A 112,667-nucleotide genomic window follows, 5' to 3' on the forward strand; every position below is an offset into this window, starting at 1 on the left:
ATTCTTTTGTAGACCAACTAAGGAAGTCAATAGTTATTTTTAAAAATTTTTTAAAAAATTTTTAAGTCACAAAACTTAAAAATGTGCATAGCAAATAAGCCTCATACACTTTCTTTTTTTGAGGCAACACTTTTAATAGTTTATGCGACTAGCTTACTTTTTTCTCGAATTAGTTTTTGATGTTCTTCGGGTGTTCTTAACTCAAATGATTTTTGGTTTCTGAGAACAGCAAAAATAATTTGAACCATCTTTCGCATAATTGCACACATTACAACTTTGTATGGTTTTTCAGCTATTTTCTTTTCGAAATAAGCTCGCATAACAGGATTTAAATACTCTCGGTTGCGATTTGGATACACATTAGATTTTGCCAGCATATGGAGAATTGAGCGAACATTAGGTGATCCTCTTTTAGAGATTTTATTGTTTTTCCTATTGTATGTTCCACTTTGGGATACTCCTGGATCCAATCCAAAGAAGGCAACTAATTCTTTCGGTTTCGAGAAATTGGATATATCTCCAAGCTCTGATAAAACAACACATGCTGTATACTCTCCAACGCCTGGAATACTTTGTAAAAACACTATTTCTTTATGAAACTTTTCATCTAAAAGAGATAGTCTTTTGATCTCATCATCGATTGCTTTCAAAGCTTCCTGTAAACTGAAAATAACCTTTACAGTTGTTTGAATAAGTACTGCTGAACTAAGGTTTACTATACAAACTTCAATAGATTTTTTAGCAGCTTTCAATAGTTTTTCATATTTTGCTTCGGCATAGGAGCTGCTTTTATGTGAATTTTCTTTTATCAGTTGAATAATATCTTGCTTATTTTCAGGAGATAATACTTCTTGTATAGTAGGATATTTTTCAAGCAAAGACAAAGGTGTTTTCCCTTGCAAATCCGTAAATACTTTCTTGAAATCGGGAAAGGAAATATCTAAAAAAGCGATTAATCGGTTGATATGTTCCACAATTTCATCAGTCAATTCTTTATGCTGTCTGCAAAGCTTTTTGATACTGTTAACGGTATCTGAGTGTGTAATTGTTTCGTTGTAATTCTTAATACGATATAGTAACGCTATATTATATGCATCTGTTTTATCTGATTTAATTTTTCGGATATTGATATTTTTCAATGCTCCACTTTGAATCGGATTAATTACAATGACTTCGTAATTATGCTTACGAAAAAAATTAGCTAAAATTTGATGATAGTGTGCAGTAGCTTCCATGATAATTACTGCTCTGTCTTCGTACTCATCTTCTACCTTTTCAAGTACATATATGAGCGACTTCATACCATTAATATCATTAGAAATTTTAAGTCTTTTGATGATGTCATTATTGGTTGATAGAATACAGATATCACTGAAAACCTTACTCACATCAATTCCTACAACAATTTTTTCTGACATAATATACCTCCTATAATTTGGGATGCCCTGTTAATCCAAAACCACAACAGGCTCACGAGTTATACAGGTAATCAATAAATGAACCTAACCAACCGAAAAGATGAAAGGCAATGGAATGAGGGTGGAGTCTATTAAATGAGTAATTCCTAGATTGGAAACCCAGCAAGCACATAAAACAATCCCATTTCATCCCTAATATCTATAATTTTATCATAGATGATTAGGTTCATTTTTAAGAACTATGCTTAAAGCTGTTCTTATACTATTAGTATATGAGCAAGCACAGTAAGTGTACGGACACTTACGAAAAAATTGATGAAGCAGCCCTTCGGGATCTGCTTCTTTTTTTATCAATTTTTAGCTTGTTATAATCATAACCACCAGCTTAGCTGGTGGTTTGCACTGCCCCTATAAGGGGCTTTTACCTACTGTGCACCTTGTGCACTCTGAAAGTCCGCCTCCTGCACCACTTTCTCAACCGGTGCTAAAGCACCATCTTTATTTCTTCTTACTTATTCTTTTCCCCACTAAATGGATCTATATACTCTTTTATGCTTATTTGATCTTTTGTATAATCTTCTTTTAACTGATTTCTTATATATTCTTGTATCTTTTTTGCATTTTTTCCTGCTGTATCTACAAAATATCCTCTACACCAAAAATTTCTATTTCCATATTTATATTTTAAATTTGCGTGCCTATCAAATATCATTAAACTACTTTTTCCTTTTACATATCCCATTATTTCTGAAACACTATATTTTGGTGGTATTTCTATCAACATATGTATATGATCTGGACATAGTTCTGCTTCTATTATTTTTATTCCTTTTCTTGTCAATAAATCTCTTATTATTTTTCCTATATCTTCTTTTATTTTTCCATATATTATTTGTCTTCTATATTTTGGTGCAAATACTACATGGTACTTACAATTCCATGTTGTATGTGATAAACTGTTTTTATCCATATGGTAAAACTCCTCTCGTATTTTATTGTGCAGTTTGCTGACTACACTTATTTTATCACGAGAGGAGTTTTTTTACTTGAAGCTAAAGCTTACTGTTTCCCCCAGCATAGCTGGGGGTTTTATTGTGGTAAACCCACAAAAAGAGATTCCAGTAAATTATCCATTACATGAAATCCCTTTTATTTCAGGCAAACCAAAACCACACGAATTTTTGAAAAACCCGCTGGAATTTTGATTAGCCTCATTTTAATCATTTTATACAGTTTTAAACCTTTATTTTTGAGAAAAAAATAATCTTAACATGAGATTTTAGACTGTTTATCTTCTATAATTAATCTTATTTTTTTATAATAGCCACTTGTTTTTTCCCATACACTTTTGAAGTAAATTTATTATATTCGCCTGATGATTCCCATTTTCCAGCAATAACTATAATCTTATCTCTATTATTATATATTTCAGAGCGAATCTTTTTATAATTATCTTCATCCGAAAACGATAATATAAACGAATATTTTTTACTTTTAATAGGAGATACTAAATAAACTTCTTTCTTCTTATCATCATATAATTTTCCATCTACAGTAGTTTCAATTATCTTATTTCCAAAACACCCTTTTGGATATCTATATTCGCTCCTGTCATCTAATATCATTGAACCTATTTCTTTACCTGCATATGTGTTTCCAACAGGGAAACTTTTACACAATGAATATATTTGTCTTAATGTTCTTGGTGGATGAGCACTAGGTTCACCAGTCCCATGTGCAGAAGGAATGCTTTTTTGTGATGATGGTTTGGTGTTGCATAAAAGATTATTTATTGCATCTTCATAAACAAATTGGGATTCTTCATATTTGTTCGAATCAAACTCTGTACTACTATTCCCAAACGGACAATTCTTAATATGCTTAAAATCCGGTTTTGTCGCTCTAAAATAGGCACTTTTACTCCCATCAACTGCACAAATATATAATTTTGCGTTACACATATGATTAGGGCAAAAAAACGCAGTGTCCCTATCTTCTTCTATAGCTTCATCAGAATAAATTATATTTTTTCTATCTTTATCTCTATATGCATATTTTGCCATATCCTTACCTCCCAGTTTATAAAAACATATTTTATGACAATATTTCTGTTGTCTCTATATACTAAAAAGCCTCTTTGACAATATTCCTATAGTCTCAGCACGAACAAAAAGTAGTTCTATAGCCACAAACACCTATTTCCAGTGGTCAGAACTGTTGTCAAACGGTCTAATCAAGGAATTCCGACAATCCTTCAAAAATAGAGCGATTTATCGAAATCCCTTGATTTCAAGCCTTTTCTGTACTGTTTAGTCCTTAACTCTTGACATCAAACAGACCGTCTCCACATGCCCCGTCCCAGGAAACAAATCCACTGGCTGAACTTCCTGCACCTGATACCCATACTCACGCAGAATTTTCAGGTCGCGGGCCAGGGTTGAGGGGTTGCAGGAAACGTAGACGACTTTGGGGACGGACAGATTTTCGATCATTTCCAGGAGCGCGGGGTCGCAGCCTTTTCTGGGCGGGTCGAGGACAATGACATCGGGATGGACGCCTTCTTCTGCCAGTTTTGGGGCTTCTGTTTCGGATTTTCCCTGGATAAAGCGGATATTTTTGATCTGGTTGCGCTCGGCGTTCTCCTGGGCGTCGAGGACGGCGTTTTCCACGATCTCGATGCCATAGACCCGGGCGGCTTCGCGGGCCAGGTACAGGCCGATGGTGCCTGTGCCGCAATAAAGGTCGAAAAGTGTTTCGGCGCCGGTTAAGGTGGCCATCCTTTTCACCAGATCATACAGCACCTTTGTCTGGCGGGTATTGACCTGGAAAAAAGAATTGGGCGAGATTAGAAAGCTCAGGTCGCCAATGCGCTCCTCAATCTGCGGTGTGCCCAGCAGCAGGTGGTTTTCTCTGCCCAGCACGGCGTTCCCTCTGGTAGTATTGACATTCAGGTAGACGGAGCGCACCTCTGGAATTCTCTCGGTAATGGCCTGAAGAATTTTGTCTTTATGCTTGAGTTTTTTTCCGTTTCCCACGATCACAATCATATTTTCGCCCTGCTCGTTGGTTCTCTGGATAATTCCTCTCAGAAAGCCTGTATGCTGTTGCTCGTCGTAAAGCTCAAAGCAGCCATCTTTCAGCAGCGCGTTAAAGGTTTCAATGACCTGTACACAGCTTTCGGGCTGGGTCAGGCAGTCTTCGATGGGGACGATCTGATGGCTTCGCTTGGCGAAAAAGCCCACGCCTTTACCGCTGATTTTAAACTGGGCTTTATTGCGGTAGCGGTATGGCGTCTCCATGCCGATCACGGCGTTTACCGGGACGTCCTTAATCCCGCCGATTCTTTCCAGTGCGTCGGTGACGATTTTACGCTTGATGGCAAGCTGGGCATCGTACTGCACCTGCAGGAGCTGGCAGCCGCCACAGCGCCCAAAATAAGGACACGGAGGCTCCTGCCGTGTCCCGGAGGGGATAATCAATTTTAAAATCTTTCCGGTCATATAGGTCTTCTTGATGGCTGTTATCTCAATTTCCACCGTGTCTCCGGGCACGCCGCCGTCCACAAATACGATCATATTGTCGACCCGGCCAACGCCCTCGCCGCTGTGGGTAATATCCTCTAACACGATGGTGATTCTCTCTTTTATCTTCAATGGTTTCTTTTCCTTTCTCGGTTAGGATTATTGTAACAGAAAACGCCTGGTCTGTCATATAAAAAACCGCGCCGCTCTCGGTGAACGGCACGGTCTTTTTTATTCGTTATCCTTCAGATAGGCTTTCATTTTTTCAAAGGTTTCATCGCTGATGATATGTTCAATACAGCAGGCGTCGTTTTCTGCCACCTTGGGGCTGACATCCAGAACCTGGTTTAAAAACTTGGTAATAATGCAGTGTTTTTCATAGATTTTGATGCCCATGGCTTCGCCGCTGTCGGTCAGATAGATCTGGCCATAGCGTTCATGCTCTACATAGCCCAGGGATTTCAGCTTTTTGACGGCGTCGTTGGCGCTGGCCTTGCTCACCCCCATGGCCTGGGCAAGGTCGGTGATGCGGACGCCCCGGTTATCCTGTGAAAAATCCAAATATATGGTTTCAATATAGTCTTCAATTGATTCGGTTAGTTTTTTTTCCATTTCCATTTTTACCACCATTTTTTCTTTTATTTTTACCTCTGGTTCCCGGCTTTTTCTCTGGGGCCTTTCCCCCGACCATTTTTACGCCGCGGGGTTTTTCGGGGATCAGCGCCTCTTTGTGGCTGCCGATCAGGTCTCTCCGGCCGGCCTTTATCAAAGCCTCATGAACCAGCTTGTAGTTCTCCGGCCGATTATACTGGATCAGTGCGCGCTGCATCAGCTTTTCCCTGTCCTTTGGAATATGCATGGACTCCATGGTAAAGGGATTATAGCCTGTATAATACATGGCTGTGGCAATACTGCCCGGCGTCGGATAAAAATCCTGCACCTGCTCGGGCACAGCGCCGTGGTCCCGGATATACTCACTCAGGGTGATGGCATCGCTCAGGGTGCAGCCCGGGTGGCCGGTTATAAAATAAGGAACCACAAATTGATTGGTCTTGAACTGTTTATCATACTGGACAAATTCCCGGTAAAAACGTTCATAAACCGAAAAGTCCGGTTTTCCCATGCTGCGGAGCACAGACCCCGCCACATGCTCTGGCGCTACCCGCAGCTGTCCGCTGACGTGGTATTTCACCAGCTCTTTAAAAAAGCTTTTATTTTTATCCTTCAGGAGAAAATCGTAACGAATGCCGGAGCGGACAAACACCTTCTTGACGCCCGGCAGCTGCCTTACTGCCCGCAGCACCTCCAGGTATTCACTTTCGTCCGTGTCCAGATTCTCACAGGGCTTGGGAAACAGGCACTCCCTGTGCGGGCAGACGCCCTTTGTTTTCTGTTTTTCGCAGGCCGGATTTCTGAAATTAGCGGTTGGGCCGCCGATATCGTGGATATAGCCCTTAAAATCCGGATCTTTAATCATGCGTTTTGCTTCGGCCACAATGGAGGCCTTGCTCCGCTTTTGGATATACCGCCCCTGATGAATGGCAAGGGCACAGAAATGACAATTCCCAAAACAGCCCCTGTTGGCTGTAATACTGAATTTTATTTCCTCAATTCCCGGAATCGCGCCGTCTCCCAGCGCGCTTTCGCACTGGCGAAAGGTATAGGGCAGTCCATAGATTTCATCCATCTCTGCCTCGGTCAGCGGCATCTGCGGCGGATTCTGGCACAGGTACCGGTTGCCGGTCGGCTGGATAAAAGGCCTTGGGTTAAAGGGATCGTTGCTCCCATGAATGACTTTTGCCGCTTCGGCATAAGTCTTTTTATCCGCGGTCACCGCTTCGCAGCCTGGCAATTCCACACAATCCGAAAGCATTTCTTTAATGATACAGGCTGTACCTTTAATGTAGTTTAATTCAGATATTGGAATGCCGGCATTAAGGCTGTCCGCAATCTCGACAATGGCTTTTTCGCCCATGCCGTAGACCAGAAGATCGGCCCGGCTGTCAAACAGAATTGAGCGCCGCACCTTATTCTGCCAGTAGTCATAATGGGCAAAACGCCGCAGGCTGGCTTCAATCCCGCCGATAATCAACGGAATATCCTTGTAGGCTTCGCGTATTTTACCGCAGTAGACAATGGTGGCCCGGTCTGGCCGCCGGCCGGCAACACCTCCCGGCGTATACACATCTTTTTTCCGCCTCTTTTTATTGACGGTATAGTGGCTGACCATGGAATCGAGGTTCCCGGCTGTCACCATAAACCCCAGGCGCGGGCGGCCAAAGACCTCGAAATCCCCGGTGCTGTGCCAGTCGGGCTGGGCGATAATGCCCACCCGGTAGCCATGGCTTTCCAAAACCCGGGAAATCACCGCCGCCCCAAAGGAGGGATGATCCACATAGCCGTCCCCCGTAACCAGGGCAAAGTCAACCTCTGCCCATCCGCGGTCACGCATTTCCTGCCGATTGGTTGGTAAGCATTGGTTTTTCATAGCCATCACGCTGCCAGAAGCATCCAATTCGCCTGAATAACTGCCAGAACCACCAGGAAAATCGTCTGGGTCAGTTCAATGGTCAGGCCGATGGTATCGCCGGTAATGCCGCCGATTTTATGCTGTAAATAGAGCATGAGGCCTAAATTGATGACTATGGTTCCCAGCGCTGCAAAGAAGGCCACCGGCCCAATGGCAAACCAGGCAAAGGGCAGGATCAGCACCAGATAGAGCAGCACATGCCAGGGCTTGGTCATCTCGACAATCCGGCGTCCCAGTCCGCCGCCGCCCTCGGCGTAGGTTGAGAAGCAGCAGGTCTGTATGGCGCAGTATCGGCCGATAACTGGCATAAGGATCAGAATCAGCAGGTTTTCCGGCAGGATAACTGTATAGCAGGACCAGATGGTCAGAAACAGCAGGATCAGGCCGATGGCTCCAAAGGAACCCAGGCGGCTGTCCTTCATAATCTCCATCATTTTCGCGTGATCCCTGGCCGAGAACAGGGCGTCCACTGTATCGGCAAAGCCGTCGAGATGCAGACCGCCGGTAATCCAGATATAGACGATCATGGTAAAGAGGGCCTGCAACTGGATGACATGAATATAGGATAATACCCAGGAGACCGCGAACAGGATCGCCCCAACCAGAAGGCCCACGAGCGGCATAAAAATCATTGAATCATAAAATTCTTCCTCGCTCACATCCTTCAGCTTTATGGGAAAGCGGGTAAAAAAGGAAATGGCGATCAGTATTTTGCGCATAAAAACTCCTTTGTTGTCATAAGATCGTAAAAAGGCGCGGTAAATGCCGCGTGAACAAAAGAAAAGTATGAATGAACCCATCCATACTTTTCTCAGTTTACATTTTGTTAAGATTCATCGGGCAGATCGAATTTATTATTAATGAGTTCTATTAACTTTTCGACCGCGAGCTTTTCATCATCGCCCGAGGCTTCGATTACGATCTCATCGCCCTTTTGAACAGCTAAAATCATTACACCCATAATGCTTTTAGCGTTTACACGTGTTGAGCCTTTACTGATGTAAATTTCGCTCTTGAACTTATTGGCCGTTTGTACAAACAGAGATGCTGGTTTTGCATGGAGTCCAGCACGGTTTTGTACCACTACTTTGTCGGTTATCACATTATACACCCCTTTATAGAAAATTCCCCTATCGTATATATTATACAACGGCCTCTTATTTTTTTCAAGTAATTGCCTTTCTTTTTTCTTTATACTCTTGCCAAAATCTTTTTCAAACTATATAATAAGGGTATAGTTTGATTATAATAACCATTTGGAGGTGAACAATATGGATAAAGTAACAAAAGATATGGGCATCTTAGAGGCCGTTGAAAAATATCCTGATTCTGTGCCGGTTTTCCAGGCATACGGAATGCACTGCTTTGGCTGCATGGCTGCCCGCTTTGAAAATATTGAACAGGGCTGTCTCGCCCACGGCATTGATCCGGAAGCAATGGTCCGTTCCATTAACGACGCGTTAAACGCTGTTGATGCAACCAAATAATTAAATTCTTAAGAAAAGCGACGTTCTTTTAAGGACGTTGCTTTTTTATTTCAGGTTATCCCGGAATTTATTAAAATCACTTGTCATTTTCTTAGTTTTAAGGGAAAATAAGGTTAGTTCTATTTAGAGGGAGGTAAACATGAGTAAAAACGAAACCAAAAAAATGTTTAATGAGGAATTGACGGATTCCTTCGACGGGATTGTTGATATTTCCAAGGGAAGCCTTCAAACTCTGACCGACACCGATGAAAATATGTACCTCAGCTTTTATACAGACAGTCTGCTCTGGAGCTGCGGTTATAATAACCCCACCATTAACCGGGATATCAACGCTATGGTTAAGGATTATCAAAGGGAAAATAAGCCTGTGGATCTGGAGGCGCTCCTTGGTGACCTGGACGCGCAGCTCAAGCCGCATTTGCCTAAAAAGCTGGCTGTAACCTATTTCAACTCTGAAAACTCCTACCCACGCCTGCTCAAGGCTCTGTCCTCCAAGCGCGGCAAGACGGAATTTCTCTGCCTTGAAAAGCTTCCAGGTGTTTTCCCTGAGGAATTTGCCGACCAGATTTATTCATTCGAGGAGCTCATCGCCGATGATCCAAAGGTCAATATTGACGGCATCAAAAACACGGTGTTTCCTGAGCTCAAAACCATCAAACTCATTCTCAAAAAACACCGGAGCGCTTTGGCGGGCTGTATCATCAACCCCATTGTCACAAGTGACGCCTCCATCGCAAAAAAAGACCTGCTGGAGCCGATCCTGGACCTGCTTGCTAAGTTTAATATTCCCATTATCTGGGATGATTCCACAGCCGGTTTTTACCGGACCGGGCCGATTTTTTCCTATAAGCTCTATGACATCCAGCCCGATGTCCTTATCTACAACGGCAGCCTGTACAACCACCGCACCGTCCACTTTGTATCCATGACAAAGCGGATCAACAAGCTTTTCGCCATTCAGGAATCCCGGGTTGTTCTGGAGGACGTGCCCAACTATATCATGCTGAAGGTTGTCCTCAGCTTTATGGAATCCTCAAACCTGTCTAAAAAAATCCAGGCGCTGGGCACCCGGTTCCAGGGTAAGCTGCGGGCCCTTGAGGCCAACTGCGGCCGAAAATTCAGCATTAAAGGGAAAGGCTTGATTTTGTTCATTGATTTTAAAAAGGAAGCGGTCGCAGACAGCTTTGTGCAGTTTATGAAGGAAAAGGGGATTCTTGTAAAAAAATTCGCGGCGGTTCCGCAGTTTGTGATGATCTACCCGCCGCTCATCCTCACTGAAAAAAACATTGATGAGATTGTTGAAAACTTCAAACGCTTTTTCAACCAGCCCGCATAATCAGAGCCCGGCACAAAATTGTGCCGGGCTCGCTTCATTTTACCCCCGCTCAGGACTTCCGGCACATGACTGCCGTATAGATCAGGTTCAGGCCCACCCCGTTGGTGTTGACCTGTATGCCGTCCTTATTGATATGGTAGCCCTCCTCATGGGCTTCATTCAACTGCTTTTCAAATGACTTGCGGTCATTGGCCGTCACTACCTTGTAAAAATCCATGTTTACCTCCTGCTATCATCTCATATTTTCACAGTCCGGCTCCGGCCCGCCGGAGGGCTAAAAAAAGAACCTCCACCTGTTTTCGGTGGAGGTTCTTCAAAATTTGCCTCTTTGATGCTTCCACGCGAAACTGGCAAAACACGTATCTGACTTTCACAGTTGCGGTGGAGCAGTCTGCCTGGGGCATTCTTCCGTTGGTATGCTTTGCTTGAGGCTATTATAGCAAAATCCGGGTAAAATTTCAATATTAAATGATATTTTTTTGTTTATTCCTTAATCAATCTTCTGGATATTGACTACCATGGCCTTTGGCCGGGTCATGGCTTCGATGGAATATTTTACTCCCTGGGTACCCATTCCTGAGGCTTTTACACCTAAAAACGGGAAATGGTCGGGGCCACGCTCGGTTTTATTATTAATCTGTACGGTCCCCACCTCCAGGTGGTTGGCAATATAGAAGGCCTGATTGATATTATTGGTAAAAACAGAGGACTGAAGGCCGTATTCTGAGGCGTTGGCGATCTCGATGGCTTCCTCCACGCTCTTTATCCGAATAATGGGCAAAACAGGGCCAAAGGGCTCTTCCCATGCGATTTCCATATCTTTGGTCACATGGTCTAAAAGCGTTGGATAAAACAGGTTTTTCTCGCGTTTATTCCCTGTCAGGAGTTCCGCCCCCTTGTTCAGTGCGTCATCCACCAACCCCTGGACAAAATCCGCTGACTTATCGTCAATAAGCGGAACCACCGCAGCGTTCTTCCAGGGATCACCAACGTTCAGCTTTTCGACACGGGCTTTCAGCTTTTCAGCCAGGGCGTCTGCCACTTCCTCCTGTACGAGAATCCGTTTTACCGCGGTGCAGCGCTGTCCTGAGTAGGAAAAGGCACCGGACACAATATTATTGGCCGCAAAATCCAGGTCTGCGTCGGGCAAAACCACAGCGGCGTCCTTGCCGCCCAGTTCCAGAAGCAATGGCACCATCTCGGATATTTTTGAGATATGGCGTCCCACCTCGGTGCTTCCTGTAAAGTTGATAAAGTTAATCCCCTTGTGTGTGACCACATAATCGCCGATTTCACTTCCCCGGCCGGTTACGGTATTCAGCACGCCGGTTGGCAGGCCAGCCCGGTTGAGGATTTCCACCAAATGCAGTGAGCTGATGGCTCCCTGGGTTGCGGGCTTTAAAATCACGGTATTGCCGCCGATGAGTGCCGGTGCGATTTTTGACATGGCCAGGTTAACCGGATAGTTAAAGGGTGAGATGGCCAGAACCGTGCCCAGGGGAACCCTGGTCACATAGGAGATTTTGTTGCGGGTGCCGCCTGGAAAATTATCGCCACTGATGGCTTCGCCGGCCATGCTCTTTCCCACGTCGGCGGTATATCTTAAAAAGTCCGCGGTGCGCTCGATCTCGGAGCGGGCTGAGGCCAGATCCTTTGCGACCTCCTGCACCAGAACCTCTGCCATCTCGTCCAGATGCTTTTCAAAAAGATCCGCGGCGGCATAGAAAATTTCAGCCCGTTCATAGATGGGCATTTCGGCCCATGCCTGAAGGCTGTCCTTTGTGCTGGCAATGGCCTCATCCACCTCTTCTCTGCTCATAGCCGGTATCCGGCCCACCAGAGAACCGTCAATGGGCGATTTAATGGCAAGGGTCTGCCCCTCATCATTTCCGTCTATCCATTCTCCATTCAGGTAGCGCTTATAAACGCGTTCTTTCTTATCATTTATATCAAAAATTCTGTCAAAAAACATGCTTGCTCTCTCCTTTCGGTATTTCTCTCTATAAGATACCCTTTTGGAGAATAGACAAACGCAAAACTTTATCTGCACCGGCAATAACCATAAAAAAGCCCCCGGATTCCATATGGAGCCCGGGAGCTTTGTACTTTTAGCTTAGATTAGAATTCCTGCGCAGCCATGCGTTTGTAGCCTGCATAGCGTTCTTCAGCTTCTTCCTGTGCTTTTTCATATAACTGATCAGCAACTTCTGGGAAGCTTAAACGTAATGAGGTGTAACGAACTTCGCTGTTGATGAAATCCTGGAATTTACTGAAGTCTGGTTCTTTAGAATCCAGTGTGAATGGGTTCTTGCCTTCGGCTTTCAGCATTGGGTTGTAACGGTATAAGTGCCAGTAGCCGCATGCAACAGCATCTGCTTCATGAGACTGGGTACGGCCCATACCGCCCTTGATACCGTGGTTGATACATGGCGCGTAAGCAATGATCAGGGATGGACCCGGATAAGCTTCCGCTTCCTGTAATACCTTCATGTACTGGTTCTTGTCAGCACCCATGGCAACCTGGGCAACATATACGTAGCCGTAGGTAGCTGCCATCATACCAAGGTCTTTTTTCTTGATTCTTTCGCCGGATGCTGCGAACTGTGCAACGGCACCGGTCGGAGTAGATTTAGAAGCCTGGCCGCCAGTGTTGGAGTAAACTTCTGTATCCAGAACGAATACATTGATGTCTTCCTTGGAGGCTAATACATGGTCTAAACCGCCGTATCCGATATCGTAAGCCCAGCCGTCACCACCGAATACCCATACGGATTTCTTGACATAGTGATCTGCGTTGTCCTTAACGAATTTCAGTTTATCTGCCAGTACCTGGTCGTCTACAGAGTAGCCTTCCAGAGCGGCTTTTAATTCGGCAGATGCTTCTTTAGAACCTTCTGCGTCATCTTTATTTTCAATCCACTTGTTTGCGGCTGCTTTAACTGCTTCAGGTGCAGTTTCCGCGATTGCTGCTAAGTAGTTCGCAAGGGTTTCTCTGATCTTGTTGCTGGCCTGTAACATACCGAAGCCATATTCTGCATTGTCTTCGAACAGGGAGTTTGCCCATGCAGGACCCTGACCCTTAGCGTTCTTGCAGTATGGTGTGGATGGTGTGGAAGCGCCCCAGATTGAAGAACAGCCGGTAGCGTTGGCGATCATCATGCGGTCACCGTATAACTGGGTAACAGCCTTGATGTATGGTGTTTCACCACAACCAGCACAAGCGCCGGAGAATTCAAGCAACGGCTGGCAGAACTGGCTGCCCTTAACGGTGTATTTATTCATGCGGTCGTCTTTAACTGGAACAGTTGTGGCATATTCCCAGTTAGCAACCTGATTTTCCTGAGTTTCAAGAGGTTTCATTTCCAGAGCTTTTGTCTTAGCCGGACATGCGTCAGCACAGTTGCCGCAGCCTGTACAGTCTAATACGCTCACCTGGATTCTGTACTGTAAGCCATCGAACTGTTTACCGTTCGCTTTGATGCTGTCAAAGCCTTCCGGAGCAGCCGCTTTTTCAGCTTCGTCCATTAATACTGGGCGGATCGCAGCGTGCGGGCATACGAAGGAACACTGGTTACACTGGATACAGTTTTCCGGAATCCACTGCGGTACATTTACAGCGATACCACGTTTTTCATAAGCGGAAGAACCAGCCATGTAAGTACCATCTTCATTGTCGACGAAAGCGGAAACTGGAATGCTGTTGCCTTCAAAGCGGTTAACCGGGCGCAGGATTTCCTTAACGAATTTTGGTTCGTCTTTGGCTTCTACTGCTTCGTCCTGTGCATTTGCCCAGTCAGCAGGAATTTCTACCTTGGTTAAGATATCCGGGTTGATACCAGCGTCAACAGCTTCATAGTTCATATTGACGATCTTGTCACCCTTCTTACCGTAGGATTTCATGATCCCTTCCTTCATGAACTTAACCGCGTCATCAATTGGAATGATGTCGGCCAGTTTGAAGAAGGCTGCCTGCATGATGGTGTTGGTTCTGCGGCCAAGACCGATTTCTTCTGCAACCTTGGTTGCGTTGATGATATAGAACTGTGTATCATTTTCAGCCATGTAGCGTTTCATGCTTGCTGGTAAGCGTTCGCCCAGCTCATCGACAGACCAAACGGTGTTCAGTAAGAATGTGCCGCCTTTTTTCAGCCCGTTTAACAGGTCATACTGGTGTACATAAGCCTGTGTAGAGCAGGAAATAAAGTCAGAGTTAACGATCAGGTATGGTGACTTGATCGGCTGTTTACCGAATCTTAAGTGAGAAACGGTGATACCGCCGGATTTCTTGGAGTCATAGTCAAAATAACCCTGAGCGTATAAGTCGGTGTGGTCACCGATGATTTTGATGGAGTTTTTGTTGGCGCCGACAGTACCGTCAGAACCCAGACCCCAGAATTTACAGCCCTTAGTTCCTTCTGGAACAGTGTGGATATTATCTGTTACTTCCAGGCTGGTGAAGGTAACATCATCGACGATACCGATGGTGAATTTATCTTTCGGTGTATCTAATTTCAGGTTGTCATAAACAGCCTTGATCTGGCCAGGAGTGGTATCCTTGGAGCTTAAGCCGTAACGGCCCGCAATAATCAGAGGCGCGTTTTCCTTGCCGTAGAAAATGGTGCAGACATCCTGGTATAAAGGATCGCCGAGAGCGCCAGGTTCTTTTGTTCTGTCTAAGACACAGATACGTTTAACATTTTTCGGTAATGCTTCAAAGAAGTATTTTTCAGAGAAAGGTCTGAACAGGTGTACTTTCAGCACACCAACCTTTTCGCCCTGCGCAGCCAGGTAGTCAATGGTTTCTTCAATACAGTCTGTAACTGAACCCATTGCAACAATGATGTTTTCAGCATCCGGATCGCCGTAGTAGTTGAACGGGTGGTATTCTCTGCCGGTTTCTGCGGAGACTTTGTCCATGTATTCTGCAACGATGTCTGGAACAGCATCGTAGAATTTATTGCAGGCTTCACGTGCCTGGAAGAAGACATCGCCATTCTGGGCGGTACCTCTTGTTACAGGGTGTTCCGGATTTAAAGCGTGGTCTCTGAATGCCTGAATCGCATCCCAGTCAACCATTTTCTTGTAAGCTTCATAATCCATAACTTCAACCTTCTGAACTTCATGAGAGGTTCTGAAGCCGTCGAAGAAGTGTAAGAACGGAATTCTTGATTTGATGGCAGCTAAATGCGCAACGCCGCCTAAATCCATGACTTCCTGTACAGAACCGGTGGCCAGCATAGCGAAACCAGTCTGGCGGCAGGCCATAACATCGCCGTGGTCGCCGAAGATTGATAAAGCGTGAGCAGCCAGTGTACGGGCAGATACATGGAATACGCCTGGTAATAATTCACCGGCGATTTTATACATATTCGGGATCATTAATAAAAGACCCTGAGAAGCTGTAAAGGTTGTTGTTAAAGCACCGGCAGCCAAAGAACCGTGGACTGTACCAGCGGCGCCCCCTTCAGACTGCATTTCAGATACTTTGACGGTTTCTCCAAAAATGTTTTTTCTTCCCTGTGCAGACCAGGCGTCAACGTGTTCAGCCATTGGGGAAGACGGGGTGATTGGGAAAATGCCAGCTACTTCAGTAAAGGCGTATGCCACGTGAGCAGCAGCCTGGTTCCCATCCATTGTCATCATTGTTTTGGACATGATATTCCTCCTTAGAAATTAAGCATTTAAAAATGTATTAATTGTGTATAACAAATTTTTACCTTTAACGATTATAACACAATTCAATTAGGGTGTATACACACCTTTTCGGATAATTTTTTGTCCTGTTTTCCGTACAGAAATCTCTGTTAAAAATTTGACAGGTAAAATTTTGATTTCGGGTATTTTTTGGACAAATTTTGACGCCTCTTCGCCGTTTTGAACAGGTTTTCAGCGCCATTCTTTTCACTTCGCGCTTAAAACAGCGCTTCTTTCCATTTTTCAGGCATCCAGCTCTGCTATTTTCTTCTCGATGGCCTCGATGACGGTTTTCAGCACCTTGATGCGGGCGTAGTATTTGTCATTGCCCTCCACCACGATCCATGGCGCGTTTTCGGTCGAGGTTTTTAATAGCATCCGATCCACAGCCACCACATAGGCGTCCCATTTTTCGCGGTTGCGCCAGTCCTCATCGGTGATCTTCCACTGCTTGTCCGGATCGTTTTCCCTCTCCTTGAAGCGCTTCTCCTGTTCGTCCTTGCTGATGTTCATCCAGAATTTCAGCGCCACTGCCCCAAAATCGGTCAGCTGTTTTTCAAAATCGTTGATCTCCCGGAATGCCCGGCGGTAATCGTCGGCAGTGCAGAAGCCCTCGATGGGCTCAACCATCACCCGACCGTACCAGGTGCGGTCGTAGATGCTGAAATGCCCGCGCTTGGGCACCGTTTTCCAGAAACGCCATAACCAGTTATGGGCCAGCTCCTCGCTGGTGGGCGCAGCAGTGGGATAAACACGGTAGCCCCTGGGGTCCAGGTTTTCGCAAAGGCGTTTGATGGCCCCGCCCTTGCCTCCGGCGTCCCAGCCCTCAAAGCCGATAATGACGGGGATACGGCGGCTGTAAATCTGATACTCGAGATCCCGCAGCTTTTTCTGGCATTTTTTCAGTTCTTCCCTGTAAGTCTCCCGGTCCATGCACTTGTCCATGTCCACAGATTCCAGCACCGGGGTGCGGTATGGGTCGTCCTCTGCTGAGATAAGGGGCTGTAGCACTGGCTTTTCGGCGTTTTCCACTTTCTCGATTTCCTTTTCCAGCCGGAACGCAAGGGTGTTGTAAATTTTCAGACAGGCGTAGTCCTTATGATGGCCCTCCACCAGGGTCCATGGGCCGCAGTCGGTATCGGTGGCCTCCAGCGCGTGATTAAGCTTTTTATAAAGCTTATCGTAGTTTTTATTTTCACGCCAGTCCTCCCCGGTCACGCGCCAGCTGGTGGATGGATTTTCCTCCAGCTTTTCAAAGCGCTTTTTCTGCTCCTTCTGGCTGATATGGATAAAAAACTTAATGATGACTGTCCCGTTTTGTGCCAGAACCTTCTCAAAATCATTGGCCTGGTGCAGAAGCAGCTTCAGTTCACCCTTGTCCAGCTTTGGCCGGTGAACAAGATCGCTGTAATAGCTGCGGTCAAACAGGACCATCCGTCCCTTTTCTGGTGTTTTGGTCCAGTAGCGCCACAGCAGGGGCCGGTTGATTTCGTCATCGTTGGGCTTGATGGCATTGTATACCACAAAGCTTCTGGGGTCCAGCGGAATCATCAGGTCGTTGATCAGCGTCCCCTTGCCCGCGGCGTCCCAGCCTTCAAAAATAATCAGTACGGGTATTCCCAGCTCCTTTATCCGGCGCTGCAGGGCGCCCAGCTTAATGGAGAGGGCATCTTTTTCTTCCTTATAAACCGCTTTTTCAACTTCAACATCAAGATTTAATTTTTCCAGCATACGCATCGCTCCTTCATCGGGATTTATTGCACGATCGCTTCTATTATATACGGTCAATCTAAATTTTATATAAAAACCGACTAAAAAAGACTTGTTTGTCGAAACAAGTCTTTTCTCAAATGCTGATTTATTTTTGATAGCTGTTAAATACTTCTTCCAGATTATCCTGAGAAAGGGTCTTCATCAGGTATTCGGCATATTCCGCGCCGGTGGCGCCGGTATCCCGGCCGGTAATTTCCAGCTTCTTTTCAAAATTGCCGCAGATGTCCAGAGCCATCTGGAGCTTTCTGGCTTCGTCCATATAGCCGATGTGTTCGAGCAGCATGCCGGCAGCGCGGATAATGCTGCAGGGATCTGCGTACTGGCCGCGTCCCTCGTCGACCATTCTCGGCGCTGAGCCGTGGATGGCTTCAAACATGGCGTAGCGCTTGCCGATGTTTGCAGAGCCCGCGGTGCCAACACCGCCCTGGAACTCAGCCGCCTCATCGGTCAGGATATCGCCGTAAAGGTTGGGCAGTACCATCACCTTGAACTGGGAACGGCGTTTTTCATCGACCAGCTTGGCGGTCATGATGTCAATATACCAGTCGTCCATTTCCACTTCCGGGTATTCCTTCGCGATGGCCTTGGCGGTATCTAAAAACTTGCCGTCGGTTGTTTTGATGACATTGGCTTTGGTGACCACTGTCACCTTATTTTTACCGGATTTTTTCGCGTAGTCAAAAGCCGCGCGGATGATTCTCTCTGAGCCCTCCTGGGTGGTGACGGTAAAGTCAATGGCCAGGTCGTCATTGACATGGACGCCCTTGCTGCCGACTGCGTAGCCGCCCTCGGTGTTCTCACGGTAGAAGGTCCAGTCAATATCCTTTTCGGGAACTGAGACCGGACGCACATTGGCGAACAAATCCAGCTCGCGGCGCATGGCCACGTTGGCGCTCTCGATGTTCGGCCATTTATCCCCTTCTCTCGGGGTGGTGGTTGGTCCTTTTAAGATAACGTCACATTCCTTTAATTCTGCCAGGACATCGTCTGGAATGGCTTTGCCGCAGGCTGCACGGTTTTCGATGGTCAGGCCGTCGATTTCCTTAAAGACAACGCGTTCCTTTTCCACGTCATCCTTTAACAGAAACGCCAGGACCTTTTCGGCCTCCGCGGTAATGAAAGGGCCGATACCGTCGCCGCCGACAATCCCGATCACAATTTGATCTTTAGACGCATAGTCGACAAATTCGCTTTCGGCTTTCATGCGGTCAATACGCGTAAACTGTTCTTCCAGAATTTTACCAAAATGTGCTTTTGCTTTTTCAATCTCTTCTAAATGTTTCAAACCCAATGTCTTCCTCCAGAATCTCTATTTTATTTAAAAAACTAAGCCAGGCTAGTCTTGAAATCTTAACTTGTAGTACAGCTTGCGCGGAGTATGCTCGCAAACCATCTCTTTAATGGCAACACCCTTATCCACCGCTGTGACCACCCAGCTTTCGCGGTGCCTGGGCGGGGTAATGGTGAGCGGGAACATGTGCTTGACAATCATGTCTGCCTCTTTATCGTTGATATTAAAATATTTCCTTGCGTTTTTAAGCGCTGTCTTGGGATGGCTGAAGCCGTGCATCTGACGGATACGGTCAAATCCCCTGCCGTCTTTCTCATTATCGCGCCAGTCCTGAAAAAAGAAGTCGTGCAGTAGCGCGCCGCGCGCCACTGAGACATAGTCAAGGCCCAGCTTTTTGGCAATGAGGTATGAGTTGTAGCCAACCGCCACCGAATGCGCGTAAAGCCCATTGCCATGGTGGTCGATGTCTCTCAGCTCCTGAAATTTAGGATGATCGATGATGTCACTGACGATTTCCAAAAATTCTTCACTGTATTTTCTTTTATATATATATTCCAAATGTTCTGCATCTCACATTCTTTGTTATTTTGCTTACTCTGTCTGAATAAAGCTTTGCACTTATTATACCACACTTTTTTAATTTTAGATTAAAAATTGTATACAGCAACGTTTTCATAATCATCTTCGCTTAAATCGGTTAAGAATCCTCCGCCCCTATTCTATTTTAAAGAAAAAGGTGCTATTATTAATCATAACATCATATGCAAGGAGATTTAACATGAAATTCAAGGACCTACTACTCGGCACCGCGGCCTTTACCTTTGCCGCCTCCACAGCCTTTTTCGCCTGTGTTCTGAAAAAAGGCCATGATTTTGAGGAGAGCATGGATAAGACCGGAAACGCTCTGGACCAGTGCGTTATCTGCGGCGGTAAAAATAAAATCGTGGGTGACGTGCCCATGCAGGATATGAAGATCGGCGTTTTCTGCGGCGGCATGAGTGTTGACCTTTCCCAGGTGAAAGCCGACAAAAAGCAATACGATCTGGACATTGAGGTGAGAAATGGCGGCGTCAATGTGATTATACCGGAGAACTTTAAGCTGAACGTGACGGATCGCTGCCGTATGGGTGGTATCTGCGACGATACCAGGCATCCCGAGGGCGACGGCATGGTCGTGCTCACCGTTTATGCCGACGTCTGCGGCGGCGCCCTGCATTTTGAAAATCCCATCAGTGTCAGCGAGACCATTGAAGCGGATGACGAAAGGCTGACTGCCTGCCCCTGCGCACCGCTGGCCTGACCCAGATAAGCTTAACCCGAGATCGGCGCAAAATTGTGCCGATCTTTTTCAGGCTGTCAGAAAGACACGCTGCCCGGGGCTGCGCCTTTTATCCAGAAAAGAAAATGACAATTTTTTATACTTGACTATTTTTATCCACATTGCTATAATGAGTTTATAAATTTGAAAGGATTACATTTGTGCTGATTACGAGAGAAACCGATTATGCATTGAGACTTGTACGTTCTCTGGCCGACGGCGAGCGCCGTTCTGTGAGCCAGCTTTCGGACGAGGAACAAATACCAAAGGCCTTTGCCTACAAAATCATCAAAAAGCTGGAACGCGCCGGCCTGGTGAGTATCGCCCGCGGCAGCGAAGGCGGCTGCAGCCTTAATAAGCCGACCAGCGCCATATCTCTGTATGATCTGATGTGCGCCATTGATGGAAGCTGTTCTCTGTCCCCCTGCATGGAATCGGGCTATCGCTGCGAATGGTGTGAAAAACACGGCAGCTGCTGTTTTCATAATCACCTCATGGTTATCCAGGAAGAGCTCAACGACCGATTGAAGGCCAGTAGCTTAGAAGAAATTTTAAAATGCGGGTGACCGCATGGTTTTTTCGGCAATATTGGACAAAAATTATCCAATATATGGTATTGATTCATTTATATTTCAAGGAGGATCTATGATGTTATTTAAAACGACCGAGCAGCATGAAGCCCTGCGCAAAAAAATTCGTGAGTTTGCTGAAAAAGAAGTGAAGCCCCATGCTTTTATGATGGACAAGGAAAATATGTTTCCGGACGAAGCCATCAGGCAGCTTGGCGCAATGGGCGTAATGGGTATCCCATTTGAAAAGGAATACGGCGGACAGGGCCTGGACGTTTTGAGCTATGCCATTGCCGTTGAAGAGCTCTCCCGCGTCGACGGCGGAACCGGCGTTATTCTGTCGGCGCATACCTCACTTGGGACCTGGCCCATTGCCGCCTTTGGAAACGAAGCGCAAAAGCAAAAATATTTAATCCCCCTGTGTAAAGGTGAAAAAATCGGCGCCTTTGGCCTGACGGAGCCAAACGCAGGCTCCGATGCCGGCGGAACCGAAACCACTGCCATTGACAAGGGTGACCACTACCTGCTCAACGGCAATAAGATTTTCATCACCAACGCGCCAAAAGCCGACACCTACGTTATTTTCGCGGTCACCACACCTGATATCGGAACCCGCGGCATCTCCGCCTTTATTGTTGAGAAGGGCTGGGAAGGCTTCACCTTCGGGGATCACTACGACAAGCTGGGGATCCGCTCCTCCTCCACTGCCGAGCTGGTTTTCAATGATGTGAAGGTTCCCAAGGAAAACCTTTTAGGCGAAGAGGGCCAGGGCTTTAAAATCGCGATGGCAACCCTGGACGGCGGCCGGATCGGCATTGCCTCCCAGGCGCTGGGGATCGCCCAGGGCGCTTTTGAGGAAGCGGTAGCCTACGCCAAGGAACGTGTTCAGTTTGGCAAGCCCATCGGCTTCCAGCAGGCCATTTCCTTTAAAATCGCAGATATGGCCACCAAGCTGCACACTGCCCGACTGCTCATCTACCAGGCGGCTGAGCTGAAGGAATGCCACGAGCCTTACGGCATGGAATCTGCCATGGCTAAACAGTATGCCTCCGATATCGCTCTGGAGGTCACCAATGACGCCCTTCAAATTTTCGGCGGCACCGGCTACCTGAAGGGCATGGAGGTTGAGCGGATGTACCGCGACGCCAAGATCACGACCATCTATGAAGGCACCAACGAAATCCAGCGCGTTGTCATCGCCTCCCATATTCTGGGAAAGCCCCCAAAAAAGGCCGGCGGCTCCGGCAGCGCGCCTAAAAAGCCCGCGCCCATCACCGGCGTTCGCAAGCACATTATTCTGAAAGACGGTGATATTCAGGCAAAGGTTGACGCCCTGGTCGCGGCGCTTGAAAAAGACGGCTATGATTTCTCTGTCGGGATTCCCATCGACACCCCTATTGTCGACGCTGAACGTGTGGTTTCGGCCGGTGTGGGCATTGGCGACAAGAAAAACATGAAGCTCATCGAAGATCTGGCAAAGGCCGCCGGGGCTGCTATTGGCTCCTCCAGGCCAGTGGCTGAAACCTTAAAATACGTGCCCCTTAACCGCTATGTGGGAATGTCGGGACAGAAGTTCTCAGGCAACCTGTATATTGCCTGCGGTATCTCCGGCGCGATCCAGCATCTCAAGGGGATCAAGGACGCTTCCACCATTGTCGCCATCAACCAAAACGGCAACGCGCCGATCTTTAAAAACTGTGACTATGGCATTGTAGGTGATGTGAACGAGGTTCTGCCTGTTTTAGCCAAAGCTCTGGGCACCGGCGAGAAAAAGCCCGCCCCCGAAATGGTCAAGATTAAAAGGCCAAAGGCGCCAAAGCCGACGCCGGCTGGCCCGTCCTATATCTGCGGCGGCTGCGGCTATGAATATGTTCCCGATCTGGGTGATCCGGAAAATGACATCGCTCCGGGCACACTGTTTGAAAATGTTCCGGAAGACTGGGTTTGCCCGCTGTGCGGCGCCGAAAAATCTGAATTTATTATCGCCAAAAAGGAGGCCTAATCAATGTATGCAGTTAGAAATGTAACCGAGGACTTAATCTGGGTTGGGGCCAACGACCACCGCCTGGCCCTGTTTGAAAATGTCTATCCCATTCCGCGCGGCGTCAGCTACAACGCTTATGTCCTGCGCGATGAAAAAAATGTACTCTTTGACACGGTCGACTGGTCGGCCTGCCGCCAGCTCTTAGAAAACCTTGAGTTTGTTTTGGAGGGTGAATCCCTGGATTACCTTGTGATCAACCATCTTGAGCCCGACCACGCGGCCAGTATAGAAGAAATCCTGATCCGATACCCGGGGATTAAGATCATCAGCAATGAAAAAGCCTTTTTGTTCATGCGCCAGTTTGGCTTTCACGTCGACGACCATGACTGCATAGTCGTGGAAGAGGGCGATACCTTCTCCTTCGGCAGGCACACGGTCACCTTTGTTTTCGCGCCCATGGTGCACTGGCCCGAAGCCATGGTCACCTTTGATGTGACAAACGGGGCTCTGTTCTCTGCTGACGCCTTTGGTACCTTTGGCGCCCTGGACGGCAAGCTTTTCGCTGACGAGGTGGATTTTGACCGTGACTGGCTTGACGACGCCCGCCGCTACCTGACCAATATTGTCGGAAAATACGGCCCCCATGTACAGCTTCTGCTGGGCAAGGCTGCCGGCATTCTTGACAAGATCAAATTTATCTGCCCGCTTCACGGGCCGGTCTGGCGCGAGGACCTGATGTATTTTATCGAAAAATACGATTTATGGAGCCGCTATGTGCCGGAGGAAAAGGGCGTTATGATCGCCTACGCGTCAATGTACGGCAACACGGAAAGCGCTGCCCAGGCCCTGGCTGCCCGTCTCTGCGACAAGGGCATGACCAATGTGGTCATGTATGATGTGTCCTCGACGCATGTATCCCAGCTCATTTCTGAAAGCTTCAAATACAGCCACCTGGTTCTCGCCTCGACGACTTATAACCTCGGCATTTACCCGGCCATGCATAACTTCCTGATGGACATGAAGGCCCTGAACGTGCAGAACCGTACGGTCGCCATTGTGGAAAATGGCTCCTGGGCTCCCTGCTCCGGCGATTTAATGCAGGAATTTGTCGAAAATGAACTGAAGGACATGACCGTCATCAATGACCGCCTGTCCATGGCCTCTGCTCTCCATCCTGAAAAAGCAAAAGAGCTTGACATGCTTGTGGACGCGATCCTTGAATCCATGGAATCACCCGAAGCATAAGAGTCATAAAAAGATCGGCGCAAAATTGCGCCGATCTTTTTGTATCTCTTTTTTACACCATGGCGACAGCTCTTGCCGGTGCGCCGCCAAAGCCCTGGAGCTTGAGCGGGAAACAGCAGAAGTAAACCCGTTCATATGCCATCACCTCATCGGGAAAGTCGATCTCTTCCAGAAGCCATACTTCCTTTGAGAGCAGAACCACATGGGGCTGCGGCCCCTTATCCGGTCCCCATCCGCCAATGCTCAGGCCGTCGATGCCAACGCCCTTTACACCTTTTTCATGCAGCCATTCTGCGCCTTCGCCAGTGAGGTAAGGCCATTGGTAATAGTATTCCTTTGTCATGGCTCTCTTCTTGCACCAACCTGTGTTCATGAGGACAATGTCCCCCTCCTTGATCTTGTCCGCGTAGGGTTTCAGGTGCTCGCTGGTAATGCCTGTATCCGGCGCAATGCCCCGGAGGTCAATGATTACCGCTTCGCCCTGGAAGCCCTCAATGGGCATTTCATCAATCTTCTTGCCTTCCGGGAAGAAATGGAAGGGCGCGTCCAGGTGGGTGGCGGTATGGGCGTTCATCTTAAAGACTTCTGCCGTAAAGCCGTCCTTTGGGTTAATGGCCTCATAGGTCACCTCTGTGAGCTCATAGGTGGGCCATCCCGGACAATTGTGAAATACCGGCTGTGACATGTCAAACACTTTTTCAAACTTCTGCATCATAAATACCCCCGTATTTTAATATATTTTTGCAATGCTTACATTGCCTGCAAACTTTAGGACTCGCGCTTGAAATTGGGCGCGTACTCTACGGCCAGGCGGATAGCCTCAATCATGCTGACCGGGCTGGCGATGCCCTTGCCCGCAATGTCCAGCGCTGTGCCGTGGTCTACCGAGGTTCTCAGGATAGGCATCCCGTTGGTAATGGAGATGGTGCGCTCAAAATCCACCATCTTGGTGGCGATGTGCCCCTGATCATGATACAGGGAGAGCACCGCGTCATAGCGGCCGTTTAAGGCCTGGTAAAAGACGGAATCCGCTCCGATGGGGCCTTCAATGTCAATGCCCCTGGCTTTGGCTGTCTCAACCGCCGGAATCACATGGTCGACCTCCTCGGTTCCGAACAGGCCATGCTCACCGCTGTGGGGATTTAAACCTGCCACGGCGATTTTCGGGTTCTTAACACCCAGCACCTCCAGCGCTTTCACACAGTCGTGGATAAATGTGAGCAGGCTGTCCTTTGTCACCAAATCACAGGCCTTTCTCAGTGAGACGTGGCGCGTGAGGAAAAACACGCGCAGGTTCCGGACCTGGAACATGGTCAGCGGATTCTCTGTCCCTGTCAGGGCGCCTACGATCTCGGTATGCCCGATGTAGGGCACCTCTGCCAGCTTCAGGGATTCCTTGTTGATGGCCGTGGTGGTCAGTACGTCTGCCTTGCGCTCAAGGCACAGCTCTGTGGCTTTTTTAATATACTCATAGGCCGCCTGTCCGGTCATGGCCTGGATTTCTCCGATTTTGAGGGTGTTCATGTCAATGTTGTCAAGGTCGATGAGGTTTAGAACACCGGGTGTGTAGTCGCCGTTTGCTGGCTCCTCGATACATTTGATCTTTAAATCCACACCGCTTACGCGGATGGCGTCCTCCAGCACGTCCTTATCGCCCACGACCACACAGCGGGCAATGTCCTGTATCATCTTATCGGCCAGGGCCCGGACGGTAATCTCCGGTCCGATGCCTGCCGCGTCTCCCATAGGTATTGCAATGATTGGTTTCATTCTCTTACTCCTTTTCGGCTAATTTTATCTGTAAATAGGACATGGCGCTGCGCAGGGTATCCACCCTTCCGGCCAGTCCGCCTTTTGTCACAATGGGCAGGCCGCTGTAAGGGCCGCCGATCAGCTCCCCGTACATGGTAAAGGGCTCGATCTCATCCAGCACGCAGATGCCCGCGCTTTCCAGGGCTTCGCACACGCCCAGGGTAATGTCCCCGCCGCTGGTGTAAAGGGCCTGTATCTCGCGGCTGTGGGCCTCGAGATAGGCGGCGGCCAGCTCCGCGATGGCTGCCCCGATGCGTTCGGACAGGGTTTCGACATCACAGCCGAAGCGCGCTGCGGTCTCCCTGAGGTCCAGCACATCCTCTTCCGCTCTGGCGGTCATAAAACCCACAAAGTCACTGTGCTGCGCGCAGGCGTCCAAAGCTCTGAATATTCGCTGTTTTTCGGCGTCTCTGCGGTTTTCATCCAGCAGGGCCAGCACATCGGCCTGCACCAGCTCGGTTTTGAAAAAAGCTTCAAAGGCTGCTGCCTGCTGTCTGACAATGGGCACCACGCTGCCAATGGCCATGAGCACGCGCTTGCGGGTGCGCTGTTTTTTTTCCGCGTTCAGGCAGGCCAGCGTCAGCGGCCCCGGGTCCACCGTTATAAAGGGACAGCCAAGGGCTGTGCCCGCCTGGGCAATGGCGGTGATATCCTCCCCCGCCACCGCGTCAAAGCTGATGATCCGCACGCCCTGCCGGATAAGCGCTTCCGCTTCTCCCCGGATGGCTTCCGCTCCCCTGGACACGATATCCATACCAACAGTGCCGACCGGGTAGCGGGTCTGTTTTTCCAGTATAGCCTGGACCGACGACAGGGTCACCGGGCATTTAGGGTCTTTGCTGACCCCGGTACGCTCCAGCAGGTTTCCCTCAATTAAGAGATAGCCTCCGGCCACCAGCTTATCCACATCCGGGTAGGCCGCGCAGACAAGAGCGACGGCTTCACCGCCAAGGGCGTCCAGCAGGCCGTCTGTCTCGGCGCCGATGTTGCCCCGCAGGGTGCTGTCGATCCGTTTTTGATAAAAGCAGCCCTCAGGCAGCACAAAGGCCTGCGCAGTCCTTTTCACCCTGTCATAGGCCGCCCCCGCCCCGATGCCCCGGCTGTCTGTGCTGACAGCCACGGCGTCATAGTCTGCTAAAACCTCAGACCCGACCGGTACGCCGTGCCGAAAGGTCGCGAAACGGTAGCCGTTTTTTCTGAGGAGGGCCCCGGTAACATTGGCCCCGGTCAAATCGTCGGCGATGATTACTGCCCTTGCCATCTGCTCTTTCCTCCTATGCTTTAATCCATTCGATTTCTGTTTCCATAAGCTGCGCTTCGCTCTCGGGGTCCAGCCCCGCATCGGTGATAATCCGGTCGAAGCGGTCAATTCCGCAGATTTTGGCAAAGCTGACCCGGCCAAACTTTGAGCTGTCCGACAGCAGCACCTTTTCTCTGGCGCATTCCAGAATCTGCTGCTTCAGCGCTGCCTTTTCCATGGACGGTGAGCTCACGCCTTTTTCCACATCCACAGCGCTGGCCCCCAGAAAGGCGATGTCTGCGTTGATGCCTTCAAAAAAGGCTTCAGCGTGTCCGCCGAGGCATACCCCCACATCCTTCTGGACATGGCCGCCCGTGCAGTGGACGTCCACAAGGGGCGCATCCAGCAGCCTGGCAGCAATGAGGATATCATCGGTCACCACGCTGATCTGCTTCGTACCGCGGGCCAGCAGCAGAGCCAGCTCCATATTGGTGGTGCCAGCGTCCAGCACAATGGTCTGTCCGTCCTCCACCAGTTTTTCGGCTTCCCTGGCGATGCGCTTTTTCTCGGCCTGATAAGCGCTGGCTTTTTGGGAAACCGCGATTTCCTCCACCAGCCCTTCCTTTACCACTGCTCCGCCAAAGGTACGGGTAATGCGGTCGTTATCCTCCAGGTATTTCAGATCCCTGCGGATGGTCGTGGGCGTGACCTCGAGCTTCTGGGCCAGCGCCTCAACTGTGATGCTGCCGTTTTTCTCAAGGTTTTCGATTATTTTTTCTCTTCTCTCTATTGGAAACATGGCTTCCCTCATTATCCGGTCACACTTGAACCGGTCATTCTGTTTAACTATGATTATCTATGCTTTCTTTTGTTTATCATAACGCATTTTCAGGGTGTTGTCAATTTAAAAAGAACATATTTGATCATTTTTAAGCATTTTCAAACACACCTGAACGCAAAATAAAAGGCAGACGATCAGCTTTGTGCTGACCGTCCACCGCTTATACAAACTCAGCGATCACGATCTCGTTTCCGTCGATATCCTTTAAACGGACCTCATAAGTTCCCCAATCATACCGGACAGCTTCCGACAGGGAGACCCCTTTTTTCTTCAGGCTTTCCATTGTTAAATCAAGGGTTTCTGTTTGAAATACAAAGGATTGACGCCCGGTCGGCTCTACGCCGCATTTTTTGCAGTCCCATATGCAAAGAGTGGGCGCGTTTTCCATAAAACCAAGATAAACCCCATTTGAATTGTCATCATCGGTCTTAATAAAAGGGATCTCCAGCATTTGCGTATAAAACGCGATCAGCTCTTTCGCTTGCTCAGAAAAAATATTTGTGCAGTAGTATCCTGTTATCATCTTTCCACCATCCTATCATTTTTTTATTCAATCACAAAAGCATACAATCTCCAGTCCAACGCATCGGCAGAGAAGGCCAGCGCAGCGCAGACTCCTGCCCTGCCCACATTCTACCATAAGCCGCCTCCTCCGTCTATTCTGTTACCGCCCTTCCCCCGCTGTTGTCAGAAAGCACGCCGAAATCAAAGCGCGAACAGCAAAACGGCATCGCCAAAAACTGGCCATGCCGTATGCTGTGACAATACCGCTTTATTGGGAGCTTCCCCTTGGGCATATTGTCTTTTCCATCATGATTATTATTGCTGAACCTGGCTTCTGTCCGCCTTATAGGCTTCACAGATCAGGTAAACGCCGTAAAAACACAGGGCTATTGCTGAAAACATACACATCCCTCCTTTTCGGCTTTAAAAACAGCTGCCTCGTGGAGCTGCCGGATCATTCGTCCTCTGGATCACCAGGTCTGCCAAAGCCGCCAAAGGGTCCAAAGCCCGGGCCGCCCTGCCCAAAGTGATTTCCAAAGGAGCGGCCGCCCATCCTCATGTTCATGAGCCGCTCGAACTGTTCTTTACCCATACGCTCACAGGCGCCGCGCATCCATTCTCTGGTGCCGTCATTCATGCTGTCGCCACACTTTTCCTCAAAGGCTGCGATCATCCGGTCCAGGTATGCGTTAAACTGGTCTTGTTCCCCGGGCGACAGGCAGTCAAAAATTCCGGCGTCGTCTGTCTCGCTGTTCTGGTCCTGGGCCTGCTTTCCCTGCTCGGTCAGGCGGACAAGCATAACCCTGCGGTCTGTCTCTGAGGGTACGCGGGTCACGTAGCCTTTTTTTTCCAGCTTGTTCAGCAGCTCGTTCAGGGACTGCTGCCGTATGCCCAGCAGATAGGCCAGGTCCTTACTGCTGATTTCAGGCTGTATCCTGAGCATGGCCAGCACTCTGCCCTGGCCCCGTGTCGGGTCCCCTACCGGGCCGTTTTTAACATGATCTTTCAGGCGGCTGCGCTGTATAAGCCACTGAAGCCTTGACAGCTTCTCATATAATTCCATCTCTTTTTCGTCCATTTTGTGACCTCCTTTAATTTATAACAGGTACCTTATGCTTTTTATTATACAGGTACCTGTTATATATGTCAAGAATTTTATACAGGTACCTTAAATAAATTAAAGGCATAAAAAAAGACGGCTGCTTTCCAGCCGTCCTCTGTGTTTCTTATTCAGCCCTGATGGCTTTCATTTCTTCCAGCACTTCGTCGAATTCTGTTTCTGCTGTCTCATCCGGTTTGGAGAAGGCATTGACGATCAGGATGGTGATCACATTCAGTAAAAATCCTGGCACGATCTCATACAGGGTGCTGCCAAGTCCGGTCTGCTTCCAGATAATGACCGTCAGCGTCCCGACAATCATACCCGACAGGGCCGCTTTCCAGCTTGTTTTCTTAGAATACAGGCCAAAGAGCACCAGCGGGCCAAAGGCCGCGCCAAAGCCTCCCCACGCGTAGGAGACCAGCCCCATAACCGTGGAGTTTGGTACCAGCGCCATGAACAGGGCAATGACTGCGATGATGATTACCGACAGACGTCCCAGATTCACACTCTGCTTTTCCGTCAGCTCCTTTTTAAAGAAAATGCGGGCCAGGTCCTCGGTGAGGGCCGAGGAGGAAACCAGCAGCTGCGAATCAATGGTGGACATAATGGCTGCCATGATCGCCGCCAGGAAAATCCCCCCGATCCACGGTGGGAAGAATTTGCGGATCATGAGCATAAACACGGTTTCCTGGGCGCCGTCTGTCAGGCCTGGGAACAGCGGAATGGACAACAGCGCCACAAAGATCGCGCCGGTCAGGGCGATGATAACCCAGACAATGGCAATGGTCATGGATTTTGGCAGCTCCTTGATGCTCTTGATCCCCATAAAGCGGACCAGGATATGAGGCTGGCCAAAATAGCCCAGACCCCAGGACGCGGCCGAAATAATGGCCATGACCGAGATTCCCCCGCCCAGCAGGTTCATGCTCAGGCCCTGGGCCGCCATGGCGTCCAGGGTGGGCTGCATGCTGCCGAGGTGGCTCATGGCCAGAATCGGCACCACCACAATGGCAATGATCATCAGAACCCCCTGGATCAGGTCGGTCCAGCACACAGCCAGGAAACCGCCAAGGAAGGTGTAGGCCACAATAACCAGCGCGCCGATCAATACCGCGGTGGTATAGTCAATGCCGAACATCATCTGGAACAGCTTGCCGGAGGCCACCATACCCGAGGATGAATAAATGGTAAAGAAGATTAAAATGATCAGTGCAGAAATCACACGAATCGCTCCGGTCGGGTCTTTAAACCGTCTTTCAAAAAAGGTGGACAGGGTCAGGGAATCGGTTTTTTCTGTGTAGGTTCTCAGGCGCGCGGCCACGAACTTCCAGTTCAAAATTGTCCCCACACACAGACCAATGCCGATCCATACCTCTGGCATGCCGCCCAGGTAAATGGCGCCCGGCAATCCCATCAGCAGCCAGCCGCTCATGTCGCTGGCCTGGGCAGAAAAGGCGGTAACCCAGCTGCCCAGACCACGGTCTCCCAAAAGGAACCCCTCAATGCTCGAGGTCTTTTTGTAGAAATAGAGTCCTATGCCAACCAGCATGATGAGATAGATCACAAAAATAATAAATTCAGGATTTAATATCGTACTCATAACTCCTCGCTTCCTTAAAAAAATATTAATGTACTTATTTTATTAGAAAACTTGATTAAAGTAAAGCAATTTTGCATATTCTTTCATTTTTATGTATAAGTCCTCAAAAATAAAAGCCGGAGAAGCTTGCCTTTCTCCGGCTTTTAAAGGAATCAGCCTATACCGCCATAAACCAGGCCGAGTATAAATACAACCACTGCCAGCGGTACATAAACATACTTGGCGAGCGGGCCGAAATAAGCGCCCAGGGGCTTTTCTCTTCCCAGCTCCAGCTCCTGCTTAATGTCCTTGTAACCCAGAATATAGTAGATGGACACAGCGCCCAGCACTGCGCCGAAGGGCACGACAATAATGGTAATGAAATCCATCCAGGAGCCAACATTCGGCTCTGCCTCAAGGAAAAGACCGACGAGCAGCGCCACCCCCGCGCACAGGGCAACCGCGGCCTTGCGCGGCAGCCTGAAACGGGTCTGGAGCGATTCGCTCACTGCCTCAAACATATTGATGAGGCTGGTAATGCCCGCGAAGGCCACCGACAGGAAAAACACCGCCGCGAAGAGCTGGCCGAAGGGCATCTGCTTAAAGATGTTGGGCAGCGTGATAAAGATAAGCGGCGGGCCCGCGTTGGGCTCAATGCCAAAGGCAAAAACAGCGGGCATAATGGCCAGCGCTGCCAGCATGGCCGCCAGGGTGTCGAACATGGCCGTCCGCATGGAGGCCTTGGGGATATCCTCGGATTTGTTCAGGTAGGTACCGTAGACGATCATGCCTGAGCCTGTAATGGACAGCGAGAAAAACGCCTGGCCCATGGCCATGACCCAGGTATCTACCTTCAGCAGATCACTCCATTCCGGCATAAACAGAAATTTATAGCCCTCGGCCGCACCCGGAAGAAAGGCCACGCGGATGGCCAGGATGGCAAAGAGAATAAAGAAAGACGGCATTAAAATCTTGTTGATCTTCTCGATCCCTTTAGTGGCCCCGAACATGAGGATGCCCGCCGCGATGACAATGACCAGCACGTGCCACGGCACACTGCCGAAATTGCCTGTCGCCTGGCTGAAGTAAACCGCCGCGTCTGTGTTGAGGATGGCGCCGGTGACCGATCCGGCCAGGGCGCGGATGATCCACCCCACGATGATGGCATAGCCGATGGCAATCCCAAGAGATCCCAGCAGCGGAATCCAGCCCAGAATGTACCCCAGCTTTCCTTTTCCGATTTTATTAAAGCAATACTCATAGGCTCCCAGGGTTCCAGTTTTGGCGCGCCGGCCGATGGCGAACTCTGCAGAGAGGCCCACCAGGCCGAATATAACAATAAATAAAATATAAGGCACTAAAAATGCGCCGCCGCCGTACTGCCCCACCCGGTAGGGAAACATCCAGATATTACCAAGCCCAACGGCGGAGCCGACACAGGCCAGCACAAACCCAAGGCTGTTGGTAAAGCCGCCGTTCTGATGGGTGTGCCTGCTCTCGGGCTTTTGATTCTCGTTTTTTTCCATAATTCCTCCTTTAACTTCCAATTTCTTTATCTTACCATAATCCTTCCGTTCTGCCAATGGTGTTTTCGCATCGGACAGCCACAGCCGCACAAAAAAAGATCGGCGCAATTTTGCGCCGATCTCTGTTCGTGTTTTTATTTGTTGGGAAGGCGTTTTTCCAGCGCTTCGGTCAGCTCCTCGTAGCCTGGCTTGTGCAGCAGGGCAAACATATTTTTCTTGTAGGCTTCGACCCCCGGCTGGTTAAAGGGATTAACGCCCAGGAGGTAGCCGCCCAGACCGCAGGCCTTTTCAAAGAAGTAGACCAGCTTACCGATGTGGAAAGCGTCCAGCCTGGACAGGTAGATGACGCCGTTTGGCACATCGCCGTCGACATGGGCCAGCAGCGTGCCCAAAAAGGCCTTTTCATTGACATCCTGCATGGTGCGGTTTTCGAGGTAGTTCAGGCCGTCCAGATCTGCTTCCTCGTGCCCCACCGTCATATCGCCGTCCAGCTCGTCCACTGCCAGAATGGTTTCAAAAATATTTTTATGGCCGTCCTGGATAATCTGCCCCACAGAGTGCAGATCGGTCGAGAAATGGACAGACGCCGGGAACAGGCCCTTGCCATCCTTGCCGTCGCTCTCGCCGTAAAGCTGTTTCCACCACTCGGAGAAATAGCGCAGAGACGGCTCGTAATCCACCAAAATCTCAATGGCCTTGCCGCGGTTGTACAGGCAGCTTCTGTAAAGGGTGTACTGGTAGCAGGCGTTATCGGCGACAGAATCCACGCCGTATTCCTCGTAGCCAGATTTGGCGCCGTCCATGAAAGCGTCGATATCAATCCCCGCAACAGCGATGGGCAGCAGGCCGACAGCGCTGTAAACCGAGTAGCGGCCGCCTACATCGTCCGGAATCACAAAGGTTTCATAGCCCTCCTGGTCGGCCAGGAACTTAAGGGCGCCCCGCTCCTTGTCTGTGGTGGCAAAGATACGGTCCTTGGCGCCATCCTTCCCGTATTTTTTTTCCAGCATTTCCTTAAAGAAACGGAAAGCGATGGCCGGCTCGGTCGTGGTGCCGGATTTAGAGATAACATTGACGCAGATATCCTGATCCTTGACCAGGTCGATGAGGTCTTTCATATATTTGCCGCTGATGTTTTCACCGGCGAAATAAATCTTAGGAGCTTTTCGGTCTGTTTCTTCATTGAAAAAGGTACTGGTAAGCGCGGTAATAACCGCTTTAGAGCCCAGGTAGGAGCCGCCGATGCCAATGACGATAAACGCATCGCAGGAGTCCTTGATTTTCTCAGCCGCTTTTTTGATACGGGCATATTCTTCCTTATCGTAAGCCACCGGGTAATCATACCAGCCTAAAAAATCACTGCCGGCGCCTGTTTTTTCCTTTAACATTTTGTCCGCCAGGCTGATCTGTGCCGCCTTGTTGTCCAATTCTTCCTGAGACAGTCCCGCATAGGAATAATCAAATCGAATACTCATATTTTATCCTCCTGATAAATAATTAATTTAAACATTGGTTTTCACTATTTGTACGGTTACCTTATAATTGTAATATAAGCGGCGAAAAGATCAAGGAAAATCACCGAATTTACAATTATTTATTTTAGCACAAGATAGTAATCGTTTTACATGCCTATTATAGCATAAATTTCATCGGATTTAAAAGCCTTTCTTTAAAAAATATACCCGCCAGACTGTTTTTTATTGACCGCCCGGCGGGTAAATGTGTATTCGCTTAATTTTAACCCGCGCAGCGCTTGGGAATCACATACTGTTTGTCCTGATAGGCCGCGAATTCAACGCGGACATCGAAAATACGCTCCAGACTTTCTGTGTTCAGAATTTCATCGGGATGCCCGGTGGCGTGGATGTTCCCGTCCTTCATGAGCACCACCTGGTCAGCAAAGGTGACCGCGGTGTTGACGTCATGGATAACCGCCATAATCGTCATTCCCTTATCCTGGCAGAGGCCCCGGACGATCTCCATGGTTTCCAGCTGGTACCGCAAATCCAGGTTGCTGGTGGGTTCGTCCAGAAGCATGACCACAGGCTCCTGGGCCAGGGCGCGGGCGATAAAAACCCGCTGCCGCTCGCCGCCGCTCAGCTGGTTTAAAAGCTTGGTACTGTAATCGCTGAGCGACATCTTCTCAAGAACGGACCGGACAATCTCATAATCGGCGTCCTTCATCTTACCCTTCATATGGGGCACACGCCCGGACAGCACCATCTCAAAAACATTCAGACCGCTGTCCTCCACCTCGGTGCTCTGGGGCACATAGCCGATGCGCCTGGATTTTTCCTTTTGCGGCAGCCTCAGAAGGTCGGTGTTATCCAGGTATATCTCCCCTTTTTCGGGCTTCAGGATCCCGTTGACGCACTTGATCAGGGTACTTTTACCCGCCCCGTTTGCCCCCAGCAGCACGCACAGCCTTCCCGGCGCCACCTCGATGTTCACGCCTTTTAAAATAGGGGTCTTTCGATAGCCAAAGCTTAAATTTTTGATTGTAATCTTCATCAGACCAACCGCTCTTTCTGTTCTTTTACAATTAAATAGATAAACACCGGAACCCCGATAAAGGAGACCACAATGCCCACCGGAATGATCACCGGCGAGACGGCCACACGGCCCACTGTATCCGCCGCGATGAGCAGGATCGCGCCCGAGAGGGCGGTGAGCGGTATAAGCGCCCGGTAGTCACCGCCGATCAGAAGCCTGGCGATATGCGGCGCCACCAGCCCCACAAAACCGATAACGCCTGTAAAGCTGACAATGGCCGATGAAATGAGCGTGACCGCAATGCCCGAAAGCAGCCGCAGCCGCATGACATTGACGCCCAGGGCCACCGCGCTTTCATCCCCGGTGGATAAAAGGTTGTAATGCCAGGCAAAACGGACGATAAACGGAAAGGTCAGGAGCAGAATAACACAGACCACGAGAATCTGCTCCCAGGTGATCTCCGAAAGGCTGCCAAAGGTCCAGTGGACAATGGCGGAGAGCTGCTGCTCGTTGGCCACATACTGCATGCTGGCATTCAGGGCTGAAAAGAAATAGTTGAGGGCAATGCCGATCAGGATAATCGTTGTTTTTCCCATGCCCTTGGCCGAGGCGATGCCGTACACCATGGCGGCACAGATAAAGGCCAGCACAAAGGCCATCATGACAGTGCCCACCTGATTGCTGCCAAAGGGCGTAAAGCCGAAAATAATGGCCAGCGATGCCCCGAAGGCCGCGGCGTTTGAAAGCCCGGTAGTAAAGGGGCTTGCCATCTTATTGCCGGTGATGGCCTGCATGACCAAGCCGCTGATGCCCAGGCCGATGCCGGAAACCAGCGCCATGGTAATGCGCGGCAGGCGCAGCTGCATGAGCACAGTGAGCTCGGTCTGGTTCAGCGCCGCCGCACCCATAAAGTGGCCGCCGGGCAGCAGGGTCGCAAACACCCGCCCCACGGTCACATTGGCAACGCCGACAAAGCAGCTGGAAAAAGCAGCAATGATCAAAAGGATCACTGCTGCCAGCATCAGCGCCGCTCTTTTTTTATGATAGGCTTTTAATGTCTGCTGCTTTTCCATCACTATTGATGCTTAACCTGGAAAACATGCCCTTCTACCGGATCAACCCCCTGGATTTCCATCCATTCGTCAAAGATCGCGTCGGGGTCAACATCCTTCATCTGCTCAGGGTATAACCATTTCGCGGTATAAGCCGTCCCGATCATTTTGCCCAGTCCGCCGGCGCAGAAGCCTGTTGTCACATAGAAATCGTCATTCTGGACCGCCTTTAGATCGGACCAGCCTGCGCGGCTCAGCATTTCGGTGGAGATGGTGCTGTAGTCCTCCGCTGTGGGCGGCGTGTAGACGCCGGTATTTTTGAGGGCCGGGCCAGATGAAGTCTTGATGATAAGGTCCGGGTCCTCTAACAGAATCTTTTCCGGGTCAATGGTCTTGCCGGTAATGGTAGGGTCGCCGAAAATATTGACAGCCCCAGCGTTTAAAAGCATGCTGTTCCAGCCGTCATTGCTGGTTCCCGGTATGCAGGTGGTATTTGGGTCGCCGTATTCCCAGTACACCTTTTTGGTCCCCTTGACGTCCTTGATTTTTTCGGCCACCATGTCCATGTTATCCTGGTAAAATTTTGTCAGCTTCTCGGCTTCCTTTTCCTTGCCAAACAGCTTGCCCAGAATCTCGATTTCCTTTGGCAGCTCGGCATTGTTATAGCCGGATACCACGACAACCTGAATGCCGAAGGGCTCCAGCTTTTTAATGTCCTCTTCCCATGTGCCGTTGTCCGGGGTGATGAGCACCTGGGCGCCCAGCTCGGCAATCTTTTCATAATTCAGCTCGCTCTGGCCCTTGCCGATAACATTATCCGGGTCGAACTGGCTCCAGTACACACGGTCCTGGGCTGTGTTCTTATCCACCGCCACCACCTTGTCGATGGCGCCGATCCCGCGGATCAGCTCAGAATTGTAGCGGTTGGCCACCACCACTTTCTCAAGGGGCTGGGGAATGGTTACCTCGCGCCCAGTATCATCCACCACGGTAATGCTTTTCGCCTCACTCGAATCCCCGCTCTGGCTGCATCCGGCAAAGACCGGAACCAGCAGAAGCAACGCGCACATCAGTGCAATCACTCTCTTCTTCATTTTTTCCTCCATTAAATTAAAAATTTATGTTAAATCCTTTTGGATGTCAACATCTCCCAGAAAACACAGGCACATCTAACTTTTCGGCAAATAAAAAAACCGATAAGCACTCTGCTCATCGGTCCCATTTTCCGAGATTTCGTTTATCCAAACACGCCGCTGCATTCTCCCCCTGCACGTATTTCTTCTTTAAGGCAGGTCTCCTGGCTTACAGCTCCTCCGCGGCCCGCCTTCCCGGATTGCTCCAGTGGCTTTTCAGGCTTTGTCCCTGTTTACAGTGATGGGTTCGCACCGGACTCACACCGGTTTCCCTATTCTCTTATTGCTAAGCACCTCAAAGGTTATTCTGTTTTTATCATTATACCTGCTTCTATTATACTTGTCAATATCCAACCGGGGAGATTTATTTTCTGACGATAAGGCTCCAGTGGCTGCTGTAATACTGCGGCTCCGCAGGGTTATAGACGCAGGATTCTCTCAGGCTGTCCTCAAGGTGCCAGGCTTTAAAAAAGCGTTTTATGTCGGCCAGATCCACATAGAGGTGGGGCACGCCCGTCTCAGTACCGCTTTTTTCCGAGAGCAGGGTGTTGGCGTCAACGCGCCGGCTGCTGTCTGCCTGTTTATAGCCATAGCTACTCTTAGAGATGAGCGTAAGGAACAGCTCGCCCCCGGGCTTAAGATTGCATTTTATCCGCTTTATTTTAAAGGATTCCTGTAACCTTCAGCAGGCAGCAGTCATGCCCCTGCTTGATGGTCTGGAGCAGCTCGACCTCCACCGGGCGCTCAAATACGGCTTCAAAGAAGGCTTTGCTGTACCCGGCAGTACAATAGCACCAGGTCAGCGATGGGGAGGTCCCGGCCCTTTCCAGCATGGGACACTCGCAGGTAAACATCCTGGTATACAGTGCGCCGCCCTTGATGCTCCAGCCCGCCCCGCTCTCGTTGAGGTGGCTGACAAAGCGTGCCAGATCCTGCCCTTTGGACTGGTATAGCGCCTTGAAAGTCTCGGCGGTTTCCTCCAGCCGGCCATTTTCGTTGCAGTGGCAGCCCATTCTTATTTTGACAATGGTCTCCTGGTCAAAGTTTGTCTCCAGCTCCTCTGACAGGCGCTCAACCCACCTGGCTCTCTCTTCGGGCGCTGCCCCTGGCCGCAGCGGAACCCGGCGAAGGAATGCCTCTGCCTCTTCCCGGGAGACGTTTTTCTCAAGGCTCTGGCTTAACCGTTCCAGCTCCTCCTGCTCCAAAAACGGACTGACCGTTTCCGGCATACTAAAATTTTTCATGCTTCACCTCGCTTATCAATCTCTGGGGCACGGCTTTTACCCATACCCACAGCTCACCACATACCAGCCACTGCCTTCAGGCCGTTGGGCAACCCAAAAGCGCCAATACACCATACTGCGCGGCGGGACGCTGCCATCTGTCAGGAAGCCGGTACGGATCACTGATTTAAAAAGCACAGTGCTTTTTCCATTTTCCAAGACACCGCAGTCCTCGTAGGTCAGCTCGAGAAGCTCCCAGCCAAAATGCCGTTGAAAGTCCCGTTTAACAGCATGCGCCGCGGCTTCTATCTGCTCCTGTGTACAGGGTGAGGGCTTGTCGATCACCACCTTTGTTTTAGTGGTATTACCCCGCAGGCCAAAAAACACGGCCGCTATCAGGCAGAGGATGGCAGCGCCGCAGACAGCGTAAAAAAGCGCTCTTGATTTCACAATCGATTCTCCTGCTTTCCCGGATCACATTGGCTTTAAATTTTTCTCCAGCCGCCCCATCATCCACGCCAGGCGCTTGGCCCGGCCGGCTTCCGTTTTGGCGTCAAGATAGGCTCTTGTGTAGGTCTTTTTTACAGAAGGCGGCATATTCAGGAAGTTTTTATGAGCCTGTTCGTTTTCCCGCAGCAGCCGGGCCACTGCCTCAATCTGCTCCTCTGTGACGGCTGAGGGCCCTGCGGCGCTGTCCCACTGGCCGTTTTTCTTTGCCTCCTCGATCTTTTCCCTGCCGATGTCGGTCATCAGCCCGCGTTTTTCAAGGCTTTCTGCCAAAGCCTTGTTTTTCGCGGACCATTTGCTGTTCTTTCTGCGCGCGGAAAAATACTTGATGTAGGACTGGCCGTCAACTTTTTTCATCTGGCCGTCAATCCATCCAAAGCACAGGGCTTCCTCCAGCGCCTCGCCGGCTTTTACGGTCACCAGGGCTTTTGTTTTTCCAAACACCAGCCAGACGCCTTCGCTGGACTGGCAGTTGTGGGACAGCCAGTCTCTGAAAGCCTCGCGGGTCTTAAAATATAAGGGCTCACTCATCCTCGTTCCTCCAAAAATCAAATTCTTTTCCACAGCGCCTCTGCAGGTAAAACCAGTCGGCCTTACCCATTGCCTGCGGCGGTTTATGGTTTGATTATAGCATGGTTTCCGGCTCTGGTCATGTCTTTTCCTGCTGTTTAAAGCTTCTGCCTTCCTCTTTTTGCATAAAAAAAGACCAGCGCAGGTTTGCGCCGGTCTCAGACTTTGCTCTTTTATTTTTCGATGACAAAGTGGCCGTCCTTAAAGTCAACGGTGACCACCTGGTCCTCATCCAGGTTGCCCCGGATAATTTCCTTGCCGATCATGGTTTCAATATTCTTCTGTAAAAAACGCTTCAGCGGGCGGGCGCCGTAGCTCGGGTCATAGCCCTGGTCGATGACGGCTTCCTTGGCGTCTTCACTGAGTTTTACCACAATGCGCTTATCATCCAGGCGTTTCTGGAGCTCGGCCATCATCAGGTCGACAATTCTGCCGATGGAGCGCTTGGTGAGCGGCTTGTACAGCACGATCTCATCAATACGGTTGAGGAATTCGGGCCTGAAGTAATTTTTCAGGGAATTCATGACCGCTTCCTCGGTTTCGACCAGAATGTTGCCTTCGGCGTCGATGCCTTCCAGCAGGTATTCGGAGCCGATGTTGCTGGTCATGATGATAATGGTGTTTTTAAAGTCGATGGTCCGTCCCTGGGAGTCGGTCACACGGCCGTCGTCCAGAATCTGGAGCAGCACGTTGAACACGTCCTTATGGGCTTTTTCGATTTCGTCCAGGAGAATGACCGAATAGGGTTTACGCCGCACAGCTTCTGTCAGCTGGCCGCCTTCTTCATAGCCAACATATCCCGGAGGCGCTCCGATCAGGCGGCTCACGGAGAATTTTTCCATGTACTCGCTCATGTCGATACGGATCATGTTGTCCTCAGAATCGAACAGGTTGGCGGCAACGGCTTTGGCCAGCTCTGTTTTACCAACCCCGGTAGGCCCTAAGAACAGGAAGGAGCCAATGGGGCTGTTGGGGTTTTTAATGCCCGCACGGGAGCGGATAATGGCGTCGACCACCTTTTCGATGGGTTCTTCCTGGCCAACCACGCGTTTTCTGAGGGTATCTTCCAGATTCAGGAGCTTTTCCCGTTCGCCGGCCATCAGCCGGCTCAGGGGGATACCAGTCCAGTTGGAGATGACTTCGGCGATCTCGTCCTCGGTCACACTCTCACGGATCAGGGATTCGCCCTCGCCTCTGGCCTCGGCGGCTTCTTCCATTTCCTTCATCTTCTTCTGTAATTCCGGCAGCCTGCCGTAGGTCAGCTCTGCGGCCCTGTCATAGTCGGACTCGCGCTGGGCCAGCTCGATCTGGTGGTTAACCCGGTCGATTTCTTCCTTGATCTTCTGGACGGATTCCACCGCGTTCTTTTCGTTATCCCACTGGATCTTCATTTCATTGAAGCGGTCGCGGTATTCGGCCAGCTCCTTCTGAATCCGTTCCAGGCGCTCCTTGCTGAGCTTGTCCTCTTCTTTTTTGAGGGCGGTTTCCTCGATTTCCAGCTGGATCATCTTACGGTTGACCTCATCCATCTCTTCGGGCATGGAGTCAATTTCGGTACGGATCATGGCGCAGGCTTCATCCACCAGGTCGATGGCCTTATCCGGGAGGAAACGGTCGGTAATGTACCGGTTGGAAAGCACTGCCGCGGAGACCAGGGCGTTATCCTGGATCTTGACCCCGTGGAAGATTTCATAGCGTTCCTTTAAGCCTCTGAGGATGGTAATGGTGTCCTCAACCGTTGGTTCATCCACCAGTACCGACTGGAAACGCCGTTCCAGCGCTGGGTCCTTTTCGATATACTGGCGGTATTCATCCAGTGTGGTGGCGCCGATACAGTGGAGCTCGCCCCGGGCCAGCATTGGCTTGAGCATGTTGCCGGCATCCATGGAGCCCTCGGTTTTCCCGGCCCCCACAATGGTGTGGAGCTCATCGATAAACAGGATGACACGTCCGTCGCTGTCCTTGACTTCCTTTAAGACGGCTTTGAGCCGCTCTTCAAACTCGCCGCGGTATTTGGCGCCGGCGACCAGCGCGCCCATATCTAAGGAGATAATGCGCTTGTCCTTTAAGCCCTCGGGCACATCGCCCTGCACAATCCGGGCAGCCAGGCCTTCGACAATGGCGGTTTTACCAACGCCCGGTTCCCCGATAAGCACTGGGTTGTTCTTGGTTTTTCTGGACAAAATACGGATGGTGTGCCGGATTTCGGAGTCACGGCCGATCACTGGGTCCAGCTTATTATCAATACAGTCCTGCACCAGGTCGTGCCCGTACTGGGTCAGGGCTTCATAGGTTCCTTCGGGGTTGTCGCTCGTGACCCGCTGGCCGCCGCGCACATCCCTTAATACTTTTAAAACCTCATCCTTTGTGACACCGTGACGATTCAGCAGCTCGAGGGCTGCGTTCTGCCTGCTCAGGCTGTAAAAGCCCAGCAGAAGATGCTCGACAGAGATGTACTGGTCTTCCATCTTCTTGGCTTCCTTATAAGCCTCGTTCATGATTTTGTCAGTGTCACGGCTGATATAAACCTTTCCGGGTTCGCGGCCCGGGCCGGTAACGCTGGGCATATTGTCAATATCGCCCTTTAATTCCTGGGTAATCGGATAGGTATTTTTACCCAGCCGTTCAAACAATCTTCCGACCACGCCGTTTTCCTGGGTCAGCAGCGCCAGGAGCAGATGCTCTGGCTGAATTTCCATGTGGTCATGGTCTATGGCAATCTGTTCGGCATTTTTGACCGCTTCGATTGATTTCTGTGTTAACATGTTCATGTCCATTAAATATCACCTACTTCTCTTAAATTTTGTATGTAAAGCCGCCATGCGGCCTGAATGAATCGCACCCAAACCGCGCTCCGATATGTGATTCGATCCCTGCCTTTATTTCTTTGGCCTGGGATTTCCTAAAAACTGACCGTATAATTCCTCGAGCTCCTGATCCAGATTTTCATCCTCGTTGCTCTCAAAGTAGAGGTTCATGGCAGAGTCGATCATCCGCAGATATTCGGTCAAAAAATTGGTAACAGTGCTGACACCGTTCTGTACCGCGCCGTTTTCCTTGAATTCACGGATGAATTTGTGGTTGGTCAGGTGTTCGCTGTCCTTGTCATCCACCTCATTGTTTTTGCGCTCGATGTTACAGATTTTCTGGAAAAACTGGTCAAAATGCTCGTTTAAATCCTCGGACTTGGTACGGGAGCTTACCTTAAGCACCGCGTATTTCTGCCCGTTGTCATTGACAAACTCATAGCTGTACCGCACCTTTGGGCGGTACTTGTATTTCAGGCTTTTGCCAAACTGGATGCTGGAGTTTTTGTTGATCTGGCTCACCGACAGGGTGTCGCTGAGGTTTTGGTCCAGCTGCTCCAGTATTTTCTGCACCTGCTGCTCAGGTGTCTCCAGACCGATCTTCTCAGCCAAAATATCATTGATGAGCTGAGAGCGGTTGGTATTATTTTCATATGCCAGTTGATCGATCTTTTCAACGATCTCATCAAAAAGCATCAGGCTATATACACTTTTTTTCATAGTTTCCACCTCGTCTATGCATTAATAATACACCCTAACCAATATATTGTCAAATGATTTATGTAAAACATATGACATTTTATTGTATTTCTTAATCCACTTTAAGAATTAAAAGGCTTCATTAATAAATATTACCCAAAAAATTGAAAAACGGACGAAAATTTATGGAATCACTTAAAAAGCTCAGGAAAGCAGCTGATTGGGATTTCAAGGTTTATTAATTTGGGAAAACGTGATATGAGCTGATTATCGAATACAACAATAGCACAGCAACATAAAAAGATCGGCGCAAAATTGTGCCGATCTTTTTTTAGCTTCATCTTCATTTTTTATTTTTAAGCACCCTGCACAGTGTGGCGCGCAGGACTTTCATATCCACGGGCTTGGCGACATGGGCGTTCATGCCTGCGTCCAGGGCAGCCTGAATATCCTCTGCGAAGGCGTTGGCAGTCATGGCGACAATGGGGATGGTCCGGGCGTCAGGCCTTGGCAGGCTGCGGATGGCCCTGGTGGCCTCAAAGCCGTTCATCTCAGGCATCTGGATATCCATCAAAACAGCGTCATAGGTGTCTGGAGCGGCGCCGTCAAAGGCCGCCACAGCCTCGGCGCCATTGACCTTGACCCGGGAATCCGCGCCGAGCATTTTCAGCAGCTCGCTGAGGATTTCGGAGTTGATCAGATTATCCTCGGCGATGAGGAAGCAGCGCCCTGCGAGCAGGCTTTCATCGGTGAGTCCCGAGCACTCGTCCTCACGGCTCGCGTTACCCTCAGACGCGCTCTGGGCGGCTGCGAATTCCAGCTCTACCCGGAAGACGGTGCCTGCCCGTTCCTGGCTTTCGGCGGTGATCTCACCCTCCATCAGGTCCACCAGCCCCTTGGTAATGCTGAGGCCAAGGCCGGTTCCCTCAACCCGCGTCACATTGCGGTCTCTGGTAAAGGGCTCAAACACATGGATGAGGAAGGCTTCGGACATGCCCACACCGGTGTCGCTGACGATGAACCGGTAGCGGACTGCATCGGGAGCCTTGACTGGTGCAATTTCTTCAACCCGCAGTTCTACCCTGCCGCCCTCGGGCGTAAACTTGATAGCGTTGCTCAGCAGGTTGATCAGGATCTGGTTGATGCGCAGCAGGTCGCCGTAAAAGTAAGGGTGCCGGATATTTTCCGTCCGCGCGCTGTAGCTGAGGCCATTGTCCGCGGCCTGGGGCGCAATCATGGCGTTAAGCTGGTTGAGCAGGTCGGAAACGGCAATGGCGGAATGGTTAAGGGTGATCTGGGACCGCTCGATCTTACTCATGTCCAGAATATCATTGATGAGGCTGAGCAGGTGTCTTGAGGCCACGACGATTTTATCCAGGCAGTCCCTGACCCGCGCGCTGTCATCCAGGTGAGCCGCGGCCAGGGTGGTCATGCCCATGACGGCGTTCATGGGGGTGCGGATGTCATGGCTCATGGATGAAAGAAAATCGCTTTTGGCCTGGTTGGCCTTTTCCGCCAGTGACAGGGCCTTTTCCAGCGCTGCCTTTGTCCGGCGCTCGGAGGCCAGCATGTCGGTGACGTCTGCCCGCACCAGGCATACGGTTTTCTGGTTCCGGTCGCCCCACAGCACGTTGATCTGCTTATACCGTGTCTGGTCTCCCAGACGGTAGGGCAGCACAAAATCATAGCCCTCGGGCTTTTTCTTCAGGCGGTCACGCAGGGTGTCCAGGCAAAACTGCTTCTGGGCGTTGTCCTGTCCCCCGTCCGACTCGTAAAACTCTGCGAGCCGTCCGGCGGATTTTGTATAATCCTCTACCACATAGGGCGGAAGGTTCTCAAGGACGATCTGGCGTGTGTACATGGTGGTGCGGCCAGTGTCAATATCAATAAAGCCGATCATCTCAAAGGTATAAGCGATCACGTTCAGCAGTCCCTGCTGCTCTCTTATGGAATCGGTAATGTCGGTTCTCGCCAGACAGACGCGGCCCAGCCGCATGTCCAGGGTGGAGACGGTCATGTTCTTAAAAAGCAGCTCGCCCTTTTCGCCGATGACAGAATAGGAAAAGGAGTAGTCTCCCTTTGCCCTGAGCTGGTCGGGCAGGGTGCGGACGTCCAGCAGCCTCGCGACCTGGTCTTTATCCTTGGGCACGACCCGGGTGTCCAGCAGGTCGCCAATCCATTCTGAATAAATCCCCTCCTGCCCGGGCGTATCGCTGTAAGCATCGTCCTTTGAGATGATCCGGTAACGGTCCTGGAAAACATCCACCTCGGCCACCAGGTCGTAGCTGGCCACAGCCAGCTTGCCCATCATGCGCTCAGAGATAGTCTGCCGGGTAATGTCTGTCACGGTGAAGATGCCGGTCACATCCCCGGTATCCGGTGTTTCCACCAGGTTTACCTTAAATTTGACATAACGCCCCTGGGCCTCTTTTGGCAGCTTGATATAGCTTTTCAGGACCACCTCGGTTTCATTCCGCTCGAAGGCAGCCAGCGAGGGCGCGTTGAGGTAGGTGTTTAAAAAGGTCTGCTGCTCATCCGGGTCCACCACGAGGCTGGAGATTCCGGTAAAAAAGGTTTCCCGGACATTTCCAAAGGTCTTCAGGAGATCGGAGCCGGTGTGGTCCATGATTTCAATGATCTGGTTCTGGGTCACATTGCAGTGGCCGATGATGAGGGCGTCGGGGTCGGGCCTGCGGTAGTGCTGCAGGATGAGGTCATTATACTTTTTGCGCATATGCTCCTGCTCCTCGCGCTCCCTGGTAATATCATGATAGCCCGCGTAGATCCGCTTTTCACCGCCGCTGCCCTGGATAAGCGACAGGGTGTTTTTAACCCACAGGCTGCTGCCGTCGCCCTTTCTCAGGCGGTAGGCCATTTCACAGTAATTCTCATCGTTGCGGATATATTCGGCCATGCGCTCGTTGACCCTGGCGCGGTCTTCGGGGTGGACGCCGGCCATGGCGTCTTTCTCACAGATCCGCCAGACCTCGTCCAGGGGCATGCCGGACAGCTCGGCAAAGCCGTCGGAAATGTACTCGGGCATCATGCGGCCATCCTCCAGGCAGCGGATGACTGCCACACCGCCGGGCAGGTTCCTGACCACTGTCTGGAAGTATTCCTCTATCCTTTCCTTTTCCTTCTGCGCGCGGACCTCCTCGGTCACATCCTGCACATATTTAATGTAGGAAGGGATGCCGTTCCAGTCGGTTTCCTTAAAGCGGGTGCTGTAAAACCGCCCCGGCTCGCCCACATCCATGCTGTGGGTTTTTCCGTCGGGCGCGTGAGTCTTAAGGGTACAAAAGGCGCAGGGCGCGTCCCTGCCATACAGGGCCTTGTAGCATTTCTGGCCTGCGCAGCTCTGCTCCTCTCTGAAAAGGGCGCCGGACTCGTTCACATAGAGCAGGTCATAGTTTGCCTTGTCGATGACATAAACCCCGTCGGCAATCTCGTTGGCAATGCTCTGGAACAGGCGGGTCTCGTCCGATATGCCGGTAAACACCGCGTAAAACCCGGTGTCTTCGGACAAGGGCCCCATGCGCTGGCCGTTGAGGTGAATCCAGATCAGGCTGCCGTCCTTATGGCGCATGCGGTAGGAAACATCCAGGACGCCGCCGCTCTGGACCGCGGCGCGGGCAGCCGCGTGCACCCGCTCGCGGTCAGCCTCGTAGATAATATCAAAGACATCGTCCTGTACCATTTCCCGGTATTCCTCACGGGTATGTCCTGAAAGGGACATGATGCCGTCAGAATAAAAGGTCGGGATAAAGCGGCCGTCCTCCACCTTATAGCTGGCCACACCGCCGGGGATGGCGTTGACAATGTGTTCCAGCTTCTCGTTGGCAGCGGTCAGCTCCTTTTCCAGGCGCACCGACTCGCTGACATCGCTGTAAACCCCGTACAAAAGCTTTGTGCCATCCTCTTTTTCCTTGACAGAGCCGTCAAGGCGAATCCAGCAGTACTCGCCCTTGCGGTCATTAAAAACACGGTAGGTGTAGTGCATGGTTCCATTGCACAGAATGGCCTGCTGGATTTTTTGCCGCAGCATGCCCGCGTCCCCGGGGTGGACGCCCAGAAAATCAGTGGACTGCTCCACATCCCGTATATGCTCCTCGGAATAGCCCATGATCTCATAAAAGGCCGGATTGTGGAACACGGGTAAAATCTGGATGCCGTCAAACTGGTAAACACACAGGCCGCAGGGAATACTGGTAAAGGTTTCCTCCAGCTCAGCCCTCAGCGATCTGGAGCGCTCCTCCTCCCGCTCTCTGTCGGTAATGTCCACGATGTACTCGATCTGCGCCGGGCGGTCCGCCCAGTCAACAATTTTGCCGCTGAGCTCATAGACCCGGCCGCTCTGGGGATGCTTGAACTTTCTGACTAAAAGGGTTTCCCGGCTCATTTTCTCTGCGCTGCAGAAGGGACACGGGCGGTCCTGGCCCGCAGCCTGATAGCAGGTGAGCCCCGGCTTTAACAGCTGCTCTGAAAAATGCGCTTTTGCCCGTCGGTTCGCATAAAGCAGCTCCCAGTTGTCCAGCGCGCTGACATAAATCGCGACCGGCGCATTATCCAGCACGGACGCGGTCTGATCCGCCTCCAGCACGGACAAATATTCTTCCATTAACATAATTCCCTCCTGCCCGGGCTTTGACCAAGCGCCGGGTTCTGCTGTAATTGATTAATTCTACCACAGAAGGGGCTTAAACGCAATCCACCAGTCCGTAGAGCCGGAAGGCGTCCTTAAGGTGGCGGGGCGAGGTTTCATGGCTGCCCGGCGCCCCGGCCGTGACGGCGATGTACTCCCGTCCGTCCTTTTCGGCCAGGGTGGCCAGGCACAGTCCTGCCTCCTCGGTATACCCGGTTTTCCCGCCGAGGAGGGTTACCCCATCCGGATACGGCGTGCCCATGAGACTGCTCAGCGTGCTGCTGAGTCCCACGCCACCGGGGTGCCTGTTGGTAGGCTCTGTCTGGTAATCGAAGGTTGTGAGCAGCTCCCGGAAATCCGGGTTTTTAAGCCCCGCCCTCAACAGAACTGCCATGTCCATGACAGTGGTGTAATGGCCGGGGTCATGCAGTCCGGTGGCGTTTTTAAAATGGGTGTGGGCCATGCCCAGCTCCGCCGCCTTACCATTCATCAGCTCCGCGAAGTTTTCCTCGGAGCCTGCTGTGGCGCAGGCCAGGCCCATGGCCGCGTCGGCCCCCGAGGGCAGCACGCAGCCGTACAGCAGGTCCCGGAGGGTGAGCTGCTCACCGGGTAAAAATCCGGCCACAGAGGCCCCAGAGCCGCTCAGGCAGTCAAAAACCTCCCCGGGCAGGGTGACGGTGTGGTCCAGATCCTCAAACTGGTCCAGGATCACAAGGACTGTCATGAGCTTGGTGAGTGAGGCGGGATAGATCTTTTCACCGCTGTTCTTCTGGAACAGCACCTCGCCGCCGTCCAGGCGCATGAGCACCGCGCTCTCGCTGTACAGGCCGGCGCTGCCCATGGCGTTCACGGGGTGGGCCGGCCCTCCTGGGCTTATGGCCTTAAAGGCAAAGACGACCATGTAAAGGCTGAGCCCCGCGATGATCAAAAACAGCGCAGGCCGCCCCCTGGCCTTTCTTTTTCTTCTCCGGCTGATGATATTTCTTCGGTTGTCATTCATAAAAAAACAGCTCCTTTCTGATGGTTCAATTAAACCACAGAAAGGCGCCGCGTTTTTTAACCTTTGTTTCTTTTTCCATTAAGATTTTCTTAACCCCGCAGGGGCAGCGTGACGGTAAAGGTGGTGAGGCCGGAAACGCTCTCGGCCTTTATGCCGCCGCCGTGGGCCAGGACGATCTCCCGGGCGATGGCAAGGCCAAGGCCCGCGCCGCCGGAGGTGGTGGATCTTGCTGTATCGAGCCGGTAGAACTTCTCAAAAATACTCTCGAGCTTGTGGGGCGGGATGGTTCTTCCCCTGTTTTTAAAGGTGACAACCGCTGTGTCCTGCGTCGTTCCCGCCTCAATTTCGATGACTGTTTCCGGGTCGCTGTAGGCCACGGCGTTTTTGAGGATGTTGTTGAACACCCGGGCCAGCTTGTCCGCGTCGCCTTCCAGGTCGATGCTGCCGTCTGTCTTAAACTCGGCCTGTTTGTTCTGGGCTGTAAAAATGGGGTAGAACTCATCCACCATCTGCATGAGCATATAGGAGAGGTGGACCTGCTCCTTTTCCAGCACCACGGTCTGCAGGTTAAAACGCGTGATGTCAAAGAACTCATTGACGAGCTGCTCCAGGCGGCAGGCCTTGTCCAGGGTGATCCTGGTGTACTTTGCCCGCTGCTCCAGGGGCATGTCCGGCGCCTCCTCCAGAATGTTCAGATAGCCGATGACAGAAGTCAGCGGGGTCTTGATGTCGTGAGCCAGGTACACCACCAGGTCATTTTTGCGCTGCTCAGCCTCCCGCGCGTCCCGAGCGCGCTTTTCCAGCGACTGGCGCACCTGGTTCATCTTCTTCTCCATAAAGTCCAGCTCTCCGGGCAGCTCAATATACTCAGACTTCTCGCCGGCCAGGGCGTCGATCCCCCGGCTGATTTCATTAAAATACCGGGTAAAGCGCGTCATCCCCCAGTAAAAAATGGCGCAGAGCAGCACCACGTAGCCCGCGGCCATCCACAGCCCCTTGTTGTTCTGGAAAATCCCCCGGTAGAGCATCTCGTCCCGCTCCCCGCTGGTGAAATGAGCGAAAATATAAACCATGTAGTCGGCAAAGCGGTCCTGGAAAACCCCATCCACAAACAGGACCATGAGCACCCAGCCCACCAGCAGGGCGGCGAGCGCAGTCAGCAGCACCTGGAGCAGGATCCGGCGTTTCAGCCTTTTAAAGGGATTATCCAATTTTATACCCCACGCCCCACACGGTCTTTATGTACCGCGGGTTTTCCGCCGAATCCTGCATTTTTTCCCGGAGGTGGCGGATGTGGACCATGACCGTGTTGTTGCCCGTAAAATATTTCTCACCCCAGACTTCTTTAAACAGCTCCTCGGAGCTAATGACCCGCCCCCTGTTTTTGCAGAGGGTCCACAGGATGGAAAACTCAATGGGCGTGAGCTCCACAGGCTTCTCGTCTAACGTACACACATGGGTCTCCCGGTTGAGCGTAAGGCCGCGGTAGGCGGCTATGGCCCCGGCCTCCTGCTGGCCGCCGTTGTAGCGCTGGGAACGCCGCAGCTGGGCCTTTACCCGGGCCACCAGTTCCAGGGGCCGGAAAGGCTTGGTCACATAATCGTCCGCGCCGATGGCAAGTCCGGTGATCTTGTCAATCTCCTCCTCCCTGGCGGTGAGCATGATAATGGGAAAGGTGTACTTTTCCCGGAGCCTGCGGCACAGGGTAAAGCCGTCCAGCTCTGGCATCATCACATCCAGCACGGCCAGCTCCGGCGGGTTTTCAAGGCCCGACGCCAGCGCTTCCTGTGCGCTGTAAAATTTGCGTACGGCGTAGCCCTCGTTGCCCAGATAAAGCTCCACCAGATCCGCGATTTCCTGTTCATCATCTACTACTAATATTTCCGTCTGCATTTTTCATTTCCTCTTTAAGTGTTATGGTTTCTCTTTTATTGTATCTGAACATTGCCTGAATGTCCTTGTCTTTTCCTTAGTGACCTCTTAAGATTTTCTTAAATTAAAAGCCGCCCTGCCCTCTGGCCTGTTTCGGGCCGGAGCAGGACGGGTGTTTTTAAAACAGGCGCCCTCTAAAAGCGAAAGCGCGTGTCCTCAAGGAATTTCCGCCTGCCGGGGTTGCCCTCGGCCCGGTAGATGGCTGGCGCGCCCAGATCGTAGACCACTGACCACACCGTGTCCTTTCCGGTCTTCCGGTCATACTGGCAGATGAACCCGTCGCGGCCGGACAGCAGCGCCATGGCCCCGGGCAGGCCCATGTCCCCTGCTTTTTTGTCCAAGGTACGGGTGAGCGTCTGGTATCGGGGCTCTGCCTCCCAGTCGTCCAGGGTTTGGCCGCAGCAGGCGGCCATGGGCGCAGAGTGAAAGCGGTTGGTCGCGCACACATAGGGCTTTTCCTCTGTGGGGCGGATCACCTCCACGCGGTCCCGGTTGGCCTCCAGCACGGCAATGCTGCCGCTCCTGTCCGCCACGGTAAAGGTCTGGGCCGAGCTGATGGGCAGCTCCTGGATACAGCCGATGACCTCCTCGGTGCTGCGGCATTTTTCCAGAAAATACCGCAGCAGCATGCCCGCGTTCATCCCCGGCTTTATGGCGTGGGGATAGACTGCGGTAAGCCCGGCCGCCAGTCCGTGGGCGTTCACGCCGTCCTCCATCTCAATAAAGGCCGTAGAATTGCCGGTAAAGTCGATGGCTTCACCCAAAAAGCGGTAGATGGCATTGGTGTTGGTGTTTTCCAGAGATACCAGGAAATCACTGTTTCGGCCAAAGAGAACCTTGTCCCCGCCAGCCACGGCAAAGCAGGAGCAGTGACAGGCCGGAGGCATGGCGTACATGCTGAATAAAAAAGCGCGCAGCGGCTCCGCAGGGCATTTCTGCCCGTCAGCCACGCCCTGTATTTCCGCCAGAATCTCGGGAAAATACTGCTGGTACACAGGCACGCAGTCGGCCGCAAAGCGCAGCCGTTCCTCTGTTATTGGAAAATCAATGCGCTCCAGAAGCCTGCTGCCATGTTCTCTGAGCAGGGTTCCCCAGCGGAACCCAATGTCATAATGGTTCCCTTTAAATCGGTTGTGATACATGTTTTTGCTCTCCTGTTCTTTTATCGTTTTAGAGAGCTACCGGTAACTCTGGTTTAATGGTAATTGAATAAAAATTTATTGTCAACAGGTTTATTAATAAAGGTTTTTATCATCCTCCAAAGCAGTATCCAGGTATTTTTCAAGATATCCCTGCTCGACGACTCTTTTCCCCAGCAGGGTGATGGCCTGGGCCGGGCATCTGCTGATGCAGCGGTAGCACATTGTACAGGCATCCGCAGCAGCCGCCTTACTGTTCTCCAGGTAAATGTTCCCCATGGGGCACAGCTCTGCGCATTTTCCGCAGCCCGTACATTTATCCGCGTCGATTTTCAGCCGATCCGAATAATGCTTCGTCCTGTTGTAAAAATAAATCCGCTGGCCGAACAGCCCCGCCAAATGGTAAAAAAGCCCTAAACCCTCCCGGGGCGGGTTTCCCTGTCTGAGCGCACGGGCTGCCCTTTCTGTTTTCAGCTCTGAGGCCGCTATGAGCTTCCGGTTGTCCCCCAGAGGCCTTTTCAGGGCTTTCTCATCACAGATGCTGTCAGGCATTTTAAGGTGCAGGCCGCCAATTACAATGCCACCATACCTGCGCAGCAGACGTGCCAAAACACCCGCACCGTCACCGCTGAACAAACCCATCGTAGCCATTATAAAAACTTTTTTACCCCTCCAGACTCCTTGGTTCTGAACAATATAATCCCTCAGGATTTTAGGCACATTGCTGTACTGCACAGGGTAGCCCATCACGATCTCGTCCTGCTCCCTGATTCTGTATAGCGCTGTCTCGTCCTCGATGGAAAAGGCCTGGCCGCCTTTGCCGTATGCTTCCAGAAACCGCTCCACACAATGCTTTGAGTTACCGGTTCCGCTGAAATATATGCCGATCATGTGCTCTCCTGGCCTTTTATTTTATGGGCGGTGATGATCGTATAGCTGTGGGCATTGACGGTTATTTCACAGCCCTCTGTCCGGACATACCAGTTTTTGCCCCTTCTTTCCATCGCCGCGTCCTGGTTTAATATCCTCGCTCTGCACCACTGCACAGCGTCCACGTCCCCGATGGACAGGTTCTTCCTTATACGCACCGCGCCCATTTCGGTGGTGTGCAGCTTATCAATATTGGCCACTAAATCATTCATTGTCTGCCCAGCTCCTTTACCATGATGTACTCCTCGCTGTTTTCGTCTGCCACCTTAAAGCCAAGGCGGCGGTACAGCCTGACCGCGCCGTTAAGCTTCTGGACAGACAGGGAGACCTGTCCCCAGCCCTTTTTCGCGAGACTGGAAAGCATTGCCCGCATCAGCTCTGTGCCGATTCCAAGGCCCCTGTACGCTTTAAAAAGAGCGATGGCAAGGGATGGCGTTTGGGCGTCGACATGCCCATAGTCCTCCATGATCCGCGCCCAGACCGCTCCAATGACCTTTCCGTCCACCTCGGCCACCAGGGCATAATCCGCCTCCTGGCCACCGAAGCCACGCACATAGACCTGCAGCTCCGGGGCGTTTACAATGGCTTTTGGCGGGGCCTCAGCCCCCTCTGGTATAAAGATCGCCTCGTATAAAAAATCCTTTAGCAGCGGGTATTCCTGTTTCCGGATCTCCCGGATGGTTTTGTTCATTGTCTGGCTTCTCCTCATCTCCCGAACTTTCCTGATATGGGGTATTTTAACATAATCCGCACACCCCGTCTATTTTCCTGGGCGGATTCTGGATTTTTAAAGGGGCCTGTCGCACTGAAAAAGTGGCAAAATGACGCCCGTCGATATTAAAGGTACGGCGGCGTTTTTAAGTCTATGGATTGTACAAAAAAGCTGTCCACGGATTAAAAGAGCACCCGGTTCGAGATTAAAATGCACACCGCAGGTGTCGCATTTTACCGAGAGAGGGTGTTTTTAATCCACGGACAGCGCCAAGGCTATCAAGCTTCCGTAATCCTTTGACGGTATTTTCTGCTTAACGATGCACGATAATCCCCATCGTTAAAGTTACGGTTTGATTCCTAGAGCCCTTCTCATTTCATAGAAGCAATCGTTGTATATTTTCCTGTACTCCTCCAGATACCCGTAATCTAACGGGACGCAGACAATCCCTGCCGCCCCGGCAGTCTCGTCAGGATAACACATCTCATAAACAATCATTGATTTCACACGTCTTTTCCAAAATAACACGCGAGCGCCCGCCCCACAAACGCCGACGCCCCAGGGCCCTTTTGCCCGTCGATGGTTTTGATCAGCGCGTCGTTGTGGAGGTACCAGTCGATCATCATATCCCAGTAGTGCTCGCCCTTGTCAATGTTCAGCTCCGCGGTCTCCCCCAGGGCGATGAGTTCGCCTACAATGGCCTGTACCTCCGGCGACGCGGGGTCCTTTTCCCTGCTGCTGTACAGCTTTTCCATGAGGGCCGCGTTTTTCTGGACCGTGCCGTCGCTTTTCATGGCCTCCATTTTTTCCATGTTCTCAGAAAAATGGCTGATGCTGTCCCTCATGGCCGCGGTATATTTCTCAACGCTGCCATACTGCCTTATTGCGAGTCCCGCGATATGCGCTTCATCTGCTTTTACCTTTTTTATAAACTGCTCAAAGGTCTCCACGCTGCCCCAGTGGCGGGCGACGGTCCCGGCGTTTTCGGTTTTAAATTCCTCCAGTATCTGCAGATATCCACTCAGGTCAAAAGCGTCAAAACTCACGCAGGCTTCCCCCTTTTCCAGCTTATCCAGAAGGGCGAGAAGCTTATCCAGCCGGTCGCGCCTTGCCTTAAGCAGCTCCCGCTGCTTTTTAAAGGCCCTTGCCCTGTCAAAGCCCGGATCTGCCATGATTTCCCGGATGTCCTTTAACGGAAAATCCAGCTCCTTAAAAAACAAAACCTGCTGCAGGGCTTTCAGGGCCTCATCATCGTAGAGCCGGTACCCTGCCTCTGTAACCTCGGTGGGCTTAAACACGCCGATTTCATCATAATACTGCAGGGTCCGGACACTCACGCCGGTCAGCGCTGCCACTTGTTTTACGGTTCTCATTAAAATCAACTCCTGTCTCATTGATGGTCAAGAGAGCGCCGCAGACGAACCGGCCGTTATTCTCTCCGCTTTGCCTCTTTAACCCGATTGTACACTATCACGCAGCGTGAGGGTCAATGGGTTTTGGAAAGAAATCCGGTCCGCTTAAGCCAGTCTTCAAAAACCCGCAGCTGCTCGGGCGTATGGAAGTAATGCTCGCCGTCCGGCACGATCTCGAGGCCGCAGGAAAACCGGCTGGCAAAGGCTTCGACGGTGTCGCGCCCGCAGGTGTCGTCCCTGCCGCCGTACAGGATCTCAGTCGGCGCCGTCCATTTGCTGACAGGGTGCTCAATCACATAGGTATAGTAGTCCCAGTACAGGGTCTGGCCGATGGGGGTGGCGATGACCTGCTCGCGTCTCAGCTGCTCCTCGGTAATCCCAAATCCGACCATCATGTTCTCGATCATGCGGCGCATATCCACCAGCGGCGACAAAAACCATACTCTTTCCAGGGGCTCGCCGGAATAGGCCATGAGGCTGAAATACGCGCCGATGCTGTTTGCGAACAGGCTGACAGACTGCCACCGGGCCCTGGCCCAGCGCATGACCGCGGCCAGCTCCGCCACGCACGTCTGCACCTTGCAGAGGGCCGCCTCATCCCTGCGGGCTCCATGCTCTGGGAGGTCAAAGCTCAGAACCTGACAGCCGCCGGCCATGGCATCGGTGTTTTCGGCCAGTATGCGGATGGGCTCGTCGGCCTTGTGGGACTGGCTGCCGTGGACGGCGATGATGACCCTGTCCGCTGGACAGCCCCAAAGCAGGGCGGGGATGTTCTCAATTTTCAGGGGTTTTACAGTCATGGCTTGGGCTCCTCTCTGTTTTCGGCTTTCTCCCCGCCGGACAGGGCCTCAAGGTCTGCCCGCTCATAGCGGTTGTGGCCGGGAAGGCCTTTCTTATACTTCCAGCAGACAATGGCCTCCTCCAGGGATTTGCCCGCGTTGTCCGCGAAAAAATCCCGGATATAGGTATTGTACTCAAACTGCCGGTCAATGGCCGTCTTTCCCTTTTTCTTCTCTTTTAAAATCTGATCATAGGCGGCGACGGCGTCCCGGTAGGTTTTTCCGGTATTGGCCTTCAGCCACTTCTGGAAAGCCACGTTAAAGGAAAAGCCGCGGCCGATCTTCTCCTTGAAAAAGGCCCGGTGCCTTTCGGAGCAGACAAAATCCGGCTCGATGGCCATCTCCTCTGTAATGGCGCCCTCCCGGGCTTTTCCCGGCCGGCTTTTGGCCGCAGGGGCCGTCACCCTGCCGGTATCCAAAAAACAGGCGATGCGCTCGGTCAGCTCAAGCTTTCCGCCGGAAACCGGCAGGCCGTTCTGCCTGCAAAAGGCTGTCAACTCTTCCTTCAGGTAGTAATAGCTTCGGAATGTTTTACTGTCCAGGCTTTTATCCAAATCGGGGCGCTCACTCATACCGCTCCCCCTTCCGCACAGGCCCTGGGCAAAGGCCCGGGCACGCTCTGCCTTTTCCGCATCCATAAAAACAGTCCCATAACCCATGTGCCTTTCGGCCAGCATACCCGCGTAGCGCAGCTGGGAGTGCCGGCAATACCGCGTCACCCCGGCCTCCCAGAGGTCGGCACCGGCTTCGGGCCTGTAGCCGCAGGTGGTGATGAGGGCCAGGTGTTTTCCGGCCCACAGAGAGGGTCCCTTCTCCTCGCCGTAGTATTTGTTCATGCCGTAAACCAGCCGGTCCAGCACTGCCTTCATGGGCGGGGTGCAGTACCATGAATAGATGGGCGTGGCCAGCACCAGCAGGTCGCACCCGAGCACCGCGTCAAAGATTTCCTGCATGTTGTCCTCCAGCGGGCAGCCGAAAATGCGCCAGTCCTTCTGGCAGCGCCGGCAGGCCACGCAGGGCTTTAAATCCCGGTCATACAGCCTTATGGACCCGCAGTCCCAGCCATTTTTTTCCATTTCCTCCGTAAAGGGCGCCAGCAGCTGTGCTGTGTTGCCGCCCTTCCGGGGGCTTCCCTGTAGTATACACGCTTTCATGATTTCCTCCTTGGGTTTGTGCTGCAGAATATGCTTCTGCTTTTTTCCAAAACATTCTCGGCCAGGTTGACTCAGCCCAGGCCGTACTGCGCCCTCAGCGCCTCCCGGACGGCCGCAAAGGCCTTCACCGGAGGCTGGTTTTTCTGATGCACGCCGATATGCTTTTCCATCCACAGCATGTTGTACCACCGGTCAAATTTGCAGCCGCACTGGTGAAACACGCCAACCGAGCGGTAGCCCAGACGGGTGTGAAAAGCCACGCTGTCCATGCTCAGGTAGGGGTCCTCTCCCTCCGGCACCGCGATGCAGGCGTTAAGATTCAGGATATTCTGGGCAGCCAGGCAGGTCTCAAGGGCTTCGTAAAGCCCGCGGCCGACGCCTGTCCCCCTGGCCTCCCGGCGGACGTAGACCGTGGTTTCTACCGCCCAGTCGTAGGCGGCCCGCTCCTTAAACGCCGTGGCGCAGGCATAGCCGAGGAGCCTGCCGTCCTGCTCGGCGGCCAGGAAGGGGTACTTCCCGCTGATGGCTGCCACACGCTCCGCGAAGGCCTGCACCGATGGCGTCTCGTACTCAAAGCTAACGGCTGTCTCCTCCACATAGGGTCTGTAAATATCCAAAAGCGCCGCCGCGTCCTGCGCCGTTGCCACCCGTATGCCTATCTTCTTTTTATCCATGCTGTCCTCCCTCTGGGCCGCGCGCCCGGGCGGCCGGCCCTCGATTTCATCTTTCTCCCATTCTAACACACCCCGGCCCTGCCGTCCATCGGCCAATAAAAAAGGCCGGCGCGAAGTCGAGCCGGTCTTTTCTGCCTTAAAAATTAAACACGCTTTCCCAGTCAAAATCGCCGGATTCCTCCAGGCTTTTGGGCCAGTGGCTGCACCAGTCCGGCACCGCGGGGCTTTCGACCCGGTCCAGGCTTGGGGTGTAGGGCTTGATGTCCAGTACTGGGGTCTGGTCGGCGGCATCGGTGTAGGCGATCTGGATCACGCCTGACGCGTGGTCGATACGGATAACCTGGGCAGTGCTCAGGGCGATGGGATTGGGCCGCGCGGGTGACCGGGTGGCGAAAATCCCCATGACTTCGGGCGATCCCTTATAGGGGCTGGGGGCTTCGAGAACACCGCGGGCCGCGGCGGTGTCGCAGCCGTCAAACCAAAAGAGCAGGCTGATATGGCTGAAGCCCTCCAGCCCCCGCAGGGCCGGAATGTAGGCTGGCTCAAGCCGGATAAACATCCCCTCTTCATTAATATCGACGGTTCCGATGGGCTTTACTGTAAACTGGTTCACTGTGTGACCTCCTTTATTTGTTGTGCCTCCAGTTTAAACCATGACATCATGTCAAGGTCAAGGCCCGGGCGGATTTTATTTTTTGTCCCTCAGATTTCCACATGGAGATAGCCGCTCCCGTAATAGGGCAGCACATTCATGCCCAGCGTCTGAGCCATCTGGGCCAGGTCACCCACCGGCACGCCCGGGCAGTACAGGTCCGCCGCGTCGCCCCGTTTGTGGAAGGACCAGGGCACCCCGCCCACCTCGTCGTTACGCGCCTTGCACCGCACGCCGGAGGTGATGATAACCGGCGACCCGCAGGCGCGGCGCAGGGCTTCGATCTTATCGAGGAGCGCAGGGTTCATCTCGCAGGGCCACCCGCCGCAGTAGCCTGCGCAGTCGCACCGGTACTCGTCACGGGCGAAATGGGCAGTGGCCATGACCGGAGCCGGCGGAGGGTCCGGCTCTGGCGGGGGCATTGGGGCTTCCTCTGGCCCGGCGGACTGGGCTTCCGGCGGTAAGGGCTCTGGCGGCTCTGACGCGGCGGTTTCTGTCTCTGGTCTTTTGGCCGCACCTCCCGCCCGATGCATCTGGCCTGCTAAAAAGCAGGCCGATGTTACCATGATGGCTGCTAAAATCAGCAGGACCACCTGTTTTTTTATTTTTACGTTCATGTTTTTACACGGTTACCAGTTCTTCTTTCCGTACGGTTTTGTCCACAAATTCGTAGCTTCTGAGCTTCTGGTAGGAAGCGCCGCCGGGCTGAAAGATGTTCTGGGCGATGACGATGTCGGCCGCGGCGATGATCTGCTCTTTGGTCACGTCTTCCAGATAGTCGGGCAGGCTGATGGTATCGGTATCGCCGTTATCTAACAGAAATTCCAGTTCCAGGGTTTTGCTGGTACTTGTCTCCATATACTGTCTCCTTTCCATTGATTTTTATTAAAGCCGCTGTCTTATGCGACCTCGCGGTTGTCATAATACATGGCGTTGTTGATGCTTTCCACAATGGGGGTCATTAAGGTCCCCAGTGCTTTGCCGGTTTTTACGATTGCCTCGGTGGTGGCCACGGACTCATCGGTGGTGACGCCGCCGATGGTCTTTAATTTTTTCTTGATCTTGCCGCCGACTTCGCCGTAGTTCAGGTTCATCTTAAGCTCGTTTTTAATTGCAACGCGTTCATAAGCCATCTGCATCTCTCCTTTCGTTTTGATGTTCTCAGTATAGCATCATAAAACCGCCCGGTATATGGACAGTACAAAGTGCCCGGTTTGGCCGGTTTGGCCGGTGTTCTCCGGGCCAAAGCCGCCCAGGCAGGCGGTGAGCTGCTCCCGGGTATAGGCGCTCACGGCATCGCCGCGCTCGGCCCTGAAAATGGTCTTGACGCTGAGGCCGGTGGTTTCGGCCAGCTGGGGCTGGGTGAGGCCCTTTTCCAGACGCTGCTCCCGCACCCAGCGGCCAAAGTCTTTCATTCGTCCTCCGCCACCCACTGGAGCCGGAGCTGGAGGCCGGGGTGATCTTCCTCTGCCCGGTCCAGCTCTTCGGCAAAAAGGCTCTCGGCCTCCTCCAGGGTGCGGGCTCTGATGGTGCAGCGCAGGGTGCCCTCGGCCATGCAGTCATAGGCGGTGTACTCGGGCGATACGTAAAAGTGCTCGCCGTAGAGATCGGCGTAGCGGTCCTTTAAAATTCCCATGCTTTCTCCTCCTCTGCCTTTTGATCCCGGAGGGCCATGCCTGCCCAGAAGCGCTCGACCGGGTCGGGATACGCTGCCTCAAGCTGGCTCTCTTCCTCCTCGGTAAGCTTTGGCGGAATGTTGAAGCCGTTGGGGTTGGTGTCCGCATACCCCGGAATACTCTTTGTATTTATATATTTATTATTTATATCTGAATCAGAAGAAAACCGGCTTTGTTCCCGAGGGCGTTCCGGGTGGAATCCCGCCGGGTTTCCACTGCATTCCGCGGCGGGCTTCCAGAAGAAACCACTGCCGGAATGGGCTGCGGAACTCAGTCGAACCTGCCGCAGCCCGGTGTCGAAGGGGATCAGGGCGTACCGGGCGGGGGCGCCGCCGGAAGCCTTCTGGTATTCCAGCCGGGAATACCGGATGAGCTCCTGCCGGAGTTCCCAGAGGCGTTTCGAGGAGATTCCGTCCATGAAGGCGCGCAGCGCGCTGCTGTCCACCTCGAACCATACAGGCCAGTACCAGCTGCCGTCCTCGTCCTGGACGGCGGCGGCGTTATTTTTGATAAAAAGGTACACCCAGAGGCCCAGAACCTCTAAGGACCTGCGCGGCCGTGCCATGAGCCAGGCCATAAAGCTCAGAAACTCAGTCACAAAGTTCATGGCTGCCACGCTCCAGTACAGGGTAGATGTTATTTTCGGCCAGCAGCCCGCGTATAAAGCGTTTGCCCTTCTGGGTCCACTGCAGGCTCTCCACCACCTTGACGCTGCCGTCTTTTTTGCGGATGGTGTCGGTGTTGGTGGCCGCGTAGCCTGCGTCCTGCCAGGCCTCGTACAAATACCAGCGCTTCCCCTTTTTGAACTGGACGCCCAGGCTGTGGAGCAGGCGGTTCATAAAATCCGCGGTCATGCCGTAATCCTTGGCGATGCCGGTGATGGGGATGAGGGCCGTGCTGTCAAGGACACGCTTCGCGTAGTCGGCCTCTGCCCGCAGCCCGGCCATGACCTTCTCGGCCTCCAGCACCGCGGCGGCCAGCAGGGCCTTATCCTGGGGCATGGAGAGCGCCTGCCTGCGGAGCTGTTCCTCCATGGCGTTAAAAGCCTGGATGTACCGGAGCTTCCAGGAAAGGGCCTGGGCGCCGGTAAAGCCCATGACCAGCAGGGCAAAGCCGTCCCGGGTGATGAGGTATTCCTTCTGTGTTCTTCCGTACTGGTCGACATAAGTGGAGCTCATAAAAAGATCGGCGCAATTTTGTGCCGATGTCTCCCGCCTCAGCAGGGTAATACGCCTCAGCACGCTCTTGTGGGCCCGCTCAAAGTCCCGGGCCACCTGCCGGCTCCCTACCACAGGGCGGTTTTCCCACAGGGTGACCGCAATCTCTTTGTCCGTTTTTGAATTTTCTGCACAATGAACAAGGCCGCGGGATGTTTCCGGACCTTTGTTTTGGGTTTTCATCATTGTACCTCCTCAATCATCAGAAATTTCATCTTTTTGAGATGATACCGTGAGTTTACCCTATTCCTATGTCAATCACATCCTAAACCCAGTGCAAACCCCCGCCCCGGCCGGCGGCCCTCTCCACCACCCGGGCAAACCACTGCTCACCGCCTCCGGCTTTATCCCTCAGACGCTCCAGGGGATGCTGCGCTCTTCCAGCCACTTCGTTAACGTTTTCACAATCGGGCATAAAAAGCCCGCAGGACAGCACAAAAACAGCCAGGCTCAGGAGCCATCTGTAAATGCGGTGAATGGTGTTTGGAGCGCAGGGCACATCGCTGCGGCCCTCGGCGATGGCCTGGTGCACCTCAGCGCTGTACTGGCGGCCGGGCACACCCCCCTGGGGCAGGTTGCGCTGCGGCCGGGTGTGCAGCGCGCAGGTCTCGCAGGTGCAGACCAGGCGTCGCGGCCGTATTTTCCTCCGGACGCCGTCCATGCCGATAACCACGCGCCAGAAGTGGTCGCGCACGCTCATGGGCGCGCTGCACCGCGGACAGTCCGGCATCTCCTCGTAAACAATCTTCAGGAGCTGCCCGGCTTCACAGTCCCTGCCGCTGGTCTCCCCCCTCACCATAATCTGCGCTTTGGATATGAGCATATTCTTCCTCCCAGAGTTCCCGGACGCCGCAGGCCAATAAAAAAACCGGCACACAGCGCCCATTGAGCGTCTGTGTGCCGGTTGATTGACATGTGTCCCGGAAACCACTATTTATTTTGGTGCTTTTAGCACTTTAATACTGTTTTTTCATTAGGGATATTATATCACATTCGGTTTGCTTTGTCTCGATTTTTTTATGCGCTGAGCTTTCTGCCGGTCATTTTCTCTGTTCCGGCTGATAAAAAAATCGAACATCTGAAAAAAACAGCGCGCGGATAGGTTCTTCCACACGCTGTTTTTCGCGCTTATTTTTCTTTCATCAGCTCTTTTTCCAGGTCGGCCGCGTACCGGGCCTGCTGCTTTTTCAGGTAGGGGCCGATAAAGGGGCGCATGAAGAACTTTTTGGGCGCGGCCTCCTCGGTAAAGGTAAGGACGGCCTGACCGTCCTCCTCGCTGAAAAGGCCCTCCCACCGGCCCTTCATATTGCCGTTTTCCATGTCGAAGGCGTAGTGTTTACAGGGCTCGAAAGCGGTGACGGTAAAGTGTGTGGGGTAGCCCTTTGTGGTGTATTCCACAAACCGCCTTTCGTCCAGAACCTCGATCCGGCTCAGGTCGCTGCGCCAGCCGCTGTCGGTGTTGTCGGTGACCACCCGCCAGAGGGCGGAGACGCTGCAGGGTAAACTAATTTTCAGCTTTGCTTTTGCCATCTCTGTCTCCTTTCCTAACGCCTATTTGGCCAGCAGTTTTTTCAGCTGGCCCTCGTTTAACAGGTGGACGGTCTCGAACCGTCCGTCCTTAAAAACAGCCCAGTTGTTAAACACGCAGGGCACTGCCTTGGCGGCCTCCAGGCTGTCCACGGCCACCAGCTCCAGAGGGATGCCGTTGGCCTCGCAGTAGCCCTTTGCCTGTTCAATGCAGTTTGGGATAAAGGGGCACTGCATACCGTAGTAAATGGTCAGCTCCTTGCCCGGAATGGCCTGTTTTTTGACATTCTGGGCAAAGCGGGGCAGGCTCCCATCAAAGGACAGGGCCAGAAGCTCGTAGCCGTCGTCTGTGGTGTCAACGGTCTCGAAACCATATTTCATAAAAAACTTCTTATCTGCCATAAAAGGCTTTTTCTTTCTGGCGCTCAGCACGCACACACCGGATTTCCCGCGCGCTTTTGCGTCCTCGATGCAGTAGTCCAGCAGCGCGGCCCCGTGGCCCTTTCCTTTAAAAGACCCGGCCACCCACAGGCAGTAAATATACAGGTAGTTGTCCCCCAGCACCGGCGTCCAGGCAGTCTCGAGGGGCGCGTACTCGATAAAGACCTTCCCCCGGTCATCCAGCTTCCTGAAAACATGGCCCTCGTCCAGCCGCTCCCGCAGCCATTTCTTTTTTGCCGCCACACCGCACTGGTGCTTTTTGTCGGCTATGGCACAGCACACATGCTGGCTGTCCAGGTTTTCCGCTGTCAGATTAAGATACGCTTCACTCATTGATTTCCTCCCTCTTTTGCCTTTTGGCTCTTTGTACCATTATACCAAAAAAACCTGACAATGTCTGTCAGGTTTTTCAGGGTGTCGAAAAGTCAAAATGTGGTTGTAAAGTTAAAGCAAGAGGCAATTTCAATGGAGAATTGAGAATGCAGAATGGAGAATTAGAGGAACAAAATGCTGTGCATTTTGATTGGATTTGCGGCCAAAGGCCGCTGTTTCAATCGCTTTTTCGTCAGAAAAAGGGGTCAATCATTCTCCATTCTCAATTCTTCATTCTCCATTAAACAATCCTCCCTTTAACGCTTCACCTCTTCATAATAACATTTGTCTACACTCTGAAAAACCTAACAATGTCTGTCAGGTTTTTAAAGATCGTTACTGGACGGCTCAGGCGTGGAGCGATCAAGCCTCGTCCCCGCCGATAAAGACGCGCAGGGCGTTAAGCACCTCAAACTCACGCTCGCCAAAGCCATAGCCCACACGATGGATGCGCATGGCGGGAAAGCCGTCTGCGGGGCTGGCCAGCTCTGCCAGAATGGCCGCGCCAGTCGGTGTTACCGCCTCTCCCTCGGCAGCGTGGGCGTAAACCTCAAAGCCTGTGTCGGCCAGAATCTCGGCGGTGGCTGGCGCCGGCACTGGCAGGACGCCGTGGGCGCACGCCACAAAGCCCTGGCCTGTGTTCACCGCAGAGGCCAGAATTTTATCCGCTGCCACCGCGTGGGCGCAGATGGCCGCGCCCACAATGTCCACAATGGAATCTACGGCCCCCACCTCATGGAAATGGACCTTTTCGGGCGGTACGCCGTGTACCTTTCCTTCGGCCTTTGCCACCCGGCCAAACATGGACAGGGCTGTGGCCTTGACCGGCGCGTCCAGGCTGCTGCTTTCAATCATCTCCTGAATCTCCGCAAAATGGCGGTGGCAGTGCTCCTCCCGGTCGGCGGCCACCCGGCAGCTGGTGCCGGTGATCCCCCGCTTTTTTGTCTTTTCAATCTCAAGGTGAAAGCCAGGCAGGCCAAGCTTTTCAAGCTCCTGCCGCAGGGTCTCCGGGCTCACGCCGCAGTCCAGAAAGGCCCCGAGGGTCATATCGCCGCTGATGCCCGCAAAGCAGTCAAAATACACGATTTTCATGAATGCCTCCTAAAGCTGGTTGATTTTCGAGGCCATACAGGCCGCCCCAAAGCCGTTGTCGATGTTGACCACGCCGATGCCGCTGGCGCAGGAGGTCAGCATGCCCAGCAGGGCGGAGATGCCGCCAAAGTTGGCTCCATAACCGATGCTGGTGGGCACAGCGATCACTGGCTTGTCCGTGAGACCACCGACCACTGAGGCCAGCGCGCCCTCCATGCCTGCCACCACAATGATGACCCGGGCCCCGTTGATGACCTCCACGTTGTCTAAAAGCCGGTGGATTCCGGCCACGCCCACATCATACAGCCGCCGCACCGCGTTGCCCATGACCATGGCGGTCACAGCTGCCTCCTCAGCCACCGGGATGTCCGAGGTGCCTGCGGTCACCACTGCGATATATTCCTCGGATACCGGGTATTCCTGGCGCTTGACCACCACCGACCGGGCGTCCTTGTAATAGACGGCGTCTTCGGTCAGCTCCCGGATGGCCGCGTAGACCTGCTCATCGGCCCGGGAGGCCAGGATATTGCCTTTTGTGCGCGCAAGCATATCGGCCACAATGCCCTGGATCTGCTCGAGACTTTTCCCGGGGCTGTAGATAACCTCAGGAAAGCCGTTTCTCAGCTCTCTGTGATAATCCACCTTGGCGTATTCCAGATCTTTGTAGGGCATTTCCTGCATTTGCTCCAGGGCGTGCCCGACACCCATGGCGCCGGAGCGCACCGCGTTTAAAATGCGTTCCATTTCTTTTTTTGTCATTTCATTTTACCCTTTCTCCTTTAATGTACCCGCCGCAGACAGACAACGCCCGCGAATCCCAAAATCCTCGGATTCGCGGGCGGTCACACTGCTGAAGAGGGGATGCTGTTTACAGGCTATGCCTGGTATTCCACAATACTGAGGGCCAGCGCCGCAACCTTCTGGGCTGCGAACTTGCCTCCCGGGATAGCCCGGGTCAGGTGCGCGGCTTTTTCCACAATATCTGCCGCCTCCGCGGGGTCATGCTTCTTCATGGCAGCCGCCACAGCCGCGGGCACGGTCACATTCAAAATACTGCAGGCGCACAGGGCCAGCTCATCCATGACCGCTGCGCCCAGAGTCACGGCCCAGGCCACATCCTGACATTCCCCTTTCACAACCCTGGGAATAATATCATGGACAAAGCCGTCCATTTCGGCCACGTTGTCGCCTACGGTCACGGTGATGTCGACCAAGGGGTCAAAGGACCAGTATTTCTGGGCCAGCTTGGAGGTTCTGCGGGCAGCAGGCTCAATCCGGCGCACCTTGATGCTCACCGGTTCGCCCACCATGCCGGAAAGCAGGACACCCGCGTTCTTTTCAACCTCTGCGATGCGGTCGTCGTCAAATTTGGAGACGATGTCTTCCAGGCTGGTACCTGTCATCATCTGATCATAGGCGTACTCTGCCCGGCGGTGGATGGCCCAGGCCCTTGCCGGCTCGGTGGCGTCGATGAGCATATTGGTCACCGGCCCGCGCCACAGCTCATTGGCCTTGCGGCAGATGGTGTTAATGCTGAGCTGGGCCACCTCCGGATCAAAGGAGCAGGCACTGCGCTCGGCCACGATTTCCTGCCCAGTTTTGGCCGCGTCGCCGCCGTTCTTGATCAGGGCTTTCATGCCGATGACCGCGTAGGCGCCCACATGGCCCAGGGGCGCGTTGACCGGCCCGCCGGAAAAGCCCGCGATGCCTTCCTGGAAGCAGGAAAAGATTTCATCAAAGGCCATCATGCCAATGACCGACGGGGCGCCAATGTCCTTGAGGATCAGGCCGACATCGCCCACCAGCTTGGCGGTGTCCACAGCCTCGCCCGTTACCTTGAAGTGCACCTCTTCCGGCAGTCCTGCGGTAGCCACCGCGGATTTCCCCACCAGATAGGCCGAGCTGGTGCGCCCGTAAACGCCCTCGCCCTCTGGCACCTCGGCGTCGGGGTGGATGATTTCAAGAATCGCCGCTGCGCCCAGCACTGCGGCGGTGAAGGGATGGGGAACCATCACTGCCCCTGCCATGGCGTCCAGCATGGCCTGGGTACCGATGCGCGCGCCGTTGACCGCCAGCTCAGGCCAGACATAGTCCTCTCCCAGGGCGCTGTGGCCGTAGAGCGGGCCGCCGCCCACGTTCATGGGCACATTGCGCCCGTCCAGCGTGGAGAGGGTTCCCTCCAGCATGGCCTTGTTGATGGCCAGCACCGCCGGGAACGCGGAGATTTTATTGTTCATCTTGGCGGTCGGGATGGCTGCCACGCCGCTGCGGTCCACGCCGGCCAGCATGCGGGCCGTGGCTCCCAGCTTCCGGTTGCCCGCCGGAATGCCCACCTGGGCGGCAGAGCCTGCCAGGTACATGATGCAGGCTGTGATCAAGGCCGCGTTGGCCCCATCGGCGCCGGATTTCTTGGCGACCTTGACAGCCTTTTCCATGATGTCGTCGATGGGCAGGCGTCTGGCGTCCGCGAACTCAATGGAAAGCTTTTCCCCTTTTAACAGCTCGTCTGTAATCACATTGGCAACGGTGTGGATGGCCATGTTCACCATGCCGTGGCCCCCAGCCAGGGCCTCGATCCGGTCGTTGGTCAGATTTGAAATATTGGATACCGAAGCCATCTCAACCGCAGAGATCACTCTGCATTTTGCATTATCATTCATGATACTACCTCCTGAAAATTCCTTTAAATTTGAAATACACTTTTTTCACTGTCCAGCAATGCTGAAACCGCCATATGATAAGCCGCTTCGTAGGTCACGGGCTTATGCCACTTTTCATAAACCGCCTCCCGCAGCGCCACTACACTGTCGTGCTCGGGCCGCAGGCTGCCGCTCTCAAATTTCTTGCCCTCCACAGTAAAGTGGAGCGTCTCTCCCTGAAAACAGAGTTCCACGGGGCGCTTCAGCCTCTCATTGTACTGATAGCGGTGCACTGTGTCCATGCGGTGCCAGCCGCCGCTGGTCAGCTCCCCGGCAATGGCCTCCTCTACCCTGTCTGCCGAATCCGGCCTGCAGTCGATAAAAAACAGATAGGACGGCCGGTTTTTCTTGGTGATGGCCGGCACCACCTGCACGTTCGCGGCCCCGGCGGTGTAGAGATGGCCGATGGCCTGCCCGACGCACTCGCCGCTCAGGTGGTCGGCCTGTACCATAAAAACAAGTCCGTCTTTAGAATGAATGTCCATTGCTCCCTCCTTTTCCTGATGCAATCGCTCTCTTAATTCATTTTAGCATCATTTTCCTCTAAAACAAGTTGTTCACAAATTTATGAGCCACTCATAAATTAATGAGTAATGGGGAAATCTTAAATTCTTCTTTTTGCTGTCCGGATTTATGTTAGAATAATCTTAACAAATAAGAGGAGGCGCTTATGAAATACCAGCACAAACTTGAAAAAGAAAGAATGTGCCCCATTGAGCACGGACTGGAGGCCTTTGGCGGCAAATGGAAAGCCCGCATCATCTGCGTTCTGTCCACCGATGATACCATGCGCTATAAACAGCTGAAAAAAGAGCTGAGCAACATTACCGATACGGTCCTGGCCGCCATGCTCAAGGATCTGATCGCCGACGGCCTTATTGCCCGCACCCAGTACAATGAGATCCCCCCAAGGGTTGAGTACGCCCTGACCGATAAGGGCCGGTCTGTCCTGCCCATTCTCCAGAGCATCTGCGCCTGGGCCAAGGCCCATACCACCAGAGACCTGGAGGCAGAGCTGCCCTCCTGCAAAAGCTGCAGCCAGCTGCCCTGATGCCGCCCCTGGGGTATCGGCCTGCTGATGTAAACATTTTCTTACCTCCATTGTAACACGTATTTCATTGAATGCAAGTCATTTGCCTTCAGCGCATTATCGCTAAATCTTTCGTTAAGCTTTTGTCCATAAATACAAAAAGACCGGCGCAAAATTGCGCCGGTCCTGTGGCTTTCCTGCTATCGCTTTCTTCTTTTGTCTTTTTCCTTCATAAAACGCCGGGCGTTTTTCATGCCGCCCACGCTCTCAAACATCCGCTCAAGCTTCTTGGCCTCGATCTGCCTCGAATTCAGCCCTTCATAGCCTGCTTCCTTTTTCAGCTTCTGGTAGCTCGCGAACCGGTCCGCGCCCAGCGCGCCATCCTCCACTGCCCGGAGTACCGCGCAGCCCGGCTCGGTGGTATGGGTGCAGTCCCTGAACCGGCATTCCTCTGCCAGGGCCTCGATGTCGGCAAAGGCTCTGTCCAGGTCTGCGCTCTCCACGCCCAGCTCACGCATCCCCGGTGTGTCGATGACCATGGCGCCGTCTGACAGTTTAATCAGCTCCCGCCGGGTGGTGGTATGCCTGCCCTTGTCATCGTTTCTCAGACCGCCTGTCGCAAACATTTCCTCGCCGGCCAGGCCGTTGATGAGCGTGGACTTGCCCACGCCGGATGAGCCGATAAAGGCCACGGTCTGCCCGGGCCGCATGTAGGGCATGGCGGCCTCAAAGTCTCCGCCCCCCTGGGTCGTGGTCATGATGACGTCTGCCCCGATGGCCACTGACTGCGCCTCCGCCAGGCGCTCTGCCGGATGGCCGCACAGGTCGGATTTGGTCAGAACCACCACCGGCGCGGCGCCGCTGTCCCAGCCGATGGCCAGATAACGCTCCAGCCGCCTCAGATTAAAATCCTTGTTCATGGCCATGCAGATAAAGACCGTGTCGATATTGCTGGCAACCACCTGCTCCTCCTGGGCTGTGCCCGCCGCCTTGCGGATAAAGGCGCTTTTTCTCGGGAGCACATGGTGGATGATGGCATGGCCGCCCGCGTCGCTCTCCCGGTCCAGCATGACAAAATCGCCCACTGCGGGAAAATCCGCGGGCCCCTCCGCTTCATGCCGGAGCCTGCCGGAGACCTCGGCCATCAGCACGGCGCTTTCGGTCATAACTCTGTAAGCATCTTTATACTGTGATACTACCCGCCCGGGGTAAAGCCCGCTGTATTCACCTGCTGCCTTTATTATCCGGTCGTTCATTCCCATCTGCTTCAATACTATTTTATTCAATGTTTTTTCCTCCTTAAAGTTGTATGATACAAACCTATGGGAGGTTTTCTGCCGCGTTACTCTGCGCAGACCTCCCGGCCTGCTGCAAGATCCGTTTTACGGTTTTTATACATAAATCATTTTCTCCTTTTCACTTATTTGTTCCGGTTCATTTTAACATATTCCGGGACAAAGGCAAAGCCCCTGGCCTGGCCCTTAAGCTTTGCCCTCAAAGGCCAAATTCCGCCGCGTACCGCAGCACGCCGCTCAAAGGGGCCGCGTCTTCACGCAGGCGCAGAGCCATGAAATTTTCGGGCGGCACCTCAAAGGGCGCCCGGATACCCAGCTGCTCCGCTGGAATATAGCCCGCCCGGGGATAGTAGTCCTCACTCCCCAGCACGGTGATATAGTCATAGCCCAAGGCCTCTGCGGCCTGGCGCCCTGCCTCCATAAGCGCGCTGCCAATGCCCTGGCTCTGGTTTTCCGGCAGTACGGACAGCGGCGCCAGAACAAGCACATCCCGGCTGCCCACAGAGCCTTTGGTCAACAGGATATGCCCGACGATCCGGCCGTCCTTTTGAGCGACCAGAGAGAGCTCCGGCACAAAGGCTCCGCCCTTTCTGAGGGCAGCCACCAGGTCCTGCTCATTGCCGTCGCTGTGCTCCGCGCGCTCAAAGGCTGCCTTCACAACCGCGTAAACTTCATCATAATCCTTTTCTGTCTCCTGTCGGATAACCATCTTTCTGCCTCCGTTGTTTTATCAAAATTCCGCGCTGCCATCACGGGTTAAAAAGAATCATGTGCAGCACGGCGGTCTCATCCCCTGTATTCCTGTAGGAATGGGCGGTATCGGCCTTAAACCGCACGCTTTCACCCTTTTCCACTGTAAGCCGCTGGCCGCCCGTACAGATTTCAATACGGCCCGCAAACAGAGTGATAAACTCAGTGGTTCCTCTGAGGTGCGGCTCAGACGCCCAATAGCTGCCCTTATCCAGCTCCAGATAATAGACGGCAAAGCGGCGGTTCTCATCGTCGGGGAAAAGGGCGTAGTTCTTCACCCTTCCATCGTCCTCAAGCAGGGGCTGGAGCTCGGCTGTTTTCACGATCTCATAGGGGTTTTTTGGGCGGACGGTCAGCGCGTCAAAGGGGACGCCCATGCCGTTTGAGATCTTCCACAGGGTGGATATGGTTGGGTTGCCCTCTCCCCGCTCAATCTGCGCGAGCATGCTTTTGCTCACACCGCTCAGCCTCGCGAGCTCCTCCATGCTCAGCTTACGCTCCTCACGCAGCCTTTTTATATTTTTAGCAATGATCTGATTCATGGTATCCAAAAAAAACACACCTTTCTATTGACAATATATCGCACAAGTTATATCATTATATCACACATATTGTGCGATATAATATTCACTTTGTATTATTATATAATCTAAAAGCACTTTTGTAAAGGAAAGAGGTGTGCGATTTGTTCCATTTATACGATTTTCTGCTTTACTGCTTCATCACTGCCTACACGCCGGGGGCCAACAACCTGCTCTCCATGAGCAACGCCGCCCGGCTGGGCTTTAGACGCAGCGTCCGCTTTAACCTGGGTATCCTGGCCGGGTTCACGGTCATTATGACGCTCTGTACGGTTTTCAGCGCAGCGCTCTACACCCTCCTGCCCAGGGTAAAGCTTGTCATGCAGGTTCTCGGCGGCGCCTATATGCTGTATCTTGCCTGGAAGGTCTGGAAAAGCGCGGCGGATTTAAAGGCCGAAGGCGGCAGAGAGGCCTGTTTTCTGTCGGGCATGCTCCTGCAGTTCGCCAATCCCAAGATTTATATCTACGCCATTACTGCCATGTCTTTGTATATTCTGCCGGTTTACCAGTCTCCCTGGGCCCTGGCCGGGTTCACGGCGCTTCTGGCCCTCATCGGCGCGTCCGGCTCCTTTGTCTGGGCCCTATTCGGCGCGGCTTTCTGCCATTTTTTCGCAAGGCATACCAAAGCGGTAAGCCTGGTCATGGCCCTTTTACTGGTTTACTGCGCAGTGTCGCTTTTCCTGTAAAATCAGTCTCCAAGAGCCTTGGGACAGCGATAGCGCGGCTGTCCCTGGCTGTGCTTCCCGTACTCGATGGCCTCCCTGGGGCAGCGGCAGATGCAGGCCATACAGTGGGTGCACTGCTTCCCCCAGTGTGGCCTTCCGTTCTCCAGGCGGATATTGGAAAGGGGGCATACCGCCTCGCATTTTCCGCAGGAAATACAGGCGTCCGTGGCCCGGAACTTGCCGGCACGCACCACTGCCGGGTAAAAGATATCATTGACCAGACCGCTCTGGATTTTATCCTTAAAAGCGACGGCCTGCCCGGGCAGGGGCTGTCCCTCCCCGATGCGCCGGGCAATACCGCTGATGGCCGGCTCGGCCCGGCCGATGATTTCCAGGGCCTCCTCCCTGCCGGGCGCGTCGTAAAGGGCAATGTAGTTTTCCGGCATCTTGACCCCTGCGCAGCCGCGAAAGCGCAGGCCTCTGGCTTCGCTCAGCCTTTTCAGATAAGCACCGGCGTTGCCGATGCTGCCGCCGCAGGTCAGCACAAAATAAATGTCCCGGGCGCCCTCGAAGGCTGTTTTCATGAGCCAGTCACGCACCACCCGGGGAATCCGCCACGCGTAGGTGGGCGCGACCACCACCCAGGGTCTTTCTGAGGACAGGGCGCTGTGGTCCTGATTCCTTATTTTATCAAAAAGGTTCAGGGTCTCGTCCTGGATTTCCTGTCCGATCCTTTTGGCTGTGTAGGCACTGTTTCCGGTGCCTGAAAAGTATAAAATCATCTTAAACCGCTCCTTTCAAAGGCCTGGGCGCCCGTTTCCGCCGATGTGCACCACGCCGTCGTAAATCTTGTTTACCAGCTCTGCCAGGGCTTTCCACTGGGTTTCATCCGCGCTGATATAATAGTAGTTCCGGGTTCCCTCCCGCCGCATGTTCACAATGCCCGCCTCCTTTAAAATCTGGAGATGGTGGGAAACCGAGGGCCTTGTCAGGTGGGTTTTTTCGGCTATCTCACCCACCCGGATACCGGACAGGTCGCTCTGCAGCAGCACCAGCAGGATGAGCTGCCTGGTCTCATCGCCGATGGCTGTAAAGGCATTCCGGCAGGCCTCAAAGCCCTGGGTGATCTCAGCGATCCGCTCCTCACATGTTTTTTCCATAGGGCTCACTCCTATAAATACCGGACATCCAGGGCCTCACGCTGGGCTGACCGCTGGTACTTCACCGCCGGGTAGCCCAGCACCAGTATGGTGACAGCCTTTTTGCCCCTGGGGATGCCAAGGGTTTTCCTGATCCCGCGCGACGCGCCCGCGGCTGTGGTAAAAAAGCCGCTGAACAGCACGCCCAGCCCGTTGGCCTCTGCCACAAACTCCATGTTCTGAGCCGCCAGCGCCCCGTCGATCGGGGCCTTTGCGGCAATGACAATGACGATGGGCGCGTGAAAAAAGAAAAAGTGATCGCCGATCTGGCTGCGCCGCGCCAGAGGGCTGAAAAGCCCGGCCAGAGGCTTGAGCCTGCGGAACAGCCTGACCGCCATCTGCTCGATTTTTTCCTTTTCCCTGTCCAGCACAATAAAGGAAACATCCTGCATATTCTTCGCGGTATGGGTTATTCTTCCTGCTTCCAGCACCTGCGCGAGCACAGCCTCGGGGATTTCCCGGTCCTGGAACTGCCGGATGGTACGGCGGCGGCGGATTACCCCCAGCACCGCCTCGGGCTCCAGACGTCCGCCCCTGTCCGGGACCGGTGCCTCCTCATAACCGCTGATGGCCACCGCCGCCTTTGGGCAGACTGCCACGCAGTGCCCGCAGAGGATACAATCCTGGGCCCTTACACGGGCCTTTCCGTCCTCCAGCGCGATGTTGTGGGCCACGCAGTCCTTTTCGCACAGGCCGCAGCCGATACATTTTTTCCTGTCAATTTTAATGTGATGTTGATTGATGACTTCCACCTTCTTTCGTTAACATTCTTTAACCATTATAGCAGATCGAATAAATTGTGCCACATTGGTAAAGAAAGTCGTTACCATTAAAAATGTTCCTTAAGCGCTGCGATCCAGCCCTCGATGGCCTCGGCCAGCATAAACTGCTGCCGCAGCACAGCCTTGCCGGTTTCGGGGATCTCCGGCAGGTTTTCCTTCATCGCCATATTTTCTTCCAGATCGCCCTTGAGGTTTTTTACGTTCGCCTCAATGTTGTCCAGGCACTGCTTCTGGTCCGCGGGCGTAAGGCTGTCCAGATTGACGATGACCGCGTTAAAATCCAGAAAAATATTGATGGGTTTACAGGCGATTTCCGACATCAGCTTCTCAAATTCCCTTTCACCCGCGCTGGTCAGGGAATAGACGGCCTTCTCCGCCATTTTTCCCTCCCTCACAACATTGCTTTTAATATACCCCTTTTCTTCAAGCTTTATGACCTTTTTATAGATGGAGGGCGTGCTGATTTTTACCCATCTGGATATGTTTTGGTATTCTACCTGCTTTTGGATATCATAAGCGCTCAGGGCTTCCTTTCTGAGCATGCCGAGTACAATCAGATCAATGGTTGCCATAATAACCTCCTCTTTCTTCTTGACAGATACTATAATTTATAGTATTATGGGTTCCTCAATTATTTTGCTGTAATTTATAGTACTATATTTTACAATCCATGTCAAGTAAAAGGAGATTTTATCATGAAAGAACACCACTCTAAAATGGCGCTGCTCGGGAGCGCTCCCATTCCCAGGGCTCTTTTGGCCCTGGGGCTCCCAACCATGATGGGCATGCTCATCAACGCCCTGTATAACCTGGCCGACACTTATTTTGTCGGCGGCCTCGGGACCAATGCCATGGGCGCGGTCACCGTGGCCTTTCCCCTCGGCCAGATCGTCGTGGGCCTCGGCCTGCTTTTTGGAAACGGCGCCGCCGCTTACCTCTCAAGGCTGCTGGGCCGGGGCGATGGTGAGACCGCCAATAAGGTGGCCAGCACCGCCCTTTACAGCAGTATTCTGACCGGGACCCTCGTCATTCTCGGCTCGGTCCTTTTTCTGGAGCCCATTTTAAAACAGCTCGGCGCCCTCGAGAGCGTTATGCCCGACGCCCTTGCCTACACCCGTATTTACATCCTGTTTTCAATCTTCAATGTGTTTAACGTCACCATGAACAACCTTGTGTCCAGCGAGGGAGCGGCCAAAACCGCCATGTGCGCGCTCATGGCCGGCGCTGTCCTGAACGTGGCGCTGGACCCTGTTTTCATCTATACCCTCGGCTTCGGCGCTGCCGGCGCGGCCATCGCCACCGCCCTTTCCCAGATGGTCTCTACTCTGGTCTATCTTGGCTATATTCTCAGAAAAAAAAGCGTGTTCAGCTTCAGTCCCAGGGAGTGCTGCTTTTCCCGGGAGATCCTGTCTGAGATTCTGAAAATCGGGATTCCCACACTGGTTTTCCAGCTGCTGATCAGCCTCTCCATCGGCATGATCAACGACGCCGCCAAGGATTACGGCGCCTCTGCCCTGGCTGCCATGGGGCCGCTCACCAAGATCATGTCCATGGGCTCGCTGGTGGTGTTTGGGTTTTTGAAGGGCTTCCAGCCCATTGCCGGATTCAGCTACGGAGCCGGAAAATGGGGTCGGCTTCACGAAGCCATCAAAACCGCCATTCTGTGGTCAACCCTTTTTTGCGCGGCCTTTGGCCTGACAGTGGCTTTCTTCTCCCCACAGCTAATGTCCCTGTTTACCAGGGAGGATATGGAAATGATCCGGATTGGTTCGGCCGCGCTCCGGGCAAACGGCCTGTCTTTCACGCTCTTTGGCTTTTATACGGTCTACTCATTTCTGTTTCTGGTCATGGGCAGGGCAAGGGAGGGCTGTATCCTGGGCGCCTGCCGGCAGGGGCTCTGCTTTGTCCCGGTCATTCTGATTCTCCCGGTTTTTTGGGGCCTGAACGGTATCCTGTACGCCCAGCCCGTGGCGGACGTGCTCTCCGCCCTTGTGACGGTGTTCATGGCCGCGCGGCTTCACAGGGAACTGGCTTTGGGTCGGGAATAGGTTTGTTTGAATATAAAAAAGCACGGCACAAAATGGTGCCGTGTCCGTCTGAGCTCAATTCCATATATCTTCCAGGTTTCTTTTTTCATATACGGTTCGCAAAACGTAAACCTGCTGCTCTGATTCCAGAATGATAAAAAACGTGAGAAAATGACCTGTTTTAAAAAATCTTATGCCTCGGGCGGCCCAGGGCTCTTTCCTGTAAATGGAGTGCCGGGCAGGCATTTGCCCCAGCTTTAAAATTTCTGACATTAATCTTTTTTTAAAAGTTTTTGCAGCACCTGGTTCGAAAAGTTCTGTAGTAATATACCGCCATATCCTTTCAATATCCTTTTGTGCCGCGCCAGTAACAATCACCTCATAGCTTTTCATTCACCATATTTCTCCTGCATCTCTGCAAAAAATTCTTTTGCCGGGCGTCCTTTTCTTTTTAAGAAGTCTTCATAGCCCTCCTCGATCAGGCTGTCAAGGTGATCCGGCGTCTTTTTTATTTTGAAGGTCACACTTCCGTCACGTACAGCCTGCCGTACCAGAGCGTTAATCGCCGCATTGGTGGTAAGCCCCAGCTCAGAAAAAAGCGCGTCTGCCTCCTCCTTCAGCTTTTTATCCATTCGGACCGTTACATTGGTGGTATCCATTATTCTGTCCTCCTCATTATCAATTGCACATAATTTGCACTTCTATTGTACACCATTTCAAGGATAAAAGCAAAAAAAGACCGGCACAAAATTGTGCCGATCTCAGACTTCAGACAGAGCTGAAGGTTTGAGGCAAAATCAAATCGCCTCCTGCCTACTGTTCCTGCACGATCCGGACATCGTAGCGGATAATGCCCTGATAGCTGCCGGCTACTGCGTTTGCAAAGGCGTGGCGGGCAAAAGAGACGCTGACCGGAACTGGGGTATCCAGATAGAGCGGCGTTTCGTTTTCCCTTGCGCCGCCGGGCTGTCCAATAAAGGGCGAAGCCTCTACCCAGTTGCCGGGGCTCACAGCGCTGTCAAGACGGATGCCGCCGGGCAGGGCAAGGCGCAGGCTGCGGCTTCCGTACAGGTGCATCTCGGTCAGACGCACCTCGCCCACAGCGTATTCGCGGCCTCCCACTCCAGGTGTGATGGTGAGGGCACCGGGGATCACGACCACAAATCCCTCATCGATGTTCATATCAACCTCTACCGTTCCCTCGGCCCCGCCGGCGCCAGGGCCGGGTGTGATTTCCTGTTCAGCCGCGAGAGCCGGCTGTACACTCAGCAGGAACAGGACCAGCAGGAACAGTGTTAATCTCTTTTTCATAATGTTTTCTCCCACGCGGCACATGCCGCGGCTTTATGCTTAGCTGATGCCGCCTTTATTGACGACCCTTGCGATAAATTTAAGATTTCCGACTAAAGTCATGGATCCTTTTACCGGCAGCTTTTCCGGATTTGCCAGAACTACCTTTCCCGCAGCTTTTGATTCTTCTTCATTGAAGGGATATAAAAAGCTGGCAAACTCCTCATGCGGCTTTACTTCTGTAAAGTTACCGGCGGGTTCTTCTTTATACAGATTATAGGCAAGCTCGTACGTTTGCCCGCCTCCGTCACCTTCAAGCCAAAATTCATCATCGTCTGGGCCGCCGCTTCCGGTAACGGTTACGGCTATGCGGTATAAACCGGATTCAAAAGTCTTGCAGTTTTTAATGCTTATCTCAAAGGGGATCGTCCTTCCGTCCTCATCGTACTGGTAGATCATCCCATTATTGCCGGCCTTGATGTAAGGAGGTATGACCAGTGAATAGCTTGGCGACGCGTTAAGGGTAACGCTGACCTGCGCATCCCCTTCGGCACTGCCGTCGGTATTGGAGGGGTACTCCTTCGGCGGGGGAATCGGCGTGGGGGTTACCAATGGAAGATCCCCGCCCCCGGCAAAAACCGGCTGGGCGGAAAACAGCAGGCACAGGGCCAGCAGCAGGGACAGAATGCAGTATTTTTTCTTTTTCATAAAATTGCCTCCTTATGGGGTTGTCTTATCCGGGGGAACCAGTGCCGCCGAAAATACCAGGTTTCCCTGATATTGCCCGGCATTGGCGCTGTCTTCCGGCGCGTTCAGCGTGACGGTGCCTGTCTGGGGTGTATTATTTGCCTTAAAGGCAGCAAACTCGCGGTTGGCGGGGATGTCTGCGTCCCCGTTTTTAACGGTGTAGGCGATTGTGGGGCCGCCGGTTCCCTTTTCCAGCGTATAGGCGCCGCCCGATCCGCTGCCGCTTGTCTTAACAGCCACCGAGTAGCCCAGCCTCTGGGCTTCCTCCTCCATGCCGCGGATAGAGACTTCAAAATCCTTTGTGTAGCGCTGCTGCTTTGCCCAGAAGGCATCGCCAAAAGTTAAGCTTTTCGGGATAACCAGCGTATAAGCCGGAAGCTTAAAGGTAACCTTGATCTCGCTCCCTCCGCTGGCCTCACCCTTTTCATCTGACTGAACGGTTGTCTCGGGAAGAGGCTCTCCCTGGGCCAAAGCCGGCTGAGCCAGCAGCAGGAAACCGAGCGCCAGAACAAGCGCGCTTATTTTCTTTTTCATGATTTACTCCTTTTGTGCTTTGTTTTTATCACCCTGAACGGATGCGTTACTCTTTTCGGCTTCTTTTTCTGTAAAGGGCCGCAGCGCCCAATACGCCGATGGCCGCTGTGCCAGCCGCCAGGAAACCGGCCTCCCGGGCGTTGAGAACACCGCCGGTTCGCGGATTATCCTCAGCCGGCATCTCCCGGTCCGCGTCGATGAGCTCCTGGGAAACGCTGACGGTCAGGTCGCTGCCATAGGTCTGTCCCTCCTGCGCCAGCGCCGGGGCGCACCAGAGCAGGGTCAGCAGCGCAAGGGACAGGGTTATTATGAAACGCCTCATCACGGCACCTCCACAACTTCAAATTTCAGATACAGGGTATCACCCTTGGCCGGGTTTTTAGGGCTGTATTTTCCAGCGCTTGCCTGCCGGGCCTCGTCAAAACCAAAGCTTGCGTACAGATTGTACCGGTCGCCCTGGCGGAGCAGGGCCTCGCTGGTTTTTGGCCCGTCCTTTTGCTGCCAGGGTGTCATATAAGCCGAATAGGCCAGCTCTCCCCGGCCAGGCTGGCCAGGACTGAGGGACAGCCTCAGGGCGCGGTCGGGAATGCTCACCCGCAGCGCCTTCCCCTCGGGCATGGTTACCTGCGGGGCGTATACGGCGCCCAGCGAATAGTCGGTACTCCGGTCATAGCTCAGGCTCACACTTTTGGGCATGACCACCACATAATCCGGTTTTACCAGAAAACGGATGGACATGGGGGTTTCGCCTCCCTGTTCTCCAGCCGCGAGGGCATTCCCTCCCATGGACAGCAGCAGAACCGCTGTGGCTGCAGCAGCTGTTAATCGCTTAAATTTCATCAAGCCACTCCTTTTCTATCATCGTTTTACTGAACAGTCAGCTCGGTCTGGATCGACGCGCCGTTCATGGGGCTGTTATCCGTCAGGCTCCGGGTGTTGTAGACAATCACGGCGCTGTAGACGCCGGGGTCTGGTATGGTGCCAAGCTTTGGGTTCTCGATCCCTGTGCCGGGCTCAAGCAAACCGGATTTGTAGATGGTCTCGCCGGTATCCTGAAGCACCAGGTCGATCTGAAAATAGCAGGGGTTCCCCTCTGGATTCTGAAACATCACACTCACAACGCCTGTGGCACTGTCGGCAGCGAGCTGTGGATAGCCGGGAATCTGGATTCCGTCCGGCGCCTGCTGGCCTGTGGGCGTGGGCGCCAGGGAAACCACGCTCCGCTCCAGCTCCGGCGCCGCTGGCCGGGTAGAATACCAGGCGATAAAGCCAACAGCCGCCAGCAGCAGCACCGCCAGGATACCGATGATGATGTTTTTAATTTTGGAATGTTCCATAATGCCTCCTCCTGTCGCAATACCTTATAAATAAAACAGGAAGCCGCGCAATTGTCAGCTTCCTGTTTTTTCGGGGCTGCCTGCCCCTGCCTCTATTATACAACGATCCTCTTCCAAAAAGTAGAAAGGTTACGAATTTGTAACCTATGGGATTGTTTTTTATGATTCTTTCTCAAAGCAATAGCCCGATCCCCGGCCAGAGGTAATGGTATAGCCACTGCCCGCCAGCTTTCTGCGCAGACGGGAAACCGCTGTCCTGACTGCCCCCGCATTGCCGGCGGCCGGGAGTTTCCAGACAGCTTCGTAGAGCTGCTCGGCGGATATGCCTCTGCCCTCATTTTGGATCAGGAACAAAAGAATGGCATACTCCCTTGGCTGCAGCAGCATATCCCGGTCAAACAGAAAACCTCTCTGGGCGACGGTATCCATCACAAGAGGTCCCCGCGCCACCTCGGCTGGCGGACACATCGCCTCCCTCCGTCGGAGCAGGCCCACGATCCGGGCCAGCAGCTCCTCGATGCGGTAGGGCTTTGTCATGTAGTCGTCCGCCCCGCCCGTCAGACCGTTCACAATATCCTCATAATCCCTCCGACTGCTCAGCAAAAGCACAGGCGCTTGGGTGGACTGGCGCAGCTCACTGATAAACGCGAGCCCGTTGCCGTCTGGCAGCAGGATATCCAGCACCACCAGGCTGATGCCGGGCTTGCCTGCCAGAATCCGGCGTGTTTCCGCAAGGCTCTTTGCGGTCAGCACCCTGTAACCAGCGCGCTCCAGCACCGAGCAGTTGAGTGCCCGCACGTGTTCATTATCCTCGACCATCAGTATCACAGGCGTTTTCTTTTCATTCATCCTGCCCTCCCCCTTTCGCTGCCGGTATGGTAAAACGGACGATGGTTCCATTGCCCGGCTCACTTTCAACGCTGATTTTTCCTCCGTGGGCATTTATGATCTGCTTTGCAATATACATCCCCAGGCCGCTGCAGTCCGGGGTGCGCCTTACGCTGTGCCGTGTGAACAGCCTGGGCATCAGCTCCGGCGGAATCCCCTCGCCATTATCCGCAACGGCTACGGCCAACATTGTGTCCTCGAGCTCTGCCTCAAGCGTAATCTGCCCCTCTTCGGTGTGCTTTACACTGTTGGAAATAAGATTGAGCACGACCTGCAGCAGGCGTTCCCGGTCGCCGTACACAGGCGGCAGACCAGCAGCTGCCTTTACTTCAATGGTGTTGTGCCGTCCGGTGTCGATCAACGGAAAATATGTTTTGGCGGCGGTTTCCAGCAGGCTCGGCAGATCCATGGGCTGGCGCATCAGGGCAAAGCTGCCGTTCTCGATGGCGGCAGCGTCCAGAAGCTGAGTTACCAGCCGCTCCATGCGTCCGGCCTCACTGTCCACCCTGCGCATGTTCTCCCGGACAGCGTCCCGGTCAATCGCCGCGTCCCCCATCATGGCTCCAGTGAGCTGGGCAAATCCAGAGACAACGGTAATGGGCAGCTGCAGCTCATGGGACAGGCTGTGGAGAAATTTCTCCTTCATATCGGCTACCTCCTGTACCCGTGCCAGGGCGCTCTCCTTCCTGGCCTGCTCGCGGACATGCCCCAGACAGATGACCAGAATCGCACAGGTGATCACACTGACCAGCCCCAGCAGCGAACGGATCGCCACATAGCTGATCTGATCTGCGCCCAGCATCCCCGGTGTAGCGACGGATACAAGGATGGCAGACAGCAGAGGCGGCACCCATATGATGTTCCAGATTCTCGTGTTGTCCAGATCCATGACTGGCTCCAGCATCCTGCGGAAAAAGTAAAAAATCACCGGGTAAGTCAGCAGGTCAAACAGCAGGGTAAAAAGAATCATGGTCAGAAACCCGCCGCCAAGGCGCACCATGGCAAACTGGGCGATGCCGATATTCACTGCCATGAGCGTGTAGGAGATCAGATAGACAAAAAAGTGCCGTACAAACCGGTCCTTTATCACAAAGCAGGACATAATAAAGAAAAGGACAAAGGTGATATTGCGGTAAATGTCCGCGGAGTGTTCTTCTGAATAGCCAAAAACCAGAAGACCTGCCACCACTCCGGCCCAGACAGCCGCAACCGTCAGCCCCAATGCCCAGACTGGTATCCTCAGTTTTTTACGGAAAGGGTAATACCGCATAAACAGCGGCCCCAGAAAGGTGATAAAACTTGCCAGCAATTCCATCCACATAGCGCTCTCCTCCTTACTTTTATTATACTCGATCTGAGCAAGCTTTAAAAGCAAAAAAAGATCGGCGCAATTTTGCGCCGATCTCTGGCTGATCTAATCCTCCAGCACCTCGATGGTGTCTCCGGGCTTTACCACGCCGCCTTTCAGGATAATGGTAAAAATCCCCTCTCTGGGCATGACACAGTCGCCTACTTTTTTAGCGATCTCGCAGCCCTTGTGGCACTGCTTGCCAATCTGGGTGACCTCCTGCAGGGTCTCGCCGATTTTCAGGCGGGTGCCCACAGGCAGCTCATAAACGGTGATGCCCTCCGTGGTGATGTTTTCAGCGAAATTGCCGGGCTCAAGCTCGCCGGCGCCCAGGGCCACCATTTTGTCAATGCTCTCCTGCCCCAGCAGGCTGACCTGGCGGTGCCAGTCGCCGCCGTGGGCGTCGCCCTCCAGTCCAAACTTTTCAATAAACACGCCTTCACCGATGGGGGTTTTCATCACGCCCTTTTTTTCGCTCCGGTTAATGGCAATGACCTTTCCTTTCATTTCTTTTCCTCCTTCCGCTCAAAGGTGCCGGAGTGGCCTCCGGTTTTCTTAATGAGCCTGATGTCACCGATGACCATTTCGCGGTCCACAGCCTTGCACATATCGTAGATGGTCAGCGCCGCCACCGAAACGGCCGTAAGCGCTTCGATCTCAATACCGGTTTTGCCTGTGGTCCTGAGCTCGGCCTCGATGTGGATACAGCAGTTTTCCACATCGGGCTCAAAACGCAGGTCACTGCCGGTGATGAGGATGTTATGGCACATGGGGATCAGCTCTGAGGTGCGCTTGCACCCCATAATGCCCCCGATCTGGGCCACGGACAGCACATCCCCCTTTTTCATCTGGTTGCTCAGGATCTTCTCAAGGGTTTGGGGCTTCATGTAAATGGCACCCCGGGCCAGGGCCATGCGCGCAGTGTCCTTTTTGTGGGTGACGTCCACCATGCGGCCCCGGCCTTCTTCGTTAAAATGGGTAAATTCATCTGAGATGGCCATATTATCCTCCTATTTCGTTCATATTGCGTTTTTTAATGGTTTCATGCTCGTCGATATGGTGGCGTTCCGGCTTGGCCGAAACTGCCATTTCAAGAATTTCTCTGTAGCTCCTGCCTGCCCTGCGCAGCGCCTTCACGTCCAGCTCCTCATCGGAGTGGAGGCAGGGCTTGAGCTTGCCGTCAGCCGTGAGCCGGATGCGATTGCAGTCCGAGCAGAACCGGTGGCTGATGGGGTTGATGAGCCCCACCTTCCCCAGGGCACCGGGCAGGGTGCAGAGCCTGGCCGGCGCGCCGGGCGGGGACGCCGCGGGCACCAGCTCCGGCACCCGCGCAAGCACTGCCTCGCCGGGCATGTACTGGCCGAAAGCGTACTCGGCCCCATCGCCCAGGGGCATGAGCTCGATGAAACGCACCTCCACCGGGCGGGTTTTGGTGTAGTGGACAAAGGCCTCGATCTCATCGTCGTTAAAGCCTTTTATCAAAACCGTGTTGATCTTCAGCGGCGTGAGCCCGGCTGCCACGGCTGCGTCGATGCCTGCCAGAGCGTCCTCAAGCCTTCCGCACCGGGTGATGCGGGCGTACTTTTCCGGATCAAAGGTGTCCAGGCTGATGTTGACCCGCCTGAGCCCCGCGGCCTTGAGATCCGCAGCCATTTCAGGCAGCAGAATGCCGTTGGTGGTCATGGCAAAATCCCGGATGCCGGGGATGGCCCCGAGCTTTTTCACCAAATCCAGCACCCCGGCACGCACCAGGGGCTCTCCCCCGGTCAGGCGGATCTTGTCAATGCCCATGTCCGCCCCCGCACGCACCAGTGCCTCGATCTCCTCAAAGGAAAGGTTGGTGGCATGCCGGCGCTTGGGCACGCCCTCCTCGGGCATGCAGTACACACAGCGCAGGTTACACAGGTCGGTGATGGAGATCCTCAGATAATTGACTTTTCTTCCAAAGTGGTCTCTCAAATCAGCACCACTTTTCCGGGCGCATCAAACCCATAGCCTCCCAGCTCTGTGAGGGCCTCCCTCAGCTCGCTGCCCCGCAGGGCTTCTAAAAAGGCCTGAACCTTTTCATCCTCCAGGTTTTCCTGAGCCACGATAAAGTCGTACTCCTCATCGCCAACCGGGATAAAGTCCAGCCCCATCATATTGGCGGCGGACAGCACGCCCATGCCCACGTCGCAGGAGCCGGACTGCACCGCAGAAGCCACCATCATGTGGGTGTTGAGCTCCCGGTCGTAACCCACGATCTGGGAGGGGTCGATACCCTTTTTCTTTAGGAGATAGTCGAACAGCACCCGGGTGCCGGCCCCGCGCTGGCGGTTGACAAAGGTCACGCCGTCTCTCGTCAGATCCTCAATGCTTTTAATATTTTTGGGGTTTCCCTTTGGGATCATAAAGCCCTGAACCCGCTTCACACCCTTGATAAGGGCGGCCTTCCCCCCGCCCAGATATTTTCTTATAACGGGGATATTGTAGACGCCGGTTTCCTCATCCAGCAGATGGGTGGGGGTCAGGTGGCACTCGCCCTTTTTAAAGGCCATGATGCCGCCCAGGCTCCCCACATGGGCGGAGGACAGGTTCACCAGCTTTTTGTTTTTATGGAGGATATTGGCCATGATGTCAATCATGACATCGTGGCTGCCGATGGTGACCAGTGTATTTTCGATCTCCTCCACCGGGCGCAGCAGCTCGATGTCGACCTCCTGGCCGGCCTCATAGCCCTCGATATTTTTAGGCACCCGCAGGATACCGTCGGCGTTGACCAGGGACATGGTCACGCCAGCGCCGCGGTCAAGGGGCGTAGCCACAAAACGGCCACCCACCTTGCCGCACTTCATGCGGACAAATTCCAGGTATTTGAGGGTGGACATGAGCCGCTTGGACAGGGTGGCCTTAATGACCGGGCGGCTCACATTAAGCTGGTGGGTCATGCCCAAAATCACAGGCTTCACAAAGTTTTCAAACACAAAGTAAGCCGATACCGGGTAGCCTGGAATGCCGATGACAGGCTTGCCCTCGATGAAGCCCAGAATGGCGGGCTTGCCCGGCTTGATGGCCACACCGTGTATGGCGACCTCGCCCAGCTCCTCCACCAGAGCCCTGGTGTAATCCTCAGTGCCGGCTGAGGAGCCGGCTGAGATGAGCACCATGTCATTTTCAGCCACTGCCTTCTGGATGGCGGCCTTGATGACCGCATAATCATCGGGCACTGGCGCGTAGCGGGCAGGCTCGCCGCCGTATTCCTTAATCAGGGCCTCAAACATACGGGTGTTGGAGTCAATGATCTTCCCCTTTTCCATGGGCGATCCGGCCTCGACGATCTCGGTGCCCGTGGGGATAATGCCCGCCCGGGGCTTTTTCAGCACCGCCACCTCCAGGATTCCCCCGGCCAGCAGGGCGCCGATGTCCATGGCCCGCAGCTTATGAAAGGCTGGCACAATGAGCTCTCCGGCCACAATGTCCTCCCCGATGGGCCGCACATGCTGCCACAGCGCTACAGGCTTCGCGATGCGCACATGGGCATCGTCCACTGTCACCACGTCCTCGATCATCACCACTGCGTTGTAGGGTTCCTCAATCACATCGCCGGTGTCCACAAACTCAAAATCCTCGTGGAGGGTCAGCACCCTGGGGCTGCGCTCATCCACGCCCACGATCTCCAGCGCCTTGACACAGATACCATCCATGGCCGAGGCGTTGTAATAGGGCGAGGATATTTTCGCAAAGACCGGTTCTGCGGTTACTATGCCCAGACAGCCGGTTACCGGCACCGTTTCTTCTGCCGCGCGGGTTCTGCCCGCCTCGGTCATTTTTAAATATTTAGAGACAGCGTCGTCCAGATCCTCATTTTTGAGGTACAGGTTGCGCTCGCTGATATCCACTATTTTTGCCATTACTCTCTCCTTCTTTCCTTAAAACAGCATGACCTTAACGGGGTCGCCGGGATTTTTACCCTCCTCGTTTTCAGTCATCTCAATATATCCGTCCGAGTAGGCCAGCAGGGTGATCATGCCCGACTTGCCATAGGTCGGCCTCACAAGCACGCCGTCCCCGCCTGCCTCAACCGCCACGGTCTGGAAGGTCCTGCGCCCCGGCGCCGCGTGGACATTTTCAGTCAGGGTTCCCACAATGTACTGATTCTTATACAAATCGGTCCGGTGGAAAATATTCATCAGCTTTTTCATGACCACCATGTAGACCATGATGGCAGAGGCGGGCTGACCGGGCAGGCCGATCACCGGCTTTCCAAGGGCTTTTCCCATGATGGTGGGCTTGCCCGGCTTAATGGACAGGCCGTGGAGGAACACCTCGCCCAGATCATTCAGCACGGTCAGGGTATAGTCCCGTTCACCCACCGAGCTGCCGCCGGAGAGCACTACCGCGTCGCTGGTTTCCAGTCCCCGGCTGATGGCCGCTTCAATGGCCTTCGGGTCGTCGGCCGCGTAGGCGGTCTCGATAACCTCAGCGCCCAGCTTTTCCGTCAGCGCCGCAATGGCCGGGGTGTTGATGTCCACGATCTCGCCCATCCCCGGCGTCTGTCCGGGCCGCACGATCTCATCGCCGGTGGAGATAATGGTAATCCCCGGCTTTTTGTAAACCAGCGCGTCCACCACGCCCACCGAGGACAGCACGCCCACATCCTGGGGCCTTATGGTGTGCCCGGCCTCAAAGACCGGCTCGCCGGCGCGGATGTCGTCACCGGTCAGCATCATGTTTTCCAGAGAGCCTGCCCCTTTGTAGATGGCCAGCTCATCGTCCCCGAACTTTTCGGTGAACTCGATCATCACCATGGCCTCCGTACCCTCAGGCACCATGCCGCCCGTGGGCACATAGACGGTCTCACCAGCGTGCAGGGAAAGCTTGGTCTCCCTGCCCATTTCCGCTGCTCCGGTCAGCTTTAAAAAGGCCGGAATGGATTCGCTCGCGCCCTGGACATCCCGCAGCTTTACCGCGTAGCCGTCCACCACCGACCGGTCGAAGTGCGGGACGTTTACACCCGAGACAACAGGCTCGGCCAGAATCCGGCCAAGGGCGCGCCCAAGGGGTACCCTTTCGGTACCGAGCGCATAGTCTGAGAAATATTTCTCCATCAGCGCTTTCATTTCATCGGTTGTTTTTACTTCAAATAGCTCCATTTTTATATCATCTGCACTTTCTATAATTCATATCTTCTATTGTAGCTGAATTTACATAAAATGACAAGGCTGACAAAAACTTATCAGGATTTTATCCATTGACAGACGGCGGCTTTTTCTCTTTCAAAGAGGAAATTCCGGCCTTTTTAAGTCTTGATTTATCCTTAATTAAAACGTCCTTCCTGTTTCTCATTATGCCGTAAGGTGTATATTTTATTGCAGACTAAAGGCATATGGACAAACTGTATTCAAATTATTTGGGAGGACTAACAAATGACTCAGTTATCTAAGAAAATCCGGGCCGCCACTGTCGGCCTGCTGGTCTCTGCCGCCATCTTCGCGGCGGGGTGCTCAAACACAGCGGTGAACCAGGGCGGCGAGGTGTATTACAACGCCAAGATCTTCACATCGGACGATGATCAGCCCGAAGCCAGCGCGCTGGTGGTAAAGGACGGGAAGATCAGCTTTGTGGGCAGCAGCGATGACGCCCTTAAATTCGCCGGCTCGGGCGCCACGTCCCACGACATGGGTGGCAGTTTGATCCTGCCCGGCCTCATCGACAGCCACGCCCATTATCTGGCCATCAACACCTGGACCAGTGACGTGCTGCCCCTCCAGATTGACCTGTCCATGACCCACGACCAGATCCTGGAGGCTGTGAAAGACTACGCCGAGCAGTACCCTGCCGAGGTCGCGCCTGTGATCTCAGGGATGGGCTACGGCACTGACGCGAAGCCCCTGGCCACCGAGCTGGATAAAGTCGTCTCCGACAGGCCTGTAGTACTCACCAACAGCGGCGGCCACGGCGGCTGGGCCAATACAAAGGCTCTGGAAATGGCCGGTGTCACTGCCGCGACCCCCGACCCGTCGCCGGGGATCAGCTATTTTGTGCGGGATGAAAACGGCAATCCCACCGGAGAATTCAAGGAAGCCTCCACCATGGCCATCATGCTGCAAAACCTTGGCTTAACCTCGGGCAAGGCCATCGAAACCCGTTTTCCGGTCTTTACCCAGACAGTTCTGAGCCCCTATGGCTACACCTCTTACTATGACGCGGGCCTGCTCGTCGCTGACGAAGAAGAATCCATCGACGCTCTCAGCAAGGCGGGCGCCAACATCCGCGTTTTCACCTCCTTTGTCTACAGAGACCCTGTCCCTGTCGATGAATTCGTGTCCAAAATGACCTCCGTTCGCGACAAGTACACCTCGGACACTGTGCGCCCAACCACCCTGAAGCTTTTTAAGGACGGCACACTGGAGGACTATTCCTCCCTCATGTTTGAAAACTTCAGCGACCACTCCGGCGAGGGCGTCGAGATCCTGGATAACGACCACATGATGGCGATCGCCAGGGCCGCGGCCGATAAGGGCTTCAACCTCCACACCCACGCCATCGGCGACAAGGCCATCTCCGAAACTCTTGACCTCTACCGGGATCTGGGGGACATCGAGGGCACCAAGACCATGGCCCATGTCCAGATTCTGCCCGAGGACGGTATCCAGCGCTTTGCAGAGCAGACTGACGTCTTCTACCAGACCACCCCGGTATGGGCCCTGGGCGATGAATTTACCAAGTCCGCCCTGGGCGATGACCGCTACGGCCGCCAGATGCCGCTGAACACCGTTTCCCAGAACGGCACGCTGCTGACCTTTGGCAGCGACGCCCCGGTGAGCAACGGGCTGGCTGGCATCAACCCCTTTACGGAAATGTACCATGCTGTTAAGCGCGGCGAATCCGACGATTATGACCCGCCAAAGAGCGAGGGTATCGACATCGCCACCGCCATCAAGGCTTACACCATCAACGGGGCCAGACAGGTCAACGCCGGAGATGAAATCGGCAGTATCACCGCTGGCAAAAGCGCGGATTTCATCGTTCTGGACCGCGACCTTTTAACCGTCCCGACCGATGAGATCAAAGATACCACCGTGCTCCAGACCTACTTTAAGGGCAATGAGGTTTACAACGCCCAGGACCAGCAGGGCACCGCAAAATAATCTAAAAAAAGTGTGAGAAACAGCGCTCAGATGCGCCTGTTTCTCACACTTTTTTATTGTCCTAAGGGCATCAGCCTTGGCCGGCGTTTTTCAAAGGCCGCCAGCGCCTCAAATCCGCAGTCTCTCAGCAGCGCGGCCGCCTCGGACAGCCCATCGCCCACCCGGGCCGCGCTGTGGGCGTCGGAGCCGAGGGTGACGATCTGGCCGCCAAGGGCCTTGAACCTTTTTACAATCCAGGGGTTTGGCATAAATTGCCGGCAGTTTTTACTCAGGCTGGAGGTATTAATCTCAATGCCCCGGCCCCGGTGGATCACAGCCTTCAAAATCGCTTCAATCTGATGCGTGTAGGCGTCGAGCCGGTAGATTCCCTGCTCGTCCCAGGCATAGCGGTTGACCAGGTCCAGGTGGCCGAGCACATCGTAGTCGCCCTCCTCGGCCAGCCCCAGCACCTCGTCATAGTAAGCGTCAAAGGCGTAGTCGGCGCCGCGCTCCCGGATGGTCTGGCGGATGGTAATATCCCCGATATTGTGGACCGAGCCGATGATAAAATCGTAATGGGCCTGGGCCAGAAAATCGTCCAGGGTATCCCGCCGGTACTGCCCCTCCCCAATCTCAAGGCCAAAGCGCACTGCCGGGCCCGCCCCGGCGCTGTCCCTGAGGTACTCCTCATAAGCCTCGCGGTAGGGGTAAAGGCCAAAGCTCTTATCCTTTGGGTTTACTGTAAAGTGGTCTGTGATGCACACCTCACTCAGCCCTCTGGCCGCCGCCATTTTACGGATAGCCCCAATGGTCTCCTCCGAGTCAAAGGAAAAGCGGGTGTGAACATGGTAATCGGCAAGATAACCGGACATAGGCGCTCCTCCCTCAGATGGTGATGGTCATCTCTTCCAGATGAAACTGAAAGCTGGCTGCCTCCAGGTTCTGCAGGGCGCTGATACAGATGTCCTCAGCCGCTTCCCGGCTGCCAATGACCATGACATTGTCCAGATTGGCGTGGAACAGGGCGTTTCTGTAGCTCCCGAAGTTCTCAAAAATGGACTGGAGCATCTCACCCTTCATGGAGTCGTTGATCATCTGCAGATACTGGTGCTTCTGGCGCCCGACAGTTTTAAAAATCTTGCCCACCGGCTGGTTGGCCAGGTCGATGCCGCTCAGGTCTGCCAGGTATTTGAGGTACAGCTCAACCCCGCGGTATACGGAGAAAACCATGGGGCTGTAGTCGGTCAGCTCGATGCTGGCGTCGTTCAGCAGCACAAAGGACGGCGAAATCAGGTTGATGAACTGGTCCGCCTGATCCTTTAAGATCCGGATGGTATAGGGGATCTTTTTCCGGATGACCTCATTGATGGATTCCTTTTCCACCCTGCGGTCTCCGGTATTGTTCTCAAAAATATCCTCCAAGCGGATAATGCAGTCCCGCAGCAGCTCGGTGTTCAGTCCCTTCATCTCACACACGCCGGTGTTGTTGTTGCGCCTGAAAAATACGGACTGTCCCTCAGAGACCATTTTAAAGCCGTTTTCCAGAGACTCGTTGGCCGCACCATCCAGCCAGCTGTTCCGGCAGATATAATCCCAGGTGGCGGTTTTCATGGGGAACCGCAGCTCAAAGGATAAAGGCTCAGGTGATTCGGCCTTTACACAGTCGATGGCTTCCACCAGGTAGCTGTTAATGTTGCTGGTCAGGGTGACCGCCTGTTTTCTTTTTCCCGGGCCTGTATTTTCAATTTTCAGGCTGACACTGTTATTGCTTTTGTCCGTGATGGCCTTGAGCTTTTTGGTCGAGCTGAGGCTCAGCTTCTCGCCAGTGACCACAATGCGGTTGATGCGGAAGCTGATGTCCTGTACCGTCCAGTGGGGCTCGGTCTTTGGGGGCTTTAGGGGCTCCTCGGCCACGGGCAGGGCTGTGAGCGCGGCCACGGCCACCGGCTGCTTTTTCTTTTCCCACTTGTAGCTTTCATTTTTCACCGCTGCCTTCTTGGCCGGCTCTTTTTTGGCGGTTTCCTTTTTAGCCGTCTCCTTTTTGGCGGTTTCCCGGTCAATGGGGTCTCCCCACTGGCGGTCAAACAGAGGGGCCAGGTCTGTGTCAAACAAATCGTTGCTGGCATAGACGGTGGCAATGCGCTTTTTGTTAAAATAGGAGATGGTGAACTTGCGCTTGTTCACATAAAAAACCCGGTGGTATTTTTTATTGTATTTGGGATTGTTGGTAAAATCCGGCCGTTTCATCAGGGTTTCGATCAGCTCCTCATACCCCTTCTCGCTCATGGAGAAGGAGTAGGTACAGGATATGCGGTGCGCAGAAACCGACAGCACCTCCAGATCCCGGTCAATGGCCTGTGAGGGGGCCCCGGAGATAAAGCAGTTGTTCTTTCCAGCTGCCTTGGTAAATTTAGCCTTGGAGGCCAGCACCATATTATCCGGTATGTCGTACGCCGCAATGGTGAGGTTTTCCAAAGCCTTCAGATCGCAAAGTTTTACTTTCATAGCAACCCTCCTTTTCTCTATTGTTATTTATACGCCTTTTTCGCTCTATTAATCATACCACAGAGGGGGGTGAATGTATATTAAATTCCACACTACGCAAAAAGATCGGCGCAAAACTGCGCCGATCTTACACTGTTGATGAAGCTTTAAATTAAGAGGTTAAACTTTAGAAAGAGACTTTTGAATGGAGAATGTAGAATTGAGAATGGAGAATTACAGGAACAAAATGCTGCGCATTTTGAGTAGGATAGCGGCCGCGGCCCGCTATATGAATCGCTTTTTCGTTAGAAAAAGGGTTCACTCATTCTCCATTCTCAATTTTCCATTGAAAGTGCCTCCCACTTTAATGCTCATCCAACCGCCAAGCTTACGCCCCCGCCATGGTTCCCTTTAGCTGATGGTAGATTTCCACATATTTTTCAAAGATGCCTTCATACACCGCATGGGTTTCCGGGTTTGGCTCGACCACATAGGCTTCCTTAACCATGCCGCGGGTGGCTTCCTCAAAATTCATGTAGGCCTTAGAGCCCACAGAGGCCACAATGGCACAGCCCAGAGCGCTGGCGCCTGCGTCCTCGGTCACCACAATGGGTTTTCCGGTCACATCCGAGATGATCTGCATCCAGACCTTATCCTTGGTAACGCCGCCGCAGCCCACAATGGTATTGACCGGGCTGCCATTCTGCTCAAAGCTGTCAATGATGTTCTTGGTGCCAAAGGCCACAGATTCCAGCAGGGCTCTGTAAATATGCGCCTTGGTATGGCTGAGGGTCAGGCCATAGATAACCCCCTTGGCGTTGGCGTCCTTATAGGGGGTACGGTTCCCCTGGAAGAAATCCAGAGCCACCAGTCCGTCGGCCCCGGGGGCAATGCCCTCAATCTGTTCATTCATATAGGCGTAGGGGTTGTCCATTTTGTCCACGCCAAACTCACGCATGTACCATTTTACAATGGAGCCGGCTGAGGTCTGCCCTCCCTCCAAAAGCCACGCGTCCGGAATAATGGGCGCGTCGTAGGGCCCCCAGAGGCCGTCCAGCTGCAGCTTCTGTTCGGAGAAGCAGAGCTGTACAAAGCTGGTGCCCATGATCATGGCCATTTTACCGGCCCGGTCTACCCCCAGGCCAAGCATACCGATGTGGGCGTCGATGCCCCCCTGCACCACGAGCATTTCCGGGTTCAGATCGTATTTTTCCGCAAAATCCTTATTGATGGTGCCCAGCACATCACCCACACGGGTCACATCCAGAATCATCTTATCCTTATAATCCTCAAGGCCTGCCTGGTTGAAGAAGTCATCGGACCAGCCGCCCTCGCAGGCCACATAATGGGCCTTGCAGGCTGCCTGGCAGACCGAGTTCGTAAATTTGCCGCAGAGCTTATGGTTGATATAGTCCAGCTGCTCGATGATCTTATAGCTCTTTTGATAGATCTCCGGCTGATTATTCTTAATCCAGAGCATTTTCGGGATGGTCCACTCCACAGAATCCTCGCCGCCGCAGTAGTCGAGGATCGGGTGGTGGGTCGCGTTGACAAGCTCTGTTTCCTTAACCGCCCGGTTGTCCATCCACATGATGGCATTGGTCAGGGCCTCGCCGTTTTCATCCACCGGGATAATGGTGGGTGAGGTGGCGCACACGCTGATGGCGGATATGCTGTAGCGCAGGCCAATGGACAGCTTATCGGTCACATTGGCGACCGCGGTGTTCAGACAGCGCCACCAGTCCGCGGGCCGCTGCTCCGCCCACCCCGCCTGGGGGTACAGGGTTTCATAAGCCTGCTCATCCGAAACCACCACGTTGCCGCTCATATCGGCCACCACCACACGCACACTCTGCGTGCCCAAATCAATACCCATAAAATAATTCGCTTGCTTCATTTAAATTTCCCCCTTAGAAATTTGAAATTTATTTTCGGATTGTCGAAAAAACAGAAAGACGAAGCCTTTTACCTAAGGAAGAAAAAAGCGTCCTGCGGGCAACAACCTCACACGGATATCTTCTTCACTAAAGTTAACGCCTGATCTCACCAGTGTCCGGCTGTTCCGGTTGTGTTTCACGATTCCTGGCCGTTTACCTCAGCGCCTGGACCTTTTTACTTATCTGGATAAAAGGCGCAGTCGCTGACTTATTTTTTCGAGTCCTCTGAATTTTCGTCGATCTCCAGAACCTTTCTCGCCAGCGGCTCGTCAAGATAAAGCACATCGGCATAGCCGCCGCGCAGAGCGCCCAGAACGGCCTCGGCTTTCTCAAGCCCCACGGCTACCATCAGCTTATTCGGTATTTTCTTAATGTGCTCAAGGGAAGTCCCCACGACTCTGCCGTCCAGGTTTTCATCCGCCACGTTGCCATCAATATCAATATAATGTGAGCAGACATCGCCCACTGCGCCTTTGGTCTTAAAGCTCATGTACTCCCGCGGGCTAAAGCAGCCCAGCTCATAGAGCACCGAACGCTCGGTGATGTTGCCCACCGAAAAGACCGCGGTCCTGCAGCGTTTTGCAAGCTGAAGCACTGAGCTGATCTGGGAATCCCCCATGATCACCTCAGCGATATGCGGCGTGTCCACAATGGCCGGCGCAGGCAGCAGATAGCCGTCCCCGCCGATGGCGTTCTTGAATGCCTTGACAATATCCGTCGCGCCTGACTCGTACAGGGCCCTTGAAGCCCCGCCGTTGAGCTGGATAGTCAGGGTATTGCTGCGGCTCATTTTTGGCAGGTGCTTAATGAGGACATTTAAGGTCCGTCCCCAGGCCACGCCCACGACGCTGTCATCCACGATGTACTTGGGCAGGTCCGCCGCCATGGCGCTGCAGACATCCTGCACCAGCACCTCCCGGTTTTCCACAACATCGGCCGCAATCACCACCTTGCGGATGCCAAAACGGTTGGTAAATTCAGCCTCCAGATCGGCCAGCGCGTAATGCGGCTGACGAATCCGAACCTCCACAAACCCCAGGTCCATGGCGTTCTTTAAAAGACGGCTGACGGTGGATTTAGAAATGTTTTCCTTGGCGCCGATATCCTGCTGGCTCATCTTGAGTTCATAGTACATTTTAGCGACGCGAAGGATCTGATTGACTTTGCTCTGTTCCATAATGCTGTCTTCCCTTCTTGGTGGTAGAGAAAAATTTCAATATCTGAGATTATTTTCATTGTAATGGTTTTTCAATACTTTGTCAAGCTTATTTTTGTGAAAAACACAATACCGCAAAAATATATGAGATTATTTTCAGTATTTGAAAAAAATCTCATTTTTCTCTTGACAATTCAAAAAAACAGGCGTATTCTATAATCAACAACCAATTACCACGAGAAACAAGAAAACCAAAGGAGATTAAAACTATGAGCATTCTTACCTATGTCGGCGCAGGCCAGATGGCATCTGCATTAACTTATCCTGTGATTGAAAACGGACACGAAGTACGGTTGGTGGGTACCCCCCTTGACAGAGAAATCATTGACGAGCTCCGCAGATCAAACTTCCATATCAATTTAAAGAGAACCTTGCCGGACAGTGTTAAGTACTACCAGGTCGAAGAAGTGGAAGAAGCCCTCAAAGGTGCAGATGTTGTATTATGCGGCGTCAGCAGCTTCGGTGTCGACTGGTTCGCGGAAAATATTCTTCCAATCATCCCTGACGATGTTCCGATGATCGCAGTGACCAAGGGCATGATCGACCAGGAAGACGGCTCCATGATCACCTATCCCCACTACTGGGAATCCAGACTTCCTGAGGGCAAAAAGCTTTCCATCAACGGCATCGGCGGTCCATGCACCAGCTATGAGCTGGCCGACAAGGACAATTCCGCCGTGGCATTCTGTGGCCGTGACATTGAAACCCTGCGCAAAATCAAGGCAATGTTCACTGCCCCCTACTACCATGTAAGCCTCTCAACCGATGTGATCGGTGTTGAATGCGCCGTCGCGCTCAAAAACGCTTACGCCCTGGGCGTTTCCCTGGCAGTCGGCATCGCGGAAAAGAATGAAGGCATCGGCGTTCAGCATTACAACTCCCAGGCCGCCCTGTTTGGACAGAGCGTGAAAGAAATGAAGCAGCTTCTGAATTTAGTGGGCGGCGGTGAAGAAAATATCATCTACGGCGCCGGCGACCTCTATGTTACCATCTTCGGTGGAAGAACCCGTAAAATCGGTACACTTCTCGGCCGCGGCATGTCCTTCGACGACGCCATGGAAGAGCTGGCAGGCGTCACACTGGAATCCATTGTCATCGCCACCCGCACCGCGAAGGCTGTCCGCAGACTGGCCGAAAACGGCAAGGTCGATCTGGCCGACTTCCCGCTGCTCATGCACGTAGATGACATCATTAACAAGGGCGCCGAAGTGGATATCCCCTGGAAAGCCTTTGAAACTGAAAAATTCTAGACAGCCCCTGCATCTCATATATAACCCCAAAAAGATCGGCGCAATTTTGTGCCGATCTTTTTTTGTGCTATAATATCTCCGTAATCAACCCACAGATAAAAAGGAAGTGACTTAGATTGGCAAAAAAGGATAAAAACAAAACCAATGTGATGCGCATTTTAGATAAGGCGAAGCTCCCCTATACCCCCCACGAATACGACCATGAGGACGGCGCTGTAGACGGCGTTACCGTCGCCGCCCGCCTGGGCCAAAAGGTGGAGGAGGTCTTTAAGACGCTGGTATGCCACGGCCACTCCGGCGATTACTGCGTCTTTGTGATCCCGGTGGCAGAGGCGCTGGATTTAAAAAAAGCTGCCCGGGCGGCTGGCGAAAAATCCGTTGAAATGATCCCTGTCCGGGACATCAACAGCGTCACCGGCTATGTGCGCGGGGGCTGCTCCCCCATCGGTATGAAAAAATCCTACAAAACGGTTTTTGATGAAAGCTGCAAAAGCATCCATCATATCATTGTCTCCGCGGGAAAGATCGGCTATCAGATCGAGATGGAGCCCGAAGCCCTTGTCACCTTTGTGCGGGGCAGCGTGGCCGACATTATAAAATAAGCCTGGCAAAAGAAAGGAACCCTCTATGAGCCCATACAATATTCTTATCGTAGAAGACGACGCGGACATCAACAGCCTTCTGGAAAAGCTGCTGACCAATGCTGGCTATCACGTGCGCCCTGCCTTTTCCGGCAGCGAGGGCAAAATGTGCCTGGAGCAGTACCAGTATGACCTGGTGCTCCTCGACCTCATGCTTCCCGGTGTTACCGGGGAGGCGCTGGTCGCCCAGATCCGCAGGTCAAGCACCGTGCCCATTATCATCATTTCGGCCAAGGCCTCCGTGGCTGACCGCATCGACCTTTTAAAGCTCGGCGCGGATGATTTTATCTGCAAGCCCTTTGACGTGGGCGAGGTGCTGGCCCGTGTCGAGGCCCAGCTGCGTCGCGCTGTGGCTTTTTCAGAAGCCGGCGGCAGCGTGAAGATTCTGACAAGCGGCGACCTCGTCCTGGACGCGGACAGCATGGAGGTGCGCCTGAAAGATCAGCCTGTTTCCCTGACCGTCCGGGAATTTAAAATCCTTCATCTGCTCATGTCCCATCCCAAAAAGGTCTTTACCAGAGAGAACCTCTTTACCCAGGTCTGGGAGGACGCGTTTCTGGGCGAGGACAACACCGTCAACGTCCACATCAGCAATATCCGAAGCAAGCTCGCCAAAATCGACCCTGACACTAGCTATATCAAAACCGTGTGGGGCATCGGGTTTAAGATGGAAAGGTAAAAGAAATGGAAAATTGAGAATGGAAAATGGAAAATGATTGTACCCTTTTGCTCACGCAAAAGCGATTAAAAAGCGGCTTTCAGCCGCGACAGTGTGTCAAAAACCTGAGAGACGAAGCCTTTTACCTAAGGAAGAAAAAGGTGTCCTGCGGACACTAACCTTGCAGGGATAGCTTCTTCACTAAAGTGGAACCTCGATCTCACCAGTGTCCGGCTGTTCCGGTATTTTGGCACGATTCCTGGTCGTTATTCGCAGCGCCTGGACCTTTTTTCTTATCTGGATAAAAGGCGCAGTCTCGGGCCGCGCCACTTCTTTGACAGTCTGAAGATTCCAATCAAAATGTGCAGTATTTTTTATGCTTTCGGCAAGCCTCCGGTTTGGCCTAAGAAAAAGGTCGAAGTGCAAGGCGTGGCGGCTTTTCAATGAGGGAGCATATCTTTTATATGTGACCGAATTGAAAAGCCGCCATAACGCGGCAATTCGGCTTTTTTCGACGGACAAACTTCATGCTTTCTTAACATTTGCTAGAGCAAACCTTACAATTTCCCAAGTATAATAAAGCCAACGAAAGGACAGGTGAACAACATGAAAACAACCGTACTTAAAACACGAAACCTTACTAAAAAATACCATCATGTTCCGGCTGTGGAGGGCGTATCCCTCTCCCTCGAAAAGGGCGACATCTACGGCCTCATGGGCAAAAACGGCGCGGGCAAGACCACGCTGATCCGCCTGATCACCTCGCTGGCCTTACCGGACGCAGGCGAGATTGAGCTCTGGGGGGAAACCTCGGCGGGCGGGCTGAACACCATGCGCCACCGCATTGGCGCCATTGTTGAGGATTCCTGCTTTTATCCCTTCATGACAGCCCGTGACAATCTGGAATACTACCGGATACAGCGGGGCATTGCCGGCAGAGAATGTGTGGACGAGGCTCTGGAGCTGGTTGGCCTCAGCGGGACCGGAAAGAAAAAATTCCAGAAATTCTCGCTGGGGATGAAACAGCGCCTCGGCCTGGCCCTGGCCATCATGCACCGGCCCGACCTGCTGATTCTGGATGAACCCACCAACGGGCTGGACCCCATGGGCATTGTGGAAATCCGGAATGTTCTGCTGCGGCTTAACCGGGAGCGGGAAGTCACCATTCTGATTTCCAGCCATATTCTCTCTGAGCTTTCCACCCTGGCCACCCGCTATGGCTTTATCCATCAGGGGCGTCTTGTCAATGAGATCACTGCCAGGGAGCTCGAACGCGAGTGTCAGGAATACCTTGAGGTGGTCGCAGACAACACCGAAAGGGCTGCCATGGTTTTGGAAACCTGCCTGGACTGCCGCGCCTATGAGGTTCTCCCCGATGGCGTGCTGCGTGTTTACGGCTTTCTGGACCAGGTCCCGCTCTTATCGCAGACACTGGCGCAAAACGGCGTTGGCCTCTATGCGCTAACCCCCAAAGGCTCCAATCTCGAGGACTATTTTATCTCAGTTATCGGAGGTGAAGAAAATGCTTAACTACATCAAGGCAGAGTGTTTTAAAACCTTTAAGCGGATTTATATGCGCAACACGCTGTTAATCTTCGTGCTGCTGGCCATCGCGGTCAACGTCCTGTTTTTTGTCGCCTTCCGGAGCAGCCCCACAAATTCTCAGGAGCTTATCCGGACCAGTCTCTCCGTTATTGTCCCCATGCTCCTGATCATGGTATACACTGCGCTCATTATGGTTGACATTGTCTTTTCTGATGAGTACAAATACAAAACCTTTAAAAACACCCTGTCCTTTGGCTTCACGAGGACCCAGGTCTATTTTGGGAAGCTGGCTGTCTCCATGATTGTGACGGCTGTCATATTCTCTATCACCCTGGCGGCTTATCTGGTCAGCCTGTTTCTGCTGCTGGGCTTTCCCGAAGATATGGGCCTGATCGGCGTGGTGTTTAACCGCGTTGCGGCAGCCATTCCTTTGTATATCGGCGCGCTGTGCCTCTGCAACGCCTGTGCCTTTATCATTCCCAACAATACAGCCTTCAGCTTTGTGTACATGGGTTTCCTGATGGTTCCCTATCTTCTGTTCTATACCCTGACGCTTTTAAATCCTGCTTTTACGCCGCTGTTCGGCACTGCTCTGGTAACGCCCTTTTACACATCCATCATGGGGCTGGACATCCATGTTGCCAATATGGGCGATATGATGGGCGTAGGCTTTAAGGTGGATAACATTGAAAACATCCTGAATGCTGCCCTCCTCCCCGGAACCTCTGTCGCCTACTGTCTCATCCTTGGTCTGGCCTACGCGGCAGCCGCTACCCTGATCGGCCTTGCTGTTTACAGACGCCGGGAAATACGTTAGAGGGAAGTGAGAAAATGAAAGCTTATATCAAGGCGGAGTGTTTTCGTATTATAAGACATCCGGGTACATGGAAAATTCTGTTGTTTCTCTTCGTTTTAACCACACCCATGCTGCTTTGGTTTCCGATGGTATCTTCATACTACAGTGATTGGCCTGTTTCTGCCATGCCTCCGGCATTCGCCGCCATGTTATTTGGCATCGCGCCCTACTGGATTCCCCTTTTTACTAAAAGCTGTATTACCGACGAATATAAATTTCACACTTTTAAGAATACACTCACCAGCAAACTGTCCAGAAAAGAGGTCTACATCGCCAAACTAATCATCTCTATTGTCTTAACTCTTGGAACCTACCTGACCATTCTTTTCATCTTTCTTGCCATTGGTCATTTGTTTTGCGGCATATCTGGGGACAGTCTGTTTTTTCAGGCTTATTCAGGACTTGTGGGTCAGATGGTTTCCAGCATCCCTGTATTCATTGGCGCTGTCTGTGTTTCAGGTCTTTTCTCCTGCCTGTTTACACATTTTATACCTTCAATCATTTGTTACTTAAGCTTTTTAGTTCTGCCCTATCCATTGCTTCAATTTCTTCATTTTCTAACCGGGGCCGAGTGGATTAAAGGGCTGTATTATCTGCCGCTGATCACGCCTTTTCACAAGGTGCTGCTAAATCAGCCTGTGGAGATCGAAGGATTAACGGAGGTGATCCAAACACATTCAGGTGGCTTTTTTACCCTGATCACCCCGGAGATTTTTGGCTACTGCCTGTTACTGGGCACTGTTTATACGCTTGTGGCTGTCTTCGTTGGCCTTTATATTTTCAGGCGAAAAGACATTCGTTAACCCATTTTGAAAGGAGTCAGAAACATGTTCCTGACACTCATCTTTTTTATCGCACTGTCGGCCGTTTTACTGGCTCTTTTACTGCTTGAGCGCCAGAGCCTCAAAAGGCTCAGGGATGACCTGAGCGCCGTCAACCATTCTGATGAAAGCACACCAAACAGGCGGCTGTCCCTGCCGGCGCCCGGGCGCTCCCTTGAGGCGCTGGTCCGCGAGATCAATGTCCTGATGGACCAGAAGCAGACGGTTCAGGTGGAATCCCTGCGGCGGGAGAAGGCGCTCAGACGCCAGATCGCCAACATCTCCCATGACCTGCGGACACCGCTGACGGCCATTCTTGGCTACACCCAGCTTTTAAAAGATCCTGCCCTGTCCGCCGAGGACCGTGCCGAGTATCTGACCGTGGTGGAAAAGCGCTCCCACACCCTCCAGACCCTGCTCACAGGTTTTTACGACCTCTCCCGGATGGAATCCGGCGAGTACCCCCTGAACCTCTGCCCGGTTGCGCTCCACCCGATTCTCTGCGAGCTGCTGGCCGCTTTTTATGAAGACTTTACGGACAAGGACATTCATCTTGAGATTGACCTTGAGGATGGGCTGCCCGAGGTGAGTGCTGACGCGGGCGCGGTCACCCGTATTTTCACCAACCTGATCCAGAATTCCCTGAAGCACGGAGGCCGGTACCTTGAAATCCACCAGTACGCCGAAGGAAATACCGTGATCACGGTTTTCAAAAACGAGGCCGGTGGTCTGACCGAGTCGGACATCGCTTCGATTTTTGACCGCTTTTTCACAGCCGACCGCATGCGCACCGGCCAGAACACCGGACTGGGTCTGGCCATTGTCAAAAATCTGGTGGAGGCCATGGGCCACCGGGTCACCGCCAGTCTGGACGGGTCACTTTTCAGCCTTTGTATTTACTGGAATCAGGCGTAAAAAGAGCACGGCACAATTTTGCGCCGTGCTCTTTCTTATGGTTTGATCACAATGTTTTCCGGCTCTTTTCCCTCAGATACCAGGCGCAGGTTTTTCCAGCTGTCCCGGTGCATCTTATGAAAAACGTGATAGGTCGTGCCCGCCACGTGGGGCGAGACGGCCAGCTTCTTTTCCCTGACTTCCTCAGGCAGCCTTAAAATCGGGTTATCCAGCGTAAAGGGCTCTGGCGCGAGGGTATCAATCCCGGCACCGGCAATGGTTCCATCAAGGAGCGCCTGGGCCACAGCCTCCTGATCCATGATCTCACCCCGGGCTGTGTTGATGAGGATTCCGGTTTTTTTCATTTTTCTCAAAAAGTCTCCGTCGATAAAACCAGTGGTTTCCGGCGTTACCGGCAGGTTGACACTCACAATATCTGAGGTCTCGAGCAGAGTATCAAGGTCACAGTAGGCAGCATTCCGCTCTGTCTCCTCCTTCTCGGGCAGACGGTGCCGGTTATAATAAAGCATCCGGCACCCAAAACCGTTCAGCCGTCTGGCCAGCTCCTTACCGATGGCGCCAAAGCCGACAATGCCCACAGTGCTGTCTCCCAGCTCCATGAGCCCGTCCAGTATGAACTGCTGCTTGGCGGCTGCCTGTCCGCCCTCATACACCATGCGGGCGCCCTCCATAAACCGGCGCTGCAGCGCTAAAATCAACAGGATGATCTGCTCAGCAACGGCGCCGCTGTTGGCGGAGGCGTTATTGCACACATATACGCCCTTCTCTCTGACGGCCTCCAGGTCAATCCGGTTATACCCCACACCCTCAGACTGGATCAGCTTCAGATTGGGCAGGCCCCGGATCAGGCTGCCGCTGACCGGCAGCACCGGGTCGGCAAAAATAAAGGCTGCGTCACCGGCCTTTTCCAAAATTTCGTCGTCGGTCATCCCCTGGGCAAAAACGAGCTCCCAGTCCTCTGGAATCTGGCTGAAATCGGTGTATTTCTCAATCCGCGCTCTGGCGGCCAAAACAATGACTTTCATTTTATCGCTTCCTTTCTTTCCCCATTGTAACGGTTTCTGCCGGTAATTTCAAGGCAGGTTCCTTAGGTTTTTTAAGCCCTTGTTTAATCCTTTGCTTTTGGGTATATTCCTAAAAGAAGATGCACGCAGGGAAACCTGCAAATTCAAAGAAAAGAGGTTTTAAGCCAATGTTTAGAGAAAAAGTCCGTGTGGTTCAATACGGCTGCGGCAAGATGGCCAAGGTCATTATCCGCTATTTATATGAAAAAGGCGCAGAAATTGTGGGTGCCATTGATGTTAACCCGGATATTGTGGGGATGGATGTCGGCGATTTTGCCGAACTTGGCGTAAAACTGGGCATCACCATCAGCGATGATGCCGACGCGGTTTTAGACAATACAGACGCGAATGTCGCCATTGTCACCATGTTCAGCTTTATGGACGATATGGAGGAAGCCCTCGAAAAGGTAGCCAAGCGTGGTATTAACGCCATTACTACCTGTGAGGAAGCGATTTATCCCTGGAATACTTCTCCAGCCATCACCAACCGGCTCGATGTCCTTGCCAAAGAAACCGGCTGTACCATCGCGGGCTCTGGCATGCAGGATATTTTCTGGATCAATATGATCGGTACCATCGCGGGCGGTGTTGAGCGCATCGACCGCATCGAGGGCGCTGTGAGCTACAACGTTGAAGATTACGGCCTGGCGCTGGCCAAGGCCCACGGAGCCGGCCTTACTGCCGAAGAATTTGAAGAACAGATTGCCCATCCCGAAACCCTTGAGCCCTCCTACGTTTGGAACTCCAACGAAGCGCTGTGCTCAAAAATGGGGTGGACCATCAAGTCTCAGACACAGAAAAACGTCCCCTTCTTCTCGGACGAGGATGTTTATTCCGAAACTCTGGGCGAAACCATTAAGCGCGGTAATGCCATAGGCATGAGCTCTGTGGTCACCACTGAAACCTTCCAGGGACCTGTGATCGAAACACAGTGTATCGGCAAGGTTTATGGCCCCAACGACGGCGATATGTGCGACTGGAAAATTTCCGGCGAGCCGGACACCACCTTCTATGTGGAAAAACCAGCCACAGTAGAACACACCTGCGCCACGGTTGTCAACCGAATTCCGGCGCTGCTGAACGCACCTGCCGGTTACTTTACCGTTGAAAAAATGGAGCCCGTCGAATATATGACTTATCCGATCCAATATTACGTGGATGAATTTTTCTAAAAAACCACAAAAACGGCACCGCTTTTAACGCGTGCCGTTTTTTATGCCCATTTTACAGCTTTCCAAAGTTTCTCAGAAACAGGGTGTTCATAATGGCCCGGCTGCCCTTCCACCAGTTTTCACTGAGGATAAAGGCATCGCCGTACTGCGCCATATTATCGAACCAGGTCCAGGTAATCCCCCAGACACCGTCTTTGGGCTTGGTATCCAGCAGATACTGCAGCTCTTTCTCCACCATTTCCGCGTTATCTTCATAGAAAACACTGGAGGGGCTGTTGATGAAATTTGACGGGCGGACGCCGTACTGCTCCCAGATCGTTTCATCTTCCCCGATGGCTTTTTTTATTTTTCCGCCCAGCGCTTTTACCAGGGCGTCGCCATCATATCCGCCGAGACTGATCTCTCTGATGGTGTCGATGAGCACCATATACCCGCTCAGGCCCATTTCTCCGTAGCTCATATCCTGTGTCAGCATCTCCAGAAAAGCATGCGTGAAGGTGAGTGCCTTCTGGTAAAGCGGGGACTCCGGATCGCCATATTTCAGGATAAAGGCTGCGAAACTGGCTGTCATGCCAAGATACTCCTTACGGTTCATTTCCTCGCTGTAATTCCACCAGGGCGCGTGTGGGTAGTCATCGTTGCTTTCCACTGTAAAGCGCCAGCCATAGTCTGCCAGATCCTTCTCTGCCTCCAGGTATTTCCAGATTCCCTGATAAACGGGATGCTCCATGTCCTCGAAGCCGGCGAGTCTCAAAAGCCCCAGGGCGTGGTCGGTGCTCGCGGGGGTGGAATTTGGATTCCAGTTGTCCGGCTCCAGAACATGGCCAAAGCCGCCGTCCTCGTTCTGGTAGGATAACAGCGCGTCAGCAACTGCTTTTTTATCCCCATCCTCAAAAAAATACTGCCACAGGCACAGCTCCACATGCCGCGCGTTTCGGTACATCCATGTTTTAATTTCATTATAAAAGGCGTTCTGCATCGCAAGTCCTTCCTTTCGTTGTTCTATCTGTTATTATACCATCTCAGATTCTGCGGACTTGTAAAAAAGCGACATTCTTGACGCTGTTAAAATTTCCACGTGCCAATAAAAAGGACACTGTCCGAAAACAGTGTCCCATACTTTATGTGAAACCACCTTACAGAAAACGTACCTTTGAGCCATCTCTCGGTTTCGCTTCTGGCGCTTCATCCGGATAGCCCAGAGCCAGACCGATAATAAACTCATAGCCTTCAGGCGCGCCAATCTTTTTCATCATGTCCGCACCGTCCTCGCTGGTCATATAGTCTAAAATCATGCCGATGATACAGGTGCCCACACCCATGGATTCTGCCGCCAGGGCCATGTTTTCAACCACAATGCCGCCGTCCACATAGCGCCATTTATTGGCGGTGTCGCCCACAATAAAAGCAAAGGCCGGCGCGTGGTAATAAACCGAATAGTTATCCGCAGACAGATCATAGCGGCTGCCGTGCTCGTTGGCATAGGCCTTAAAGCCAGCGTTCATTTCCATTAGAAGGTCCTTGTCCTGGACCATAATAATATCGCAGGACTGCTCGTTCCGCCCGGTCGGGGCCTGAAGGGCTGCCTCCATTATGCTTGCCAGCTCGCTCATTCCCACAGACTCCTGTTTGTATTTCCGGATACTCCGGCGGTTTAAAATACTGCTCATGGTTGGATTTGAGATCATCTGAATAGTTTCCATCATTACCTCCATCATTTTATAATCACATTGGGCTTATTTTATTTCACCCTGATACTATTATATCACACCTGTAAAGCGGCGTCGCTTGTCAGGAAAGCACTGCTGCCGCCAGATTGCCGCAGAATGCGTAAAAAACGACCACCACCTCAGCAAAAATTGTCAAAAGTGTTACTGGAATGGCAAGGCCTTTTGACCGCAACGCATTTTCCGCCCACACCAGGCCCTTTGCCAGAAAATACATGAGCGGTATAAGCGCGGTGATCACATAGCGCCCCTGGGGCTGGTAATCCGACGAATAAGAATACCATATGCTTAAACCGATGGGCAGCAGAATTGCCAGTATCAGCGTGGCTGTCCATAAATGCCCTCGGGCGCCCTCTTCTTTTCGCGCTTCCTTAAACCACCACAGGAGAAAGCCAACGCCCCCCACACCAAAAATTCCCGTCAGGACAACATAGGCAATCTTCGACATGGGAATACTCATAAAACCAAAATTTCCTAAAAAGCTGATATAGGTCACAAAAATCCAGGGCGGACTCACCTTATCCATATTTTGATAGGAAGTAAACAGCATCTGCAGAATCGAATAGCCCGAGTTCATGGGCGTCACATGCTGCGAGGGCTTATAAGCTGGCTGGGCCAGCTGTTCTGCCAGCGCGGCGCTTGTCCGCATGCCGAAAAAATCGCCGTCGTGCAGCAGCGCGCTTCTCACAAACCACCAGCCTGCCAGTACAGCGCAGATCCCGATAATGACCAAGCCCAGGCCCAAAAACTTCCTGAGCGGCCATTTTTTACGGTTTATCAGGTAATCTCCTGCATACAGAACCACACTACACAGGATAAAGCCATAGGCATTGTAATAAGATAAAAAGCAAAGTGAAAGCCCCACAGCCATCACCACACAGCTTTTTAAATCCCAGTGGCGTTTCATTCCCAGTATCCACGAGTAAAAGATCAGCGCTGTGGAAAACAGCGCCAGGGTGTCATTATTCACATAGGAGGAAATAAAAACAAACTGTGGCAGAAGACAGACCAGCACCGCGAAAAGGTAAACCCCTTTTCCATTAAAGCACTTTCTGCCAATGGCCAGCACCAGCACCACTGTGCCCGTGGCAATGAGCGTATTGGCAAAGCGGGCCGCAAGGTAAAGCTGATCCTCAGCCATGCCGAACAGCGCTCCCGCCTGCATAAATACCGCGGCGATCTGGTAGGCAAAAATCGGCTGATAGGCATAAGACTGTCCCCATAGGGGATTGACAATTTCCGGTTCATTGCCAAAGGGCAGCACCCCGTTCTTAAAAATAAAATGGGCGATATCGTACCGCATGTCCTCATCCGGCGCATTATTGTAGGGAATCAGCTGCGACCAGGCAAAATAAAAGAAGAAACAGAACAACACAAAGAAAATTTCCCGCTGATAGGTTTTGAAAAAAGCTTTAGTCTGCATCCCGATCCTGTTCCTTTCTGAATACCAGGCTGAACCAGAATGCCAGAAACGCCCCGGCTGCGAGCACAAGGGCAACATTCAGCACAAAATTACCTGTTTTGAACAAAAAAGGCAGTGCAATGTAGAGCAGCAGCAAAACCAATAATACCGTCAATATTTTTTTCATCCATTACCTCCTCGCTTAAAACAGCGCAAAAACCATAATCCCCGCAATAATCAGCACATTGCCGATGATCTTTCTCCGGCTGAGTTTTTCCTTTAAAATGAGTGTTCCCAGCACCGCCACATAGATATAGCCTGTCGCCTCAAGGACCGGCCCCAGCGAAAGCGGCACACCTTTATAGGCAAAGGTTGTCAGCAGGGTGGACGCCAGGAAAATGGTGTATGCCGTAATGACCATGGGGTTTAAATACTCCCGGATAACACTCGCGTACTTAACCTCCGCGCTTTTTTTCAGAATGATCTGGGAAATGGAGGATATGAACACCGAAACCAGAAACAGGATGGTATAAAAAAGCATATTATTCATCGTCACTCACCACCAGATAAATGCCCGCGATAATAATAACAGACCCCACTACCATGGAAATCCGAAGCGTCTCACCAAAAAAGAGCATGCCCCAGACAATGCCCCAGATGATCACAACCGCTTTGTTCGCAAAGGCCACCGTCAGCGGCATCCGCTTAAGCACCTGCTGCCACAGCAGCGCGTAAACCGCCAGTATCACCAGCACCAGACCATAATAAAGAAAAAACTGAAATGACAGAAACGCCTGAGCCGCGGCCGCCTTTGAGCAAACCGAGGAGAAGGAGTAAACCAGCAGGAGGGCGTGGAGAAAAACAAAATCCTTAGCGCGTATCTTTTCCATTTTTCCCGTCCTCAATATTCAGTGTGTTCCGCACCACATACTGCGGCGCGTTGTTCTGGCTGATATAAATACGGCCGATGTACTCGCCCACAAGTCCCAGCATCACCATGATCATACCGCCCAGAAAAACCGTAGCCGCCATCAGCGACGCCCATCCCGTGACCTCACTGGGCTCAATAAATTGCAGAACTATTGTGTAAACGCCGTATACAAAACCTATTATGGCGATCAAGAAACCTAAAATCGTAGCGATCCGGAGGGGCTTGACTGAAAAAGCTGTAAAGCCATCCAGCCACAGTGAAAAAAGCTTGCCGATGGTATAACCGGACTCCCCGGACTCCCGCTCCCTGTGGGGAATCTCAACAGCGCTCACCCGCTTGGTAACACGCATGAGCAGCCCGTCAATATAAGGAAAAGGCTTGTCATACCGCAGCACCTCGTCGATGACAAAGCGTCTGGCGCAGAAATAACTGGTAAAAACCAGATGCCTGGGCTTTCCGATCAGCGCGTCTGCCATCATATCATTGACCCTGGAGCCAAAATTCCGAAAAGCGCTGTGCTTTTTTTCCGGATATTTGGCGTAAACCACATCGTCGCCCTCGTGCACCCGGTCCACCAGCTTATAGAATTCTCTGGGATCGGTCTGTCCATCGTCATCCAGGTTGATGACCAGATCGCCGGTCACATAGTGATAACCTGCCATAATGGCTGACGCCTGCCCAAAATTCCGGGCCAGGTTAACGACCCGCACTCTTGGGTTTATATCTGCCAGGCGCATTAACACCTCATAGGTATTGTCCGGCGAGCAGTCATTGACCAGAATAACCTCATAATCATAGCCAGGACGCTGCCTGACAGTCTCATCAATATCCCGCACCACAGCCTCTATGGTATCCTCTGAACGGTAGCAGGGAATGACAAAGGATAATTTTTCGCTAATCGACATCCGCCCCCATCCTTTCCTTTTCAAAAATATAAAAGCCGTAGCGGCTGGAGCTGTCTGTAACCGGATGATCATCCAGCTTTTCCGGCAGAGAGGTACACACAATCCGATCCTCTGCCGCCTCTTTCATGGCTTCGTAGTCTGCCAGATCCTCCGGACCGAAAATAAAACGGATTTCGACCGGGGAAGGCTCGTGTATAATTGAAAAATCCGGCACCTTCCCGCAGGCAATGTCAATGACCATGCCCACAAAGTCATAGCCTGTTGACAATGGCACCAGATGTGAGCCAATACAGTCTCCTCCCATTCGTCCGCCAATCTCCACAATGCGGATAACTCCGTTTTTCTGGATAATGATTTCTGAATGGGACGCTCCGAATCTTATTTGAAGGGTGTCCAGAGCTTTCTTGACAATGGTGATGATCTGGTTGCGCAGGGCGGGTGTGACTTCAGCTGGCTGTAAATGGCCCTTTTCAATAAAATTAGGCGCGCCGGTGGTTCTTTTTTCCGTCAGCGCAAGAAAAACATGTATCCCCTCATAGGAGATACACTCCACGCTGTACTCCTTGCCCTCCACAAATTCCTCAATCATCACCTTTTTTTCAAAGGAATCCTCAAGGGCTTTATGAATGGCGGCTTCCAGCCCATCCGGTCCCTCGATCTTCGTAACCCCCCGGCTTCCGGACCGGTCCGTGGGTTTTACAATCAGTGGGTACGTAAGCGCCACATCCTGCGGACGGGTGGTCGCATCGCCTTCCATAAATCCAGGGATCGGGTCATCCGCAGCCTTAAAGGCGCAGCGCATGGCATACTTGTTGGTGCTGAGCTCAGCAGATGCCATGGAATTTCCCCTTAGCCCCAGCGCTTCAGCCACATAGCTGACCGTCAGAGACGCCAGGTCCGAGCCGATGGAGCAGATCCCCGCAATCCCCTCGGCTCTGCAGATTTCCAGAATCTTTTCCTTATCGACAATGCTGACAGGGTGAAAGACATCGGCTGTTTCCTCACCGATATCCCCTGCCTCCCAGGCAAAAACATGGGACTCATAGCCCTTTTCCTTTGCCCTCAGAATCAGCGGATTCTGAAACTCGCTGGCTCCGATTATTGCAATTTTCTCCTTCATCAATCCATTCTCCTTCACGTTCACACCCGATAAAAGTCTTCGATGGCACTGGCCACCCGGTTCTGGTCTTCCCTCGCCAGCCCATAGTACATCGGCAGCCGCACAATCCGTTCACTTTCCCTGGTCGTATAGCGGTCCTCGCCGCTGAAACGGCCAACCCTGAGGCCCTCCGGCGCGGTGTGCAGGGGAATATAATGAAAAATCGCCTGGATGCCGGCTTCCTTCATGTGAGCCATGAGCGCGGTCCTCTCCTCAAGATCCCGGGCCTTGATATAAAACATGTGGGCGTTGTGCGTGCATTCCTCAGGAATAAAGGGCAGCTCAATCTGTTCTCTCCGGGCAAGGGGCAGGAGCAATTCATGATAGTAATCCCAGCTGGCCAGCCGGTCATTGTTGATTTCATCCGCGTGCTCCAGCTGTGCCCAAAGATAGGCGGCGTTCATATCGCTCGGAAGATAGGATGAACCATGGTTCACCCAGGTATATTTATCAATCTCCCCCCGGAAAAAACGGCTTCGGTTGGTCCCCTTTTCCCGGATGATTTCAGCCTCTTCTTTATATTTCAGATCATTGATCACAATGGCGCCGCCCTCGCCCATGCTGTAGTTTTTGGTCTCATGAAAGCTGAAGCAGCCAAAATCGCCGAGGGTGCCAAGGGCTTTTCCTTTGTAAGAGGCCATCACTCCCTGGGCAGCGTCCTCAACCACCTTAAGGCCATGAGCAGCTGCGATGCCGTTTATAGTGTCCATCTCGCAGGAAACACCGGCATAATGCACTGGGACAATGGCGCGGGTTTTAGGGGTGATCGCAGCTTCAATCTGTTTTTCATCAATATTCAGAGTATCCGGCCGGATATCCACAAAAACAATGCGTGCCCCCCGCAGAACAAAAGCATCGGCAGTGGATACAAAGGTATAGGCAGGCATGATGATCTCGTCGCCCGGCTGTATCTGCAAGAGCAGTGCTGCCATCTCAAGGGCGTGGGTACAGGAGGTTGTCAGCAGCACCTCCTGCGCATTACAGCTTTTTTCCAGCCAGGCCTTGCATCTGGCCGTAAAGGCACCGTCACCGCTGATCTGCTTATTGTCGATTGCCTCCTTAATATATTTGAATTCATCCCCCATAAAGGGCGGTTTATTAAATGTAATCATATTGTCGCCTCGTTCGTTTATTTCTCACGCTACCTATTATACGTCATATAAAAAGGCGGGTCAAATTCAACACAAAAAAAGATCTGAAATTCAGATCTTTTTAATTATTTCCTTAAACTATGCTGTCTCTGTTTCATCATAGGCGTTAAGTGCCACCTCTAAAGCGTCAAGCACTGCAAGCCCTACTGCCGGCAGCCCCACCAGCACAGCGTCCCTGACTTCGTCTCTGCTTGCCCCCACCTTCTTTGCCATCATCACATGAAAAGCCAGGCCGCCTGTCATTTGCGCGGCCGCCAGCGCGGAGATATAGGCCAATGCGTGGGTCTTTTTATCCAACGCGCTGTTTTGGGCCATTGCCTGAACAAGCTGTGAATAGGCTTTGCCTACCTCACCCGATTCTTCCATAAACATCTGAAATCCTGTGGTTACTTTCATTAATATCGCTCCTTTTTTAGTATTAAGATCATTTTACGCTGGCTTTCTTTAGTTTATCCCACACCTTTTAAAAGCGTGCCTTCCCTTTTGGGCTACTCCCGGATGGCAAAATGTGCTAAAATAAAAATAAAAAAGGAAAAAGCTGTGTTTGAAATCTGTAATCTGAAATTTAAAAATATTCTGGATATTGAGGCTCTGACCATTGACCGTCCCATCACCTGTATCATCGGCTCCTCGGGCAGTGGAAAAACCACACTGCTCAAGCATTTAAACAAGCTGTATACCCCCGACAGCGGCGCCATTACCTACAACGGCAGCGATCTCGCCGAAATCCCGGCTGTGTCCCTGCGCCGCGAGGTGGTCATGCTCGGGCAGACTCCTGTAATTTACAACGGCGACCTGGAAGAAAATTTACAGATCGGCCTCCGTTTTTCTGAGAAGCTGCCCGCGTCCAGGGACCGCCTGCTAAACGCCCTCGAGCAAGTGAAGCTAAATAAACCCTTGGATGATCCCTGTCTAAGCCTTTCAGGCGGTGAAAAACAGCGCCTCTGTCTGGCACGCGTCATGCTCATGGACGCGGAGGTTTATCTGCTTGACGAACCCTCGGCAGCGCTGGATAAGGAAACGGAGCGTTTTATCATCACCAATCTGGCCGATTTTGTGACGCGCGAAAAGAAAGCGCTCATCATGGTTACCCACTCCGAGGAGGTCTCCGGCCTTTATCCCGAGGGGACCATCCGCATCGAAAACGGACGGACAGGAGGCTACGCCCATGAATAACAGCACCGTTATGGACCTTTCCATTTTTAATCTCGCCATCGCCTATACCTTTGTGCTCCTGCTGCTGGTCATCTTTAAGGCAAGAGGCATCAAACGTGAAAAGATGATCCTCATTGCCACCACCCGCATGACCCTCCAGCTCACGGTGATGGGCTATATTTTAATGTATGTTTTTGAAAATCCCAGCTGGTGGCTGACGCTGCTCATGCTCTCCGTCATGGTTGGATTTGCCATCTTTAATGCTTTAAAACGTGTGAAAACACTCATGAACAAAAAGCTCAGGCAGCTCATCGCCGTATCGATGGTGGCCGGCTATGGCGTCACGGCCATTATTTTCATGCTGGCAGTGCTGCATGTTACCCCCTGGTTCAACCCTCAGTACATTATTCCCATCTCAGGCATGATTGTCGGTAATGCCATGACGGGTATCGCCCTGGGGGCCAACAAGCTGTGCAGCGCCATGCTTGAAAGGCACGACCAGATTGAAAGCGCCCTCATGCTGGGCGCCACTCCCAAGGCCGCAACCCGGGATATCGTCAACGAGGCCTTTGACAGTGCTATTCTTCCCACCATGAACAATATGCTGACCATGGGCATTGTCTCCCTGCCGGGCATGATGACCGGGCAGATCCTTTCCGGGACCTTTCCCCTGACTGCCATCAAATACCAGATCGGCATTATGCTGGCTATTCTGGGCTGCACAGCCATCAC

Annotated in this window: 117 protein-coding genes, 1 pseudogene and 1 riboswitch (1 of these 119 running past the window's edge); of the genes and pseudogenes, 22 read left to right on the forward strand and 96 right to left on the reverse strand. The window is 52.7% G+C overall.

Translation table 11 applies throughout. From position 1 onward, the window contains the following. Nucleotides 1-140: 140 nt before the first annotated feature. Together BUC22_RS02175 and tnpA are read right to left on the reverse strand one after the other, a co-directional pair. Nucleotides 141-1,418 carry an IS110 family RNA-guided transposase gene (locus tag BUC22_RS02175; protein ID WP_073382191.1) on the reverse strand — a complete coding sequence of 426 codons (1,278 nt, stop codon included), beginning with the start codon at nt 1,416-1,418 and terminating at the stop codon, nt 141-143. Between the two features lie 508 nt (nt 1,419-1,926). Then, a complete protein-coding gene (gene tnpA, locus BUC22_RS02180) occupies nt 1,927-2,388 on the reverse strand; it encodes an IS200/IS605 family transposase (RefSeq protein WP_073382194.1) in 462 nt (153 codons plus the stop codon). A 76-nt stretch (nt 2,389-2,464) separates the two neighbouring features. On the opposite strand from tnpA, the gene BUC22_RS21650 reads away from it, so the two are divergent. After that, entirely contained in the window at nt 2,465-2,623 is a 159-nt protein-coding gene (locus BUC22_RS21650) for a hypothetical protein (protein ID WP_159435601.1), read from the forward strand. A gap of 102 nt (nt 2,624-2,725) precedes the next feature. Here the strand turns inward: BUC22_RS21650 and BUC22_RS02185 are convergent, their stop codons facing one another. The 6 genes from BUC22_RS02185 to BUC22_RS02210 all read right to left on the reverse strand — a co-directional run bounded on the left by BUC22_RS02185 (nt 2,726) and on the right by BUC22_RS02210 (nt 8,571). Beyond that, a complete protein-coding gene (locus tag BUC22_RS02185) occupies nt 2,726-3,481 on the reverse strand; it encodes a hypothetical protein (RefSeq protein WP_073382196.1) in 756 nt (251 codons plus the stop codon). Between the two features lie 246 nt (nt 3,482-3,727). Next, nucleotides 3,728-5,071 (reverse strand): 23S rRNA (uracil(1939)-C(5))-methyltransferase RlmD, encoded by a 1,344-nt coding sequence (rlmD, locus tag BUC22_RS02190; RefSeq protein ID WP_073382199.1) that lies wholly within the window; start codon nt 5,069-5,071, stop codon nt 3,728-3,730. 99 nt (nt 5,072-5,170) lie between these two features. Further along, nucleotides 5,171-5,557 carry a metal-dependent transcriptional regulator gene (locus BUC22_RS02195; protein ID WP_013379842.1) on the reverse strand — a complete coding sequence of 129 codons (387 nt, stop codon included), beginning with the start codon at nt 5,555-5,557 and terminating at the stop codon, nt 5,171-5,173. Continuing rightward, nucleotides 5,523-7,427, reverse strand: a complete 1,905-nt coding sequence (locus tag BUC22_RS02200; RefSeq protein WP_238054320.1) for a YgiQ family radical SAM protein — start codon at nt 7,425-7,427, stop codon at nt 5,523-5,525. Before BUC22_RS02200 ends, BUC22_RS02195 begins: the two co-directional genes overlap by 35 nt. Nucleotides 7,428-7,432: 5 nt before the next feature. Beyond that, on the reverse strand, nt 7,433-8,188 hold the full coding sequence (cobS, locus tag BUC22_RS02205; RefSeq protein ID WP_073382204.1) for an adenosylcobinamide-GDP ribazoletransferase: 756 nt from the start codon (nt 8,186-8,188) through the stop codon (nt 7,433-7,435). A gap of 107 nt (nt 8,189-8,295) precedes the next feature. Further along, nucleotides 8,296-8,571, reverse strand: a complete 276-nt coding sequence (locus BUC22_RS02210) for an HPr family phosphocarrier protein (RefSeq protein ID WP_041690139.1) — start codon at nt 8,569-8,571, stop codon at nt 8,296-8,298. Nucleotides 8,572-8,740: 169 nt separating this feature from the next. On the opposite strand from BUC22_RS02210, the gene BUC22_RS02215 reads away from it, so the two are divergent. Further along, a complete protein-coding gene (locus BUC22_RS02215; protein WP_013379838.1) occupies nt 8,741-8,956 on the forward strand; it encodes a DUF1858 domain-containing protein in 216 nt (71 codons plus the stop codon). A 139-nt stretch (nt 8,957-9,095) separates the two neighbouring features. Next, entirely contained in the window at nt 9,096-10,292 is a 1,197-nt protein-coding gene (locus BUC22_RS02220; protein ID WP_013379837.1) for an aminotransferase class III-fold pyridoxal phosphate-dependent enzyme, read from the forward strand. A 49-nt stretch (nt 10,293-10,341) separates the two neighbouring features. Here BUC22_RS02220 and BUC22_RS21655 read toward each other — a convergent pair whose 3' ends face one another. From BUC22_RS21655 to BUC22_RS02245, 6 genes are all read right to left on the reverse strand, one after another. After that, nucleotides 10,342-10,509: a hypothetical protein gene (locus BUC22_RS21655; RefSeq protein ID WP_013379836.1), complete on the reverse strand. Its 168-nt coding sequence runs from the start codon at nt 10,507-10,509 to the stop codon at nt 10,342-10,344. Nucleotides 10,510-10,782: 273 nt separating this feature from the next. After that, nucleotides 10,783-12,264, reverse strand: a complete 1,482-nt coding sequence (locus tag BUC22_RS02225; protein WP_013379835.1) for an NADP-dependent glyceraldehyde-3-phosphate dehydrogenase — start codon at nt 12,262-12,264, stop codon at nt 10,783-10,785. Nucleotides 12,265-12,410: 146 nt separating this feature from the next. Further along, complete coding sequence (gene nifJ, locus BUC22_RS02230) at nt 12,411-15,947, reverse strand: pyruvate:ferredoxin (flavodoxin) oxidoreductase (RefSeq protein ID WP_073382207.1); 3,537 nt, start codon at nt 15,945-15,947, stop codon at nt 12,411-12,413. A gap of 282 nt (nt 15,948-16,229) precedes the next feature. After that, the gene (pap, locus tag BUC22_RS02235) at nt 16,230-17,717 is read right to left on the reverse strand and encodes a polyphosphate:AMP phosphotransferase (protein WP_013379833.1); all 1,488 of its coding nucleotides are present in this window, start codon (nt 17,715-17,717) and stop codon (nt 16,230-16,232) included. A 127-nt stretch (nt 17,718-17,844) separates the two neighbouring features. Beyond that, nucleotides 17,845-19,050, reverse strand: coding sequence for an isocitrate/isopropylmalate family dehydrogenase (locus BUC22_RS02240; protein WP_013379832.1), 1,206 nt, complete (start codon nt 19,048-19,050; stop codon nt 17,845-17,847). A 45-nt stretch (nt 19,051-19,095) separates the two neighbouring features. Next, nucleotides 19,096-19,608: an HDIG domain-containing metalloprotein gene (locus tag BUC22_RS02245; protein ID WP_013379831.1), complete on the reverse strand. Its 513-nt coding sequence runs from the start codon at nt 19,606-19,608 to the stop codon at nt 19,096-19,098. A gap of 220 nt (nt 19,609-19,828) precedes the next feature. On the opposite strand from BUC22_RS02245, the gene BUC22_RS02250 reads away from it, so the two are divergent. From BUC22_RS02250 to BUC22_RS02265, 4 genes are all read left to right on the forward strand, one after another. Further along, nucleotides 19,829-20,350 carry a hypothetical protein gene (locus BUC22_RS02250; protein ID WP_073382209.1) on the forward strand — a complete coding sequence of 174 codons (522 nt, stop codon included), beginning with the start codon at nt 19,829-19,831 and terminating at the stop codon, nt 20,348-20,350. A gap of 179 nt (nt 20,351-20,529) precedes the next feature. Further along, the gene (locus BUC22_RS02255; RefSeq protein ID WP_013379829.1) at nt 20,530-20,934 is read left to right on the forward strand and encodes an RrF2 family transcriptional regulator; all 405 of its coding nucleotides are present in this window, start codon (nt 20,530-20,532) and stop codon (nt 20,932-20,934) included. 82 nt (nt 20,935-21,016) lie between these two features. After that, a complete protein-coding gene (locus tag BUC22_RS02260; RefSeq protein WP_073382212.1) occupies nt 21,017-22,939 on the forward strand; it encodes an acyl-CoA dehydrogenase family protein in 1,923 nt (640 codons plus the stop codon). Nucleotides 22,940-22,942: 3 nt separating this feature from the next. Next, nucleotides 22,943-24,166, forward strand: coding sequence for an FprA family A-type flavoprotein (locus tag BUC22_RS02265; RefSeq protein ID WP_013379826.1), 1,224 nt, complete (start codon nt 22,943-22,945; stop codon nt 24,164-24,166). Between the two features lie 52 nt (nt 24,167-24,218). Here BUC22_RS02265 and BUC22_RS02270 read toward each other — a convergent pair whose 3' ends face one another. The 12 genes from BUC22_RS02270 to BUC22_RS02325 all read right to left on the reverse strand — a co-directional run bounded on the left by BUC22_RS02270 (nt 24,219) and on the right by BUC22_RS02325 (nt 37,409). Further along, the gene (locus BUC22_RS02270; protein ID WP_013379825.1) at nt 24,219-24,881 is read right to left on the reverse strand and encodes a cyclase family protein; all 663 of its coding nucleotides are present in this window, start codon (nt 24,879-24,881) and stop codon (nt 24,219-24,221) included. 53 nt (nt 24,882-24,934) lie between these two features. Next, on the reverse strand, nt 24,935-25,936 hold the full coding sequence (gene pdxA, locus BUC22_RS02275; protein ID WP_013379824.1) for a 4-hydroxythreonine-4-phosphate dehydrogenase PdxA: 1,002 nt from the start codon (nt 25,934-25,936) through the stop codon (nt 24,935-24,937). Nucleotides 25,937-25,940: 4 nt separating this feature from the next. Beyond that, nucleotides 25,941-27,239: a four-carbon acid sugar kinase family protein gene (locus BUC22_RS02280; RefSeq protein WP_073382214.1), complete on the reverse strand. Its 1,299-nt coding sequence runs from the start codon at nt 27,237-27,239 to the stop codon at nt 25,941-25,943. A 13-nt stretch (nt 27,240-27,252) separates the two neighbouring features. After that, the gene (locus BUC22_RS02285; protein ID WP_073382216.1) at nt 27,253-28,017 is read right to left on the reverse strand and encodes a DeoR/GlpR family DNA-binding transcription regulator; all 765 of its coding nucleotides are present in this window, start codon (nt 28,015-28,017) and stop codon (nt 27,253-27,255) included. A 202-nt stretch (nt 28,018-28,219) separates the two neighbouring features. Then, nucleotides 28,220-28,582 (reverse strand): VOC family protein, encoded by a 363-nt coding sequence (locus tag BUC22_RS02290; protein WP_073382219.1) that lies wholly within the window; start codon nt 28,580-28,582, stop codon nt 28,220-28,222. A gap of 435 nt (nt 28,583-29,017) precedes the next feature. Next, nucleotides 29,018-29,641, reverse strand: a complete 624-nt coding sequence (locus BUC22_RS02295) for a MarR family winged helix-turn-helix transcriptional regulator (protein WP_013379819.1) — start codon at nt 29,639-29,641, stop codon at nt 29,018-29,020. Nucleotides 29,642-29,789: 148 nt separating this feature from the next. After that, entirely contained in the window at nt 29,790-31,265 is a 1,476-nt protein-coding gene (putP, locus tag BUC22_RS02300) for a sodium/proline symporter PutP (protein ID WP_073382221.1), read from the reverse strand. 152 nt (nt 31,266-31,417) lie between these two features. Then, nucleotides 31,418-32,770, reverse strand: a complete 1,353-nt coding sequence (locus tag BUC22_RS02305; protein WP_041689842.1) for a sodium-dependent transporter — start codon at nt 32,768-32,770, stop codon at nt 31,418-31,420. A 134-nt stretch (nt 32,771-32,904) separates the two neighbouring features. After that, nucleotides 32,905-34,245: a glucose-6-phosphate isomerase gene (locus BUC22_RS02310; protein WP_013379816.1), complete on the reverse strand. Its 1,341-nt coding sequence runs from the start codon at nt 34,243-34,245 to the stop codon at nt 32,905-32,907. Nucleotides 34,246-34,507: 262 nt separating this feature from the next. Next, the gene (locus tag BUC22_RS02315; protein WP_013379815.1) at nt 34,508-35,281 is read right to left on the reverse strand and encodes an ABC transporter ATP-binding protein; all 774 of its coding nucleotides are present in this window, start codon (nt 35,279-35,281) and stop codon (nt 34,508-34,510) included. Continuing rightward, a complete protein-coding gene (locus BUC22_RS02320) occupies nt 35,281-36,336 on the reverse strand; it encodes a FecCD family ABC transporter permease (RefSeq protein ID WP_013379814.1) in 1,056 nt (351 codons plus the stop codon). Before BUC22_RS02320 ends, BUC22_RS02315 begins: the two co-directional genes overlap by 1 nt. A 2-nt stretch (nt 36,337-36,338) precedes the next feature. Next, a complete protein-coding gene (locus BUC22_RS02325; RefSeq protein ID WP_073382224.1) occupies nt 36,339-37,409 on the reverse strand; it encodes an ABC transporter substrate-binding protein in 1,071 nt (356 codons plus the stop codon). A gap of 176 nt (nt 37,410-37,585) precedes the next feature. Next, nucleotides 37,586-37,761, reverse strand: a riboswitch (cobalamin riboswitch). Nucleotides 37,762-37,836: 75 nt separating this feature from the next. On the opposite strand from BUC22_RS02325, the gene BUC22_RS21370 reads away from it, so the two are divergent. After that, a complete protein-coding gene (locus BUC22_RS21370; RefSeq protein ID WP_143163924.1) occupies nt 37,837-38,127 on the forward strand; it encodes a hypothetical protein in 291 nt (96 codons plus the stop codon). Here the strand turns inward: BUC22_RS21370 and BUC22_RS02330 are convergent. The 33 genes and pseudogenes from BUC22_RS02330 to larC2 all read right to left on the reverse strand — a co-directional run bounded on the left by BUC22_RS02330 (nt 38,111) and on the right by larC2 (nt 67,849). Next, nucleotides 38,111-38,692: a DUF6144 family protein gene (locus BUC22_RS02330; RefSeq protein WP_073382225.1), complete on the reverse strand. Its 582-nt coding sequence runs from the start codon at nt 38,690-38,692 to the stop codon at nt 38,111-38,113. The two genes, BUC22_RS21370 and BUC22_RS02330, sit on opposite strands and share 17 nt — an antisense overlap. Before the next feature lie 36 nt (nt 38,693-38,728). After that, nucleotides 38,729-39,121 (reverse strand): hypothetical protein, encoded by a 393-nt coding sequence (locus BUC22_RS02335; protein ID WP_073382228.1) that lies wholly within the window; start codon nt 39,119-39,121, stop codon nt 38,729-38,731. Between the two features lie 24 nt (nt 39,122-39,145). Continuing rightward, complete coding sequence (locus BUC22_RS02340; RefSeq protein ID WP_073382230.1) at nt 39,146-39,709, reverse strand: YdeI/OmpD-associated family protein; 564 nt, start codon at nt 39,707-39,709, stop codon at nt 39,146-39,148. A 212-nt stretch (nt 39,710-39,921) separates the two neighbouring features. Then, on the reverse strand, nt 39,922-42,525 hold the full coding sequence (clpB, locus tag BUC22_RS02345) for an ATP-dependent chaperone ClpB (protein WP_073382233.1): 2,604 nt from the start codon (nt 42,523-42,525) through the stop codon (nt 39,922-39,924). Nucleotides 42,526-42,627: 102 nt separating this feature from the next. Next, complete coding sequence (locus tag BUC22_RS02350) at nt 42,628-43,275, reverse strand: hypothetical protein (RefSeq protein ID WP_013379806.1); 648 nt, start codon at nt 43,273-43,275, stop codon at nt 42,628-42,630. Nucleotides 43,276-43,597: 322 nt separating this feature from the next. Continuing rightward, nucleotides 43,598-47,878, reverse strand: coding sequence for a PAS domain-containing protein (locus BUC22_RS02355; RefSeq protein WP_073382236.1), 4,281 nt, complete (start codon nt 47,876-47,878; stop codon nt 43,598-43,600). Between the two features lie 73 nt (nt 47,879-47,951). After that, nucleotides 47,952-48,896, reverse strand: coding sequence for a D-alanyl-D-alanine carboxypeptidase family protein (locus tag BUC22_RS02360; RefSeq protein ID WP_073382238.1), 945 nt, complete (start codon nt 48,894-48,896; stop codon nt 47,952-47,954). Between the two features lie 89 nt (nt 48,897-48,985). Continuing rightward, nucleotides 48,986-50,107 carry a sensor histidine kinase gene (locus BUC22_RS02365; protein ID WP_073382240.1) on the reverse strand — a complete coding sequence of 374 codons (1,122 nt, stop codon included), beginning with the start codon at nt 50,105-50,107 and terminating at the stop codon, nt 48,986-48,988. Then, the gene (gene vanR / locus BUC22_RS02370) at nt 50,100-50,789 is read right to left on the reverse strand and encodes a VanR-ABDEGLN family response regulator transcription factor (protein ID WP_013379801.1); all 690 of its coding nucleotides are present in this window, start codon (nt 50,787-50,789) and stop codon (nt 50,100-50,102) included. Before vanR ends, BUC22_RS02365 begins: the two co-directional genes overlap by 8 nt. 173 nt (nt 50,790-50,962) lie before the next feature. Beyond that, complete coding sequence (locus tag BUC22_RS02375) at nt 50,963-51,970, reverse strand: C45 family autoproteolytic acyltransferase/hydrolase (RefSeq protein ID WP_073382242.1); 1,008 nt, start codon at nt 51,968-51,970, stop codon at nt 50,963-50,965. A gap of 93 nt (nt 51,971-52,063) precedes the next feature. Further along, nucleotides 52,064-52,858: an EFR1 family ferrodoxin gene (locus BUC22_RS02380; RefSeq protein WP_073382246.1), complete on the reverse strand. Its 795-nt coding sequence runs from the start codon at nt 52,856-52,858 to the stop codon at nt 52,064-52,066. Continuing rightward, nucleotides 52,855-53,109, reverse strand: coding sequence for a DUF3781 domain-containing protein (locus BUC22_RS02385; RefSeq protein ID WP_073382249.1), 255 nt, complete (start codon nt 53,107-53,109; stop codon nt 52,855-52,857). Before BUC22_RS02385 ends, BUC22_RS02380 begins: the two co-directional genes overlap by 4 nt. Continuing rightward, a complete protein-coding gene (locus BUC22_RS02390; RefSeq protein WP_013379796.1) occupies nt 53,106-53,588 on the reverse strand; it encodes a GNAT family N-acetyltransferase in 483 nt (160 codons plus the stop codon). Before BUC22_RS02390 ends, BUC22_RS02385 begins: the two co-directional genes overlap by 4 nt. A gap of 524 nt (nt 53,589-54,112) precedes the next feature. Continuing rightward, a complete protein-coding gene (locus BUC22_RS02395; protein WP_073382251.1) occupies nt 54,113-54,982 on the reverse strand; it encodes a MerR family transcriptional regulator in 870 nt (289 codons plus the stop codon). Between the two features lie 113 nt (nt 54,983-55,095). Further along, nucleotides 55,096-55,821, reverse strand: a complete 726-nt coding sequence (locus BUC22_RS02400; protein WP_073382253.1) for an alpha/beta hydrolase — start codon at nt 55,819-55,821, stop codon at nt 55,096-55,098. Then, nucleotides 55,818-56,432, reverse strand: coding sequence for a DUF6434 domain-containing protein (locus BUC22_RS02405; RefSeq protein WP_073382382.1), 615 nt, complete (start codon nt 56,430-56,432; stop codon nt 55,818-55,820). Before BUC22_RS02405 ends, BUC22_RS02400 begins: the two co-directional genes overlap by 4 nt. Nucleotides 56,433-56,450: 18 nt before the next feature. Next, nucleotides 56,451-57,014: pseudogene (locus tag BUC22_RS02410) on the reverse strand (flavodoxin family protein); the annotation flags it as partial. Between the two features lie 71 nt (nt 57,015-57,085). Continuing rightward, nucleotides 57,086-57,757, reverse strand: a complete 672-nt coding sequence (locus BUC22_RS02415) for a GNAT family N-acetyltransferase (RefSeq protein ID WP_317416934.1) — start codon at nt 57,755-57,757, stop codon at nt 57,086-57,088. A 67-nt stretch (nt 57,758-57,824) separates the two neighbouring features. Next, nucleotides 57,825-58,301 (reverse strand): SAM-dependent methyltransferase, encoded by a 477-nt coding sequence (locus BUC22_RS02420; protein WP_143163925.1) that lies wholly within the window; start codon nt 58,299-58,301, stop codon nt 57,825-57,827. A gap of 89 nt (nt 58,302-58,390) precedes the next feature. After that, entirely contained in the window at nt 58,391-58,957 is a 567-nt protein-coding gene (locus tag BUC22_RS02425; protein WP_073382255.1) for a YcbK family protein, read from the reverse strand. Between the two features lie 4 nt (nt 58,958-58,961). Next, the gene (locus BUC22_RS02430; protein ID WP_013379787.1) at nt 58,962-59,198 is read right to left on the reverse strand and encodes a DUF2922 domain-containing protein; all 237 of its coding nucleotides are present in this window, start codon (nt 59,196-59,198) and stop codon (nt 58,962-58,964) included. A 41-nt stretch (nt 59,199-59,239) separates the two neighbouring features. Continuing rightward, nucleotides 59,240-59,473 (reverse strand): DUF1659 domain-containing protein, encoded by a 234-nt coding sequence (locus BUC22_RS02435; protein ID WP_073382258.1) that lies wholly within the window; start codon nt 59,471-59,473, stop codon nt 59,240-59,242. A 39-nt stretch (nt 59,474-59,512) separates the two neighbouring features. Continuing rightward, nucleotides 59,513-59,755 (reverse strand): helix-turn-helix domain-containing protein, encoded by a 243-nt coding sequence (locus BUC22_RS02440; RefSeq protein WP_013379785.1) that lies wholly within the window; start codon nt 59,753-59,755, stop codon nt 59,513-59,515. Next, complete coding sequence (locus BUC22_RS02445) at nt 59,752-59,976, reverse strand: hypothetical protein (protein ID WP_013379784.1); 225 nt, start codon at nt 59,974-59,976, stop codon at nt 59,752-59,754. Before BUC22_RS02445 ends, BUC22_RS02440 begins: the two co-directional genes overlap by 4 nt. Next, the gene (locus BUC22_RS02450; RefSeq protein WP_073382260.1) at nt 59,964-60,623 is read right to left on the reverse strand and encodes a hypothetical protein; all 660 of its coding nucleotides are present in this window, start codon (nt 60,621-60,623) and stop codon (nt 59,964-59,966) included. Before BUC22_RS02450 ends, BUC22_RS02445 begins: the two co-directional genes overlap by 13 nt. Then, on the reverse strand, nt 60,607-61,419 hold the full coding sequence (locus BUC22_RS02455) for a Rha family transcriptional regulator (protein ID WP_013379782.1): 813 nt from the start codon (nt 61,417-61,419) through the stop codon (nt 60,607-60,609). Before BUC22_RS02455 ends, BUC22_RS02450 begins: the two co-directional genes overlap by 17 nt. Before the next feature lie 79 nt (nt 61,420-61,498). Next, nucleotides 61,499-62,056: a DUF6431 domain-containing protein gene (locus BUC22_RS02460; RefSeq protein WP_073382263.1), complete on the reverse strand. Its 558-nt coding sequence runs from the start codon at nt 62,054-62,056 to the stop codon at nt 61,499-61,501. Between the two features lie 305 nt (nt 62,057-62,361). Beyond that, entirely contained in the window at nt 62,362-62,763 is a 402-nt protein-coding gene (locus BUC22_RS02465; RefSeq protein ID WP_073382265.1) for an SRPBCC family protein, read from the reverse strand. 21 nt (nt 62,764-62,784) lie between these two features. Continuing rightward, nucleotides 62,785-63,534, reverse strand: coding sequence for a GNAT family N-acetyltransferase (locus BUC22_RS02470; RefSeq protein ID WP_073382267.1), 750 nt, complete (start codon nt 63,532-63,534; stop codon nt 62,785-62,787). Nucleotides 63,535-63,936: 402 nt separating this feature from the next. Continuing rightward, nucleotides 63,937-64,665 carry a nickel pincer cofactor biosynthesis protein LarC gene (gene larC, locus BUC22_RS02475; RefSeq protein ID WP_073382270.1) on the reverse strand — a complete coding sequence of 243 codons (729 nt, stop codon included), beginning with the start codon at nt 64,663-64,665 and terminating at the stop codon, nt 63,937-63,939. A 9-nt stretch (nt 64,666-64,674) separates the two neighbouring features. Then, nucleotides 64,675-65,424, reverse strand: a complete 750-nt coding sequence (gene larB / locus BUC22_RS02480; RefSeq protein WP_073382272.1) for a nickel pincer cofactor biosynthesis protein LarB — start codon at nt 65,422-65,424, stop codon at nt 64,675-64,677. A gap of 116 nt (nt 65,425-65,540) precedes the next feature. Then, complete coding sequence (locus tag BUC22_RS02485) at nt 65,541-67,325, reverse strand: hypothetical protein (RefSeq protein ID WP_073382275.1); 1,785 nt, start codon at nt 67,323-67,325, stop codon at nt 65,541-65,543. A 23-nt stretch (nt 67,326-67,348) separates the two neighbouring features. Further along, entirely contained in the window at nt 67,349-67,849 is a 501-nt protein-coding gene (gene larC2, locus BUC22_RS02490; RefSeq protein ID WP_013379761.1) for a nickel pincer cofactor biosynthesis protein LarC2, read from the reverse strand. A gap of 185 nt (nt 67,850-68,034) precedes the next feature. Between larC2 and BUC22_RS02495 the strand changes: the two genes are divergently transcribed. Further along, complete coding sequence (locus BUC22_RS02495) at nt 68,035-68,415, forward strand: winged helix-turn-helix transcriptional regulator (protein WP_013379760.1); 381 nt, start codon at nt 68,035-68,037, stop codon at nt 68,413-68,415. A gap of 179 nt (nt 68,416-68,594) precedes the next feature. On the opposite strand, the gene rsgA is transcribed toward BUC22_RS02495, so the two are convergent. The 3 genes from rsgA to BUC22_RS02510 form a co-directional block, all read right to left on the reverse strand. Beyond that, nucleotides 68,595-69,680 (reverse strand): ribosome small subunit-dependent GTPase A, encoded by a 1,086-nt coding sequence (gene rsgA / locus BUC22_RS02500; RefSeq protein ID WP_073382276.1) that lies wholly within the window; start codon nt 69,678-69,680, stop codon nt 68,595-68,597. 208 nt (nt 69,681-69,888) lie between these two features. Continuing rightward, entirely contained in the window at nt 69,889-70,398 is a 510-nt protein-coding gene (locus BUC22_RS02505) for a GNAT family N-acetyltransferase (protein ID WP_073382279.1), read from the reverse strand. Nucleotides 70,399-70,438: 40 nt separating this feature from the next. Beyond that, complete coding sequence (locus tag BUC22_RS02510; protein WP_369521978.1) at nt 70,439-70,981, reverse strand: helix-turn-helix domain-containing protein; 543 nt, start codon at nt 70,979-70,981, stop codon at nt 70,439-70,441. Nucleotides 70,982-71,115: 134 nt separating this feature from the next. Between BUC22_RS02510 and BUC22_RS02515 the strand changes: the two genes are divergently transcribed. Beyond that, the gene (locus BUC22_RS02515; RefSeq protein ID WP_337926988.1) at nt 71,116-71,706 is read left to right on the forward strand and encodes a LysE family transporter; all 591 of its coding nucleotides are present in this window, start codon (nt 71,116-71,118) and stop codon (nt 71,704-71,706) included. A 2-nt stretch (nt 71,707-71,708) separates the two neighbouring features. Here BUC22_RS02515 and BUC22_RS02520 read toward each other — a convergent pair whose 3' ends face one another. The 4 genes from BUC22_RS02520 to BUC22_RS02535 form a co-directional block, all read right to left on the reverse strand. Further along, nucleotides 71,709-72,467: an EFR1 family ferrodoxin gene (locus BUC22_RS02520; protein ID WP_073382286.1), complete on the reverse strand. Its 759-nt coding sequence runs from the start codon at nt 72,465-72,467 to the stop codon at nt 71,709-71,711. Nucleotides 72,468-72,482: 15 nt separating this feature from the next. Beyond that, nucleotides 72,483-72,845, reverse strand: coding sequence for an ArsR/SmtB family transcription factor (locus tag BUC22_RS02525; protein ID WP_013379753.1), 363 nt, complete (start codon nt 72,843-72,845; stop codon nt 72,483-72,485). Between the two features lie 11 nt (nt 72,846-72,856). Continuing rightward, nucleotides 72,857-73,636 carry a nitroreductase family protein gene (locus tag BUC22_RS02530; RefSeq protein WP_337926989.1) on the reverse strand — a complete coding sequence of 260 codons (780 nt, stop codon included), beginning with the start codon at nt 73,634-73,636 and terminating at the stop codon, nt 72,857-72,859. 77 nt (nt 73,637-73,713) lie between these two features. Next, nucleotides 73,714-74,238 (reverse strand): PadR family transcriptional regulator, encoded by a 525-nt coding sequence (locus BUC22_RS02535; RefSeq protein WP_073382289.1) that lies wholly within the window; start codon nt 74,236-74,238, stop codon nt 73,714-73,716. A 123-nt stretch (nt 74,239-74,361) separates the two neighbouring features. Here BUC22_RS02535 and BUC22_RS02540 point away from each other — a divergent pair, with 123 nt between their 5' ends. Then, the gene (locus tag BUC22_RS02540; protein WP_073382291.1) at nt 74,362-75,714 is read left to right on the forward strand and encodes an MATE family efflux transporter; all 1,353 of its coding nucleotides are present in this window, start codon (nt 74,362-74,364) and stop codon (nt 75,712-75,714) included. A gap of 54 nt (nt 75,715-75,768) precedes the next feature. On the opposite strand, the gene BUC22_RS22570 is transcribed toward BUC22_RS02540, so the two are convergent. The 15 genes from BUC22_RS22570 to BUC22_RS02615 form a co-directional block, all read right to left on the reverse strand. Next, nucleotides 75,769-76,086 (reverse strand): type II toxin-antitoxin system RelE/ParE family toxin, encoded by a 318-nt coding sequence (locus BUC22_RS22570; protein ID WP_073382294.1) that lies wholly within the window; start codon nt 76,084-76,086, stop codon nt 75,769-75,771. After that, nucleotides 76,083-76,352, reverse strand: coding sequence for a type II toxin-antitoxin system RelB/DinJ family antitoxin (locus BUC22_RS02550; RefSeq protein ID WP_013379748.1), 270 nt, complete (start codon nt 76,350-76,352; stop codon nt 76,083-76,085). Before BUC22_RS02550 ends, BUC22_RS22570 begins: the two co-directional genes overlap by 4 nt. 154 nt (nt 76,353-76,506) lie before the next feature. Beyond that, nucleotides 76,507-77,004 (reverse strand): chlorophyll a-b binding domain-containing protein, encoded by a 498-nt coding sequence (locus BUC22_RS02555; protein ID WP_013379747.1) that lies wholly within the window; start codon nt 77,002-77,004, stop codon nt 76,507-76,509. A 39-nt stretch (nt 77,005-77,043) separates the two neighbouring features. Next, nucleotides 77,044-77,691 carry a hypothetical protein gene (locus tag BUC22_RS02560; protein WP_013379746.1) on the reverse strand — a complete coding sequence of 216 codons (648 nt, stop codon included), beginning with the start codon at nt 77,689-77,691 and terminating at the stop codon, nt 77,044-77,046. 12 nt (nt 77,692-77,703) lie between these two features. Beyond that, nucleotides 77,704-78,264, reverse strand: coding sequence for a hypothetical protein (locus BUC22_RS02565; RefSeq protein WP_073382296.1), 561 nt, complete (start codon nt 78,262-78,264; stop codon nt 77,704-77,706). A gap of 46 nt (nt 78,265-78,310) precedes the next feature. Continuing rightward, nucleotides 78,311-78,586 (reverse strand): hypothetical protein, encoded by a 276-nt coding sequence (locus tag BUC22_RS02570; RefSeq protein ID WP_013379744.1) that lies wholly within the window; start codon nt 78,584-78,586, stop codon nt 78,311-78,313. Then, nucleotides 78,586-79,104 (reverse strand): hypothetical protein, encoded by a 519-nt coding sequence (locus BUC22_RS02575; RefSeq protein WP_073382299.1) that lies wholly within the window; start codon nt 79,102-79,104, stop codon nt 78,586-78,588. Before BUC22_RS02575 ends, BUC22_RS02570 begins: the two co-directional genes overlap by 1 nt. A 26-nt stretch (nt 79,105-79,130) precedes the next feature. Then, complete coding sequence (locus tag BUC22_RS02580; protein ID WP_013379742.1) at nt 79,131-79,601, reverse strand: hypothetical protein; 471 nt, start codon at nt 79,599-79,601, stop codon at nt 79,131-79,133. 159 nt (nt 79,602-79,760) lie between these two features. Beyond that, on the reverse strand, nt 79,761-80,450 hold the full coding sequence (locus BUC22_RS02585; protein ID WP_013379741.1) for a response regulator transcription factor: 690 nt from the start codon (nt 80,448-80,450) through the stop codon (nt 79,761-79,763). Then, a complete protein-coding gene (locus BUC22_RS02590) occupies nt 80,443-81,810 on the reverse strand; it encodes a sensor histidine kinase (RefSeq protein WP_073382301.1) in 1,368 nt (455 codons plus the stop codon). The genes BUC22_RS02585 and BUC22_RS02590 overlap by 8 nt, the downstream gene beginning before the upstream one ends. Nucleotides 81,811-81,903: 93 nt before the next feature. Continuing rightward, complete coding sequence (locus tag BUC22_RS02595; protein WP_013379739.1) at nt 81,904-82,344, reverse strand: MOSC domain-containing protein; 441 nt, start codon at nt 82,342-82,344, stop codon at nt 81,904-81,906. Further along, entirely contained in the window at nt 82,341-82,832 is a 492-nt protein-coding gene (gene moaC, locus BUC22_RS02600; RefSeq protein ID WP_200805530.1) for a cyclic pyranopterin monophosphate synthase MoaC, read from the reverse strand. Before moaC ends, BUC22_RS02595 begins: the two co-directional genes overlap by 4 nt. A 7-nt stretch (nt 82,833-82,839) precedes the next feature. Then, entirely contained in the window at nt 82,840-83,796 is a 957-nt protein-coding gene (gene moaA / locus BUC22_RS02605; protein ID WP_073382306.1) for a GTP 3',8-cyclase MoaA, read from the reverse strand. Continuing rightward, nucleotides 83,793-85,727: a molybdopterin biosynthesis protein gene (locus BUC22_RS02610; protein ID WP_013379736.1), complete on the reverse strand. Its 1,935-nt coding sequence runs from the start codon at nt 85,725-85,727 to the stop codon at nt 83,793-83,795. The genes moaA and BUC22_RS02610 overlap by 4 nt, the downstream gene beginning before the upstream one ends. Nucleotides 85,728-85,745: 18 nt before the next feature. Further along, nucleotides 85,746-86,969 (reverse strand): molybdopterin molybdotransferase MoeA, encoded by a 1,224-nt coding sequence (locus tag BUC22_RS02615; protein ID WP_013379735.1) that lies wholly within the window; start codon nt 86,967-86,969, stop codon nt 85,746-85,748. A gap of 273 nt (nt 86,970-87,242) precedes the next feature. Between BUC22_RS02615 and BUC22_RS02620 the strand changes: the two genes are divergently transcribed. Then, the gene (locus BUC22_RS02620) at nt 87,243-88,967 is read left to right on the forward strand and encodes an amidohydrolase (RefSeq protein ID WP_013379733.1); all 1,725 of its coding nucleotides are present in this window, start codon (nt 87,243-87,245) and stop codon (nt 88,965-88,967) included. Nucleotides 88,968-89,020: 53 nt separating this feature from the next. Here the strand turns inward: BUC22_RS02620 and BUC22_RS02625 are convergent, their stop codons facing one another. The 4 genes from BUC22_RS02625 to BUC22_RS02640 form a co-directional block, all read right to left on the reverse strand. Beyond that, nucleotides 89,021-89,818 carry a histidinol-phosphatase HisJ family protein gene (locus tag BUC22_RS02625; protein ID WP_013379732.1) on the reverse strand — a complete coding sequence of 266 codons (798 nt, stop codon included), beginning with the start codon at nt 89,816-89,818 and terminating at the stop codon, nt 89,021-89,023. 13 nt (nt 89,819-89,831) lie between these two features. Beyond that, on the reverse strand, nt 89,832-91,451 hold the full coding sequence (locus BUC22_RS02630) for a type II toxin-antitoxin system RnlA family toxin (RefSeq protein WP_013379731.1): 1,620 nt from the start codon (nt 91,449-91,451) through the stop codon (nt 89,832-89,834). Nucleotides 91,452-91,818: 367 nt separating this feature from the next. After that, a complete protein-coding gene (locus BUC22_RS02635) occupies nt 91,819-93,327 on the reverse strand; it encodes an FGGY-family carbohydrate kinase (RefSeq protein ID WP_073382308.1) in 1,509 nt (502 codons plus the stop codon). A 248-nt stretch (nt 93,328-93,575) separates the two neighbouring features. Next, the gene (locus BUC22_RS02640) at nt 93,576-94,544 is read right to left on the reverse strand and encodes a sugar-binding transcriptional regulator (RefSeq protein WP_013379729.1); all 969 of its coding nucleotides are present in this window, start codon (nt 94,542-94,544) and stop codon (nt 93,576-93,578) included. A gap of 248 nt (nt 94,545-94,792) precedes the next feature. Between BUC22_RS02640 and BUC22_RS02645 the strand changes: the two genes are divergently transcribed. The 7 genes from BUC22_RS02645 (at nt 94,793) to BUC22_RS02680 (ending at nt 101,269) form a co-directional block, all read left to right on the forward strand. Beyond that, nucleotides 94,793-95,833 carry an NAD(P)H-dependent glycerol-3-phosphate dehydrogenase gene (locus BUC22_RS02645; RefSeq protein WP_013379727.1) on the forward strand — a complete coding sequence of 347 codons (1,041 nt, stop codon included), beginning with the start codon at nt 94,793-94,795 and terminating at the stop codon, nt 95,831-95,833. 116 nt (nt 95,834-95,949) lie between these two features. Beyond that, nucleotides 95,950-96,435 (forward strand): Cys-tRNA(Pro) deacylase, encoded by a 486-nt coding sequence (gene ybaK, locus BUC22_RS02650; RefSeq protein ID WP_013379726.1) that lies wholly within the window; start codon nt 95,950-95,952, stop codon nt 96,433-96,435. A 25-nt stretch (nt 96,436-96,460) separates the two neighbouring features. Further along, on the forward strand, nt 96,461-97,153 hold the full coding sequence (locus BUC22_RS02655) for a response regulator transcription factor (RefSeq protein WP_013379725.1): 693 nt from the start codon (nt 96,461-96,463) through the stop codon (nt 97,151-97,153). A gap of 585 nt (nt 97,154-97,738) precedes the next feature. Next, a complete protein-coding gene (locus BUC22_RS02665; protein WP_013379723.1) occupies nt 97,739-98,662 on the forward strand; it encodes an ABC transporter ATP-binding protein in 924 nt (307 codons plus the stop codon). Next, nucleotides 98,655-99,494 (forward strand): ABC-2 family transporter permease, encoded by an 840-nt coding sequence (locus BUC22_RS02670; RefSeq protein ID WP_013379722.1) that lies wholly within the window; start codon nt 98,655-98,657, stop codon nt 99,492-99,494. The genes BUC22_RS02665 and BUC22_RS02670 overlap by 8 nt, the downstream gene beginning before the upstream one ends. Before the next feature lie 14 nt (nt 99,495-99,508). Then, nucleotides 99,509-100,336, forward strand: a complete 828-nt coding sequence (locus BUC22_RS02675; protein WP_013379721.1) for an ABC transporter permease — start codon at nt 99,509-99,511, stop codon at nt 100,334-100,336. 24 nt (nt 100,337-100,360) lie between these two features. Then, on the forward strand, nt 100,361-101,269 hold the full coding sequence (locus tag BUC22_RS02680) for a sensor histidine kinase (protein ID WP_013379720.1): 909 nt from the start codon (nt 100,361-100,363) through the stop codon (nt 101,267-101,269). A 35-nt stretch (nt 101,270-101,304) separates the two neighbouring features. Here the strand turns inward: BUC22_RS02680 and BUC22_RS02685 are convergent, their stop codons facing one another. Then, complete coding sequence (locus tag BUC22_RS02685; protein WP_013379719.1) at nt 101,305-102,294, reverse strand: 2-hydroxyacid dehydrogenase; 990 nt, start codon at nt 102,292-102,294, stop codon at nt 101,305-101,307. Between the two features lie 167 nt (nt 102,295-102,461). Between BUC22_RS02685 and BUC22_RS02690 the strand changes: the two genes are divergently transcribed. Beyond that, nucleotides 102,462-103,505: an NAD(P)H-dependent amine dehydrogenase family protein gene (locus BUC22_RS02690; protein WP_013379718.1), complete on the forward strand. Its 1,044-nt coding sequence runs from the start codon at nt 102,462-102,464 to the stop codon at nt 103,503-103,505. A 52-nt stretch (nt 103,506-103,557) separates the two neighbouring features. On the opposite strand, the gene BUC22_RS02695 is transcribed toward BUC22_RS02690, so the two are convergent. From BUC22_RS02695 to BUC22_RS02735, 10 genes are all read right to left on the reverse strand, one after another. Next, entirely contained in the window at nt 103,558-104,484 is a 927-nt protein-coding gene (locus BUC22_RS02695; protein ID WP_013379717.1) for a hypothetical protein, read from the reverse strand. A gap of 157 nt (nt 104,485-104,641) precedes the next feature. Next, nucleotides 104,642-105,211: a nitroreductase family protein gene (locus tag BUC22_RS02700; protein WP_158308581.1), complete on the reverse strand. Its 570-nt coding sequence runs from the start codon at nt 105,209-105,211 to the stop codon at nt 104,642-104,644. A gap of 85 nt (nt 105,212-105,296) precedes the next feature. Continuing rightward, the gene (locus tag BUC22_RS02705) at nt 105,297-106,655 is read right to left on the reverse strand and encodes an ArnT family glycosyltransferase (RefSeq protein ID WP_073382311.1); all 1,359 of its coding nucleotides are present in this window, start codon (nt 106,653-106,655) and stop codon (nt 105,297-105,299) included. Next, complete coding sequence (locus BUC22_RS21660; protein ID WP_013379714.1) at nt 106,645-106,821, reverse strand: hypothetical protein; 177 nt, start codon at nt 106,819-106,821, stop codon at nt 106,645-106,647. Before BUC22_RS21660 ends, BUC22_RS02705 begins: the two co-directional genes overlap by 11 nt. Before the next feature lie 15 nt (nt 106,822-106,836). Next, a complete protein-coding gene (locus BUC22_RS02710; RefSeq protein WP_013379713.1) occupies nt 106,837-107,184 on the reverse strand; it encodes an EamA family transporter in 348 nt (115 codons plus the stop codon). Further along, nucleotides 107,177-107,524, reverse strand: a complete 348-nt coding sequence (locus BUC22_RS02715; RefSeq protein WP_013379712.1) for an EamA family transporter — start codon at nt 107,522-107,524, stop codon at nt 107,177-107,179. The genes BUC22_RS02710 and BUC22_RS02715 overlap by 8 nt, the downstream gene beginning before the upstream one ends. Then, nucleotides 107,505-108,470, reverse strand: coding sequence for a glycosyltransferase family 2 protein (locus BUC22_RS02720; RefSeq protein ID WP_013379711.1), 966 nt, complete (start codon nt 108,468-108,470; stop codon nt 107,505-107,507). The genes BUC22_RS02715 and BUC22_RS02720 overlap by 20 nt, the downstream gene beginning before the upstream one ends. Beyond that, complete coding sequence (locus BUC22_RS02725; protein WP_013379710.1) at nt 108,460-109,590, reverse strand: ATP-grasp domain-containing protein; 1,131 nt, start codon at nt 109,588-109,590, stop codon at nt 108,460-108,462. The genes BUC22_RS02720 and BUC22_RS02725 overlap by 11 nt, the downstream gene beginning before the upstream one ends. A gap of 20 nt (nt 109,591-109,610) precedes the next feature. Beyond that, on the reverse strand, nt 109,611-110,741 hold the full coding sequence (gene rffA / locus BUC22_RS02730; protein WP_013379709.1) for a dTDP-4-amino-4,6-dideoxygalactose transaminase: 1,131 nt from the start codon (nt 110,739-110,741) through the stop codon (nt 109,611-109,613). Nucleotides 110,742-110,858: 117 nt separating this feature from the next. After that, entirely contained in the window at nt 110,859-111,176 is a 318-nt protein-coding gene (locus BUC22_RS02735; RefSeq protein WP_013379708.1) for a carboxymuconolactone decarboxylase family protein, read from the reverse strand. Nucleotides 111,177-111,320: 144 nt separating this feature from the next. Between BUC22_RS02735 and BUC22_RS02740 the strand changes: the two genes are divergently transcribed. Both BUC22_RS02740 and BUC22_RS02745 read left to right on the forward strand, forming a co-directional pair. Continuing rightward, nucleotides 111,321-111,956 (forward strand): ABC transporter ATP-binding protein, encoded by a 636-nt coding sequence (locus BUC22_RS02740; protein ID WP_041690123.1) that lies wholly within the window; start codon nt 111,321-111,323, stop codon nt 111,954-111,956. Beyond that, on the forward strand, nt 111,949-112,667 hold the 5' portion of the coding sequence (locus tag BUC22_RS02745) for an ABC transporter permease (protein ID WP_013379706.1). It continues 76 nt past the right edge of the window; 719 of the gene's 795 nt are visible here — the first part of the coding sequence; its start codon is at nt 111,949-111,951; its stop codon lies beyond the right edge, outside the window. Before BUC22_RS02740 ends, BUC22_RS02745 begins: the two co-directional genes overlap by 8 nt.

The organism is Eubacterium callanderi (assembly GCF_900142645.1).
GTDB classification, from domain to species: Bacteria; Bacillota; Clostridia; order Eubacteriales; family Eubacteriaceae; genus Eubacterium; species Eubacterium callanderi.

Excerpts from the sequence above, each read along its gene's own strand:
- BUC22_RS02175 (WP_073382191.1), bottom strand. The coding sequence starts at position 1,418 with ATGTCAGAAAAAATTGTTGTAGGAATTGATGTGAGTAAGGTTTTCAGT.
- tnpA (WP_073382194.1), bottom strand. The coding sequence starts at position 2,388 with ATGGATAAAAACAGTTTATCACATACAACATGGAATTGTAAGTACCAT.
- BUC22_RS02185 (WP_073382196.1), bottom strand. The coding sequence starts at position 3,481 with ATGGCAAAATATGCATATAGAGATAAAGATAGAAAAAATATAATTTAT.
- BUC22_RS02195 (WP_013379842.1), bottom strand. The coding sequence starts at position 5,557 with ATGGAAATGGAAAAAAAACTAACCGAATCAATTGAAGACTATATTGAA.
- BUC22_RS02200 (WP_238054320.1), bottom strand. The coding sequence starts at position 7,427 with ATGAAAAACCAATGCTTACCAACCAATCGGCAGGAAATGCGTGACCGC.
- cobS (WP_073382204.1), bottom strand. The coding sequence starts at position 8,188 with ATGCGCAAAATACTGATCGCCATTTCCTTTTTTACCCGCTTTCCCATA.
- BUC22_RS02215 (WP_013379838.1), top strand. The coding sequence starts at position 8,741 with ATGGATAAAGTAACAAAAGATATGGGCATCTTAGAGGCCGTTGAAAAA.
- BUC22_RS02220 (WP_013379837.1), top strand. The coding sequence starts at position 9,096 with ATGAGTAAAAACGAAACCAAAAAAATGTTTAATGAGGAATTGACGGAT.
- BUC22_RS21655 (WP_013379836.1), bottom strand. The coding sequence starts at position 10,509 with ATGGATTTTTACAAGGTAGTGACGGCCAATGACCGCAAGTCATTTGAA.
- BUC22_RS02225 (WP_013379835.1), bottom strand. The coding sequence starts at position 12,264 with ATGTTTTTTGACAGAATTTTTGATATAAATGATAAGAAAGAACGCGTT.
- nifJ (WP_073382207.1), bottom strand. The coding sequence starts at position 15,947 with ATGTCCAAAACAATGATGACAATGGATGGGAACCAGGCTGCTGCTCAC.
- pap (WP_013379833.1), bottom strand. The coding sequence starts at position 17,717 with ATGCTGGAAAAATTAAATCTTGATGTTGAAGTTGAAAAAGCGGTTTAT.
- BUC22_RS02250 (WP_073382209.1), top strand. The coding sequence starts at position 19,829 with ATGAAATTCAAGGACCTACTACTCGGCACCGCGGCCTTTACCTTTGCC.
- BUC22_RS02260 (WP_073382212.1), top strand. The coding sequence starts at position 21,017 with ATGTTATTTAAAACGACCGAGCAGCATGAAGCCCTGCGCAAAAAAATT.
- BUC22_RS02265 (WP_013379826.1), top strand. The coding sequence starts at position 22,943 with ATGTATGCAGTTAGAAATGTAACCGAGGACTTAATCTGGGTTGGGGCC.
- BUC22_RS02270 (WP_013379825.1), bottom strand. The coding sequence starts at position 24,881 with ATGATGCAGAAGTTTGAAAAAGTGTTTGACATGTCACAGCCGGTATTT.
- pdxA (WP_013379824.1), bottom strand. The coding sequence starts at position 25,936 with ATGAAACCAATCATTGCAATACCTATGGGAGACGCGGCAGGCATCGGA.
- BUC22_RS02280 (WP_073382214.1), bottom strand. The coding sequence starts at position 27,239 with ATGGCAAGGGCAGTAATCATCGCCGACGATTTGACCGGGGCCAATGTT.
- BUC22_RS02285 (WP_073382216.1), bottom strand. The coding sequence starts at position 28,017 with ATGTTTCCAATAGAGAGAAGAGAAAAAATAATCGAAAACCTTGAGAAA.
- BUC22_RS02290 (WP_073382219.1), bottom strand. The coding sequence starts at position 28,582 with ATGATAACAGGATACTACTGCACAAATATTTTTTCTGAGCAAGCGAAA.
- BUC22_RS02295 (WP_013379819.1), bottom strand. The coding sequence starts at position 29,641 with ATGGACGAAAAAGAGATGGAATTATATGAGAAGCTGTCAAGGCTTCAG.
- putP (WP_073382221.1), bottom strand. The coding sequence starts at position 31,265 with ATGAGTACGATATTAAATCCTGAATTTATTATTTTTGTGATCTATCTC.
- BUC22_RS02305 (WP_041689842.1), bottom strand. The coding sequence starts at position 32,770 with ATGGAAAAAAACGAGAATCAAAAGCCCGAGAGCAGGCACACCCATCAG.
- BUC22_RS02310 (WP_013379816.1), bottom strand. The coding sequence starts at position 34,245 with ATGAGTATTCGATTTGATTATTCCTATGCGGGACTGTCTCAGGAAGAA.
- BUC22_RS02315 (WP_013379815.1), bottom strand. The coding sequence starts at position 35,281 with ATGAAGATTACAATCAAAAATTTAAGCTTTGGCTATCGAAAGACCCCT.
- BUC22_RS02320 (WP_013379814.1), bottom strand. The coding sequence starts at position 36,336 with ATGGAAAAGCAGCAGACATTAAAAGCCTATCATAAAAAAAGAGCGGCG.
- BUC22_RS02325 (WP_073382224.1), bottom strand. The coding sequence starts at position 37,409 with ATGAAGAAGAGAGTGATTGCACTGATGTGCGCGTTGCTTCTGCTGGTT.
- BUC22_RS02330 (WP_073382225.1), bottom strand. The coding sequence starts at position 38,692 with ATGAAAAATTTTAGTATGCCGGAAACGGTCAGTCCGTTTTTGGAGCAG.
- BUC22_RS02340 (WP_073382230.1), bottom strand. The coding sequence starts at position 39,709 with ATGAGTGAGCCCTTATATTTTAAGACCCGCGAGGCTTTCAGAGACTGG.
- clpB (WP_073382233.1), bottom strand. The coding sequence starts at position 42,525 with ATGGACATGAACATGTTAACACAGAAATCAATCGAAGCGGTCAAAAAT.
- BUC22_RS02350 (WP_013379806.1), bottom strand. The coding sequence starts at position 43,275 with ATGAAAAAAAGTGTATATAGCCTGATGCTTTTTGATGAGATCGTTGAA.
- BUC22_RS02355 (WP_073382236.1), bottom strand. The coding sequence starts at position 47,878 with ATGTTAATGGAAGAATATTTGTCCGTGCTGGAGGCGGATCAGACCGCG.
- BUC22_RS02360 (WP_073382238.1), bottom strand. The coding sequence starts at position 48,896 with ATGAATGACAACCGAAGAAATATCATCAGCCGGAGAAGAAAAAGAAAG.
- vanR (WP_013379801.1), bottom strand. The coding sequence starts at position 50,789 with ATGCAGACGGAAATATTAGTAGTAGATGATGAACAGGAAATCGCGGAT.
- BUC22_RS02375 (WP_073382242.1), bottom strand. The coding sequence starts at position 51,970 with ATGTATCACAACCGATTTAAAGGGAACCATTATGACATTGGGTTCCGC.
- BUC22_RS02380 (WP_073382246.1), bottom strand. The coding sequence starts at position 52,858 with ATGATCGGCATATATTTCAGCGGAACCGGTAACTCAAAGCATTGTGTG.
- BUC22_RS02385 (WP_073382249.1), bottom strand. The coding sequence starts at position 53,109 with ATGAATGATTTAGTGGCCAATATTGATAAGCTGCACACCACCGAAATG.
- BUC22_RS02390 (WP_013379796.1), bottom strand. The coding sequence starts at position 53,588 with ATGAACAAAACCATCCGGGAGATCCGGAAACAGGAATACCCGCTGCTA.
- BUC22_RS02395 (WP_073382251.1), bottom strand. The coding sequence starts at position 54,982 with ATGAGAACCGTAAAACAAGTGGCAGCGCTGACCGGCGTGAGTGTCCGG.
- BUC22_RS02400 (WP_073382253.1), bottom strand. The coding sequence starts at position 55,821 with ATGACTGTAAAACCCCTGAAAATTGAGAACATCCCCGCCCTGCTTTGG.
- BUC22_RS02405 (WP_073382382.1), bottom strand. The coding sequence starts at position 56,432 with ATGAGTGAGCGCCCCGATTTGGATAAAAGCCTGGACAGTAAAACATTC.
- BUC22_RS02425 (WP_073382255.1), bottom strand. The coding sequence starts at position 58,957 with ATGAACGTAAAAATAAAAAAACAGGTGGTCCTGCTGATTTTAGCAGCC.
- BUC22_RS02430 (WP_013379787.1), bottom strand. The coding sequence starts at position 59,198 with ATGGAGACAAGTACCAGCAAAACCCTGGAACTGGAATTTCTGTTAGAT.
- BUC22_RS02435 (WP_073382258.1), bottom strand. The coding sequence starts at position 59,473 with ATGGCTTATGAACGCGTTGCAATTAAAAACGAGCTTAAGATGAACCTG.
- BUC22_RS02440 (WP_013379785.1), bottom strand. The coding sequence starts at position 59,755 with ATGAAAGACTTTGGCCGCTGGGTGCGGGAGCAGCGTCTGGAAAAGGGC.
- BUC22_RS02445 (WP_013379784.1), bottom strand. The coding sequence starts at position 59,976 with ATGGGAATTTTAAAGGACCGCTACGCCGATCTCTACGGCGAGCACTTT.
- BUC22_RS02450 (WP_073382260.1), bottom strand. The coding sequence starts at position 60,623 with ATGAACTTTGTGACTGAGTTTCTGAGCTTTATGGCCTGGCTCATGGCA.
- BUC22_RS02455 (WP_013379782.1), bottom strand. The coding sequence starts at position 61,419 with ATGATGAAAACCCAAAACAAAGGTCCGGAAACATCCCGCGGCCTTGTT.
- BUC22_RS02460 (WP_073382263.1), bottom strand. The coding sequence starts at position 62,056 with ATGCTCATATCCAAAGCGCAGATTATGGTGAGGGGGGAGACCAGCGGC.
- BUC22_RS02465 (WP_073382265.1), bottom strand. The coding sequence starts at position 62,763 with ATGGCAAAAGCAAAGCTGAAAATTAGTTTACCCTGCAGCGTCTCCGCC.
- BUC22_RS02470 (WP_073382267.1), bottom strand. The coding sequence starts at position 63,534 with ATGAGTGAAGCGTATCTTAATCTGACAGCGGAAAACCTGGACAGCCAG.
- larC (WP_073382270.1), bottom strand. The coding sequence starts at position 64,665 with ATGAAAATCGTGTATTTTGACTGCTTTGCGGGCATCAGCGGCGATATG.
- larB (WP_073382272.1), bottom strand. The coding sequence starts at position 65,424 with ATGACAAAAAAAGAAATGGAACGCATTTTAAACGCGGTGCGCTCCGGC.
- BUC22_RS02485 (WP_073382275.1), bottom strand. The coding sequence starts at position 67,325 with ATGAATGATAATGCAAAATGCAGAGTGATCTCTGCGGTTGAGATGGCT.
- larC2 (WP_013379761.1), bottom strand. The coding sequence starts at position 67,849 with ATGGACATTCATTCTAAAGACGGACTTGTTTTTATGGTACAGGCCGAC.
- BUC22_RS02495 (WP_013379760.1), top strand. The coding sequence starts at position 68,035 with ATGAAATACCAGCACAAACTTGAAAAAGAAAGAATGTGCCCCATTGAG.
- BUC22_RS02505 (WP_073382279.1), bottom strand. The coding sequence starts at position 70,398 with ATGGTTATCCGACAGGAGACAGAAAAGGATTATGATGAAGTTTACGCG.
- BUC22_RS02510 (WP_369521978.1), bottom strand. The coding sequence starts at position 70,981 with ATGAATCAGATCATTGCTAAAAATATAAAAAGGCTGCGTGAGGAGCGT.
- BUC22_RS02520 (WP_073382286.1), bottom strand. The coding sequence starts at position 72,467 with ATGATTTTATACTTTTCAGGCACCGGAAACAGTGCCTACACAGCCAAA.
- BUC22_RS02525 (WP_013379753.1), bottom strand. The coding sequence starts at position 72,845 with ATGGAAAAAACATGTGAGGAGCGGATCGCTGAGATCACCCAGGGCTTT.
- BUC22_RS02535 (WP_073382289.1), bottom strand. The coding sequence starts at position 74,238 with ATGGCAACCATTGATCTGATTGTACTCGGCATGCTCAGAAAGGAAGCC.
- BUC22_RS02540 (WP_073382291.1), top strand. The coding sequence starts at position 74,362 with ATGAAAGAACACCACTCTAAAATGGCGCTGCTCGGGAGCGCTCCCATT.
- BUC22_RS22570 (WP_073382294.1), bottom strand. The coding sequence starts at position 76,086 with ATGAAAAGCTATGAGGTGATTGTTACTGGCGCGGCACAAAAGGATATT.
- BUC22_RS02550 (WP_013379748.1), bottom strand. The coding sequence starts at position 76,352 with ATGGATACCACCAATGTAACGGTCCGAATGGATAAAAAGCTGAAGGAG.
- BUC22_RS02555 (WP_013379747.1), bottom strand. The coding sequence starts at position 77,004 with ATGAAAAAGAGATTAACACTGTTCCTGCTGGTCCTGTTCCTGCTGAGT.
- BUC22_RS02560 (WP_013379746.1), bottom strand. The coding sequence starts at position 77,691 with ATGAAAAAGAAAAAATACTGCATTCTGTCCCTGCTGCTGGCCCTGTGC.
- BUC22_RS02565 (WP_073382296.1), bottom strand. The coding sequence starts at position 78,264 with ATGAAAAAGAAAATAAGCGCGCTTGTTCTGGCGCTCGGTTTCCTGCTG.
- BUC22_RS02570 (WP_013379744.1), bottom strand. The coding sequence starts at position 78,586 with ATGAGGCGTTTCATAATAACCCTGTCCCTTGCGCTGCTGACCCTGCTC.
- BUC22_RS02575 (WP_073382299.1), bottom strand. The coding sequence starts at position 79,104 with ATGAAATTTAAGCGATTAACAGCTGCTGCAGCCACAGCGGTTCTGCTG.
- BUC22_RS02580 (WP_013379742.1), bottom strand. The coding sequence starts at position 79,601 with ATGGAACATTCCAAAATTAAAAACATCATCATCGGTATCCTGGCGGTG.
- BUC22_RS02585 (WP_013379741.1), bottom strand. The coding sequence starts at position 80,450 with ATGAATGAAAAGAAAACGCCTGTGATACTGATGGTCGAGGATAATGAA.
- BUC22_RS02590 (WP_073382301.1), bottom strand. The coding sequence starts at position 81,810 with ATGTGGATGGAATTGCTGGCAAGTTTTATCACCTTTCTGGGGCCGCTG.
- BUC22_RS02595 (WP_013379739.1), bottom strand. The coding sequence starts at position 82,344 with ATGAAAGGAAAGGTCATTGCCATTAACCGGAGCGAAAAAAAGGGCGTG.
- BUC22_RS02610 (WP_013379736.1), bottom strand. The coding sequence starts at position 85,727 with ATGGCAAAAATAGTGGATATCAGCGAGCGCAACCTGTACCTCAAAAAT.
- BUC22_RS02615 (WP_013379735.1), bottom strand. The coding sequence starts at position 86,969 with ATGGAGCTATTTGAAGTAAAAACAACCGATGAAATGAAAGCGCTGATG.
- BUC22_RS02620 (WP_013379733.1), top strand. The coding sequence starts at position 87,243 with ATGACTCAGTTATCTAAGAAAATCCGGGCCGCCACTGTCGGCCTGCTG.
- BUC22_RS02625 (WP_013379732.1), bottom strand. The coding sequence starts at position 89,818 with ATGTCCGGTTATCTTGCCGATTACCATGTTCACACCCGCTTTTCCTTT.
- BUC22_RS02630 (WP_013379731.1), bottom strand. The coding sequence starts at position 91,451 with ATGAAAGTAAAACTTTGCGATCTGAAGGCTTTGGAAAACCTCACCATT.
- BUC22_RS02635 (WP_073382308.1), bottom strand. The coding sequence starts at position 93,327 with ATGAAGCAAGCGAATTATTTTATGGGTATTGATTTGGGCACGCAGAGT.
- BUC22_RS02640 (WP_013379729.1), bottom strand. The coding sequence starts at position 94,544 with ATGGAACAGAGCAAAGTCAATCAGATCCTTCGCGTCGCTAAAATGTAC.
- BUC22_RS02645 (WP_013379727.1), top strand. The coding sequence starts at position 94,793 with ATGAGCATTCTTACCTATGTCGGCGCAGGCCAGATGGCATCTGCATTA.
- BUC22_RS02655 (WP_013379725.1), top strand. The coding sequence starts at position 96,461 with ATGAGCCCATACAATATTCTTATCGTAGAAGACGACGCGGACATCAAC.
- BUC22_RS02665 (WP_013379723.1), top strand. The coding sequence starts at position 97,739 with ATGAAAACAACCGTACTTAAAACACGAAACCTTACTAAAAAATACCAT.
- BUC22_RS02670 (WP_013379722.1), top strand. The coding sequence starts at position 98,655 with ATGCTTAACTACATCAAGGCAGAGTGTTTTAAAACCTTTAAGCGGATT.
- BUC22_RS02675 (WP_013379721.1), top strand. The coding sequence starts at position 99,509 with ATGAAAGCTTATATCAAGGCGGAGTGTTTTCGTATTATAAGACATCCG.
- BUC22_RS02680 (WP_013379720.1), top strand. The coding sequence starts at position 100,361 with ATGTTCCTGACACTCATCTTTTTTATCGCACTGTCGGCCGTTTTACTG.
- BUC22_RS02685 (WP_013379719.1), bottom strand. The coding sequence starts at position 102,294 with ATGAAAGTCATTGTTTTGGCCGCCAGAGCGCGGATTGAGAAATACACC.
- BUC22_RS02690 (WP_013379718.1), top strand. The coding sequence starts at position 102,462 with ATGTTTAGAGAAAAAGTCCGTGTGGTTCAATACGGCTGCGGCAAGATG.
- BUC22_RS02695 (WP_013379717.1), bottom strand. The coding sequence starts at position 104,484 with ATGCAGAACGCCTTTTATAATGAAATTAAAACATGGATGTACCGAAAC.
- BUC22_RS02700 (WP_158308581.1), bottom strand. The coding sequence starts at position 105,211 with ATGATGGAAACTATTCAGATGATCTCAAATCCAACCATGAGCAGTATT.
- BUC22_RS02705 (WP_073382311.1), bottom strand. The coding sequence starts at position 106,655 with ATGCAGACTAAAGCTTTTTTCAAAACCTATCAGCGGGAAATTTTCTTT.
- BUC22_RS21660 (WP_013379714.1), bottom strand. The coding sequence starts at position 106,821 with ATGAAAAAAATATTGACGGTATTATTGGTTTTGCTGCTGCTCTACATT.
- BUC22_RS02710 (WP_013379713.1), bottom strand. The coding sequence starts at position 107,184 with ATGAATAATATGCTTTTTTATACCATCCTGTTTCTGGTTTCGGTGTTC.
- BUC22_RS02715 (WP_013379712.1), bottom strand. The coding sequence starts at position 107,524 with ATGGAAAAGATACGCGCTAAGGATTTTGTTTTTCTCCACGCCCTCCTG.
- BUC22_RS02720 (WP_013379711.1), bottom strand. The coding sequence starts at position 108,470 with ATGTCGATTAGCGAAAAATTATCCTTTGTCATTCCCTGCTACCGTTCA.
- BUC22_RS02725 (WP_013379710.1), bottom strand. The coding sequence starts at position 109,590 with ATGAAGGAGAAAATTGCAATAATCGGAGCCAGCGAGTTTCAGAATCCG.
- rffA (WP_013379709.1), bottom strand. The coding sequence starts at position 110,741 with ATGATTACATTTAATAAACCGCCCTTTATGGGGGATGAATTCAAATAT.
- BUC22_RS02735 (WP_013379708.1), bottom strand. The coding sequence starts at position 111,176 with ATGAAAGTAACCACAGGATTTCAGATGTTTATGGAAGAATCGGGTGAG.